The organism is Paenibacillus pabuli (assembly GCF_039831995.1).
In the GTDB taxonomy this organism is placed as follows: Bacteria; Bacillota; Bacilli; order Paenibacillales; family Paenibacillaceae; genus Paenibacillus; species Paenibacillus pabuli_C.
In genome coordinates this window covers 691,536-806,878 of the sequence record NZ_JBDOIO010000004.1, presented here as the reverse complement: position 1 = coordinate 806,878, position 115,343 = coordinate 691,536, and the positions used below count along the sequence as shown (strand labels likewise).

Genomic DNA, 115,343 nt, shown 5'->3' with positions numbered 1-115,343 from the left:
CTCCAAATTACATCTGACCTGGGCTCCTGGGTCATCTCCAGCTACTCGATCGGTTACGCATTGTCGACCGTAATCTTCAGTCGGCTGTCCGACCGGGTCCCGGTGCGCAAACTGCTAACGATTGGACTGCTGATTCTGGGCTTGTCTTCGTTACTCGGATTATTCGCACATAGCTTCGCCATCCTGCTGCTGACGCGCATTCTGCAGTCCGCAGGTGCAGGGGTTATGGCCGGACTGGGTCTTGTTATCGCCAGCCGCTACATCCCGCTGGAACGCCGCGGAGCAGCCATTGCCCTCATCTCTTCAGGCAGTGCCATGGCTTTTGGACTTGGCCCCATTGTCGGCGGACTCATTAGCGAATACTGGGGATGGAATGGTCTTTTTGCAATCACCGTACTGGTCCTGCTTGCACTGCCTGTATTGCTCTATTTCCTGCCGCGTGAAACACCAAGCCGAGACAACCCTTTTGATATAATCGGCGCAGTGTTGACGGTCATTAATGCCATTACGCTTCTGGTCGCGATTACCCAGCAGTCCTGGATCTGGTTCGCCATCGGTGTCCTGTCTCTTGTGGTTCATATTGTGTATATCCGCAAAGCGAACCTTCCTTTTGTCAACCCGGATGTATTCCGAACGCCAGGGTATACCCGTTTGATTCTGATTGGCTTCTGCATTTTGGTGGTGAATTTGGGCAATCTGTTCCTGATGCCACTTGTCCTCGCCGATCTATTCGGACGTTCGTCGCTCGCGATTGGTCTACTCATTGCTCCGGGAGCCATTGTCGCAGCCTTTTGCACCCGTTTCGTAGGGCGCTGGATTGACCGTTATGGCAACATGCGATTTCTGATGATTGGACATGTGCTGCTTGCAGCTGTACTTGCCCTCTTTATGCTCGGACTGAATCAGTCCGCCCTGATCATTACCGGCGGCTATCTCTTTTTCTCGCCTGCACTCTCAGCCTCCATGGCTTCACTGAATAACGAAACGTCTCGCATCCTTCCCAAAGCGCAGATTGGAGCAGGGATGGGCATGCTTCAGTTGATTCAATTCTTCGGCGGTTCGGTGTCCGTCGCGGTCTGCGGGCTGCTGTTACACAGCATTCCGGGCGTTTCGGTAGAGGAAGCTTATCACGTTGTATACGGATGTCTGCTCTTCATCTGTCTTGCTTCACTTGTTATTGTTGTATGGCATCATAGAGCCTCTCATTCCAGGGCTGTACAGGTTAGAGCGGCTGCCAAATAATGTTTGAGATCTAAAATGATGGATATAAAAAACACACAAACAACCTGCACAGCATGCGGGTTATTTGTGTGCTTCAGTGTGCTTCAGTACGCTTTCAGTCCGATTCATTCTCCGTGGATTCAAACTTTGGATTTAGGGTCTCGTGCTAATTTCCATCCAGTGCTGCCTTCCAGGTTTCCTCCACCGAAACAGGTGCTTTGCTGCTGCTCTCCCCTCCCCCCTCTTGCGTCCACAGAGGTGGGTAATAGGCAAATACTTGTCCCCTCTGAAGCTGAGCCAGATCGTTCTGCCATCCTTCCCAGCGGAAGGTCTGGTAGAACTGCTGCAGATCACCATTCGCCAGCCAGTTCATAAACCCCGAATAAGCAAGCTCCGTTGATTCCCATTCCATTGTATCCGGCGCAAAATAATAAATCTCTCCAGTGCGACCGAATTTTCCCGTATCTATTGCAAAAAATCCACCCGCAACATCGTAGGCAACCACCATCATGCCGTCCAGTGCCTGTACGCAGGGCTTGTCACTCACATCGTTCCAGCTGGTTAGACTTCCAAATATGCTCTCACCGCCTGCACCCAGCAGCGTGATCCACCCATAGTCCAGCACAATTCCTTCCGTCTCGTAAGCGACGGCTCCCAGATAGGATTTGGTGCTCACTTGAAGACGATAGAGCGCATCCTCTGCATCCTCTCGCCGTGCAGAAACATACTCATATGTATTTTGCCCGTTATCCAATAGTTCCTTGAGTTCCCCCCACGCGTGATTGTCCCGATCTAACAGTTGATCTACAGATAATGTTTGCATATCTCTACTCCTTCCGGGGGATGATTTCATCATCCACGCCTGCTTTCTTTTTTCCATTTCGGCCACCATCTACCTCTACCTCTAACACTCCACCATAGGCGTATACTGTTCATAAAAAGGGGATAACTTCGGAAACGGATTCTTCTGCCTTGCCCGAATCTCTTGCAGTTCCTGCATAGATAACGCAACATTCCATGTTTGCAGAAATGCATCCATTTCCTCCTGCTTCACTCCAGGCCGCTTCTCCCATTTCCTTTCAAATACATCGTTCCACATGGTTAACCCTCTATTACACACGAGCGTATTGTTCCTTTCTATGAGCATATCATGGCTTATTTCACCATTCAAATCTGCTATAATCTAAACTCCACAGCTATTCATAAGGAGGAAATACTTTGCTTCGTTCAGTCAAAATTTGTTTTCTGGCTCTGACGCTGCTGGCAGCGGGCTGCCAGGAACAGGCTTCGTCCATTCCAAATCCTGTTCCGACTGACAAATCCGAACATCAGAAAGTCTATTACATATCACCTGAAGGTGACGATGGAAATAATGGCACCATTCAGTCCCCTTGGAAAACAATCCAGCATGCTTCCGATCATGCCACGCCGGGAAGTACCGTTTATTTACGAGAGGGTGTGTACCATCAGAAGGCCAAAATCACTCGGAACGGCCAGTCTTCCACTAAGCCTACCGTCTTTTCCAGCTATCCCAAAGAGCAAGCTGTTATTGATGGAAAAGGTCTATCTGTAAATGGGCTAGAAGGTTTGCTTGAGGTGGAGGATGCCAGCTTCATCACCATACAGAATTTAGAGCTCCGGAACTTCACCACAGGACGTGCAGACCAAGTACCCGTCGGAATTTATGTGCACGGATCTGGAGAGCACATCCAGATTCTAGGCAATACCATACACGCTATCGCCAGCAATGTGCAGCCTGAAGGGCCAGACTTGACAGGCAGGGATGCACACGGCATCGCAATCTATGGTACCGAACACCCCGCAGCATTGAAGGATATTCTAATCCAGGATAATGAATTGTATGATCTCGTGCTGGGTTCAAGCGAGTCACTCGCTGTTAACGGAAATGTAGACACTTTTTCCATACTGGACAACACCATCCATGATACGGACAACATCGGCATTGATCTGATTGGGTACGAGGAGATTTCTGCTGACGACAAATATGATCGGGCCCGAAATGGAATTGTAAGAGGAAACGAAGTATATGATATTACGTCCAATTTCAATCCTTCCTACGGCATCCATCTTCCCAATGACAGCCATTCCGCTGGGGGCATCTATGTCGATGGGGGTACAGATCATATCATTGACCAGAACCGGGTGTACCGCAACGATATCGGAATCGAAATCGCATCCGAGCATGCCGGACGTTCGACAAGTCATATTACACTCCAGAATAACCTGGTCTACCACAACAGGCTGACGGGCATTGCCATGGGAGGATATGACGAGGAACGTGGGTCTACTGAAAACAGCACGGTTATGTACAACACCCTGTTTCAGAATGACACCTTGGGCGCAGGCAATGGGCAGCTATTCGTGCAAGCCATGACGAAGAACAACACCTTTAAACACAACATTGTCGTATCCGGCAGCTCTGGTGTGCTCATCTACAATGAATACAGTAGCAATTCAGGGAATCTTCTTGATGAAAATGTATACTACACCCCGGTTGCAGAGGATGATGCCCTGTGGGTTTGGAAGAATAAAGGGTATTCCGGTTTTTCAACCTACATGAAGAACTCCGGCAATGACGCTAACTCACGCTATGTAAACCCGGCTTTCATGGATGAGGCCAGCGAAGATTTCCAACTCCAGCCCGGATCACCAGCAGAAGGGTATGGTTACCTTGCACCTCGATAACAGCGCAGAAACGCTATAATTAATCTGGGTGAATTCCAGCATGAAGCCATTAATAAAAAGCAAATTCGCTACTATACCTGACAACCAATAATTATGACATAAGAGATACATAGCACAATTAAAAACCGGATCGGATAAAGGGGTATCCCCATCCTTTCCGGTTATTTTCTGCTTTTACTGCATCATTGCTGAATACGACGCTAACTCTTGATTAAACCTGCTGCATGCGTCACTCGATTTCACCCCCCGGTTTTGGAGGCATACAGCGCCATATCCGCTTTTTGGAACAAGGACTGATCCGTATCCTCCTCTGCGACCGTTGCTGCACCGATACTTACTGTGATGTTATAGGCTCCCCAATCGGCTGAAGCTACCTGAGAACGGTAACGTTCGGCTGTAACCAATGCTTGCTCGGCATCACAATCCGCCAGGATAATCACGAATTCTTCCCCGCCATAACGTGCCACAACGTCCGAACTTCTGGATACCGACTGCAGCAGACCTGCCAGATTGCCAAGTACGAGATCCCCTACCGGATGTCCGTACGTATCGTTAATGCTTTTGAAATGATCTATATCCACGACCAGAAGCGAGAACTCACGCCGGGTTGCACGGAAGCCTCCCAGACTTTCAAGCATTTTGAGTTGAAAAAATCTGCGATTCTTGAGTCCGGTGAGCAGATCCGTTGAAGCCATCGTCTCCAATTGGTCATTCACTTGGATTAACGCCTGCTGCTTTACTTCATATTCCTCGTGCAGCCGTTCAAGCTCCTTGTTGGCTTCATGTGTGGCTTGGTAAAGCTCCTGCAGCTTCGTCTTTGTGTTCAAAATATCCTTCTCATGCTCGATTCGCTTACGCATGACCACAACAACACAGTCCACTGCGCTTACCCCGTCACGTGTCTGGCGAACCCCGTTAAGCAGAACCGGAACATCCTGCTGGTCACTGGTGCGAAACGTAAAGTACATCTCGTCCACGCGTCCATACAGCTGAATGTATGGATAGAAATACGTGTGAAAAAAAAGCTTGTTGGTGACCGACATGGTGGTTTCAATATGCCGTCCCATCAGCTCGCTGCGTTCATAACCCAGCATTGTCAGCAGCGTTTGATTCACCAATTGGATGATACCCGAGTCAGAGATCGAGAAGTATCCGCAGGGAGCGAGATCTAATTGTGTATCCATCACTAACAGCCTTTCTACTGTGTATTACGCACTCGTCAGATAGTCTTTAATTAAACGGATGGTCTCTTCCGGTTGACTTAAGTGAGGGTAATGCCCTTTGGCAGTCATTTGCTGCAATCTGCTGTTCTTCAGATGAGCATGCAGATAATCCCCCACTTCAACCGGGGCAATGCTGTCATCGGAGCATTGAAGAATCAGCGTAGGTACGGATGCCTGTTCCAGCTCCTGACGGCAGTCGGATAAAAACGTCACTTCGGCAAACTGCCTTGCAATATGCGGATCTCTGGAGCAAAAGCTCTTCTCCAACTCTTCCGTGAGCTCCTTCCGTTCCGCATTCTGCATCACAATCGGTGCCAAATAACTCGCCCAGCCAATGAAATTCAACTGCATCATCTCAAGCAGTTCATCAATATCACGGCGATCGAAGCCTCCATAATAATTCGGCAGGTCGTTCACATATCGTGGAGAAGGCCCCAGCATCACGATGCTTTTGAAATACTGCGGCGCTTGAATCGATGCCAGCATGCCAATCATGCTGCTGACAGAATGCCCAATGAAGATCGCATCTCTCAATTCGAGCGCTTCCATAATCTCCAGGACATCCGTAGCATACCCTCGCAAATCACTGTATTTATGCGCATCGTAATAATTGATCTGAGACTGGCCTGAGCCTACATAATCAAACAAAACAATTTGATAGTTTTCACTAAACCCCGGAACGATGTAGCGCCACATGTCCTGATCACATCCAAACCCATGAGCAAACACGATCGTTTGGCTGCCTGCACCAAGCACCTTTACATTGTTACGTACAAGGACGTCAACCGTCATCACACTCACCTCTCTGAGGTATTTTCCATCCGCTTCATATGTGGCTATTATATCGGAAAATGTTGGAATATGAATTAAAAATATTAATTCACTTGTTGAAATCGTGAATTAGATTCACATTTCTGCAAATTATAAAACTCTTTACAATCTGACTATCGTCAGGTAATATCAGTTCAACATGTCGCGCGACAGAGATAACAAAGTGGAGGAAGATGGATGACTACCCTTGGAAATGGAACTACACCTCTGAAATTGTGGGGAAGATCTTTTATTTTTATCATGCTGGCTAACGCTTTATTGTTCATGGCCTTTGAAATGCTGTTACCAACCTTGCCGCTATTCGTTTCAACGCTTGGCGGCGATGCTTCACAGATTGGCCTGGTGACAGGTATCTTCATGTTTTCAGCCATCCTGGTTCGCCCTTTCACTTCGGTGCTTGCAACGCGGATGGACAAAAAGTTCCTCTTGCTCATCGGCATAATCATATGTGCATTAACCACAGGTTCATACTACCTATCGTCAGGTATTTGGATGATTTTGATATTACGGGTAATCCACGGATTCGGATTTGGTTTGGCTACGACATATTTTGCAACGATTGCTACAGAAAACATACCCCGGGATCGCAGGGGTGAAGGCATGGGGTATTTCGGTGTAGGAGAGACCGTAGCCATATCCATTGGTCCATTGATCGGAACCAGTCTGTTGTATAAGTACAATTATCAAAGTCTGTTCATGGGTGGCATGTGCATCCTGCTTCTCGCTCTGATCATGGCGATATTTGTATCAAGAAAACCACAAACGGAATCAGGTGCGGACCTATCGGGTTCCCATACACCTAAGATCAAGCTAATCGAAAAAAAGGTGCTCTTTCCTTCTCTGCTGATTATGCTAGTCGGCGTGGCTGCCGGTTCGATCATGTCGTTTGTGGCTTTGTTTGCGGCAGAGAGAGGTTTCGATAATGTAGCCTGGTTTTTCTTCATTGTGGCTATTGCGAGTTTCGTGGTCCGATTGTTCTCCGGGAAAATGTTCGATCGATTGGGCCCGGGTTCCGTACTGCTGCCATCTGCCGTATTCGCAATCGTTGGACTTTTCGTTCTGACAATCGCCCAAACTAACATCCATTTCCTCATTGCCGGTGCCTTGTACGGATTCGGATTCGGAGCGATCTTCCCGGCAATTCAGACCTGGTGTGTCAACTTGGTGGACGAGCATGAACATGAGAATGCCATGGCTTCTTTCTTCAATTTCTTCGATCTGGGCATTGGCGGCGGTTCACTGCTTCTTGGTATGATTGCTTCAGCATTTTCCTATACAGTGGTGTATGATATTGCCATAGGCATTTTTGTGGTATATATCCTGTTATATCTGGTATACTCCCGGAAACAACGGAGAGCTGAAGATTATTCATTGGAGGTAGACATTGAGTAAACAACGTATCAAGGACATTGCCATCCAACATTTCAATCGTCTGGGTTACGAGGGAACCAAGATGGCACAGATCGCCGAAGAGGCCGGCATTCGCAAGCAATCCCTTGCTTACCATTATCCGACCAAAAAGGCGCTGCTGCTTGAACTCTATGAGGAAGTGGTTCAGGAGGAACAGCAATTCGTTAAAGACTTCTTCCTGGAAGCGAATGAACTGCCTTTGGAGCAGCAATTGTACAACTTTTTGCTTGACCATAAAAACAGATTCCTGACTCATCCGAATGTGGCTTTTATGTACATTCTGTCCTTTATTACTCCGCTTGAGGTTCATGATTTTGTACTCGCGCAGTATCGTACATATCTTGGCACGCTCAAAGCCGAGCTCGCTGCCGTGTTTGCCAAACATGAGGACATCCGTCTAAACCCCGAGGAAGCTACAGTGGCTTATGTCACACTATTGGATGGACTGGATGTACAGCTCGTATATGAGACCAGACAATCTTATGAACACGCACTCGCCATTGCCTGGAATGTGTTCTGGACAGGCATTCGCCGCTAGCGAATCCGGTTTACCTTGCAAGCTAAGAGGAGCGTATCTCCATGTTTCTGCTGTGGAGACCGCTCCTCTTTTGTAATATGCTTTTAGCTCAGGCTGCCTGTACGTTATTTTACGGTCAAAATGACACGTTGATAATGTTTCAGCTGATGCTCGCCATCATCCTGTACCTCGGCCACGATATGAATCGTGTCCCCGGATTTGGCATCCTCAGGTACGGTGAATGTCACCGTGCTCGTGTCACTGCCTTCCAGTTTGATCGTATCTACCTGTTCATCCTTCGCCAGCTCCCGATGCAATCCAAGCAGCAGGTCTCCTACGACCTCCTTCTCCACTTGGTTCTGCTCTACTATGGCATCCTCATACGTGTCTGCTTCAAAATATCTCCACCATTTATAGGTCAATTGATTGCCATCCGGGTCCTTCGCTTCGGCATTGAGTGTTACTTGCTCACCCGCACTGACGGACAGATCGAGTCCTTCCTTAACGGTCAGCGTCGGGTTATGGTTGGCTCCTTCATAGGTATCTGCAACAGCCCAGTCTGCACGAGCCGCAAAATCGTCCTGAATATCATCAAACCATCTCATCAGGGAATACTCGGCCTCATATCGTTTCGTATACGGATCATAATCGAGCACATTGTTTCTGAACAGCTTGTCATTCACTGCGCCGAATCGTCCGCCCCAACCGCCGTAGGAAGGATCCTCCATACTGCGAAGTCCGTTATCAATCAGATAGAAAAACGAAGGGGAATCCCCCTCGGAGATAAAGTCGTATTTATCATATTGCGGATTGTTTTTAAGATACGCGTCACTTCCGCGCTGTTCTTCGTCCAGCTCGCCTTCAATCATTTTGCCATCACCCATGGAAGCATACATATCCAGCAGCTTGCCATGTCCATCCAGAATGTTTTTGATCATCCAGTCCCCATGCAGCTTGCTGTTTACTTCTTCGGCATGCATCTTCCACGCATACGCAAAATGCCAGAAGTTCGACTGGTCATTCAAAATGCGGATGTCCGGCCAGTTCTTCGCAATATATTCGTTATAACTGTCATCTTGGTCGAGGATGATGTACAGCACCAGTTTATCACTGACCTTTTTGCGGATGGTTTCCCACTCTGCCGTGTCTTTGTACTGCTCTTCAATGGATTTCAGCGCTCTTGCCGTTGTATTGGTGCCACCCCAGGTTTGAACAATCAGATCACGGGGATCATCGTCAAGGAAAAGGGCCTGAAGAAATTCGGAGCCTTCCGTTTCTTTCTCCATCTCGCCTTTATCGGAGATATTCCCGATTTTGGTCATGGCACGAAGCTGCTCGGGTTCCGGATAACCATCCGCGTGTTTGGACAAGTTCGGATAAATCTCACCATAAGCATCGATCATATCGTATACCCACTGTGTACCTGTCCAACGGAATGGTTCAATTCCCGCTTCTTTATCACCTGCGTAATGATAAACCGAACTGGTCAGCACAATGCCGGCCAGATCCATTTCATTGGAATACAGCAAAAAACGGATGACCGAGTTCATATCATCAACTTCACCATCGGTCGTAATAACGGTTCTTCCTTTAGCTGTTTCACTCTTTGCCGTTTTCTGATTATTGCTCTCTTCCTGTTCTGCTGCCTGGTTCGGTGTCTCACTTGCTGCTTGAGGTGTTTTGGATGCGCATCCACTAATCACCAGAATACTACTGATAAAACCTGCAGCGAATACATTCAGCCATTTTCTCTTGTTCATAATGTTCCCCTTTCTTGTTCAGCATGAGGTGTGTGGGAATGACCAGCGCGCGCTTTCCTATTCCTTAATATGGACCGCCTGAATGCCAAAAAACCCAAACATGAATACGCCGTGGACAGAATCCACGCATATTGATGTTCAGGTTTTGCCTGCCGAAACAGTAACAATCCTTATTTGAAAAAAAGTATAGCATGTCTATTTATTGATGTAAACGCCTTCAATTCTCTTTTTCTCGATTTCTTATCAAATTGGGTCTGAAGTAGGCCTCTTGATATTCCTACTGCTCCATTGCACCCAGGCCATCCTCCACAGGTTGTAAGCTTTTGCCATTTTGATATAGTATAATTTCTATGATGACTGGATCCTGGATCCTATACATAACATGACATTCACAACATCAGGAGGAATTAAAGCCATGCAAAAACTGGACGCTGCCTTAAAACAGTTTGTTGAACAGCAGGATTTATACAATGAAGCTTACGGACTTTTCAGACAACATGATCTGCGCCCCCGCGAACAGCCTTACCAGCCCGAAGTGGACAAGCGGATACCGCTCTCACCTGAGCTTATGTATTTGTACACCCATTATGAAATGAGAGATGTAAAAGCTGAAGGGACACTCAAAATGAAAAGTGCGGCCGTGGAAATTGGTGATGCGGCCCTGTTATCCTTTGTTGCCCCCGAACATCTGCACCGCCAGCAGCAGGGTTACCGCTGGATCGGCAGGAATGAGCCATATGTGGAGTCTCCCTCCTGGAAAGCAAATCACGTTGTCATTGCCAATTTCAATGATGATCCATTGATTGTGGATACAAACGAGGTCAACTCACCTGTGTATGCTGCCTTTGAAGGCGGAGAGCCCCGGCGTATTGCCGATTCATTGTCCGACCTGTTCGCTGCGCTCGCCATCCTGATTGAAGCGGCACACTCCTATGGCGGAGAAGTGAAGGATGAAGAGACATATGAAACCAAGCCCGAATATTTGGAGCATGTAGAACCTTTATTGGTTGATCTGCTTGGCGCAGAGTACACCGCACACCTAGTTGAGTATTTATCGCTTCGTTAAAACACGGGAGCGTAGAATAACCCTGATCGGGAGTACGGCTTGGCTAACCGATTAATGATGTGTACTACACTATTCACGACGAATTTATCTCTGGTGAACAAGGGGGAAGACTATGATTTATGTTGCTTTGCTTCGGGGGATTAATGTAGGCGGGAACAATAAGATCAATATGAAGCAGCTGAAAGAAACATTTGAGCAGGCAGGTATGCTGGATGTCGTGACGTACATTAATACGGGCAACATTATCTTTGCCGATCAGCAGGAACGCATTCAGGCTAACGTCGAGATATCCAAGATACTGGAGCAGGCCATTGCTGCTGAGTTCGGCTTAGAAATTCGGGTTGTAGTGCGCAATATGGATGAAATGCAGACCGTGCTTCAGGCTCTGCCCGAGGAATGGACCAATGATGATCAGGCAAAGAGTGACGTGATGTTTCTCTGGGATGAGGTCAATGACGTCTCGGTTTTGGACAAGCTGCCCCTTAAACCGGAAGTCGGTACATTGATATACGTTACCGGAGCCATCTTGTATTCGGTAAGCAGGGAAGATGCCCCGCGCAGCGGGATGAACAAGCTTGTCGGTTCCTCCGTCTACAAATATATGACGGTCAGGAATATCAACACGACCCGCCAAATTTACAAGCTCATGCTGGCCGCGGCAGAGAAATCATAGAACTTCAATGAGATAAAAAAAATCCCCCAAGGGATGGCATGGAGAAAACAATCTGACTACCGTCTTCTCCATTCCATCTCCTTGAGGGATCCTTTTACAAATGCTGGCGTTCTGCATATTCAATCATTAATCTATCTGAATACGTCTGCGGGTATGATCATCCCCTGAACGTTTCGGAATTTCAAGCTTCAGCACGCCATCTTCCAATCTGGCCTTGATATTCTCCTCATCAATGTGTTCCACATAGAAACGCCGGAGGAATTCACCTGATCGACGCTCCTGCCGAATGATCCGGTTGGAATCATCCTTCTGTTCATGAAACTCATTGCGTTTGGCACGGATGATCAGTTCATTGCCCTGAACCTGAATATCAATATCCTGCTTGGCGATACCTGGAAGATCTGCCTCAATTAAATACTTACCCTCTTCTTCACGGATATCCGTCCGGAATGGCTGGCTGCCGGTTCCAAAGGGAGAAACCCATGGGCTGTCAACCATATCATTGAAGGATTTCAGCATGTGTCCGAACAGGTCTTCATTTCGTTTACGAAACGGGATCAGATCAAACATGAACATCATCTCCTTGTATGTGATTGGTTTGTTGTTGCTTACATGGATTATTATAATCCTCTTTGTGGATGATGCTCAAAAGGCGAAAACGGCGAAAAAAAACAAAATTTTCTCATCATGGCTTACTGGTGTGAAATAGGTTCTTCTTTCTTTTATTTTGACCTTTTTTAACCTTTTGACTTTCACTGACTAATTCTACGGAATGACGAACTCATCTATCCTGCTACCTTCTGATAAACTAAAGCTAACGCATCCGATGCCATGGGTGTTCCCCTCGCCAACGTTACCCCTCATACTGAAATCGATCCAGAAACCGCTTGACGATGAGATTGGGCGATTTGCTCTCACGCATAACCCAGCCAATGGAAATCGCACGCTGTACACCTTCAATTTCCAGGATGGAGAAGTCATGATGCAGAACACTTCTGTCATGGGTGAAGGAGTATTCATGACCGATCGTCACCGCATCCAGCTGGGCGAGTGCAGCATTGACCACTTCGGAGTTATTCGTTCGGAACAGTACATTCACCTCTCCCACCGCCTGTGAAAGCTCCCCTACAAACAAATCCACCAATTCGTCATTAAATAACACCAGTGTCTCATCTTTCAGCTCACGCATGGTAATCGATTTTTTGCCTGCCAAGCGATTGGTATGATTCACACAGGCACGCATCACCCCTTCATCAATCGGAACAAAATCCAGCCCTTCCAGATGCTGCTCCATATCATCTGTATACAGAGCGATTAGACCGAGATCGACCTGCTTGTTACGTACATCTCTGATAATATTGCGGGCAGCACTTTCGGACAGCTCAAACTTCAGATCCGGATACCGTTTCTTCATACTCGCAATGGTAGGTATAATGCCGGGAACCCCTCCAGGTATGGCTGACAATCGGAGTTCTCCATGGATCGACTCCCCAATATACTGGGCATCCTCCTTGATGTTCTGGACCGTATCCACAACGGATTTCATTTTGCCTAAAATAGGCTTGGCCTGTTCCAATACATATGCACCGTTACGGGAACGGCTGAACAATTGCATGCCCAGTTCATGCTCCAGGCGTGTTATCGCCTGACTGATGGTAGACTGCGTAACCGACAATGTTGCAGCAGCAATGGTAATTGATTTGGTCTTTTCAACTTCAAGCACATACACCATTTGTTCCAGATTCATCGTTCATTTCCCAACCCTTACATTAATTAATTTTAAGCTAAGTGTATTTTTGTTAAATATACATGAATCATAAAATTAAGTATACTTGGATTGAAGATGAATGTAAGCGAAATCATTTTATTTTAACCAACAAAGGAGTGCTACATATGAATACGTTTGAGAATCGATTTGCAGGTAAAGTGGCGGTTGTTACAGGTGCGGCATCCGGTATCGGTTATGCCATTGCGAGAAGGCTTGTCCAAGAAGGAGCTTCCGTCGTTGCCGCCGATCTGAATACAGAACGTCTGGACGCCATTCAGGGTGAACTCGGGGAACGGTTCTTCGGCGTTAAAGCCAATGTGACCGTTGAAAACGATATTGAAGAAATGGTGAGTGCCGCCGTCAAACAATTTGGCAAACTCGATCTGGCCTTTAATGTGGCAGGCGCATCCCGTGCAGGCGTCATTACGGAACTCTCGGAGAAAGATTGGGACTTCACCGTGGATCTATGCATGAAAGGCGTCTTCCTGAGCATGAAACATGAAGCCCTTGAGATGGCTAAACATGGTGGCGGAGCCATCGTAAACGTGGCCCCCCTCAACTCCCACGTGCCCATGTATGCCGGATCGGCCTATGCCTCTGCCAAAGCCGGTGTCGAAATGCTCACCAAGAACGGAGCACTCGAAATGGCGCGTAACGGAATTCGCGTTAATGCCATTCTACCCGGCCTCATCGATACACCATTAACTGCGGAACTGCTCTCCAATGCAGATATCAAAGAAGCCTATATGGAGCGGATTCCAATGAAACGTGCTGCACAGCCGGAAGAAATGACGGGACCTGCCCTGTTCCTTGCAAGCGATGACGCAGGATATGTGTCCGGTTCCAGCCTCATAGTAGATGGAGCTTGGGCAACTACCGGATATCCAGACCTGAGCCGCTGGTTCTAAGTCAGTACATTTCCACAAGGTTTCCAAACACCACCAAGCAAGTAAGCAAGTAAAGCCTATTGGACAGAGCTCAGCTCTGCCAGTAGGCTTTTTCACTTGGATATAAAGCACGGCATGTTTTACACAAATGCTCTGATTCGCTAACTTTGGCTTAACAATTCGCCCCTATACTAAAGCAATTATACATACTATCAACCATGAAACGATAAAGGGGATCTGGAACTTTGAAAAAGAGAAATCAATGGCTCGCCGTTTTGTCCATGACAGCTATACTCGGCGCAGGAGCAACCAGCTACACATCAATGGTTAATGCAGCCAGCGCATCTGAATCTGCTAATAATCATGTCGTACTACGAACAGCCATCCAAAATATGCAGGGAACGATTACATGGGACAGCAGCAGTCGCAGTGCCGACATCCAGTTGGGAGAAGTCCGAGTGCAACTCCCGGTCGGAACAGCTACAGCTACCATTAACGGTGTGCAAACACAGCTGGACAGCAAAAGTTATGTTACGAAAGGAACGACATACGTTTCTCCACAAACACTGAAATGGATTACGGATCAAGTAATTCTGAGCCAAAATAAAACCGGGTTCGAACAGACAGCTGCTTTCCAGATGCCAGGTGGCAAAGCCGAAATCGCTGCCTCTACTCCGGACGGTCAGCGCCTCCTCGTTACTGAAGCCGACAATGGCAGCATTTCTGTGCTGGATATTGCTGACTTGAACAACGTTAATGTTCTGAAAACCGTCAGCTTCCATAACCTCTCTGCCAAAGCCGAAGTAACCAGCGTAACGGTATCCCAGGACGGCAAATACGGCCTCGCCGTTATTCGTACAGGTGATACAGATACCGAAGCGAACAAGGGACTGCTGGCGATTGTTGATCTTGCAACCTACAAAACCGTGAAGACGTATGAGCTTGGCATCGGGCCAGACTCCATTGCATTGTCCCCTGACGGACTACACGCCGTGATTGCGATTGAAGATGAGGAACTTAACAAAGCTGCAGACGAGATCGATTACCCCAATGCAAAACGCCCAGGCAGCATCATGATTGTATCGTTTACCGGCGGAAACGTCCTTGAAGGAGAGGTAACCAACCTGCCTGTGTCTCTGGAAGATGTGACCGGCGCAAGCTATCCGCACGACCCGCAACCTGAGTATGTTGCCATTAGCCCGGACAGCAAAACCGCAGCTGTTACATTGCAGGAGAACAACGTCATTGCCATCATCGACCTGCAAACGAAACAGATCAGCTCCATCTTCTCCCTCGGTACTACCTCACACCAAGCGGATTTGAACGATGATGGTGTCGTTCAGTTCACCGAAAGCCTGACTGCTCGCTATGAGCCAGACGGTATTGCGTTCTCTGCAGATGGCAAATACCTGCTGACTGCCAATGAAGGCGACTTGGGCAAAGATGAGTTTGATGATGGCGTCAAAGCAGGCGGACGCAATATCGCCGTCTGGGATCTGCAGGGCAAGCGGGTATACGACAGCCAGAACCTGATCGATGAAGCAACCGCGAAGGTTGGTTTATACCCGGATGACCGCAGTCCCAACAAAGGCAGTGAAGTCGAGAACCTGACGGTATCCACCGTAGACGGCACAACCTATGCTGCCGTAGCCTCCGAACGGGCTGATGCCATTTTGTTCTTCGATCTGGCTGACCCGGTAAACCCGGTCTATCTGGGACTGATTCCGACAGCTGGTGAGTCACCGGAAGGAATCCACCGGGTTAACGGCCGCAGCGTATTTGTCAGTGCGGATGAGAGCACGGGTACACTTAGCTTTTTTGAGAAAAAATAGAATAGGTACGCAGTAGGCAGCTGTGCCAGCCGCTGGGGTACCGAGTTCGTGAAATTCAAAAGGACAAGAGAGCTGTGCTCTCCTGTCCCTTTCTTGTAATCTGACGTTCATCACGAATCAAGCCGCCGGGTAGCTTCGAACCGGGTTACTACCAGAAAAAAACGGCCTGTAAGTATTTTTTTCTGATAGCAGCCCGTATGCCTCTTCAGGCAATTCCTCGTTAACCTTCACCATTATGGCATCTTTGCCTTTATGATACTTCTTGGACATGCCAATCTCTGAAACTTTAAACGTTCCGAGCCAATCTCTCCAACCATTCCACTGCCGGAGCGAGGACAGCTTCATCGATATCAAATTCTGGATGGTGATGGGGTGCAGGCAGATCGCTGCCTACAATCATATACGTGGCAAGTCCACCCTGCTCCTGCACGCGTTTTATCATATAACTTGCATCCTCGCTTCCCAAGGCAGCGCCATCCGAGATTGCTTCGGCATGCCTTATTCCGGAGATTCCTTCTGCCTTCTTCACGGCAAGTTCCGCAAGTTCCATATCACACCTTATCGGAATCGCTCCGCCTACAATTTCAACCGTAACACGTAACTCATGCATGGCTGCGCTATGCTCCAGAATCTGACGAACACGCCGCTCCAGTTCATGATTCGTTTCCTCCTTCGTAGAACGCGTCTCAATCACCATACGAGCGTGCTCGGCGATGATGTTCGCGCCAGTTCCCCCTTCCAAAATGCCCACATTGATCCGTGTATCGGCTGTACTGAATCTTGGCAGGGCATGAATGTTAAGCATGGCTGTCGCTGCACCAAGCAGCGCATTCCGTCCTTCTTCAGGTGAAGCTCCCGCATGAGAGGATACCCCGGTAAAGTGCGCTTCCAGCTTCGTCGTTGCCAGGAAACCAGCGGAGGCCCCTTTGACATGACCGGACGGTACATCGGTGCCCAGATGCATGCAGAAGAGGCGGTCGACCTGATCCAGCATGCCTTTTTCTACCATGGCGTACGCACCGCGCACCCCCTCCTCGGCAGGCTGGAACAGCAGCCGGACTTTCCCCGGAAACTGCCGGTCACTTAACCGTTCTGCCAGTGCGAGACCAATGCTGGTATGACCATCGTGTGCACATGCATGCATGATGCCTTCATGAGTTGAGCGGAACTGCCCCGACTGTGGCACATGCTTGTTCTGCATGCTTTCACGAATCGGCAGTGCATCCATGTCAAAGCGAAAGGCAGTTGTCGGCCCTTCCTGAATTCCATCCAGCTCGGCTACAACAGCCGTAAATCCGCCGCGCATCTGTTCCACGATAGCGGGCTCTGCTCCTTCCTGAAGAGCACGCTGATAGGCATCTTCCAGTACTTCCGGTTTGGGCAGCCCCCGCCGGGATGCATCATCAATGGCATCTTTTCCATAGGTAACACGATAACCTAACGTTGTTAACATCTGTACAACTTTGGTCGCGGTTCGAAATTCAGTGAATCCCAATTCGGGATATTGATGCAGCTCTCTGCGAAGCGCGATAATGTCGATCATATTGGTTCCCCTCTCTCTACTCTCTTCATTTCCTGTATTGTCTAGCTTCTACAATCTTGCATGAACTCCCGGCCCAAGTGGAAGGTTGAAGACGTACCAGAGAATAACCATAACAACCCAGACGGAGAAGAAGGCAATGGAATATGGCAATATCAAGGAATAATACGTTCCGAGCTTGGCATCCTTGCGGTATTCCTGCAAAAATCCGACGAACAATGGTACAAAAGGCGATACCGGAGCGAGTGGAATAATAACCGAATCGGATACCCGGAAAATGACTTGAGTAAACGCTGGATGGAACCCAAGCAGCATCATCATCGGGATAAACACAGGAGCCAGTATGGACCAGATCGCAGATCCGCTTGCAATAAACATCGTCAGCAGTGCAGACAGGAAGATCAGTCCAATCACAACCGGAATACCGTTAATCCCTGTTTTTTCAAGCAAATCCGTAATGGTGAGTGCCAGAAATTTACCCATATTGCTCCAGTTGAACATGGCCACGAATTGGGATAGCGGGAAGACCATCACGATAAATCCTGCCATCGTTTTGATCGGTTCAATGAGCAATTTCGGCAAATCATTCTGATTCCGAATCACTTTCAGTTTAATGCCATAAGTCAGTGCCACGGTGAAGAAGAACAGCAAAATGACAGGCACAATCCCTGCAAGGAAAGGCGAACCCATTACACTGCCTGTTTCCGGGTTGCGAAGAATGCCATTTGAAGGCACCACCATAAACGCGATGACAGCGATAAAAAGAAGGGCGGCAATACCGGCTGCGCGCAGTGCCCGGTTTTCTTCAGGTGTTGGGGCTTCCAGCTTGTATACACGTTCTCCTTCATATGTGCCAAGGCGCGGTTCCAGGAATTTGTCTGTCATAAACCCTGCGACCAACGTCAACACAATGACAGAGGCAGACATGAAGTACCAGTTATCCAAGACCGTAACACCCACACTCGGATCTACCGAGGCGGCAATTTCGGTACTAATGCCTGACAACAGTACGTCCGTAGTCACAATCAGCATATTTGCGGTGAAACCAGCGCCAACTCCGGCAATGGCTGCGATCAATCCGGCAATCGGATGTCTGCCTACAGCGAGAAAAATCAATGCTCCGAGCGGAGGCATGATCACAAGCGCTGCATCCGAGGACACATGACTGAAGAATGCAATGAAAATGACAAGATAGCTGGCATAGCGGGCGGGTACCCGAACAGCCATTTTGCGCATAACCGCTTCCAGGAGACCTACTTTCTCAGCCAAACCAATTCCGAGTACCAATGCCAAAATCGAAGCAAGCGGTTTAAAATCTGCAAAGTTCTTTACCACATTCGGCAGCAGCCACTGAATCCCCTCTCGGCTCAGCAGGTTTTTGACCTGTACCTTTTCCCCATCAATCGGGTTATGTGCTGTCGCGTTAAAGAATGACAGTACAAGTGTAGCAATCATCAGGGCGACAATGAGATAGATAAACAATAAAAACGGATTGGGGAGCTTGTTCCCCACTTTCTCTACCCAACCAAAAAGTCCTGTACTCTCCTGCCTTTCCGCTTTCACCATGCAAATACCCCCTGACTGTGATATTAACGTACATTTAACGAAAATGTCGTAATTTTAGGACATTATATAATTAACTCCACCGAAAACTCAATACTTATGTTATGTATTTTGACACTAAAATAAAAAATACCGATCTGCAAACAGGTTCATCATGTCCACTCCTCATGGACATGAGAACTAAGGTTGCATAATCGGTATCCTTATTCTGCCTCAATGTTCGAAAATCTAACGCAGCAGTCGATATCGGTTACTCGGCCGTCCTCTGCGGGTATTCAGCTCATTTCCCGTAATCTCAGCCAAGGAAAATGCCGTAAGACTGCCCAGAATACGTTGTACGTGCCTGATGGTCATTGATAATCCCGATGCCAGTTCACTGGCCGTAAATTCTTCTCTGCCCATCCGGCGTATGTATGCCTTTAATTTCTGAAATGTACGAATGCTTACCCCTGCCTTGTTCAACTGTTCGAGCAATTCGGTGTCACTTGAATACATCTCATAAGATAACTCCTGCTCCTCGCCCGCTGCCTCCACAATGCTACCATCCGTCTCATAGACAATCACACGTCCGACTTCATCGTCCTTGGCATATTGGATCGCCTTGCGGGCATGACGTTCCGCATCAAATGCCGTCTCACCGAACCCGATCCCCGCAAATGAAAGCAGATCCGTATCCAGCTCAAGCTGATGCATCGTCGTGTGCAGCGATTCCATGTTGCGGGCCATTCCGCCCCTGGAACCATACATCAGGTATCGTCCTGTACCATCCTGATGAAGGGAACCATCGATTTGTTCACAATGACGCAGCAGGATGCCTTTGATCTTGAGCTCCATATGCTGCAGCTGATACCGTTCCGTCGATTGTTCACCAGCTTCATGCCACCGGTCAATCTCGACCATTAACACGCCAATCTGGCTGTCCTTGAATGCGGAGCTGCGAATCTGCTCAATCAGCATTCGTACCGCCTGAACCGTCTCCAGCTTGGTGGAATCAATTTTGAAGACAGGGACCCCTCTCTGGAGTAATCCTTCATATACAGCGTACAGACAGGTAATGGCTGCCTTGGTCTGCCCCTCCTCCCAGTGACGAACGTGGAATTGGATCATATCTTCGACATCGTAATCGGTGGAAAAAACGTATTTTCGTAATTGTTCATCTGAGAAGTTCAATTCCTCGAGACTGTCCATCAGCCCCCAGCTTTCATTCCCCGTCATATCAATGGAGATTTCCTTCACCGGATTATCTAGTGTATAAATGGCTTGCAGCATGGCTTTGTACAAGCTGGCCCCGGTAGGCGGGCAGTAGATGGCATGTTCTTTTTCATGCAAGACGTCCTGGGCTGCCAGATAAGGAATGGGACCCGTAAACACCCATCCATGCACATTCTCGCGGTTCCTCGTAATAATCTCGCCCGTCTCGCGTGCGTGTTCATAGGGATACAATTCAAAGTAAGCCTCCAGATTCTGCCCCTCCACAGCACGCATGGTCCGCTCAATGGACGGCTTCGGTCCTACAATTCCGATTCGGTACATGCACTCACATCCCCTTGTCCAACGCAACATCGTTTAATACAAAAATCATACCGAACTGAGGTTCCGCTGTAAACCTCTTCATCTCAGCCATTGCTCACACCCTCTCATTCCTGATTATGCTTCGTAATCGTAAATTTTACATTTAGTTAACCCATTTCTTACGTTCGTTTAGCAATTGTTGTATACACTGGTTTTGGGGTACCAAACTATACATATCTATTTTAGGAGGATGCATTCATGTTAAACCGGTTCAATGCCCGTGCGGCCAAAATGATGCTCGCGGTTACGACAGTTGTTACAGCTACGCTGGGAGGAAGCAGCGCTGCGTGGGCTGTAGAGGACACTGCTACACCTGCATCATCATCACCGATCAAAAATGTCATTATCCTGATTCCGGACGGCATGGCTAACGACGCTACTGCACTGGCCCGCTGGTACAAAGGGTCTTCCCTGACTTTGGATTCGATGGCAAGCGGTATGGTTCGCACACACTCCGCGGATGCTCCGATTGCGGACTCGGCTCCTGCGGGAACGGCTTTTGCTACAGGTTATAAATCACATACAGGGTATGTAGGCGTACTGCCAGACAAGGCAACCATGCCTGGACAGAAGGCTATTGCGCCTGGAGACGCCAAAAAACCGATTGCTTCCGTGCTGGAAGCATCCAAACTGGCAGGTAAGGCAACCGGCATTATCGCCACCTCCGAAATTATGCACGCTACGCCGGCAGACTTCTCTGCCCACTATCCAGATCGCAAAAATTACGATGCGCTCAGCAAACAGCAAGTATATAACGGCCTGGACGTTGTTCTCGGCGGCGGAAGTCGCTACCTCGAGCCAGCGGGCCGCAAAGATGGTGAGAATCTGGTCTCTTCCATCAAGGCACTCGGTTACGATTACGTGACCACACCGGCTGCCATGAAAGCCTCGGACTCCGGCAAGCTGTGGGGAATGTTCGCACCTGCAAGCATGGCTTATGATATGGACCGTGACCCTGCCAAGCAGCCAAGCCTTGCTGAAATGACATCCAAAGCTATTGATGTTCTTTCCAAAGACGAAGACGGCTTCTTCCTGATGGTTGAAGGCAGCAAAGTGGACTGGGCAGCTCATGCCAACGATCCAATTGGAATTATCAGTGACGTGCTGGCATTTGACGATGCCGTAAAAGTAGCCATGGATTTTGCCAAAGCAGATGGTGAGACAGCTGTCGTGGCGGTAACGGACCATGGTAACGGCGGACTTACCATTGGTAACAATGCAACAAGTGGCACGTATGACAAGGAACCATTGTCCACATTTATCGGACCTTTGAAAAAGGCCAAGCTGACAGGTGAAGGTGTGGAAGCAAAGCTGAATGCCAAACGTACCAACATCAAAGCTGTTATGAAACAATACTATGGCATTTCCGACCTGACATCCGAGGAGATTGCCACAATTAAGGCAGCCGAGCCGGGCAGCCTCAACTACGCAATCGGGCCAATGATTAGCAAACGCGCAGGCATCGGCTGGACGACTGGTGGTCACACAGGTGGAGATGTCGTGCTGTATACGTATGCACCGAACAATGACCGTCCATTCGGCGTGATCGACAACACCGATGTGGCTAAATACATGGCACGCGTACTGGATCTGGATCTGGACAGCGTGAGCAAACAACTGTTTGTTCCTGCCAAACAAGCATTCACTGCCAAGGGTGCAACGTACAAGCTGGATCTGACGGATGCCAAAAATCCTAAGATTCTGGTTACTAAAGGCAACACAAAAGTAGAACTGCATATCTACAAAAACATTGCGCTGGTTAACGGCAAAAAGACTGCGCTGGAAGGCGTGATTGTATACAACGGCGTTGACGCATTTGTACCGCAAGGTGCAGTGGATCTGATCCAATAATTCGCAAGATTGCCTGTAACGAAACGAGAATAATATAAAAACCACAGGAGCTTTACAGCGGTTTACCTGGAATTAAACCATTAGGCTGCCGAATATTTCGGCAGCTATTTTGTTGTTTGTTGATAGGAAGTAGGCTCCCCTCCGCGCTTATCGTATAATGGATGTGACATTTATAAATGGGAGACAAAAGGAGAGATTCACCCATGTTAATCAAACTAAACTGGATCACGCTGCGGGTACGCAATTTGGAAGCCTCGCTCGGGTTCTACCACGGCATGCTCGGGCTCCCCATACAGCGCCAATTCGAAAGCCGTGGACGGCAGATTGCCATGCTGGGCACTGAAAATGAAACCATGCTGGAACTGATTGAGGGCAGCGAATCCATCGTAAAAGAAGAATCTGGCGTGTCAATCGGCTATGAGGTGAGCTCGTTGGAAGAAGCTATGGAACGGCTGGCAGCACTGAATATTCCTATTGTTCGTGGCCCCGTCCAGCCCAACCCCCATCTGCGTTTCCTTTACATCGCTGATCCGGACGGCTTCGAGGTACAGCTTGCCGAGCATGGATGATCGATGTGACACGGAGGAACAGCGGTGAATACACTTGGTATCTCAATATCTGCTACCCAAATCAAGTCTGCAACGAGCCGGACGCTAAGCTATTGAATTATCGGATAAGGAGTTGAGCGAGGAATGGAGAAAAACGTGGAACAACGTCCATCCGCCAAGCCCCGTCGCCGCAGAATAGGATGGTTCACTGCAATCGCTGTCGTACCTCTGCTTACATGTGGAATGCATATCGGGTTTAGCACCTGGGGAAACGGCTATGCATCGGCACCTGCTCTAGGAGGGATTCCACAGGATTCAGCACCTGTTCAATCGACGGGGAAAACAATCGTTTTCCCAGGAAATGATGGGAGTAAAATTGCATTGCCTCTGCAGTTGACGGAAGCAGATCTCAGCATGGACAGCGATCGAAGTTATATCCGATCTGCACCTCCCCGAATTCCGGAGATGAGTTACGAACTCTCGCCGGAACTGAAAGAAAAGCTGCAAGCTGTACTCGTGTATCGACCAGACATGCAAGGCGGCTACCTGTTATTAGCGCCAGCAGGCTGGAAAGCTTCGGGAAGCGTAGGTGCGAACGGTTCATATGGACTCACGCTGACGAATCCAGATAATATAGCAGAGAACCTGCATTATTCGGATAATGCCTGGGCCTGCCAAGGCTGTGCCATAAACAACATTGGGACTTATTTCCCCGATCAGGCCGACTGGGCAGATGAACAGGGTTTCACGGTCTATGAACCTATGGCTTTTGACCAATGGAATGATGTCGGATCAGAGGGGGATAACCACCGAACAGCATTATATGTGACGACATCGAAGGACGGATTTTACCAGAAAGGTGTCGGTTATTACGCAGAAGACATCAACGGTTATTTATTCAGGCTGCTGGAATACAACCTAGCTCAAGTTTCGTCTATTGAAGACGAGGTGATTCAGTCCTCTTTGCATTTTTTCCAGTCCCATCATGGACCGATGAATATGGAGACAGACTAGGTGTACGCCTAGGATAACCGTTATTTAACACAATGAAAAAAAGAGCATCTCTAGTTGCTTACAGACCATGCTCTTGTTTTGTATTCTTCACTTCATTCGGGGGATTCTGTTGGACACTTCACTCTTAATAGCTCGGCAAGCCGGCGATAACCGGGTCCATCTTCGCTTTGGTTCACTTCATCTTCGTCCATCTCCAGCCAATAATCGGCATCCAGCAGCTCTACCATGTCCAGCAGCGTGATCTCGGCACAAGCAGGATGTTCACAAGCAGCCAGCATAGGTGCGGGACTGTCATCCCAGTTGTACCCGTCCACCACAGCATGCAGAAGTACAGCTGAATCCAGCTCACGGATCTTCGCGGCTGCCTTCTCTGAAGATTCTTCGTACAAAATCTCATCCACGATTGCTTTCTCCGCCTGGGTCAGCCGAAGTCTTACCGATCCCGTGGTACCGAGCAGCATATCTGCAATGGCCGGATCCCGTCTAGCTGCATTCCAGGCCGTCGCCTGAATTCCATATGTAGAGTCCAGCTTCACCCCATATTCAAGCAAGAGCTGGATGGCTTCGATCTGCTTGAACTTCACAGCTTTTTTTAGAGCGGTATCGCCGAGTTTGTCCTCAGCATCCAAGTCTGCTTGCTGTTCTAACAGACATTTAATGGCCTCAGCTGGCATGCGATACGTCAGAAAAAGCATAAGCGGTGTACGTCTCCGTTCATCCCGCTCATTGATATCCAGGCTATGTACTGCTTCGCAAGCTTGTTTCACATCTTTGGACTTACTGATTTCAAGCCAATTCATTAACCATTCTCCTCCTTGTACTTCACATTCTACATTTACACTGTAAAGGAGATATACACGGGGTTCAAGTCACCACTTGGCAGCAAAAAAGCCCGCCCCACGACGAACGTTCGGGCGGACTCTACATTTTCTACTAAAGGTTAACCTGCCTCTAAGCTGACAGCGTATCCATCGGTGCCACACTCGGTGAAGGACGATCACCAGCCTTCTCTTCAGTGACAGAAGAAGACATCTGATGATCTGAAACCAGCTCATTCAGGTTCAGAATCAGTTGTTCCAGCTCACCGAAGCTGTCCACCATCTTCTGAGTCAGGCTGCGCTGCTCCTCCATACTGGCAAGAATCTCTTCCGTAGCGGCACTGGATTGCTGAGTTACACTAGAAATCTCGGAAACCTCATTCACCACTTTAGTGGAGGATTCCTTCATCGTTGCGGAACTGCTCTCAATATCCATGGCCTGGTTCAGCACTTCCTGGGAATTGCTATTAATGGTACGGAAAACAACTTCTGCAGTTTGCACGCTGTCTCTTCCTTCTTGAAGAGCAAGGCGAATGCGTTCGAAGCGATCCGTCAACGCCTGAGTCTGCCCTTTTAACCGGGTCAAAATGGTGCCAATGTCATTTGCCGACTGACCAGAGTGCTCCGCCAGCTTGCGAACTTCCTCCGAAACCACCGCAAATCCGCGTCCATGTTCACCTGCACGAGCGGCTTCGATCGCAGCATTGAGTGCAAGCAGGTTGGTCTGGTTCGCAATATCCGAGATACTGTTCAACATCAGGGACATCGCTTCACTTTCCTCATTGAACTTTCTCATATCGGAAGCCGTGGTATCAATCGTCTCATAGAGTTCCTGCATCTGCACATTCAGATGGTCCATCTGTGCACTTCCCGTTTCCGTGCTGGATGCCATACTGGCGGACAGTTCTTTCATTTGAGACGAGTAGGAAGCAACATCACGGATATGATGATCCGACAGGGAGAGGGATTCCGAAATTTCCGCTACGCTGGTCGCCTGGAACTCCACGCCTTTGGCCACTTCACTGAATCCAAGCGTCACTTCATTTGTAATGGACCCAGTCGCGTCAACTTTTTGCTTCAGTTGATCCGTATAGAGAGACAGGCCTTCCACCGAAGCTTTGACACGTTCCATCATGGTCTCTACTCTTTGTTTGGATTGCTCTACTTCCTGCCAGCGGACTTCGCTGTCCAGGAAAAGTCTTTGATTTAAATGGGAGACTAACATCAGGATGGCTCCAGTAAGGGCGAACATGCCCACGTTAACAATATTCCCAATCAAGTCTATCGTATTTTCTGTATTTATAACAAATAACTGAAGAACACTATTTGCGAGTGATATGAAAAATCCAATCATAAAAAACTTTTTGTTCGGATACAGCAGAAGTATTGCAGTTAAGACCAGACTTAACGAAAAATTGACAGCTCCCCAACCAATGTAGACCCCACATATTGTAATGATCAGTGTGATCAGCCAAGGAATTAAATGAATGTGTTTTCGTTTCACATTAGCATATGTAACCCAACCCGCAAATAAAATGGCTATGCTACTGGAAACAACCAGCTTAGGAAGCAAAAAGATCAAGCCCAAACCAATCGCAACTATAAGCCACAAAATGATATTGATTAGCTTGTTCCTCTTCCAAATAATTTCATCATACCGATTCATACGTTCCCCGTCCTTTATCTAGGTAAATGTGGTGTTGTAGGGCAACTCTGTACTACATTCCATTGGTCTATGGTCCTGCTTATACGCAATCCGCAACCCCCCCCGCGCTGTAGCATAGTACAAATTAACTTCATAAACATGAAATAAGCGCTACATGATGTATATCGGTATTCTAAATTTGAAATTTTATATGACTTCCAAAATAATATACTTCCATATTATATTGACAAACGAAAATAAGCCTGCTTATACGCTGTGACGCACAAGACAGGCTAATTGGTTCATTCAAGTGGATCACGTTACCTACTACCAATCCTATTTTATTTACAACTCGATCATATCTCGCTCTGCTTCCTGAAGATCATCGTACAGTTTATCTATAAACCCCATTTTATTATGTAAAGTCAAATTAGTACTTTCACCATATGAAATAGTTATCACCTATCTAAAGTGTTGTGCTACAAAGCGGTACATAGACAGTAGGATTCCTCAATAAATATTATTGTGGAATCCTTGTCTCCCCTTGCAATAAATTCACTTGGCGGCCATTAATGACAACGGTGTGGTTATTGCTCCATTCCAAATGGACTTGATCCGTCTTTCGCTCAGAATATACAACCTTCCGAAACCAAAGTGCTCCCTGTAATTCCCCTACAATACCGAATGTCCCCATTGCACCCGCATCCGTTTTATAGAACTTTAGTGTATAGTGCTGATCTGGCGAATGTGTCGTCGTGAGTATTACTTTTGATCCGGAGAACATCGCAGTAAATGATGCAACAACAAGTAGTAGGAAAATGAGGACTGCGGAGAGAATCACCGAGATCCAGCTTCTTAGCTTCGCAAAGTTGTTCGATCGATCTTTATAACCAAGTATAGCCAGAGCAAGAACGAATATCGAAGTAACGAGCAGCACATAGGCAGGCGGAACGATTAACCATTGATTATTCATATTGGAATATAATGAGTAAAACGATAAGAAATATAAGATTAGCACGGAGAACAATGCAAACCAGCTCATTTTTTTCACTATCGAGAATCCTCTATTCTTCATGCAATTCTCGAAGGGAACGATCCAGCCATAACTCATACCAATCCAGAAAATGCAAACGTTCCGTATTACCCCAATAATGATCCGGATAAATACCGTTACGATTCGCCCGATCATCGGTCCAAATCTCCCCGCTGCATGGTCCATTCAAGACCAGATTCATGGAAATGCCGCAGCCAAAATCACTTATGCGCAGCAGGCCCGCCGACCATTTAGGATCCAAATATTCATGGTCCAGCGCATCCCACTCCTCTTCTTCCTTGCTGTCATCATACCAGTCATAATCCCAGTTCCAAGCCTCAATATGGAGAAATGGATCCGAGATAGCATTCAGTACATCATCATATCCAATTACGGCATACACGCCGTTTTCCGGCTTCTCCAGTCCGTAATATGGGCCTGCGCCACCCGATCCAATATGCAGCAAAAAAGCCCGATACTCCTCCGGCAGCTTAATCTTCCAATTCTGTTCAAACACCGCGATCTCTTCCGGTGTCCATACTCGCCCCATCTCATACGCATGGTTCTCTGCACCAAACAGGTCCATATCTGTGTCCAGGCTTCGAAGACTCTTTAACTTCGCGTGTATGCGTTTCAGTTGCTGCTCGTACATGGCTGCTTGTCTCCTTCTACTCCATTATCTACGTTCCACGATATACCCACGTTGTTGCAGCTCATTCAGTGCCGCTTCCACATTACGTTCAGGACATAGCTGCTTGATCAAATTGGCCGTTACTGGTTTTCCTTCATAGACTTCAGCTATTGCAGACAGCGGCAGTTCATGTGATTCATAATAGCCCTCCGCCCAATCAGCGAATGCCTCTGGCGTTTCCTCAATATAGCCCAGCAAAAAATCGGCACCGCCTGTGGCGTCGTCTTCGCTTTCCTCCATTAACGCTTGCTGAATCCAGCTTCCAGTTTTCCACTCCGGGTCGTTTCCTTCCTGCCAGATACAAAAGGTAACATCATCGAGTTCCATTCTTTCCTCGTGACCCTGCAGAACTGCCTTCAACGCCCCCGGCACTTCATCATACATGCCCGGATAGACTTCGCCATCTTCACGAGCGTGGGGGCTTAGTGGAGATTCATGGTCGAATCCCTTGATTAAGGCACCCGACTCGGTAAACAACACATGCAGGTGATCACCTGCCCCGTTATCGATACTCCCCCAAGCCACACCAGGCTGCAGCTCTGCTTCATAGCGGTGTACGCGAAGCCATTCTTCCTCCGACATGATAATGTCCAGTGCAGCGAGTATCCGCATATAATGGTGCAGCGTATCTGAATCTGTGATCGATGTGTAATTCCAATTCACCACTGTGAATCCCTCCCACTCAACTTTCTTCAGTTCTTAGAGACCTGTCTATCCTTATAAAAATATTTAAATCCGGATCAGACTATCCAGCTCGTTGTGCCCTTGAGCACTTGGTAGAATCGTCAGCGAGATGTGATTGCCTTCTCTTGAGACCATGCAAGCCACATTTCCAGGCTGGAGCGGCAAGGTTATCCCTTCGCATGACTCATTCGGCTCCAGTTCGCCTCCACTGACATCTTCAGCTGCACCCAAGAATACGCTGCCGGAGGGAACTTGCAGATGGAACACCTGAACACCTTGCATTTCTTGCATTTCACCATCTGTTTCCGATATATCTACACGCCATGCTACCTCATACATTCCATCCGCGCCCAGATTAAAAAAGAGACAATGACCTGCGTTCACCTCTGCCAGTTCATCTTGGGGAATGGACCACCAGTCCGATGGCTCTTCTACACGGTGCTTTAACGAAGCCAGATCGTACAGGCACATGGTTGCCGTACCCGTAACGAATTGAAATGTCCCTTCCATCCTTCATCTTCCTCTCTGATCGTGAATATTTATTGCATTAGCCACTCCAAGCGATGCAGCAGATCGTTATCCAGTTCCTCCCCGCATAACGACAGCAGCTTGAGAAGGCGTTCCCGTTCTGCCGCGGACACTCTACCGCCATTGCTGCGGTTCGGGTATCTGGCCCAGTTGTACAACTGGCGCTGAATTGCGCGCTTCACCCATTCCTCCCTGGCTGCTGGAAGCTGCTGCAGCAGCAGTCCAAGCTGACTCCATCTGCTCATGGAGGAGATCATGCGCAGCACATTGCGAACGACATGAGGCAGGGCATCAGGGTCCGACAACAGACCAGCCATTTCATCAGGCTGAATAAGATAGGGATGATGCATAAGTGCACGGCAGGCTTCCCGGGAAATGCCAGGTTGCGGGCTTTTTAGCGAATGTACAAAATGCATTCCGTATGAAGAAGCGTCCAGCCGCATTAATCCGCGGATAACTGCTTTTCGTACGGCAATCGATGGATGCTTCGCATATTCATACAGCACCTCTGCGTCTGTCTTGTCCCCCGTCTCTCCCAGACCTGAAATGGCTGCAGCGAGATGGTCTTGATCTTCGCTCCAGATGACATCAAGATACCACTCCGCATAACTCACCTTCATCCACGGTTTGGCGTACCTCCGTGCCGTATCTCGTACAGACAGGTCCGAATCGAGAAGCCGGTCGATTATGATTGCCTTCGCATCATCGGGATACATGGTGGCAAGTACAGCCAGACCTTCCCGGCGGATTGAAGGCACACTGTCCAGCTGCATGTGAAGAAGGGCCTCTCTCAGCTTCTGGCCCGACAACATGCGATCTACTCGCTGAGCTGCCCATCGCCGGATGGAAGGCTCCTCATCCCGTAAAGCCTGCTCCATAATCATACCCGCATCCGTCCCCTCTGCTTCGAGCGAAATCCGAAATGCGAACTGACGAATGCTGGCTACAGGAGATACCCGCGCCGTATGAATGACAAATCGGCATTCCTTCTGACGCAGCAGGTGATGTACGGATTCGATAAAAGACTCGAAATTATCCCGCCCACAGATTCGAAGCCGCTCCACAAGCATGATATTCTCCATCCACAGCTTGGCATGCTCGGGCTTCAATTTAAGTTCCAGTGCCGCTCTCGCCAAAAGGCGAATTTCGGGCACCCAGTCATTCAACCGAAGCAGCAAATAAGCAAAGCTATAGGACTCATCCTCCCGGATCATTCTTCTAACCGCAGCCTCTCTGATGTATCCGCTCCAATGCATCGTCAACATGGATAAACGAATTGTACTGGCCTGTTCTATCCTATGTACCTCACGTTCCACGACCCGCTTCCAAATAACGGGAGAGGGGCGCCATTCCCTAACATGCTCATTCAGCCAAACCAGCTCGGTTACTGGACATGCTTCCAGCAAACGAGCAATCGCCTGCTCCGCTGCCTGACGGATGACAGTACTGTCCTCATCCATCATTCGTAACAGGCTAGGGATCAGGATATACACTCCGGATTGACCAAGCTGACGGAGTTGTTCGGCGGTTTCCTGTTCCGCTCCCGTCCCGAGCTGCTCCAGTTTATACCGAAATTCAGAAGATAATTGCCGCATTTCATCCGCTCCTTCCCATCTGATCCAAGTGAGGAATCAGAACCGTATCCAACCATTATATCAAGCTGGGCATCGGGGTTAAAGGAACCCAGGGGCTAAATCTGTGTATGCTATACTTGTGAAAAAATGCAATGGGTGAGGGATTGTAATATGGATGGATGGGAACGAGGCGTCATTCAGGTTCACGATAGCTTGAAATTGTACTCTGGCCTTACGGAAGAGGAATTGAAGGCAAGCTTGTTTTACAGGGAGAATAGCACCGAGGTTCAAAGACTTACTACGGGGTATACGTGGTACAGATTCAAATCAGATACTGCTGCAGGTGACAACGCATTTTACCTCGCCTTGTGTTTCCATCAGGCCCGGCTGGTTCAGGCCAGTTTGGCACTGGATGGCAGTGAATTTCCCTCTTCATGGGATGACTGGACCGAGGCAGGTGAGATGAAGCGCAAGCTGGCCCATGATGAGTGGCTTCGTGAACAGATTGCCGCTGCACCGCAAATTAACCGCTCCAAACCCTATCCCTACCTGGAATACAGGCTCCCCTGGGGCTCGATATATTCCAGCTATGATCCACGGTCTGCGAGTGCGAGCATTGGGCTCACTTTTACCTGATATGGTGTTGGATCTCCTTCAATGCAAACAGGGCTGTATCTCTTCATTTTCGGGTACAAATTGACGATATAACCATAATATGAATCTTTTGAACTTTGTGGAGGAAACTATGTCAATCAACCTTAGAAGAGAGCCTTTTCGTTATACATTGAAGGAACCCATCACGTTTGAAATTTACATTATCAGCATTAACGGAGTCTCTGCCCCGCATAAACCCATTCAGGCCGAATTGATCGATATCAGCCGATCCGGATGCCAACTTTCGTTTCCGCTAAACCTCCATGTCGAGTCCAATGAAATTCGGATCGGAATGAATCTGCTTCTTTTTGAAGATCCCTTAGATCTGGAAGGAACGCTGCGTTGGGGCAACGAAGAGAACGAAACCTGGCATTACGGCGTTCAGCTAGAAATACCGGATGGAAACCAAGATCGCCTATCCAGAGAACTGCGCATGCTTGCCGGACAGGGAAGAATCATGGTGAAGTAACGGTTTTGCTCGCGGTAGAAGCACTCTCCATTTTGGACCAGTTCACACTTTTCTCCAGAATAAGCGAGACCATAACTCCGATCACGAGACCATTGCTGATAATCGGAATAAGGTAAATCGGTAATGCCTGAAAGGCTTCAGCAGGGATGTTCATCACGGCAACTCCGGTTAGCACAGGCAGAGCCACGCGGTAGATCGTTTTGGAATTAAACGTGGTGCCTTCAATGGTCCTGAGCGCCGTTCCAAACATTTGCAAATAGGCTACAAACAGCACGGCACTGCCTACACTCGGCGGTATTTGCGCAAAAAAAGCAGTTATTGAAGGGGTGAGCCCCAAAATACATAACATGGCTGCCCCGATAATAAAAGCAGCACGCCGCAAAATTCGTGTACTTTCCAGAAAACCGATGGACGAAGCAAATAAACCAAATGGCAGCACACCCACACATGCGGATAGCATGCTGAACAATCCGGTTAGTACATAGGAGCGTTTATATTGTTGGTCTGTCGTCTGTGTTCCATATATTTTCTCGACCGTGCTTAATGTTGTAATTGAATTTGTCATATTGACCAATCCGACGAAGAACGCAGTAACGACAATCCCTGGCTCCCAGGTCGGTGCCCCCCAAGGAAACAGCGTAAACAAACTCCCCCCAGAATTGCCCGACAACCCTGCGTGTTGGCCCGGAAACACAAAACTGTAGGCAATCCAGCCTGTCACAATACCAATGAGGATGGAGTAGTTGCCAAGTTTGCCTCTGCCCTTCAGCTGGATCAGGGCGACCAAAAACGCAATAGCTACAGATAAAGCCGCAACCGGCAGGTTGAATGTACCGAATTCGGTATACCCGATCATGCCTTTGAAGAAATTCATGGTCAGCTGAATCGTCATGAGAAACAACATTGCGCTCTTGACCATGGGTGTAAACAGCTTCTGCAGCACATGGGCAGCACCCAACCGGCCAAGAACCATCATGGTCAGCCCTGCGAGCAGGAAGCCGGCAGCAAGTCCGCCCCCGATTCGCTCCAGACTCATGCCGGCAGAAGATGCCGAGACGGTCAGGCTCAGGGTCAAGCCCCACCACAGACCGGACGGTCCGTCCATGACCGCGTACCGATGCCCGAACACAGCCTGCAGAATGCACACAGCTCCGGTGAGCAGAAAAGCGTGCTGCATGGATGCTGCAATGGCATCCGGTGTCATTTGAAAATTATGACCAATGGATAATGGCACCACGACCGTATTGGTAAACAGGAAGAAGAACCACTGAATTCCCGCCAAGACCAGCGAGGATGTCTGACCCATATATTTTGTAATGAAATGCTCTTGATGTCTGTTCATGATTTTGTTATTGTCCTTTCGCGCCTCAATATAGAATTAGGCACCTTCATTCAGCCCTTCGATAACATCCGTTCCATTTCGGTATAACGATTCCGTCTGGCATGAGCTAGCGGGGTAACGCCATCCCGATCAGCGATCTCTCTATCAGCACCATATTGCAGCAGCAATGCCACGATCTGCTGATGTCTGGAACCACCGTCTCCCAGAATGACGGCCTCCAGCAGAGCTGTCCAGCCGAGATTGTTGACATGGTTCACATCCACATCCGTACAAGTCAGCAGGAATTCCACAATGTTCACATGGCCCCGATCTGCAGCAGGAATCAGTGCTGTCCCGCCAAAACGATTCGTTAATCTGGTATCAGCCCCTGCAGCTACGGCCATCTCAACAATCTCCCTGAGCCCCTCCGCACTGGCGTATAACAATGGATTATCCAATCGATTATCCTGAATGTTAATGTCCGCTCCGGCATCAATCAAACTGCTAACGGTCTGTACCTTGTTGCCATGCACTGCAGCCATTAGCGGGGTCCGCCCAAGCGCATCCCGTTCATTCAATCCGGCACCTTGTGTAATGAACCGGATCACCTCATCTGTATGTCCAGCTTCAGCAGCCGCATGTATTGTCTTAACCAATGCATTTCATCCTCCAATTCATTGTTAACCTTGTGGATCAGCGTTCCAATGGAGATCGAATTTTGCTATTTAGGTGCGTAAATCTAATGTATGGTACCATAGGAGGATAGTATATTAATAATACATGTTTTGTTGGCTTACTATACGATATACATATACTTGCAACGAGGGTGAAAACAAGTGGATATCAAACAGTGTCGCTACTTTATTGCTATTGCCGAAGAAAAACAAATCACTGCAGCTGCCCGAAGGCTGCACATGGCCCAGCCACCACTCAGCCAGCAATTAAAATTGATGGAAGAAGAGCTTGGCGTAGCGTTATTTGAACGCAAAGGACGCATGATGGAATTGACGCAAGCCGGCAGAAGCTTCTATGACTATGCCGTCACTATGACCAAATATATGGAGGAAGCAGTTATGGAGATGCAGAGCTTCCGTTACGGAAGCCGGGGCAAGCTATCCTTGGGCATGAATACCATTTCCGATGCTCTGATCCCGAAGGCGCTCCAGCAGTTTCGTACAAGCCATCCCCAAGTGACCTACAAAATTCAACAGAATGAATCCTCACAGCTATGCCATCTGCTGGATGATGGACTGATTGAACTGGCCTGCGTACGCATGCCGGTGAAAACGAAACACTATGAAGTGCTGCATCTGCCGCAGGAGCCGCTCTACTACATATCTTCGGAACCCCTGGGAACCACGGTCGAAAACGGTACTTACTTTGATCAGTTGGCAGAAGTCCCACTCCTGCTTCCCAGCACGGAAGGACTCGGCATGTTTGAACTGATTCTCGAGAAGTTCCGTGAACATCAGGTGAAGCCTTCGATTATGGGTGAATGCTCGGATGTTGCCATGCTGCTAGAGCTGGTCCGGCTGGGGTTCGCGAACTCCATCGTGCCCGGGACCGTTCTGCAGCTTCATCACGAACAATCATTTCATATATATCGGATCCTGGACCCGAACTCCACCGTAGGTTCGGCACTCGTCTGGCTTCATCATCGTTACCTGTCCAAACCAGCCCAGCAATTCGTTCAATTGGTGCGGGAGATGCTTCCATAGAAATACAGCAGATAGGAACTTTCCACGGAAGTAACGGATACGCTTCAATGAACACATAACAAGTAGCTACAAACAAAAAAAACAGCAGGGTCTCCAGTACGTTGGAAACTCTGCTGTTTCTTATGGATTAGGCTTTGGCTGTATAGAGCAGCTCTTGCTCTTTGATTGCAGTACGACCTGCAGATACAATCGACTCATATTGATGCATGTTTGTGACGATGACTGGTGTAATGGTTGTATAACCCGCTTTTTCGATTTCTTCACGGTCAAATTCCATCAATACATCACCCACAGCAACTTTTGCACCCGCCTGAACCTTAGGCGAGAAGAATTGGCCTTTCAGCTTCACCGTATCAATTCCGATGTGGATCAGCATCTCTGCACCGTTGTCGCTGACCAGACCAATGGCATGTCCACTCTTCGACAAGGAGAACACCGTTCCGTTAATCGGGGAAACCACACGACCTTCAGTCGGCTGAATTGCAAAACCTTTACCCATAATTTCTTCAGAGAATGCAGGGTCTGGTACTTCGCTCAGCGGTTTTACTTCCCCTGTCATCGGGCTGAATACTTCTTGATCCTGGGCTTTTTCTTCTTCAATCGCAGATACTGCGGAAGCGGAACTGTTTACATCAGCTGCAACTGGTGTAACAGGCTCAGCTGAAGCTGTAGTCGTTGCTGCTGGAACCGCTTCTGGAACATCTTCGAATCCGAGGATGTAGGTCAGAATTGCTGAAGCTACAACCGCAATGACAATTCCGATCAGAGCATATACAAATGTCGGACCGATGATCATCGGAATCCCTGAAAGACCTGCTAGACCACCCATAACATAAGCTTTGGTTTGGAAGAAACTGATGAACGCTCCACTAATTGCGGCACCAATCAGTGCTGCCACAAATGGTTTCTTGAATCGCATGTTGACCCCGTACATGGCTGGTTCTGTAATACCCATAAGTGCCGTAACACCAGTCGATGCAGACAAGGACTTGATTTGTTTGTTTTTGGATTTCAGAGAAACACCCAAAGCGCTACCTGCTTGTGCAAAGTTAGCAACCATCATGAGCGGAATCAAGTAATCGTATCCCAATGTTGCAATGGAACCGATCATGATTGGAACGAGCGCATAGTGCATTCCTGTAATAATCAAGAGTGAGAACGCTCCACCAACAAGCAATCCTGCAAACAAACCAGCATTATTAAACAACCAGTTAATACCGTCCGTCAAGCCGTTACCGATAATAACTCCTAATGGCCCTACGGCAATCATCATTACAGGAACAATGATAAGTAGAGTTACTGTAGGTACAACAATCAATTTAAGAGAAGCATGCGTTACCTTGTCGATGGCCTTTTCCACATAAGACGCCAGCCAGACTGCAATCAGAATTGGAATAACCGATGATGCATAGGTTGCAGCTACAACCGGCAAACCGATGAAAGATACATTCTCACCCGGTGCTAACAAAGCCGTAATGGTTGGGTGCATAACCGATGCACCAACGGCCGCACCAATGTACATATTACTACCGAGTTTGCGAGCTGTACTAATCCCGAGAATGATTGGCAGGAAGTAGAATGCTCCATCACCGATGGCTGACAAGATGATGTATGTTGAGCTTGTTGCATCAATCCATCCAAAGGTAAGCAGCAAGGCCACGATCCCTTTGATCATACCCGCGCCAGTGATGGCTGGAAGGATTGGAGTGAATACACCTGAAATAAAGTCAAATACGGCACTCAGCGGATTTTTCTTTTTGCCGCCTTCTGTTGAAGTTGATGGTTTGGCCTCTGGAGATTTGGACATGTTTCCTACAAGCGCGTTATACACCACAGGCACGTCGTTTCCGATAATGACCTGGAATTGACCACCATTTTCCATAACACCCATAACGCCCGGTGTATTTTTAAGAGTCGCTTTGTCTGCTTTTCCATTGTCATTCAGATTAAATCTGAGTCTTGTCATACAGTGCGTGACTTGATCAATGTTTTCTTCTCCACCGACCAATTTCAGAATATCTTTGGACAATTGTTGTTTATCCATTGTGTTTTGCTCCTTTAATGTGTAATGAAGGTTAAAAAAAAACCTAAACACTGAATAATGACAAAGCAGTTTCAGCTTATCATTATTCAACGTTTAGGTTTTGCCTTTTTAGCAGTAACAATCCCAAAATTATTCAATTGGTTGTTCATTTCTGACAACACGCTCAATGTGAATCGTCAGATACAGTATTTCTTCCTTAGACAAGACCCGATTATAGATCTTGCGCGTATAATCATTAATCTTGACTGCACAAGCATATGCTTCAGGGTACTGCTTACTCACCAGATCATGAAGCGGATTATCTTCTTCCTTGTCTTCAATGGCTGTACCTTGCAGCACACGTTGAGCAAAGAACTTCAGATGGGTTAAGAATCGATAATAGCTCAGCGAATCCTCATCCAGTTCAATCACAAAACTGCGCCTTACAATGTTGAGTATGTCCTTGACAATATTGGTAATGCTGATGGTTTCTCGCATCTCACCGTTCATCTGGGCATTGACTAGATGCATGGCAATGAATGCGCATTCGTCTTCGGGAAGCAGTACACCCAGCGTTTCTTCAATAATCTGAAGTGCCTTTAGTCCAATGGCATATTCCTTGCGGTACATGCGCTTGATCTCCCAAAACAGTGCATTACGGATCTGCAATCCTTGACGATGTCGATCAATGGCAAAGTGAATATGATCCGTTAGTGAAATATAGATGCTCTCATGCAATCTCTCACCTAACACCGTCTCCGCATAACGAATAATTTCATCCGAGCATTCAACATATTCAACTGGAATATCGGACAGAAGCGTTTTCAGTTTCTGCGATACTTCCTTGCTTTCCAACGAGAATATTTTTTCGACGAGACTTTCGTCTATCGATTCACCAGCATGTTTTTTGAAGGCAATTCCCCGCCCCATGACGACCAGTTCGTTTCCGCCTGGATCAATCACGGTAACTACGTTGTTGTTGAGCACCTTCTCAATTTTCATTTCTTCACATCACCTTGCACCGTCAAAGTAGTAAAAGGCAAAACCAAAGCAGGTCACGAAACATGCCCTGCTTCTGGTTTTGCCTGATTGAACAGTAACAATCCAGTTATTCATTAGCCTTAGGCCCATCTTACCATATAATTATCTATATGACAATGTTTTTGTGAAAGCGGTTAATGTGACTAATTATGACATAGGAAGATGCTTGTCAACCATGCCTTTAGAACCACTATTATTCGTTAATGCCTTTCAGGCTTGCGCCATTCGTACTAATGACTTCTTTGTACCAATGGAATGATTTTTTCTTATAACGATCCAGGGAACCTGTTCCGTCGTTGTTGCGGTCCACATAGATAAATCCGTAACGTTTCTTCATCTCTGCAGTCGATGCACTGACCAGGTCAATACAGCCCCATGAAGTGTAGCCCATAACTTCGACACCATCTTCGATAGCTTCACCAACCTGCACCAGGTGGTCATTCAGATACTGAATGCGATAATCGTCGTTAACCGTTTTATTACCGTTCTCGTCCGTGATCAGCTCATCCACGGCACCCAGTCCGTTCTCAACGATAAACAATGGTTTTTGATATCGATCCCAATATTTGTTCAGCGTCACACGGAGACCTTGCGGATCGATCTGCCAGCCCCATTCACTTGCTTTGAGGTACGGATTCTGTACACCAGCAAACAGGTTTCCTTTTCCTTCAATGCGTTTCTCCGGATCGCCTGTCTCACAGATACTTACATAGTAGCTGAATGAGATAAAGTCTACCGTATGCTTGAGGATTTCCGCATCGCCTTCTTCAAACTTGATATTGATATTATTCGCCTTGAAATAACGGTTAATGTATTTTGGATAGTATCCACGTGCATGGATATCGGCAAAAATGTCGTTGCGTTGTTCTGCATGCATCGCTGCAACCACATCATCCGGATTAGGAGTCAGCGGATACGTTGGCATACTCAGAACCATACAGCCGATTTTGGCTTCCGGCATAATTTCATGACCCAGTTTAACAGCCAGTGCACTTGCCACCAACTCATGGTGAATCGCCTGATACAGATCCTGCTTGGACAATTGGTCTTTTGGCGTGTAGATTCCGCCGCTCATGAACGGCTCCTCCAAAATGGAGTTGATTTCATTAAATGTCAGCCAGTATTTCACTTTGCCTTTGAACCGGTTGAACAGAACCGTTACATAACGCTCGTAAAACTCAATCATTTTGCGGTTAACCCAGCCGTCATACGTTTTGGACAGATGCAGCGGTGTCTCATAGTGAGAGATCGTTACAAGCGGTTCAATCCCGTATTTGTGGCACTCATCGAACAGGTCATCGTAGAATTGCAGACCTTTCTCGTTCGGCTCAAGTTCGTCGCCCTTAGGGAAGATCCGGGACCAGGCAATGGACGTACGGAACACTTTGAAGCCCATTTCGGCAAACAGTTTTACATCCTCTTTGTAACGGTTGTAGAAATCGATACCGATCAGTTTCAGGTTATCTTCCGTAGGTCCTTCTGTTCTTGGCGTTGTGATCCCGTGAGGCATTACATCCTGAACAGACAAGCCCTTGCCGTCCGTATTATAAGCTCCTTCAAGCTGGTTGGCGGCTACAGCGCCGCCCCATAGAAAGTCCTTCGGAAATGGTGTTGTCATCTCGATCATTCCTCTCTTATCGTGTCTTTTCATTGTTTGTCAAAAGCGTTCACGCTATCCGAACCCGGATTACAGCTGTTCACCATTGCTTGCAATCACGTTTTTGTACCAGTCAAAGGAATCCTTTTTGGAACGTTCAAGTGTTCCGTTACCTTCGTCGTCCAGATCTACGTAGATGAAGCCGTAACGTTTGGACATTTCGGAAGTGGACATGCTCACGAGGTCAATTGGACCCCATGCCGTAAATCCGATCAGATCCACGCCATCCTTGATGGCTTCCTTCATTTGCTCAATGTGTTTCTTCAGATAATCCACACGATAGGAGTCATGAATCGAACCGTCTTCTTCTACCTTGTCATAAGCTCCAAGTCCATTTTCAACGATGAACAACGGTTTTTGGTAACGATCCCAGAAGTTGTTCAGCGTTATACGCAGACCGATTGGATCGATCTCCCAACCCCAGTCGGAAGCTTCCAAATATGGGTTTTTCACGCCACCAGTCAAGTTACCTGCTGTTTCTTCGAGGCCAGCAGAAGCTGATTTGGTTACGGACATGTAGTAGCTGAAGGAGATGAAATCCACGGTGTTGTTCAGCAAAATTTCATCATCGCCAGCTTCTTTTTGAATCACGATGTTGTTCTCTTCAAAATAACGAGCCATGTAGTTCGGGTATTTACCACGAGCGTGCATATCCGTGAAGAAGAGGTTGATCTGATTCTCGTGTTGAGCCAGACGCACATCTACCGGGTTACAAGTCGCAGGATACGTCTCCATGCGAGCGAGCATACAGCCCACTTGGGAACCAGGGATGATCTCATGTGCAAGTTTCGTTACCATGGCACTTGCTACGAATTGGTGATGCAGTGCTTGATAAGTCGTTTGCAGTTTGTTGTCTACTTTATCGATCAGAATGCCGCCGCCAGTGTATGGGCTAAACAGCATGACGTTGATTTCATTGAAAGTCAGCCAGTATTTTACTTTGTTTTTATAACGGTTAAATACGGTTTCTGCATATCTTACGTAGTGCCCAATGACTTCACGGCCAGCCCAACCATTGTACTTCTGTGTCAGACCGAGCGGAGTTTCGTAGTGAGACAGGGTAACCAGCGGCTCAATGCCGTATTTCAAGAGTTCGTCGAAAACTTCGTCATAGAATTTCAGACCTGCTTCGTTCGGCTCCTGATCGTAACCATTCGGGAAAATGCGAGCCCAGTGAATGGACAAACGGAATACTTTGAAGCCCATTTCGGCAAACAAGGCGATATCTTCCTTGAAACGATGATAGAAATCGATACCAAAGCGTTTCGGGAAACGCTCTTCAATTTTGCCTGACAGAATCTCTTCGATTCGGGAAGAGGAGATTTCCATGGCATGTCCGCCAGTACGCTTCTCTTTGGGAACATGGGCAATCATATCTGCTGTGGAAAGTCCTTTGCCGTCCTTATCGAATGCACCCTCCAATTGATTGGCAGCTGTAGCGCCGCCCCACAGGAAGTTTTCGGGAAATCCTTTTTTTGCCGTGGTCATGAATAACAACCTCTTTTCAACAATTTATTTGGTAATGACAAGTCAGAAAAATAGAATGTCCTATTTCGAGCAAAGCAACACGGTAATCAGTCGATCTTATTGAGGTTGTTCCTGATCCATGGACCCAAAACAGGCCAGAAAACAAGAAAAACCTAAACTCAAGGTAAAATAGCGCCCAAAAAAGGAGCCTTCATTTCACCATCAGTTTAGGTTTTGCCTGTCTTCGCAGTAACAATCCATCAAACGATGTATTGATTATTCTGTTGTTTTTCTCTCGTGATGTAAGCGTAACATATCTATATTTTAAAATCAACTTCACTACGTGACAGCCATTTTATATAGAAGAACTTCAACGCGGCATGCGCATAATGGCTGCTCTTAATGCATTTGCGCCGTCTGTATGACCCAGATAGCTTGCAGGACTTTGGTCGCCTAAAGCAGGCACCTGTTTGCTCACCCATTCCAGTGCGTACTCCCCCATTTCGCATAAAAGCACCTGACTTATATCTGCCGGAATTCCCTTTTGTTTCGCGCTTTCCACCAGTTTCGGATCAACCTGCAAAAAGCGATCTGCAAAGCTTACAACAAATGAGTCCCAACTCTCCTGTTTGAATTCGGCAAGAAAGATATCTTTCATACTCATGTAAATTACCTCCCTGAAATGCAGTTTGGTACCCCGAAGTCCTATCTGACATAATTCAGCCTTAAGCCGCTTGAAACGATAGCTGAGCAAGGTAAACTTAATTTTAAATGTTTTTATGGGAAATTGGAACGTGAAGGAGGAACCCATGATGACTGATGAAGCAAGCACAGCCGGCTGGGATGCCATTGATACAGCATTTAATGAACTTTACGGGGAGCAGGAACCCAAACATTATGGCACCGCCATCCCTTATACACTCGGAGGACCTGACCCTCTGGATGGAATCAGTGCCTATAAAGTGGAACATCCAACGCCTCATTGGCATTTTGTTACATATGGATTCTCAGAGTTGTATGACAAAGAAACCGATGATCCGGAGCACAGTGGATATGGATTCGAACTGACATTTCGGCTTACCCGAATGGAGGATGAAGACGAACCACCCGCCTGGGCGCTTAACTTGCTGCAGAATATGGGACGGTATGTCTTCAATAGCGGTAACGTATTCCACGCAGGAGACTACCTGGATGCCAATGGACCGATCTGTCTGGGCTCGGATACCTTGCTGACCGCCCTTTCCTTCATTGAAGACCCGGATCTGAAGCAGCTGTCCACCCCCAACGGCACAGTGGAGTTCATTCAAATGGTTGGTATTACCGGACGAGAAATGGAAACCATGCAGACGTGGAATACACGTGGATTCCTCAAGGCGTGCGAAACATTCATGCCCAAGTATGTTACGGATCTCATGCGTACCTCTTATGTGGATATCCCGTCGGTGGAGCAGGCTGTCCAGCGTGGAATTGAGCTTGAAGGCTCCAGCACGGCATTTTTGTTCATACAACAACTGGCTTGGACGCCCTCCCGCAAAAGATTGCTGCAAAAAAACGTGCCCGCCGAGCTCCAGCTTGGCGCCAAACAGGCTGTACTGATTGGGAAAATACTGCGCAGCCGTATTGCAAAAGGCGCTCCGCTATCACTCATCGGTTCAGGTGTAAACATCACCTTCGAGGCTGGGGCAAACGCTTCTTTTCATGAGGAAGAAACTAAAATCACCGTAACCGTGAATGAACAGGCAGTAAACGAGCTAGCAGCTCAGCTCAAACCTTCGGAAATGACATTCGAGATACCTTCCCTTCCCGGCTTGCTTATCCGAATAGCCCGAACTGAAATTACCGACCAGGAAGGTCACGTCGTAGAAACGATCGGTTAACTGTAAGGAGGTAACACCATGTCTGTCCGTACATCTGCCTTGCTGGAACATTGGTCTGACATCAGTGCGCCAAGATCCGGCACGTCTCATATTAAATATATTTCCAGGACCGGACTGGAAAGGTTGCGCAAAATCAATCATTTTCTAATCGGTGCCTTCCAGCGCAGTCTCTCGGATATCCGGGAGAATCTGTCCAGCACCTATCTGTTTCTGCTCACGGACGCGGATGGTGTTCTGCTTGCCATGGATTACAGTCATGATCTGGAGGATGAAGTGAAGCAGTCACCGATTCGTCCAGGCATGGTTTTCACTGCACAGAGCTGCGGAATCAACGCCATATCGGCCACGATGGAAAAGAACGAACCGGTATTGCTGCCCCCGGAGCAGCATGAGAGCCCGCTGTTTCAGCGATGGCACTGTTACGCCACGCCTCTGTCCGTAGGACTCAACCATTCCGGTTATCTGGATGTGTCCACCATTAACGCAGATATGCAAAGTGAATTAATCGCCATTGCCAAGCTCATTCCTGCCCATATGCAGAACAGTTACCAGAGCCTGCTGTCGGCTGCTCCCCCGGAGAAACCCTCCCTGGAGTTCACCGAGCGTCAGTTAACCATCCTCGAGATGATCTCGAAAGGGTTAACCGTTAAGGCCATTGCTTTGAAACTAAAAATCAAGGAATGCACCGTGAATCACCACAAAAAAGTGATCTTCAACAAATTAGGTGTGCAATCCAGCACGGAAGCTGTTTCAATTGCGAGTCGATTGTCTTATTTATAGAGGGACCCCCTATAGTTTCCTATAGGTGGTAAAGAAGAACGTTTGTGCTACAATTTTGTAGTACGCAACATTACAGAGAGAGAACACACACACACATTTATTTCAGGAGGGTTTTATGTCTATCACAAAAAAAACGTCTTTATTCGCTATGTTAATCATGATGATGCTTGTTGCAGCCGCTTGCGGTGACAAGGCAGATAACAACGCTCAAACGGAAGACACGACTAAAACAGAAACTGCAGCCGCTACAGACACGGATACATCCAAGACTGAGGATACCGAAAGTAAGGAAACAACGACTGATGCCGCAGCGGACGAAGAAGACAATTCCGCAAACGTTGAACTGGGCACAACGGAAAAAGGTTCCTACACCAATGACTACTTCGGCGTATCATTGAAATTCCCTGAGGAATGGGAGTTCCAGGATGCAGCAGGAATGAACGAGCTGACAAGTGCTTCTTCAGATGCCATCGCCGGTGACGATGATACGAAGAAAAAACAGCTTGAACTGTCCCAAGCCAAAACATTGAACTTGTTGATGGCTTCCGAATTACCGCTTGGCGGTCAGGAAGTTGGCCCTTCCGCTATGGCGATTGCCGAGAAAGTCAGTCTCCTGCAAGGTATTCGCACAGGTAAAGACTATCTGGAAGCAACCAAGAAATTCATGGTCGACAGCCAGTTCCCTTATGATTATAAAGAAATCGCAACCGAAACCATCGGCGGTAAAGAGATGGATGTCATGCAAATCACGATGGATGCTGGTGACGGCACAACCATTACACAAGATTACTACAGCACCATTATTGAGGGTTATGCATTCAACTTCATCTTCACTTATTTGGATGATGCAAGCAAAGCCGAAATTGACAACATCAAAAAATCCGTACAATTCAAATAATACAGTCCATCATTCCTAAAACAAACGTATTAAGAACCCCCACACAGTTGGTCTTCCACAGATCACTGACGGGGGTTCTTTTTTTGTGCTGATTGATCGCTCCTGATTCAATTCTAACTAGAAACAGCCACCCAGTGCCCTTCCGTAACCTCGACCCACTTGGACTGCTCCAGATTGTAACGATCCGCAAGCTGCTCCCTGCTGCTTTCTTCTGATACAATCCGTTTTTTCTTCGCTTCCACTGCCGGATCAGGAACGGGAATTGCTGAGAGAAGCGACTTCGTATACGCATGCTGAGGGTTGGAATAGAGCTCTTCACTCTCGGCAAGCTCTACGATTTTGCCGTTATACATCACGGCCACACGGTCACTGATATGTTTGACCATGGACAAGTCGTGTGCAATAAACAGGTAAGTCAAACCAAGTCGCTGCTGCAATTCCTCCAACAGCTGCACGATCTGCGCCTGTATGGACACATCAAGCGCAGATAGCGGCTCATCGCACACAATAAACTCAGGTTCTACAGCGAGTGCCCGCGCAATACCGATCCTCTGTCTCTGACCGCCAGAGAATTCATGAGGATACCGCAGTGCATGGGATGGATCAAGCCCCACCATCTCCAGCAGCTCTTCCACCCGCTTCTCTCTCTCCGCTGTTGTCTTGGTCAGCTGGTGAATATCAAGAGCTTCACCGATAATGTCCATAATTCTTAATTTCGGATTCAATGAGGCATAGGGGTCCTGGAAAATGATCTGCATATGCCGTCTCATCGTTTTCATTTCCGAGGCAGACAACCGGTTCAGTGGAACACCTTTGAACAATACATCTCCACCTGTCGGTTCATGCAGTCTCAAGATGGCACGTCCCGTCGTGGATTTGCCGCTGCCAGACTCTCCTACGACCCCCAGTGTCTCGCCTTGGCGGATATAAAAGCTGATATCATTCACTGCCTTCAGTGTATTGCCTTTGCCAAGATTAAAATGCTGCCGCAGGGATTTCACCTCAAGCAGAGGCTGGTTATCCTTTAGATCCTTAGGGAACAGCGAAACCGGTTTGGGTTTCTTCTTCTCATCCAGCCGCGGCAAGGCATTCAATAATCTGGACGTATATTCGTGTTTCGGACTCGCGAAGATCTCGGCCGTTGTCCCGGACTCTACAATCTGTCCCTCTTTCATGACCACGACGCGGTCACACATTCCGGCCACGACCCCCAGATCATGTGTAATCAGTATAATGGATGTGCCCAGCCGTTCCTGCATATCTTTCATCAGATTGAGGATTTGCGCCTGAATAGTCACATCGAGTGCAGTCGTCGGTTCATCGGCAATAAGCAGCTCAGGCCGGCAAGCAAGTGCAATGGCAATCATGACCCGCTGACGCATGCCTCCCGAGAACTCGTGCGGGTACTGATTGTAGCGCACCTCACTCCGTGATATGCCGACCAGTTCGAGCATGGCGATGGCTTGCTTCTTCGCTTCCCTGCGGGACAACTTCTGATGCTTGATCAGGCTCTCGGAGATTTGTTTTCCAACTTTAATGGTCGGATTAAGCGAACTCATGGGATCCTGAAAAATCATGCCGATGTCACGGCCGCGAATGCTTTCCATCTCCTTTTGCGTTTTGGTCGCCAGGTTGACTCCACGGAACAAGATCTCACCCTGCTTCATCTGTGATGGAGGGGAGGCGAGCAGCCTCATAATGGAACGGGCTGTTACGCTTTTGCCACTTCCCGACTCTCCAACAATCCCAAGCGTCTCCCCTTTCCGAACCTCGAAGCTGATATCCCGTACCGCCTGAAACTCACTCTCACCGGAATGAAATGAAACGGACAAATTACTTACTTTCAGTAAAGGCTGCATATGAACACCTGCTTTCCTTCATATTTACGCGCTTCATAATATGTACACAATTCCATACCTTGACAATTGAATAGACCCTAAATAATATATACTATATCAATCGGAATAATGCAATTTAAACCTGAATGAAAGGAGGTTTGCTCGGTTTGAATCTTGCAGTAGGCAGCAAAATGTCACGGCTTGCACAGAATCTGAGTTTTATTTATGGCAAAATGCTGCTTCATCCCTCCTACCGATATGTGTTGTTTATTCTGGGGCTGCCACTCAATCTGATTGTGCTTCTGATGTGGCAATCAGGACGCCAAAAGGATGGATGGCAAACGGCTCAGCGAGCTGTAGAACAGGAGATGCTCTCTTCTTCTTACCGGGATAAGCTTCGAACAATAGTAGAAGAACAGCTGAGGCGCAAACACCATTTCTTCCAGCAGCAGGTCAGTGAACCTGAATTCAAACGTCAGGCAGAGGAGTGGTTGGAGGAAACGTATCAAAAAGAGTTAAATGAACGAACGTCACGAAGGCTGCAGGAACATGGAGCGCAGCGCCTGACCATGGCTGACACGTTCCGTACATTGCTGGAAAAACCCTGGTTTTTTGCCCTATCTATCATTCCAGGCTGTCTGATGTACGTCATTCTATTGATCTATGGCAATCCTTATCTAAAGTACATATTCGAAAGAATACTGATGACGATGTTCGTCATTTTGGGCGTGGCTACCCTCGTATTTACCATCTTATATCTGTCTCCGTTCAATCCGGCAGCCAACATTCTCGGAGAGACGGCGACACAGGAGCAGATTGCAGCCTTTAATCATGTATACGGTCTGGATCAGCCCTATCTCGTTCAGCTGTGGAACAATATTAAGGGAATTGCGCTGTTTGATCTTGGCAAGTCTTTCTCGGGAAATGAGGATGTGACAGCGACCATTGCCAGAAAGTTTCCGATTACACTGACACTCGCAGTTATTTCTCTACTGCTTGCCCTTGTCATCGCACTTCCAATCGGGATCATCTCGGCGATCAAGCCCAACTCACTGTTTGATTACACATTTATGTTTATTGCTCTAATCGGACTGTCGATCCCGAACTTCTGGCAGGGACTGATCTTCATCCTGAACTTTTCGATTAAAATGCAGTGGCTACCCGCAACATTCAATCCCCAGAACTGGCTGTCCATCATTATGCCAACTATCGTTCTGGGAACCGGATTAACGGCTGCGGTGGCCCGGATGACCCGTTCTTCCACTTTGGAAGTCATTCACGAAGATTACGTGATGACAGCTCGCGCCAAAGGATTAAGCGAACGGAGTGTTCTGCTAAAACATGCGGTACGCAATGCCTTGATTCCAATCGTAACGGTCGTTGGTTTGCAATTCGGAGGTATGCTCGGCGGAGCGGCCGTAACGGAGAAAGTGTTCAATATTAGCGGACTCGGCAGTTACATTGTGGATAAACAATTTATTCCCGATATTCCGAGTATCATGGGCGGAGTAGTATACACTGCGATTACCATTTCCATCATTAACGTGATTGTAGACCTGTTGTACGCATTTATCGATCCAAGAGTACGTTCTAAGATGAAACAATATTAAAGCAGGTGCAATATGACAAAATCGGGTTCCTTAACACAAGAAGCACGTTTCCGGCTGAAGTCATCACCAGAGTACAGCCAGGCCAGTTTCGCGTGGGTCACTTCTCTCTTATTGACGGTATTGCTGCTGTTCAACAGCTATGATCTGGGCCGACAAGAGTTCAGGCCCTTTCTGCTGACTGCACTTTGTATCTATCTTTTCTTCACCATCATTCAGAGTATCCTGATGCTGCTCATCCGAAAAGACTTGATCAGACACGGACATATTTCAGCATTAACCCGCAGGCTAGCCTGGGTTCAGTTGCTTGCCATCTGTTCCGGAAACATATTTATCGTCACAGCGGCATTTCATCTGATCAAAAAAGCAAAGCAGGTGGAGTACACTTTTGCGGTCTATATGCTGCTGACGCAGCTGTTCGTTATTGGCGTATCGGCACTCAATATGTTCAAACCCTATGTGTCCGATACTTTTTTACCAGCCATGGCCGCATTGCTATTCATTCTGGTCATTGACCTGGTCGTCCTGATGATCGTGGCCCAGTATACTGCAGTTTCTATTATTCCGCGCTGGATGATTGCTATCAGCATCCTACTGATCCTGACTTCGGTCACAGGAAACGTATTCGCACTGCTGCTCGGCATTTCCATCATCGGGCGCTACCGGAGACAAGGGAAACAGAAATCAAACTTCTGGAACGACCTGTGGGACCGACTGGCCCCCAACGTAACAGCGATGTCCGGCATGTTTTTTATCATCTTTTTGTTTTCCATCTCAATTTGCAGCTTCTTCACCTTTGATTACAGTATGGCGGTCGAAAACAACTATTCCGCCCTGCTGCAACCACCATCCCTGGCTTATCCACTAGGAACGGATGATTTCGGGCGATGCCTGTTCTCCAGAATCGTATTCGGTGCCCGCATCTCGCTGATTGTAGGCTGCTTGTCGACCATTATTCCCGTGATCATCGGTGGCGTCCTGGGGGCCTTCTCGGGATTCTATGGAAGACACACGGATAATATCATCATGCGGCTGCTTGATGTTCTCTATGCCATTCCGGGCATCCTGCTGGCCATTGCCATCATTGCAGCATTCGGTGCCAATACGGTCAATCTCATCCTGGCACTCAGTCTGGGATCGATCCCGACTTATGCTCGTACCATGAGAGCCAGCGTCCTGTACGTATCCACTTTTGAATTCGTGGAGGCTGCGCGTGCACTCGGCTATAACAATCGTTCCATCATCTTCAAGCACATCATTCCCAACTCGCTTGCGCCAATGATCATCAAATCCACGCTTACCATTGGTGGGGCGGTCATTGCAACCAGCAGCCTGAGCTATCTCGGACTGGGTGTTGAGCCACATATCCCGGAATGGGGCAACATTCTCAAGCTGGGCAGTACATATCTGGAAACGCACTCGTATCTGGCGATTTATCCAGGGTTGGCTATCATTCTGCTCGTTCTTTCATTCAACTTTCTCGGTGACGGTCTGCGCGACGCACTTGATCCGAAACTGATAAAGGCGTAATCAAACCATTCATTCAATTTAAAATTATCAGGAGGTAATCCCATGAAAAAACGTTCGTTGATTTCATTGCTGCTCATTCTCGTCCTCGTGATTTCAGGCTGCAGCGTGAAGACCAAGTCCGAATCCCAATCGGAAACGGCCCCGACTACGCCAGCAGAGAACGCTCAGAATCAGGCTCCAGTCGACATTGAATTGCTTGCCCAGAGCTCTTCCGAAAATGACGTTAACATTATCCGGGACCAGCTGACCAAAAACGGCTTCAATGTGAAGCTGAATCTGCAGCCGGATTACGGCAGCTACAAATCCCAACAGGACGCGGGCAACTACGATATCGCTCTCTCCAGCTGGACAACAGTAACCGGTAACCCAGACTATGCCGTTCGTTCCCTTTTCAAAACCGGTGGTGACTACAGCATACTGGCAGATGAAGAGATCGATAAACTCATTGACCAGGCAGCTACCCAAACACCAGAAGAGTACAAGGAAACGTACAAACAATTGGAAGACCGTCTGGTAACGGATCAAGCCTACATCGCTCCCTTGTACATTTCCCTGAAAAGTCAGGCAGTGAATCAGGATATCCTGAATCCGGATACGGTGCGCCTGTCCAAATCTCGTGCCATGGCCTGGGAACCGATTGAATTCAAGGACAGTTCCAAAAATACAAAAGATCCGCTGATCCTGACGCAAAGTGCCTCCGTGCTGACTTCCCTTGACCCGATCAAAGGTAACGACGGCTCCATCAACCAATTGAACACCAACATGTATGTTCGTCTGGTGAATCTGACGGATGATGATCAATTGACAGCAGAAGGATCACTTTCCCACAATTTCAGCATCGCTGAAGGGAATTCGGAGTATTATTTCATTCTCAGAGACGACATTAACTTTGCAAAGATTGAAAATAAAAAAGCGGTGGATACCGGGGAGCGCGTTGGTGCCGATGACGTCATTTTCTCTCTGGACCGTGCCAAAAATAAAGACTCCGTTCCGGATCACCGGACATACAGCCTGCACGAGCATATCAAAGAGGCAGAGCTGGTAACCGACCTGAGTACCCTGGAATCCATCCAGCAATCCGGCGGTAACGGAACGATCAAAGACGCACTTGAGCAAGGACTCGATTCCAAAATCACCGAACTGGTCTCTGACAAAACAAAAGCGGATAATAATGCAGGAAAATATCAGGTCGTAAAACTGACCACAACGGAGCCTTTCCCTCAAGTGCTGAACTACCTGGCTCACCAATCTGCAGGGATCGTGTCCAAAAAACAGGTGGAGAGCATTAACACTTATGACGTAGCTTCTTTTGACGTAAACAAGGATATTCCTTACGGTGATCAGAACACGGTTACAGAGGGTGCTTCCTACAACAACACGCTGTATGCAAGCGGACCTTACATCCTGGCTTACAAAAATGACTATGAGGGCGTATTCTACCAAAATCCCGGATACCGCAAAGGATCAGAATATGCACCGAAAATTTCGCAGGTAAACGTTCGCTTCATCGCGGATGCTGACAGTGCGCTGTCTGCGCTTCGCAGCAGTGAGATTCATTTGTATTACGGAGTACCTGAAACGAAGTATGACATCATTGAAAGTGACAGCAAGCTGAAGCTGCAGAGCATTCCGAGCAATGCCGTTTCCTATCTGCTGTTTAACACCAAGAATAGGGATGTGGCAAAGAGCAGTGATCTGAGAAAGGCCGTACTGTACTCCATCAATCAGGATGAAATTTTGCAATTCTATAAGAACAACAAACTCAAAGCCTACTCTACGGTAAGTCCGCTCGTTCAGACCGGGAATGAACTGAAGTCTGATCCGGCCAAAGTAAAAGAGTTCTTGAGTAATTACAACGCATCCAAGTAAAATAAAATCCAAAACGGCTGCTGACAGGATCACTCCATGGTCCTGGCGGCAGCCGTTTCTTAATGATGAAGATTGTATATTTGTGTTAAATTGTCTATCTGGAATATCTTCGCTGCAGGCCAGGCAGCAGAGTAACGATCTGAATCGCAAGGCCCCATGCCCAATATCGATCCGGGTAGAGGTTAAGTTTTTCCCCTATTCCCCAATGAGAGTGAGCAATAAGCGAAATAGCAATCACGATCGGCATTATACCTAGAACCAACAATAGTATGATTCCCGGGAACAAAAAATTGCCAAACGGGGAATGTTCCAGCAACGAGTTTGGCATATGGAGGAGACTTCCGGATGGATCGATAATGAGGCCTCCCCCTCCTACGATCGCACCAATGCCCAAAAATCCTTGCAATAGGATAAGTGCCCATGACAATCTGCCGAGACCCTGTTTACGCCTTATTCGTTCTTCGCCTGCTCCCATACCTCACCCTCCAGACAAGTATACAGATGTCACTGCATTAACTGCATTTTCTATTCCATTTTTACATATGGAGCAGATTGATCCTGTGCACTTTTTCACTAAATCTGTCACGGATGAAATGGATAATGGTAAAACTTGATAAAAGAACGTACGTTCGGTATAATGATGTTATCCTGAATGAGCGAGAGGCAGATATGGACGACAAATTTATTAAGGAATTACGCGAGATTAGTCGGGATGATAGACGAAGATCCGAATTCATGATTCAAGGCATGAAAGAAACACTAGAAGAAAGAAAGCAACAGAGCATACTTAAGCGCTGGATTCGGCGCAAGAAAGCAGAGAAGAAAATCTCACAACGATTCAATCCGAATCCCCACTCGGATCAGAAGTAAGACATACAAAAGGAGGCAACTCGTGCCTCCTTTACTACATATGAGAACGGATCATCTAGTTAATAGCCTTTGAATTTTAATAAACTTGGATTCATCTGAAAGCTAATGTATCAAGGCAAAATGGCAAAGGACCTGACCGGAAATCCGGATGCCTTTTCGGCCTTCGGTACAATGTTGAAGATCACTGCACCTTTTGCTGGTACCTGGTCCAGATTGGTTAACAATTCTACCTGATATGTATCCTGAGCAAGTACATAATATTCCGCGAGAAGTGCACCATTCTTCTGATAATCCACAGCTGAATCGGTATCGAAGGTTTCATGGCCAATGGCCTTGATTTTGCGTTCCTCGAACAAAAACATCAGTGCACTAACCGACCAACCGGGCGCATGGCTGTTGCCTTCCGTATCCTTGTTGTCGAACTTTTCATGACTGGGCCAGCGTTTGCTCCAATCTGTACGAAGTGCCACGAAGCTGCCTTCTTCAATCACCCCGTGTTCCTTTTCAAATTCAAGAATATGCTCGACATCCAGCGTAAAGTCCGGATTGCTCGCCACGGCAGCAGACTGGTCAATGACCACAAGCGGCAGCACTAGCTCCTTCAGCCCCAGCTCATCCAGATAACGCGTGTCACGTACAAAATGAATCGGTGCATCCAGATGGGTGCCGTATTGACCGGGGAATTTGAAGCTCTGAGCAAAAAATCCTTGGTCGTGATTGAACAGCGTATCAAACTGGGCTGCATCAAAAGCAGAGAAGTGCGGCGATTCCGGCCCGAAGGTATGGGTCAGATCAACCCACTTTTTCTCTTTTAACAGTTGAATGGCTTGAATGAGTTCATTGGACAATGGGATCACCTCATACGCAGAATGGAATAAATTTCTACTATTATATCTTAAACCTCCATATATGGGAATGCAGTTCTGTTCCTGCCTCCAACCCTGTGCAGCGACTCACTTGACCTTCGATCAACAATTGCTGACCGGCCTCGTTTCATCAGTTCAGGCATCAAGCATGATATAATTGGAGCATTCTCATTTTTCACGAACCAACTGGACAAGCGAGGTAAAACAAAATGGAAATAGAGGTACGTACCTTACATGCATTTTCTGATACGCCTGAGGGAGGCAACCCGGCTGGGGTCGTTCTACAAGCAGAGCATTTGTCTGCTATACAGATGCAGGACATTGCCCGACAAGTCGGCTTTTCCGAAACGGCATTTGTTATGCCCTCGGATTTTGCCGATTACAAAGTACGTTTCTTTACCCCAAACCATGAAGTTGACCTCTGTGGACATGCAACGGTGGCGCTATTTTATCTGATGAAGGCCGAGCAGATTGTCGACGTGGGTGTGTATACGCTTGATACACTTGCAGGAATTCTCAAAGTAACCGTTGAGGAAGATGGTGACGTCTATCTATCCCAGACGCTTCCGCAGTTTGGAGAGCTGGTTAACCGGCAGGACATCGCAGACTCCCTGCAGATTCCGTTGCAGGATCTACATCCTGAACTGCCTGTGCAGATCGTGTCTACCGGGCTGCATGATATATTAATTCCGGTTAGGCATCCTGATGTTTTGGCAACCATTAACCCTGACCTGCGGCATATTGCCGACATCAGCAAAGCTCATCAAGTGGTGGGCTATCATGTGTTTGCACTCGAAACGCAAGGTAATGCAGCTTTGGCAGAATGTCGGAACTTCGCCCCTCTATACGACATCCCGGAAGAGAGCGCCACAGGTACATCCAATGGTGCATTGCTGTGTTACCTGCATAAGTATCAACAGCTTCCAACTCCCCATGATCAGACTTTTATGATCCAACAAGGGTACACGATGAACCGTCCTTCGAAGATCCAGGGCAGAATAACACTCGGCCCTTCCAACGAGATCACTCAGGTTCGGATCGGCGGAGTCGCCGTGCATACCGAGAATATTCAGATTCAACTTCCCTAGAGCAAAACGAATTTTCCCCCTCGCTCGTTTACCTCATTTGGGAGCAAGGAAACCAAAAAAAAAGCGCCACACCCGAGAGATGAAGATCTCTCCGTGGTGTGACGCTCCTACCAGAATTCAATCTAACCTGTCTCTTTCCTTCGTAATCGGTTCCTTAGACGCTCATATTGTCCATATATCCACGGCGCCTCCTTCGTCAGGATTGGACCCAGCACCGCCAGGATCAGCACATACAGCACGGCAAATGACTGGATTGAAACCATCAGTCCCCCGGCCTTGCCAATGTTCGCCATAATGATCGAGAACTCCCCTCGGGAAACCAGGGTAAATCCTACCTTGAGCGAAGCCTTGGGCGTCATTCCGGACATTCTGCCTGCAATCATTCCTGCGCCATAATTGCTCGCGATCGTTAATATGACTGCAATGATCGTCATCCCGACAGCACCCCCAAGGGAAGAGGGTTCAATGGTCAGTCCAAAGCTGAAAAAGAAGATCGCGCCAAAAAAGTCCTTGAACGGCATGACCTGATGCTCAATTCGTTGCGCATGCCTCGATTCACCGAGTACCAATCCCATCATTAACGCACCGATGGCCTCGGCAACATGCAGTGTTTCCGAAAAACCAGCCACCAGGAAGAGCAATGTCATCACGGTAAGCAGAAACAATTCGGATGATTTGATATTCAGCGCCTTGTCAATATACTTGATGCTTTTCCGGCCAATGATCAGAAACAGCACAATGAACAGCATCGCAGACAAGGATACCAACAGTACGCTGAGGAATGAGGTTGCCCCGCTAAGAACGAGGCCTGTCAGGATCGAGATATGGATGGCAATGAACAGATCGTCAAACATGATCATGCCCATAATAATCTCCGTTTCGGGATTCGCCGTGCGCTTCAGATCAACGAGCACTTTGGCCACAATTGCTGTAGAAGAGCTGGTCATGATGCCGCACACCACCAGCGTCTCTTTTAACGGTAACTCCATGAACCAGCCCAGCAGCAGACCGGAAGCAAAATTAAGCCCTACATAGAACATGCCGCCGGTCAATATGGCTTTGCCCGATTTCATCAATCGGGAGACCGAGAATTCAAGTCCAAGATAAAATAAAAGAAACAAAATGCCTAGCCTGCCCATAAATTCAATAAATGCCGAGCTTTCGATGAAACGCAGATCCACAATGCCGATCTGTGGCGCATGCGGTCCAACCGCCATCCCGATCAGAATGTAGAAAGGAATGACCGAAAATCGTAATCGTGCAGATATTAGCCCCGTAAGTGTAATCAGCGCAACAGCAATTCCCACTTCGAATATGAGCATATCCATAGGCTACAACCGTCCATCGGATAATAACCGTTTTAATTGCCTGATCTGATCCCGTTCCCCTGCAACGACAATGGTAGCCCCAGAGGCAAACACATAGTCCGGACCCGGATTAAATTGTTTTTCCCTGTTCTTCTCCACCACGGCCAGAATGACAGCCCCTGTCGCTTGACGGATATTTAACTCCCCAATCGTTCTTCCAATGCTCATGGAATGAGGTTCAATTCGCAACCATTCGATCAGCAAGCCTTCGAGCATGACTTCCCGTTCCTCCTGGAACTTGGGCTTATATGTCATGCCTCCCACGATGGCGGCGACCGCCCGGGCCTCTTCGTCATCTAAGGTAACAAGGGACAGCATGTCACCTACGTCTTCAGGCGTCTCTCCGGCTTCCATGTGAAACAGATCACGCCGCTCATCATTATGAATGACTATGATCAAATGCTCCCCACTGCGAGTATGCAGCCAATACTTCCGTCCAATTCCCGGTAAATCCGTCTCTTTAAAGTGCATGATCCACACCTCCTGAAGATACCGGATTCAAGGATGCACTGTTCCAAGTGATCTCTGTGATACGCACCCTCATGGAACCAGCCGGGATCGAAACAGATCTCGTTTCCCCTTTGCTGCTAAGCAGTAATTGACGTCCCACAGGTGATAGAAAGGAAATACGTCCTGCATCCGGGTCTGCCTCGTCAGGCATGACAATCTTGAATGCATCAGACGTATGAAAATCAATATAGTCAAATCGGATTTCGCTTCCTATGAGCACAACCGAATGAAGAAGTTCATCTGGTCCCAGCAGCAGCTTCTGGACATACCCGGTGTAAGCAGACAATAATTTTTCCATCTGTATTCGTTCAGGTTCACGCACGTCAAAATAGGCGTCGAGAAATGTTCTTTTCTCTTCACCCAATGTAATCAGCTGTTTCACCAGCATTTCTCTGCATTGTTGTAGATTAGACCTATGGTTCATAATAGATCTCACCTCCTATACAAGCTTTGTTCTCCACGTTGATTCGTATGTTGCTGTTCATCATCCTGTTTTCCTCCTTCTGTTAGATAAAAGCCCCGGAAACCGGGGCCTTCTTACCATCTTACCAAAACTAATTTTTTAATCCAGTCTATTCAGCTAACTTCCCGTTTAAAATTGGCATTTGGTTATATTATCCAATTATTATATTCCAACCTTTACACCGTATGATAGATCCATAGAACATTTTAATAACGTCATAAAAAACATTTTATGGGTTTTCATCTCGTATTTTTATTTTCTTTCCTGTATATTTAACTACAAACTTTTATGCAATTTATGCAAATAGCCAACCACAGACTTTAACACAATAAAGGAGTGCATCGAAAAAGTGTCCACTATTACTCAAGAATCAACTCAAGTCACTGCTGCAGAATATGTTCATTCCGTCTATGAATCGGTTATCGCCAGAAATCCGCAAGAACATGAATTCCATCAGGCTGTAAAAGAGATTCTGGACTCACTCATTCCTGTGATTGAAGCACACCCGAAATACATGAACAACAGCTTGCTCGAACAGCTGGTTGAACCCGAACGTGTCATTACGTTCCGCGTACCTTGGGTCGATGACCAGGGCAAGGTCCAAGTGAACCGTGGATTCCGCGTACAGTTCAACAGTGCCATCGGCCCTTACAAAGGCGGACTGCGCTTCCATCCTTCCGTTTATTCAGGAATCGTCAAGTTCTTGGGCTTCGAGCAGATTTTCAAGAACGCATTGACCGGACTGCCCATTGGCGGCGGTAAAGGCGGTTCCGACTTCGATCCCAAAGGAAAATCTGATCTGGAAGTGATGCGTTTCACGCAAAGCTTCATGACAGAGCTGTATAAATATATCGGCTCCGATACAGATGTACCTGCAGGCGATATTGGCGTAGGCGCGAGGGAAATCGGTTACATGTTCGGACAATACAAACGCATTAGCAGCGGGCATGATGCAGCTGTATTAACCGGTAAAGGTCTGCTGTATGGCGGAAGTCTTGCACGCAAGGAAGCCACTGGGTTCGGCTGTGTGTATTTCGTGAACGAGATGCTGAAATCCAAAGGCCTGAGCTTCCAGGACAGCACAGTGGTTGTTTCCGGTTCAGGCAATGTATCCATCTACGCCATCCAAAAGGCTCAGGAGCTCGGTGCCAAGGTTGTGGCTTGCAGTGACTCGGGAGGATACATATATGATGCAGAAGGAATCAACCTGGATACCGTAAAACGATTAAAAGAAGTGGATCGCCTGCGGATCAGCGAATATCTCAAAGAGCATCCTCACGCGGTGTATACCGAGGGCTGTGCTGGCATCTGGTCCATCCCATGCGATATCGCACTGCCTTGCGCAACGCAAAATGAAATTGATGAACAGTCCGCGGCGCTGCTCGTGCAAAACGGAGTTAAAGCCATCGGTGAAGGAGCCAACATGCCTTCCACGCTTGATGCAATCGAGCTTTTCCTGAAAGAGGGCGTTCTGTTCGGCCCGGCAAAAGCAGCCAATGCAGGTGGAGTTGCGGTGTCCGCTCTTGAAATGTCTCAGAACAGCATGCGCCTGTCCTGGTCATTTGAAGAAGTGGACGCGAAGCTGCATGAGATCATGCGGAATATCTACAGCAGCTGTGTAGAAGCAGCGGATCAATATGGCTGTACGGGCAACCTCGTAGCGGGAGCTAACATTGCAGGCTTCCTGAAGGTAGCCGATGCCATGCTCGCTCAAGGTGTAGTCTAAGTTTTAAGTAATTTGGCTGTCTCACTTGAAGCGTGTGTACATCATAATTAATCTTAACTTTATTGATGAAGGACAGTTCTCCTTGAGGAGTGCTGTCCTTTTTCATCCTTTGAAATGAAGGGAGTCACTCCAGGCTTCCACAGGGTGATATGGTCAATGTGCTCGCTGTCCTCCCTCACGCAAAAAAGCCGCCAAAATGGCGGCTATCACATTCCATATGATTATGAACGAACGGTTTTCAGCGCCCCACTCCAGGACAACACTTGGTCCAACATTCCGTTGAGATTGGTCAAATGCAGATCAGCCGGTTTGAAGGTTCCGTTATCAAAATCGGTGAATAAAGAAAGCGCCGGGTGAACACGAACATCCGCAACCGACAGTTCTCCGAGAATACCACGCAGGTGTTCTGCCGCACGTGCACCACCTACAGAGCCATAGCTGACAATTCCTGCAGCTTTATCGTTCCAGGCTTCACGAGCATAATCCAGTGCATTTTTCAGTGATGCGGAGATGCTATGATTATATTCCTGCACGATAAATACGAATCCATCGAGGCTCGCCAGCTTGGTGTTCCAGGCTGTAGCCTGTTCTGTTGCATCAGCTTCGCCCAATAGCGGCAGCTTATAATCGGCAATATCCACGATTTCATAGTTGGCATCCCCGCGTGAATCTGCGATCTGTTTAACCCATTCTCCAACTTGCGGACTCAATCGACCTTCACGCGTACTCCCAAGAATAATCCCAATATTTAATTTCGTCATCTTTGTTTCCTCCTCTTGTGTGTTGTTGTTTGCTTTTCCGAATAACTTATCCATAAATCCCATATCTACACCATCCTGCATCCGTTTAATTGTTTGGCTTTGCATTGATAATAAGTTATATAATTTAATTAGTCAAGTAACTTACATAAAGTTTGCAAATATTTTTTTTATCTCTACTTATCATATCAATGTTGGTCCCTATTTATGCTGTATTTACTGCCCGAGCAATTAATAAAAAAGTCACGCTCCCAAATGAATCTAGGAATGGGCCTATGCTTAATTTTGAGTATAACCTTACTATCCAAACCAATGGCATGATTCGTCTTAAAAATGGTCACAACCACGCCATCGAACTTAGGTGCTAACCAAGCTTAATGCCGCTGCTTCCTGACTCGTGTTACATGTGATAAATGGCAGTGCCTCGCTAGATAAATAACTCCTTTATAAGAATTGATCAAATTCCAGTGTAGTGGTAAAGTGGTACTGACATTCTATATCCAGTTTTTTCATTTATTAAAGGAAGTGTACACAGTGTCTAATTTATCCCACGGCAGCACAATGAGCCCTCATTTATACACGGACTGTGAGCAATGTTTCGGCCTGTGCTGCGTTGCCTTGCCTTATGGCAAATCATCCGACTTTGCTTTTGACAAAGCCAGCGGCACCCCCTGTTCCAATCTGCGCGCAGATAATCGCTGCGGCATTCATACGCAGCTCCGGCAAAAGGGATTTAAGGGCTGCACCGTTTATGACTGCTTTGGTGCAGGCCAGAAGCTGTCCCAAGTGACCTATGCGGGCAGAGATTGGCGGGATCATCCGGAATCCGCTGCCGAAATGTTCGATTGCCTGCCGGTCATGAGACAACTGCATGAACTGCTCAGTTATATGAACGAAATGCTCATGCGCCCGGAAACCTCCTCTCTTCACGACGCCATCCGCAGCGTATACCAGGAGACCGAACGTCTAACCGATCTGGAGCCTTCCGCGATCCTGCGTCTGGATATTCCCTTTCAGCGGGCAATCGTGAACGATCTTCTGCTGCAGGCGAGTGAACTGGTACGTGCACATGCGCCATCCAGCAGCCATGAACAAGGAAAGTCCAAACGCAAGAAATTGAAAGGAAGAGACTTCCTGGGAGCCAATCTAAGAGGAGCGGACCTCCGGGGAGCAAGCTTTCGCGGCGCGTTAATGATTGCTTGTGACCTCCGTAATGCCGACTTAAGATATGCCGATCTGATCGGTGCCGACTTGCGTGATGCGGATCTGAGCGGAGCAGATCTGACCGGGAGCATTTTTCTCACACAATCCCAGTTGAATGCAGCCAGAGGCAATTCGCGTACCAGACTGCCGGCTCATCTCAACTTGCCTGCGCACTGGTCGTAACGATATCCTGCTGCAACAGCAAACAGCCCGTCCCTCATGATGAAGGACGGGCTGTTGCTGTTTATTGCGATAAATGGATCATTATATTTATAACCTTACAGAAGATCGCGGCGAAGTTCCTCAGCGGATTTCGGGGACAGGTGACCAAGTGGAATATCAAATACCGTTTTGGCCCCTTTATGTCCTTCCAGGCTCAGACGCTGTGCAGCCCGTGCATAAGCGACCAGTACACTAGCGGTAAATTCAGGGTTGCTATCGAGCTTCAGACCAAACTCCACAATTTGCTTTTGTCCTGTACCGGTAACACCACTACGAATAACAAATCCACCGTGCGGCATACCTTCATGTTCCGATTTAAGCTGCTCTTCAGAAATGAATGTTACCGTTGTATCGTAATCTGCAAAATAGTTCGGCATGGATACAATGGTTTCACGAATTTCATCCTGGTTGGCACCTTCTTCAGCCACCACATAGCATTGACGCAGATGTTTCTCGCGTGTGGACAATTCCGGTGTCTCTCCTGCACGAATCCGGTTGATGACTTCTTCAACAGGTACAGTGTACTGAACACCCGCCTTCACACCTGGAACTCGGCGGATCGCATCGGAGTGACCTTGACTGACCCCTTTACCCCAGAATGTGTACTCTTTACCTTCTGGCAGAATGGATTGAGCAAGCAGGCGGTTCATGGAGAACAAGCCTGGGTCCCAGCCTGTGGAGATCACGCTTACGTGACCGCCTTGCTCTGCCGCAGCATGAACTTCCGCATAGAATTCAGGAATTTTGGCATGTGTATCGAAGCTGTCCACTGTATTGAACAACTTGGCAATGGCAGGTGTCTGCTCCGGAAGATCCGTTGCCGAACCGCCGCACAGAATCATAACATCGATTTTACCTATGTATTGCTCAGCAGCAGAGATGTGTTCAAAACGTACTTCTGTACCTTCTGCAACCATCTGCTCCGGGTTACGCCGTGTAAATACGGCAACGAGTTCCAAGTCCGGGTTTTGCGCAATGGCTTTCTCCACGCCTTTACCCAGATTTCCGTAACCTACGATACCAACTTTAATCATTTCGATCCTCTCCTGTCCTCTTCTATAGTTGTCTACTACTCTCGTATAAAGATATAACATACCATGTAACTTGTTAGGTTTCCAGTCGAAATAAAAAATACTTTGCATAAATGGCAGCAGCAGGCTGCTTTCATGCAAAGCGAGAGCCATCCTTCCCTTATCGTGGATCTAGAAAAACAAATGAAACATGTGAATGATGTAATCCGACGGTTCGGCAAAATGTGTAACAGATGCTGCATCCACTCTGGCGGTGAAGCACAAGAAAGATAGGGTTAGAATCAAGAGAGAGAGTAAACCGCTTGCCAGGAGCAAGGATGTGAATTTCGTTACGACCCTTAATTTTCTCATCCATTCTGCCTCCTGTTCGCTGTCTGTTTCGGGGATCATATGATTCATTTGCTGCCTGTTGACTTAGCCATTTCCAATATGGCATCCGCTACGTCATCCGGTTGACTGTTATGGATGTAATGCTCCGCGTGAGGAACGATCTGCTGTCTTCCCTGTATGGACCATGAGGCAAACTCGGCTTGATCTGCCTGCCATGCCTGGCTTCCCTCACTTGGTTGGTCTGATCCCGCCGTCAGGATCGTTAGGGGAAAAGAAAATTCCTGTTTGTTCTCCAGCACGCGGGCTGCGTTGATCCTGGAACGATGGATCTCATCCATCACGTTGTCATTGTACGCATGCTTCAGCGTCGAACTGGTAGCGGCCTTTTTCATCGGTTCTGCAACCAGATCCGGGTCAATAACCAGCGTTGCCATCATCCGATCCGAATGCAGCAATGTACGTGCAATGCCTGTTTTCACCAGAAACCTTGCTGAATCGAAATACCAGTCTGGCGCATCCATCTCCACTGTGCTGTAATATTCAGGACTGCCCCCATCGATCATGACGATACCTGCCACCTCATCCGGATACAATTGTGCATATCGAAGCGTCTCCAGAGATCCCAGGGAGTGGCCCACCATGATATACGGTGGTCGCTGACCGGATTTGCGCAGCAATTGATGAACTTCATCTACAATGGTATCGATGTCACGCGGCTGCTCCGTATAGTCGCTGTATCCATACCCGAATCGGTCATATACGGCAATTTTCACGCGGGATTTCAGCTTGTCGTACAGCGGACTGAAATCCACGTAGGGATTCGGTGTTCCCCATCCTGATGCGAGGACAACTGTCGAAGATCCCTTTCCTGCCGAGTAGAGGTGCATATTGCGTCCACTTACTTCATACAGCCTACCAGGCGGCGTGTATGACTTCATATCCTGTGCAGACTGATAAGCCTCGTAAGCCGTACCTGTAAGCAGCAGCAGACCTGCCGCAAGCATCAGTCCACCCAATACTTTCAGTCCTCTTCGTAACCCCTTGTTCATCGCTCCTCTACCCCTTACACGCTAATCTCATTTTCTTCTATGTCTTGAACAACACTCATATATGTATTCTTCAATCCTACCTAAGATCCGTTATAAGCGGAACAATCCGGGGTCCAGTTCTTCCCCCAACCAAAGTCCAGTTCATGACTTACCCTGCGGGCGGAGGAGGGGCTGTCTAGTATCCATAAGAGGAGACAGACAGCCCGGCCACACCAAAAAACCGCAAATCTCCAATGTATTATCGGAAACTCGCGGTTCGCACCTTATTCTAAAGTTTAGCCTATTCAGCGCCTGCTACAGTTGCAGCGTCAGACCGACTGGACAGTGGTCACTGCCCAGCACATGACAGTCAATGTTCGCATCTTCGACCAGCGGTGCCAATTGATTGGACACAAGAAAATAATCAATGCGCCAGCCCACATTCCTCTCCCGTACCTTCGGCATATAAGACCACCAGCTATATACGTCCGTGCGATCTGGATACAAATGCCGGAAGCTGTCCACATATCCCGCCGCCAGCAGTTCGGTCATCTTCCCTCGCTCTTCCAGCGTAAATCCGGAGTTGCCCATATTGGGCTTCGGATTCTTCAGGTCAATCTCCTGATGAGCCACATTCAGGTCACCACAGACGATGACCGGCTTGGTCTGCTCAAGCTGCAGGATATATTTCAGGAAACGATCCTCCCACTCCAGTCGGTACGGAAGACGGGTGAGATCACGCTTCGCATTGGGAGTATAGACATTCACCAGATAAAAACGGTCAAATTCCAGCGTAATCATCCGGCCTTCCGGTTCACTGTCTTCCTCCATCCCGTAACGGACGGATAACGGCTTGATCCGGGTAAATACGGCTGTACCGGAATACCCTTTTTTGATGGCATAGTTCCAGTATTGGTATACCTCTTCCCCAAGGTCCATCTCAATCTGGCCTGCCTGAAGTTTGGTTTCCTGTACACAGAAAATATCTGCCTGGCTTTCTTTATAATAATCCATGAATCCTTTGGTAACGCATGCCCTTAACCCATTCACATTCCAGGACACCAGCTTCATATCCTCATCTCCTCACATCTCCCCAATATAGCATGGGCGAATTCATCAGGACAAGGCTATCCGCCTGGATAATTGGAATGGGAGATGCGCGGCTTTTAGCCTATGTGATTCCTAACCAGCTTATATTGCCTTATACCTCGCTCTTTAACTTGGAGAACACCGCAAGATCGATGTACCGTCCCTTTTCAAACTCATGCTGCCGCAGCAGTCCTTCCTGTTGAAAACCAAGCTTGTGCAGCAGCCTGATCGAGGCCTCATTCTTCGGTTCCACTTTCGCTTCAATCTTGTTCAGCTGCATGTTCATGAAGCCAAAATCCAGCACGGCACGTGCTACCTCGGTCATGACGCCCTTCCCCCAATACTCGGGATGCAAATCGTATCCGATCTCTGCACGGTTATGTAGTTCTTCTCTATTCAGGAATCCGCAGGTACCCACCACTTTACCGGACTCCACATCTTCAATCATCCAGCGCAAACCGGACTGCTCCCTGAAAATCTTCGCATACCAACCCATCTCATCCAGTGCATCTTCCACCCTTTCAAAAGGCGTAAACGGCATAAATTCCACAACGGTCTCATTGGAATACAACGCCAAAATATCTGGAGCATCCTGTTCAGCTGCGGCGCGCAGGTTGAAACGGTCGGTCTTAAGAATAGGAAATTCGTCAAACGCAAACGGGGTATTCATGGATCGTCTCCTTTAAGCAAAGCTGTTATCTAAATCTTCTAATCTATATACAGATGTTTCCTAGCCATTGTACCAAAATCATGAACAAAAGACTCCTTTATTGCATAGCAGATGATCCAAACAATCACCGTACTATTCAAAAAGGAGTCTTGCTGCACACGGCTAACCGTGCCTGTTCACACTTGCTGGCTATTCGATTACAACCCATGGATATCGGGACGGCCCATCATACAGAAGTCGTATTCGATCAGGTGTACAACCTTCCTCATCAAATATGAGCAGTTCATTCTCATCCTGGAGCCAGGAAACAGGAACTTTGTAATCTTCCTGCGGACCAATCTGCCAATAGCGGCCCAGATGATGTCCATTCAAATGTAGCGTTCCCTTGCTCATTCCAGTAAGACGCACCATCAGATTCACTTGGTAATGTTCCGGCACACTAGGCCGGGAGAACTTCCAACGGTACCACATTGGCTGGCCATATGAACGATCAATTAGCGGATTGGCCATACGATTGCCACCATACTGAGCGGCACTTTCAGCTCCCATTTGATTATCTGTTTCATCGGATGTATCTAGTGTTCCCCACTGCTTGGGAAGCAGAGCTTCGTTACCTGCCATCCGCCAGTCTGTCAGCTCATCTTCACTTCGGTACATGATCAGCTCCAGCCGATTCAGCGGAGTTCTGCTGTAAGGCATCTCCAGTGTGTTGAACTCACCCGGTTTCAAATAGAGTGACAGATCCACCGTGTGAAATGAAAACCAGTCCTGATATCCTTCGAGCGGTACATCGATGCCATTAACCCGCAGCCCCCTGCTCACAGCTCCAACCAGAATGGCACGATCCATGCCATCCAGGGTAAAACTCCGGCTGAGAAGCGTATTTTCCTTTTCCTCCAGATGATGTACTTCATCCAGATGAACAATCCCACTTGCTGCTTGCCAGTCCCGCCGGATGTCCTGTACGGAACCGCCAAGATACACAGGCCCTGACAATCCTTTGCTTTCTCCCAGATGTGGCGAGAAATTCAGTCGTCCCATGTGCTGGATCAGGATCTGAAGCCGGTTCTTTCCTTCCACAGTCCTCACCTGGATCGCCGCAGCGCCAACCTGCCTCACCAGAGCCTGTTCCGCGCCACCAAGGTATATTCTGGCCGTATCCTGAAGATCCGGCAGAATGAGATTGCTCGTACCGCCATCCTCACTGTGGAAGTCACATTCATAGAGCAGATATCCGTAATCCTGCCCGTACTTAGCGAAGTGTTCCGGCTGACCGCTTGGTGATTGTCCTATCGCTTCCAACGTTATGCGTGACACGTCCGGGGATTCGGGCAACCTTGGAGGCATCGGCAGCGTGGGCAGCTGCTCATGGTGAGTTCCCTTTGCTGCATGATTATGATGTGTATCCTCCGCACAATTGGACTCCGCTGCGGTAACCCGATGGATAAACTCGCGTCCGGTCAGCATCTGTTCACCACCGGGCCAGCCACCAAGCAGCAGAATGGACCGATCCGGATCGGAGATCATGCCCTCGACCTGCCCGGATGGCAGAAGGTTGACATCATCCAATCCAATGGCATAACGCAGCTGTTCCTGACTCACACCTTCGATTCTCCAGGTACGATCCATGGCTTCACTATCCAGCACAATGATGCGGAGCGGGACGCCGCCAGCCTCCAGACGAACCGTCCCGGGTTCGCGGAAATGATACAAATCCAAACGCCGGACATCGCTTACCGGGTCATGATCAAGCAGAAGCTGCATGCTGCTGCTGATCACTCGCAGTGACGGGGCCTCCAGCTCCACAACCGAACGCTGTCCCGTATCTCCTACAATGAACAATGTTCGTTCTCCACTCACGATTTCGTTGCCTGCAATCCATGCACCACCGGTCAGAAAGACATCATCCGCGATCCGAATCCGGTCAAAAACCGGAACGATCTGTCCAGGACCCAAGGCAACAGGAAGTGTCCATCCTTCTTCCAGCGTAATTGGAACCGTCTGACGTTCATCCAGGTGACTCTCCAGGAACCAGATATTCTGGTCGCCGAAACGCCGGCCCCGCACGGAGATTCCTGAAGGGTGGCGTACGCCAATCTCTGCTTCCGGAATCTCTTCGGATGCCATGAGAAACGCTCCGAAAGCATTCACGAAATAGGACCACTTCTTGGTCACCGCGTACTTCGGCGTCACACGCCCGTATTCATTCAGCGGGGCATCATAGTCATACGAAGTGATCATGAATATATCACTGCTGCCCACGGTTCTTCCGCCATATCCGCCAAAGTTGGTCCCGCCATAGAACATGTAATGGCTGATTCCGGTATATCCGGCACGGAGAATTTCCATCAGTCGCTTTTCCAGTAATGGCGCCGTTTTCTGAATGGCAGATGGGCCGCCCCAGTTTTCGAACCAGCCGGTCCAGAATTCCGTAACCATCTTCGGTGTATCCGGCTGTTTGGCACGCAGCTTCGCATAATGCCCGTCAGCGCCTGACCAGAAATTGGCCCCCTCGATCGTGCCCTCTGCCCCACCCACACAGGTGATAAGCGGAACATCGATTCCGCGACGGAGCAACCCATCCCTAAGATAATACATATGGTCGCTTGCTGCGACGTCATCCATCAGATAACCGTATTCGTTCTCGACCTGTACCAAAATGACGCTGCCCCCTGCGGAAACCTGGCGCTCCCGAATAATCGGTACGATCCGGTCGAAGTACAGGTCCACATAGTGCAGATAGGTTTCGTTGTTTTCACGGAATTTCATGTTCGGTTTCGTTTCCAGCCAATAAGGAAATCCGCCAAAATCCCATTCCGCACAGATGAACGGTCCTGGACGTGCGATGACCCACATGCCCAGTTCGGCACACAGATCCAGGAAAGCCCCGCAGTCGTGATCTCCATCAAACGCCCATTGTCCTTCCTCGGGTTCATGCACGTTCCAGGCAAAGTACGTATCGATACAGTTCATACCGGCCAGTTTCGCTTTAACCAATACCTCCCGCCACTCTTCCCTTGGCATCCGGAAGTAATGTATGGTTGCACTGTTCAGAAATACACGTTGTCCATTCCACATGAAGCTATGCCGGTCATAACTCCATTCCGAAGAAACACGGTTGTCAGCCCCAGGATCTGTAATCTGCTCCTGCTCATGAAGCAAAAGGGATGGTTTCTCTGTCAACGCATTCCCCTCCTTCTTTTGTATGTGAGTTCATATGTCTTTCGTTTATCCCTAATCAAGCGAGCCTGTCTGCGCCTGTTTCATCTATTGGCCCGCTTTCAGCGTTACACCTTCCAGAACGACGGTTGTCACGGAATTGTCCGCCACAGACACTTCCAATCCATTGGCATACACCGGAATATCCTCAAGCTGTTCCATATTCCGGTCCGGTGAGGTCTGGTACACCTGCGCGGTGGACGAATTTGCAACGTCAAAAGAAGACTGCAAATCAAACGCCTTTTTCCCGGCAGACAGTTCATTACGAATGACCAACACCAGTCTCTTGCGATCTGCGTCATAGGCAGCCAGCGTACGTCCATCATCGGTCGGTATAATCTTCGTACCCGGACGAATGAACTTGGTGAACTGGGCCATGCCGTAATACTGCTTCGTCATCTCATACTGCTCTTCCCCGTTAAAATTAGCATGGATGAAGCCCCAGTTATTATTCGCACCTTCATCTTCAACTGCCTGCCAGTAGACCCAGGCGGAAGGCTGCATAATCTTCAGATCAAACATTATCCGCTCCGCCAGTTCCTGTACGGATGTCATATCCTCGTGATGATGTGGTTCACTGCCTCCTGTACCATACTCAGACATCCACAGTTTCTTGCCATGCCGCTCAGCCAGGGTCCGCAGTTCCTCCATTTTGCTTCCATTATAAGAGTGGGTGTTGATCTGGGCGATCACATCCAGCGTATCCTGATCATAGATGCTGAAGTTGTGCACCGTCTCATCAATGCTGTTGTCGTCCGCAGCACTGATCACCGTTCCATCCAACCCCTTGCTTTTCAGGGATGCAGCCACCTTCTTAATAATCTCAGCCTGCTTGTCATTGGTGAAATGGCTGCCCTCCTGCATATTACCTTTCTTCCACCAGTCCGAGGAAGGTTCATTCAGCGGATCAAGCGTCCGGAACGTAATGCCCCACTCATCCCGGTAATGCTTCACCACTTCGGTCAAATAATCGGCAAAGGCATCATACTGATCCTCACGCAGATTATTGCCGCCGTCCACGGCACCCGTGACCGATCCGCTGATCGTCATCCAATACGGTGGTGAGTTGGAGAACGCTTCAGCAATGTTGACTCCGCGTTCCAGGGAGCCTTGTAATACAGACCGCTGCCCTGCATCCGCCTTCCAGTCCCACACGCCCGGTTCAGGCTGGAAGCCGGGAACATCTCCGCCGGGGCGAAGCGCCTTCATCTCCGGGTTTTCCTCTCCGCCGATATTGTAACGGACGATGTTCAGTCCCAGCCCTTTTTCCGCATCAAACACCAGATCCATCACTTCATCGACCTTGGCCTGATCCTTCCATCCCCCCAGATCGTTGGCCCACCACGCGAGTGACGTGCCCCATCCTTCAAAATGGTCATAGGACTTTTCCAGTTGCAAACGTACCGGCTCACTCTCAAATGCAAGCGTCCTGGATCTTTCATTGGCAAAATGATTCACGATGATTCCTCCTCCCACCAGAAGCACAATCAGGGCCATACCGATCAAGGTATAGCTCCTTTTGCGGCTGCTGCGTTGTTTGTTATCGGCCATGGTTCACCCAACCCTTTCTCCATGCACGAACATGACATCCACTGACTTTCACGGCAGGTTCAATCCATGTACACACCTCCCGTTACTTGATTCCGCTGCTGCCCCCGCTAATATTGGCTTCATAGACATAACGCTGTCCAAACAGATAGACCAGCACCATCGGAATGGTTAGGAACAAGGAAGCAATCATGACCAGGTTCCAAGGAGGCATCTGCCCGCCACCTACTGTGGTAAGAAGCTGAACGCCGAGTGCGAGTGGCATCTTCTCCGGATCATTAATGTAAATGAGCGGCCCCATGAAGTTCCCCCAATTATAGGAAAACGAGAAAATGGCAATGGCCGCCAGGATGGGATACGTCAGCGGCATGATGATCCTCCAGTAGATGCCCGGATGTCCCATGCCGTCGATCATCGCCGCTTCATCCAGCGACTTCGGAATGCTCATCACGAACTGGCGAATCAGGAATACGTTGAATGCCCCTGCGAAGAAGCTCGGTACGATGAGCGGATAAAACGTATTGATCCAGTCCAGATGACGGAAGATGATGAACTGCGGCACCATGGTGACCTCACCCGGAATCATCATGGTGCTCAGCAGAACGATGAACAGAAACCGGCTGCCTTTGGCCTTGATGCGGGCGAAGCCATAAGAAACGATGGAAGCTGACAGTACCGAGCCCACGATGGTGAACACGGTAATGATGATTGAATTTTTCAGATAAGTGCCCAGGTTGTTGTTGGTGAAAATCGTGTAGAAGTTCGACCATTGAAACTCCATCGGCACGAATGTAAAGGCTGATTTCACCGTCGTTGCATCACTCGCCAGCGCGATCGAGATCATGTACAGGAAGGGGGAAGCAAGCAGCACCCCGACCAGGACCAGAAAAATGTAGGATATCGTTTTCTCTGCAGCGGATGGATTACTCATTGGCTTTTCCCTCCTCGTAGTGCACCCATAGTGCCGATGAACGGAACACAACCAGGGTGAGTGCCATGATGATAATGAACAGCACCCAGGCTATGGCTGAGGCGTAGCCCATTTTGTAGAACTGGAATGCATTTTGAAACAGGTAAGGAACGACCATCTGGCTCGCATTGTCAGGGCCGCCCGCTGTAACGATGAACACCTGCGCGAACGTCTGCAGCGCTCCGATCATTCCGGTAACCAGGTTGAAGAATATGACGGGCGTGAGCATTGGAAAAGTAATATGGAAGAAAGACTGTGTGCTCTTCGCCCCGTCAATGGCAGCGGCCTCGTACAGCTCCTGGGGAATGCCTTTCATACCCGCCAGCAGCAGTACCACGCCACCCCCAACACCCCAGAGGGACATGAGAATCAATGCAGGTTTGACCCAGTTCGGGTCGAGCAGCCAGGCAGGACCCGGAATGCCGAAGATGGACAGAGCTTTGTTGATCAATCCTTCGGTCGGTGCCAGCAAATGAATGAAGAGCAGCGAGCTTGCTACGACTGGTACGACCGACGGCAGATAGAACAATATGCGAAAGAAGGTAATGCCCTTGATTTTTTTGTTCAGATAATAGGCAATCCAGAGGGAAATCGACATCCCCAGCGGAATGGATATCAATGCATAGAAGAACGTATTGCCCACGGACTTCCAGAACAGCGGATCATCGGTGAGCAGCGTTTTGTAGTTATCGATACCGATAAATTCCGGGGTCTGGAACAGATCCCAGTTGGTGAAGCTCATATAGATGGAAAACAGGATCGGACCCAGGGTAAGCCCCAGGAAACCGATCAGCCAAGGCGAGATGAAGAGATAAAACCATTTCCCGTCTTTTTTTCTCACGTTAAGCCCTCCCCATGACGTAGAGAGCAGATGGAGATTCGCACAAGTTCATGTGCTGCGCTCCATCTGTCCCCCTGTCCATGCTATTTGTAGAGTCGTTCCAGTCCACTCTGAATTTCGGTTACCGTATCATCCAGTGAGGCCTTGTTGTTGAAGTAAACGCCAAGCTTGTCATTGATCAGTTTCATCATTTCGTTCCATTGCGGGTTGAACGGTTCTGCATAAATGGTCGATTCACTGAAAGCAGCCATGTTGATCTTCTTGCCGCCATATTCCGCATTCAGGAATTCATCGCTGGACAGTCCCGCCTTCGTAGCCGGTGCATCCTGTCCCGCCTTGATCATCGGCATCTGTGCCTCAGGCGTCGTAAGTGCTTCAATGATCTTGAACGCTTCCTCCTTGTGTTTGGACGCATTCGTGATGGTGAAGCCGTTGAAGAATGCGTTTGTCTCACCCCATACCGGAGAGATATCCCAGTTAATGCCTTCCACCTTCGCCAGTGAGCCGATGTTCCAGAATCCGGTTGTTTCCATTGCGATTTTGCCCTGAGCGAACAGCGGGTCTGCACCGATATTGCCCATGTCGGCAATCTCTGTCGGCGTCGGTCCTGCACCGTGCGTGAAGATCAGGTCATTCATGAACTGCAGTGCATTGCGCACCGGTTCGGTATTGAAGGTTGGCTTGCCACTTTCGTCAAACAGCGAGCCGCCATTCTGGTAGATCAACTGCATCCATTGCGGCCACCAGCTTCCTGGGTAGTACCCCCATTGAACCGTCTTGCCGTTCTCCTTCACCGTCAGCTTCTTGGCTGCTTCGAGCAGGTCTTCCTGGGTCCAATCCTTGGTTGGGTATTCCACGCCAGCCTTGTCGAACAGATCCTTGTTATAAAAGAGTACCATCGCGCCTGCGCGATCCGGCATGCCGAACTGCTTGCCATCGTATTTCATGAGGTTCGCGATGTCATCGGAATAGCGTTCTGACATGTTGACATTATTTGCTTGGATCATCTCATCCAGCGGGATAATCTGATTTTTGGAGGCGTACGCCTGATAGTTCTCGGCAATCATCATGATGTCGGGTGCAGTTCCCCCCGCGATCATGGTCTGTACCTTTTGGTCATAATCTCCGGCAACCACGTTGAGCTTCACGTTAATATCGGGATAGGTTTGTTTCACAATGTCGAGTCTCTCCTGGTAAATCTTCTTCTCGTCCTCCGAGCCCCAGATCGTCATGCTCAGATCAACCTTGCCTCCAGCCCCGCCGGCTGAATCGCCGCCGTTTCCGCTGCTGCAAGCTGTCAGAACCACGACCATAACCAACATCAATAACGAAATGACCTTTAAACTTCTTCTCATACGGTACGCCCCCTCGAAATAATGAATGGATGACCACGATGAAACCCATTTCATGAAATGGGTTTCATAAAGCTTAAAACTAAAACCCGTTCCACATCATGAAAGGGGTTTCATTTACGGACTCATTATATTTCACCTTCCGAGGGAATGTCAACGCTTTCTTTTCTAGATGTCCGCCCCTTTATCGCTTGGCAGGTCCTGTGCTCTGACGGATGATCAGCTCCGGCTGCAGCACGGTCTGCTTCTTCGCCTGTCCCTGATTAATCAGCTCATGCAGCTTATCCACCGCCAGCTTGCCAAGCTGATACGTATTCTGTGACACGGTCGTCAGTTCCGGAATAACCGCACTGGCCAGCGGCGTATCGTCGAATCCCACGATGGAAATATCCTGCGGAATCGACAGGCCATGTTCAATCGTTGCCTTGATCGCACCAATGGCGGTATAATCATTCACACAGATGACTCCTGTCGGTGGATTGTCCTGCTCCAGCAGCTTGGACATCTCCCGTTTGCCGTCATCGATGGAGAAACTGCCGAGCAGCTGGCGGTCTTTCGGTATTTCGAGTCCATGCTCCCGCAGTTTTTTCTGCACGGCCTTGACCTTGACCATCGTTGTGGACAGTTCTCTCAGTCCGCCTACAAAAGCGATGTCCCGATGTCCATGCTCCACCAAATGTTCCGCAGCGAGTACGGCCCCTGCCGCTTCATCCGTGTAAACCCGGTGGAATCCTCCTTTCGGAATATTGCCATTGACCAATACAATCGGCATGCGTTTGCCCATGTCGATCAATTCCTGTGCCATGTCGTCCGGACAATGCTGCATGTTGATTCTTCCACCGAGGAAAATAATGCCGTCCACCCGTTTTTCCCGCAAAATGGACAGATACTCGGATTCCCGGTTGTAATCGCCCGCCGTATTGCACAGAAAGAACGTGTATCCCAAGCCGCGTGCCTCATTCTCGGCACCCCAGAATACTTCTGGGAAGAACGGATTGGTAATGTCGGGAAGGATGATGGCGATCGTGCCCGTCTCTTTCTTGATCAGGCTGCGTGCCTGCGCATTGGGCTGGAACTGGTGCTTTTCGATAATCGACATGATCTTCTCTCTCGTGCTTGCCCGCACGGGTGCCGTGTCGTTGAGCACCCGGGAGACGGTCGCTACAGATACGTTCGCTTCTTTGGCGATGTCATAAATGGTGATCGGTGTCATAAGTGGAACCTTCCTTTGTCTATAATTTTCCTGCTTATCATACCAGATAAGGATGGGCGATGAAATGGGTTTCACTCTGATGCATCAACCTCGGGTCAAAATAAACAGCTTAGCAGCTGGACATGGGCGGGCAATACTACACCGAGCAATAGATCCATGTCGGATTCAGCTGCTGCATCGGCGGTTATCGTGTGCGTCTCCATCCGGGGGACAGGCACAATGCCCTGCAGATCCGAAGCCACAATCAGTGCATCCACACCCTCAGGCAGCCCGGAAACCGTACCATGATAGATGGGCAGCTGTGCCTCGGCCACCTCTCCCCCGGGGATGGAATTCAGGTAATCATACTGCTCGACCGGCTGGTCGTTTAGCTTCATGATTTTCATGCCAATTTACCTCCTTCGCTGACAAAACACTGTCCTGTTCTCGTTAGATCATACGGTAAGACGGATTAGCGTTTATGTATTGCTCGCAAGCTTATTCATGAAGCCATTTCTCGTTAATTTCCTTTATTTTGGCCTCGATTCCTCTTCTATTTTACACCACTCGCCCATATATTAGATTGTAAGCGAATTCATAAGGTGATTAGAGGAGTGTGAACGACGTTATGATCATTCAGGTCAGCCCGCTGGCAGAATCAAGACTTAACGCGATGCTGGGAGATCGGCCAGGCTATTTAAAGCTGTTTTATGACACCGATGGATGCGGATGCGATGGCACTGCGGTCCTCCTGATCGTTAACGAACCGGATAGTGATGACATTCCGATTGAATCCGGTACGCTTCCTTTTCTCATCAACAAACAACAGCAGATCTACTTCGAGTCCAACCTGCGTCTGCAATCGGAAAACAGCTTCCCTTCCTATCGGCTGAGCAGTGATTCCATGATCTATGGCAGCAATGTCAAGGTCCATGATCTTCGGGATACCGTCAACTCTTCACCCGAGCCGCTCAGTTGGTTCGTCCGCTGATCTATTTTACGACGCTTAATCACATATGCAAAAGCCGGTACTCCAGGGTGGAGTGACCGGCTTTTGTTATGAAAGGTACGGAAAGCCGTGTTTACACTCCGAATTTTCGGTTATCACTATGTCATTCTATATAAGCTGCCTCTTGACCAAACTCGCTTTCAAGTCTACATTATCATGTAAGCTACCCAAGCCTAACAGATCCGCGAGAGGAGGAGCTCTTATTACACATTTCTATGACGTCATTATCGTTGGAGCAGGCTCCATGGGGATGAGTGCAGGTTATTATCTGGCACGAAGCGGGCTAAAAACTCTGATGATTGATGCTTTTGATCCCCCGCATACTGAAGGGAGCCATCATGGGGAGTCCAGATTAATTCGCCATGTGTACAGCGGGGGACCTGATTACATCGCGATGGCGCTTCTGGCCCAGAATTTATGGCAGGAGCTGGAGGATATCACCGGCAACAACCTGCTTGTTCGTTCAGGGGTTATCAACCTGGTTGATCCAGAGTTCCATTCGTTTCGCGACCGGTTGACTCATGCAGATGACGCCGGAGTCCGGTATGAAATGCTGCGTGCAAATGAAGTGATGAAGCGTTGGTCAGGGATTACAATACCTGACCATTATGAAGGCATGTACGAACCGGATGCTGGTTATCTGTTCAGTGAACGCTGCATTCAGGCATATCGGCAAGCCGCAGAACAAGCAGGTGCCACCCTGCTGACGCATACCCCTGTGGAACATGTCGAATGCGGACCTCAATCCGTATCCATAAAAACCGCTGCCGGAGATACATATCACGCGAGTAAGCTCATACTCAGCACGGGTGCTTGGTTTCAGACATTGAAACCGTTTGTGGATCTTCCGATCCGGGCCGTTCGTAAAACCGTAGGATGGTTCGATGCACCGGAAACATTGTTCGGCGAAGAACATTTCCCTGGTTTCACGATATCTGAACGGGAAGGGATCTATTACGGATTCCCCAGCATCGGCGGGGCCGGAGTGAAGATTGGCCGTCATGATACAGGACCAACATGGACGCCTGGAGAACCACAGACACCGTTCGGAACGGAAGAAACAGACGAGGGTGAACTGCGGAGGCTGCTTGAGCTTCGAATGCCGCTGGCGGCAGGCCATTTGAAACGTGGCAGTGTATGCAAATACGAAATGACGCCTGACGAGGACTTTATTATCGACCGTCATCAGCTGCATGAGCATGTTTGGCTGGCAGGCGGATTTTCGGGTCATGGCTTCAAATTTGCTAGCGCGATTGGCCAGATCCTGTCCGATTTGGTCCAGACAGGGCATACGGATCAGGATATTGGACGGTTTGCCCTATCCCGTTTTGCCAAGACCAGTATCTCATCATCGCTATAAATTCAAAAAGACGTGTAGGGTTATCATCGATCATTTGGAGATCGGTGTCCCTTACACGTCTTTGTTCATTAATTCGTTTTAAACTTCGACGCTTCCTCTGCAAGCCGTTTGGTCAACGCATCAATGGTCTGCACCATCTCTGCCAAATGCTCTGTCATCCCCGCTTGCTCCTGCATTGTTGCGGTCACTTCTTCAACCGATGCCGATACTTCCTCACCGGAAGCAGACAAGTTCTGTGCGGCCCCAAGAACATCATCCTTGTCACGCTCAATGGATTCGATCTCGGAAGCAATGGCCTGTACCTGGTCCATGATCTCATGCATATTTTGCGTAACAAAAGTAAAGGTTTCCTTGGTTTGTCCAACACTGCTCTTATGCTGTTCGGCAATAGCCTCAATGGCTTGTACACTGCGGTTATTCTGCTCGACATGTTCAATCGTCTGCATGACAATCCGCTTGATATCCTCTGATTGGGCGGTCGTCTGCTCTGCCAGTTTACGGATCTCCGAGGCAACGACGGCGAAGCCGCGTCCCTGATCGCCTGCTCTGGCCGCCTCAATGGAAGCATTAAGTGCAAGCAGCTTCGTCTGATTCGCAATCTCGGCAATGGTACCTGTGATCTGATGAATACCTGAGGAACTCTCGGCGAGCTGTACAGTAATTTTGGAAATATTACCCACTTCAATCTCGTTCTGATTGTTCACGGCAATGAGCTTATCGACGACCTCATGATTGTTTTCAAATGCGTCGGTAATCTCATCCGCTTTGCGTTTCACCGCCTGCGATTTCTCGCTCACACTGGCAATCTTGCTTCCCACGTTCATGAATTTATCCACGATGGATTCCGTATCGCTTGCCTGTGATTCCATGGCCCGCGAGATTTCCATTGCCGTCGTCGTTGTATCCGCAATGGATGCGGAAGTCTGCTGTGTGGATTGATCCAGCTCGGTTGTACTGGTGTTCAACGTACCAATGGAGCTGTTCATGCTGGAGATCAACTGTCTGTTGGCACCCGCCATCGTGTTGAAGCTGTCTGCCAGGTCTTTGAACTCTCCGCTGTATTTGCCTTCTGCCTGAACGGTCAGATCTCCGCCTGCGAGCCGTCTGAACAATCCGTTCAATCTCGTAATCGGTCTCGTTACCATGAGCGAGATCAGAATTCCAGCTGCGATGGACACCGCAATGGCACTGAACAGCACGATATACATTTTGTTCGCCATGGATACGAGTGGCTTTCGCACGTCCTCGTACGAATCCTCCACGATTACCGTCCAATCGGAGCGCGGAATTTTGGAGTAGAATACCACTTTTTCTTCCGAACTGAGTTCCCCTTGCTGCAGCTGCTCGCTTGGAGGCAGATCAATCAATGTCTGATACTCCCCGGACTCCATCTTCTGGCCAGCAAGTGTCTCATCTGACGAATGAAACATGACCGTACCTACACGGTCCAGAATAATGACACTACCCTTTTCATTGATTTCGATATTCTGCAGCTGGTTGACGAAGAACGAGGTGGTTGCAGTAGACACCAGCACACCTTCCACTTGATTGTCATCATTGTAAATCGGCATGGCAAAGGCATTTCCCAGCGTACCTAACGTTTTGGAGATAATCCCGTCACTGATGACATTCCGCCCTTGAATGGCCTGCCTAAAATAATCACGATCTGCACGTTCACCCTTGAGGGCTGACGGATCATTCGCTGCAACAATAGCGCCTTCCTTGTCCAGCAAAATAATATTGCTGTTGCCTTCCATTCCTGCGAGACTGTCTGCCAATATGCCATTGGCTTTGTCGATCAGTTCACTGTTTTCCGAGAAAAATTCATCATCGCTCTGTTCTCCCGAATTCCGGATTTCGAGCAAATCCTCAAATGTACGATGTGTAGTAATCAAAAATGTAGACTGCTCCTCCAAGGTCAGCGAGGTAAACAGTCCAGCACCGATCCGATCGGAAGTCGCCTTAATTTCGTCTTTGCTTTTGTCCAGGGTGATGCTTTCTGCCACTCTATAACATAGGATTGCCGTCGCCACCAGCACGATACTTACCAACACACTGATCATCAGCGGCAATCTGACCCTAAAGGACATGTTCGCCATGCTTCCCTTCACCTTACCGAATAACTTCAAACCATTTCACCTTCCATTTTCATCATGATGTAGTCCAACCTTTATGTATTTTCTTTATATCGGTATCTAGCTATTAATTCTTCAGTGGTATAAGCATTTGAGGAGGATGTTTTTGAGCGGAGGCACGCGTATACACCCTGGACTAACAGATGTTTTCGCGCTGCTTTTCACATTCATGCAGTACCTATGCCGCCCTTTCCGAAATGTTCTAGGCCAAAGGGGGCGACAAACCATTAATAATTATAGACTTTGGTTTAATACAAAATATGACATCCCTTACGTATAATTAAAGAACTACATACTCATTAGGGAGAGAAACAACATTGAATACAAAAATGCCCACATTATTAAACGTCATACGCGCGCTGCTTGGGGTCCAGACAATCTACATCGGGATTGCCATGGGCTTTTTAATCTACGATATCCTGCTGCATAGTGCAGATTATGCCGCATTTCCGCTATCCGATCAGGTCGCGTACTTCACGAATGCGGGAATTCGTACCCTGCTGATCCTGGGACCTCCGATTCTGACTATGATATTCATTGCAAAAAGAAGATATAAATGGACAATAACCTTCATGATTCTTACCTTTTTGTTCACTGCCGGATTGCTTCAGAATTTTCTAGTGGTTCTGCATTTGTTTATGCTGCTTGTGCTCCTGCTCCATAAACCGAGCAAGTTGTATCTCAAGCAGGAGGCCCATGTGCGGCAGTATTCCAAGCGGGATTTGCAAGTATAGATTTAGTAGCGGAATGGAGTCTGTGAATAGAATGTTAAAACCAAAGTTACCCGCATTGCTGAATGGTGTTCGCATCTTGTTAAGTTTCAAAATAGTGTTCTACATTATCACCTTTATCGTATTTGTTTCTATTTTCAGTCAAAATCCAGAAGCCTATCTTGATCCTCCGATTACAGGAAGCGATCTTGGTGACGTCTCTGCCGAACTAACCGCCAGAATAATGTTTTGGGTCATTCCCAGTTTGCTTGCTGTCGTTTCCATCACCCAACGAAAGTTCAGATCCACTGTTACTTTTCTGAGTATCGCTTTATTTATGGGTGTATTGAATGAGGGGCTAGTCGCCGCACTTATTCAACTTTATGCTTTATTAGTTGTTTTACTGCATCGCCCAAGCAAAAAATTCCTGAAACGACAGGATTCAGATGTTACAACGACAAAGTATGTTGCCAAGAAGAGCCTGACCTAGTCGTCAGGCTCTCTTTTGTGTGTGGCAGTAGGTTGTTTTACTAGAAAGAGCCTCTTATCCGCAAAACTCAATAACCCTTCGTTACGAAATTGCTATTTGTGGTAAAAAAAGCTCCTGCCACACATGTGGCAAGAGCTTCTTCTATGATAGACAATCACGGTCAACGACTACAACGAACACAAACGTGGTATCGAGGGTATTGTATCAGTTTATAAATATATTTATTTCTTGAACCTTTCTCTTTAACCCAGCTGTGCGATTCGCTGCTCAATGCGCGGAAATAAACGGAATGCATTCTCGTAGAATACCTTCTCATGATGCTGTTCGGGCACGAGTCGGCGGACGAATTCGGCATACAGATCAATCGGTGCAAGCGGCCAGTCGGTTCCGAACAGCATTTTCTCGTAGTGATCGGAATACACCAGCGCCCGGCGGAAATGGTCCATGAACAGCGGTTCATTCATGAATCGTTCAAAATGGGGACGATCCCCAACCACGAGTCCCGACAAATCAGCATATACGTTAGGATTCTTCGCCACCACTTCGGCGGCATCCATCACCCAGGGATCACCCAAATGACAGATCATGAAGTTCACCCCGCGCTGTTGATATGCTAGCTCATCCACAGTCAGCGGATGGGCATACTTTAGCAATCCATTCATCGAGTACGTATCTCCCGTATGAATCACGACGGGCATGTTGTACTTGGCTGCCAGCTCATAGATCGGAGTATATATCTTGTCATGGACATAGTAATGATAGTACCCCGCGTACAGCTTGATACCCGCTACCTCGGGAGCTTGCAGCCTTGCTTCAATGCGGTCCAATTCTTCCTGCGCGTGTTCACCGCCAAGCCGGTTCGGATTGACGCCGACACATTCCATCAGAAAGGGCGGAACCGTTTCTTCCAGATCAAGTCCCATCGGGTTCGGTGAACTGGAGTCCGGAAAGGCTCCCTTCGTCTGCTCGGTCACTCCCATGCCAATACCGAGTATGACGTCGTTCTTGTCAAACTCCGTCTTGAGGCCGGCGGCAGAGTAATCGACTTGGGACAGATCGATCGCCGTTCGATGGAAGCTGTCAATGTCAGACAGATGAATGTGAATATCAATGATCGGCATGAGTGTTCTCCTTTTCAACAGTCGTGTTGCCAAAGGATAGCTTCAACAGGCTGCGGACATCTTCCGCATTCAGAGGAATCTGCCCTAAGACCAGATAAGTTGGTTTCATCCAGACAGTCTCCCCATTGGATACCGGCAGATGTTGATGAACATTGTGGCTGAGTACCTGGTTGTTCACATATACCGACGGATTATGATTTGGATAGGCATCTACGGCATGAAGCATGTTTTTACGCGTAACTGCACCTACTCGCAAGAGTCCCTTCAATTGGAGACCCGCATCCACCTTTCCCAAGGAGAACCGTCCTTGCTCGGGATGTTCCAGCCAGCCTTCGGCAAAGACTGGTGACGGCTTGAAGAAATGATCTTCCGTAAGCGAGTAATCCGCCAGCGTCAACCCGGTTTCGTTCGTCACTGAATGCAGCGAACAGAGAACAGGCACGCCAGGCAGCATAAGGTAACGCTGTTGTACCGTGATTCCCCGATTCGCTTCCTGCTTCTCGATTCGGGTTGTCATGCAAATCCCTTTCCAGACGTTTCCGTGATTATCCTTATGCTCCGTCCATTCTGTACTTCTATGCTCTTGCTGACGGCTAAAACCATTCATACCTGGGATTCCCACGCCAAGCCCGCCGTACCATGGATTCCACCAGGAACGCGGAGCAGCTTCCGGATACGAACTGTCCAGCCATTCCTCACCCTGATACTTCAAGGAATGCACGACGCTCCCGATCCCGGGTGCTGCTGCGATCGAGAGAACTCCATTGCTTACCGTGTACACCGGACCTGCCTGCCCTTCTTCAATCACACAGTCAACGGCGGATTGCGTCTTCGGAAACCAGAGAGCGGTCCGTTCCTGAATCCGATCCTCTCCGCGATATACGGCTCGAATCTTCCAGCCATTTCCACCATTTTCCTTTGCCACGATTTCCTCAGGGGAGAACTCCAACTGTACAGAGCGAAGGTCCTGCTCCCGGTTTAATTCCATATCTGCAGCTTTAACCTCCGATGCACCACCGTTCTGCGCATACAGCTCCAGATTTCCGGCTAGTGGTATCATTTTTCGCTCCATCCATTCTGCCTGCAGCTTCCCTCCTTCAAACGGATTGCCACCGCCTAGAACCAGTTCAAGATGGTCATCCAGCACAGGTACAACCAGATCGCGCTCTTTACGGGCAAAAGAACGGAAATCCTGCCACTTCACGAAGGTGTTCAACGCAAATACAGTCTTCTTGGTCTGCACAACGGCCCCTGCCGGCATCTGGCCAAGCTCATGCTCCAGCCCCAATGTGTATTCCGGACGAAGCAGCTTCAGGGAAGGGTCCCAATAGATACCGCATGCACCGTACGCTTCCTTGCAGAAGAGCCAGTTCTCTGTGATTTGGGCGCTGTCCCAATGACCCGGATCGCTGGAATACACATCGCCCATGTCCACATACCGACCTTGGTACGGCAGAATCAGCCGATTGCCGTAGAATCCGAAGTTGGTCATCAGAAACATATTCTCTTCCAGCTCAGTACGGCGTGTATTGCTTATTTCATAGTAAAATTCCGTAATTCCGTTTGCCGACAGCTTGGTCAATGATTTAACCTGCAAACCAGGGAATTCCTCCGATTCATAGAGAGCTTCGAGAACCTGACTGTCCCCTTCGGGATAGATATTCACTTCTTTGGCTTGTTTCTTGGAGAACTCCTCCGCAAACGGCTTACCCAGCTTCGGGTAAGTCCACCAGAACGTGTGGTGAGAGCCCGGATATTCAATCCACATCGTATGATCTTGTCTGCTCATATGAAGGGAGAATGCGCCATTGACAGCCACCCACTGATCCCCGTTCTCCCCGCCATAACGGCCTTGGGTCCCCTTCATCAGGACGGAGAGTTTGCTTGTGAAAACTACTGGCTGGTGACCCGCCGGGACGGCCGTCACCTCCACCTTCCTCGAATAGAGTCCATACGAGCGCAAAGTAAAGGATACAGGTATCGAAGCTTTGCCTTTCGCAGGCACGGTGAAGCGTATCGAAGGTTCTGTCCATTCCAGGAATTCATCCTCTGGTAGGTCAAAAGCAAACTCGGCTTCGGCACCATAATTGTTTTCCACGTTGATAAACAGCTCGGCCGGGACACCTGTGTACAGTTCCTTCATGGGCAGCACCATGTTCAGCTTGGCCGGAAATTTCGGTGCAACGCCTATACGAAACTCCGCTTTTCTGCCGCCAATCAGCCATGTGCTGGCGACAACAGGATGGGTTTTCATCAGGTTCTGTTCCTCTGTGACCGGATCAAGATCGAACTCGCCTTCCACAATGATCACTTCTCCCGGAGCTACTGCTCGTGCAGTGTCCAGAGCAAAACGAATGTTTTTGTTATCCTGTCCCTTGATTTCAAACGTCAGCTCAGATGCTGAGCAGTTCTTGATTCGGTAGCGAACCTTGTATGTGGAGCCAAACACCAGATCATGGTCGTCCATCTCTGTGGCGATTTCGTAATCTGGCGTTTCAAGCGCGGTCAAGCCGCGACCGGACTTCTCGAACTCGGCGCGCAAGGAGATGTCTCCCTTTTTCCAAGTGTAATCGAAGAAATCAAAACCACGCTCACGCCGGCCATCGGGCTCAATGACGAGTTCACGCGTACTGTCTGCGTACCAATCCAACACCTCAAAGTATGGGGCGAGGGCTTCGGTCTGCAAGACGGTCGGGATGAAGTTCATCAGGTGTACATTGTCCTCTTTTTTCTCCCAGAAAAAACCGCATTTCTTGTACATCGGCACGGCCTTGGTGTTACCTGCCCATGTGAACAGATCCAGGCGGGGCCATCCCGCTTCTACGGTTTTGCGAACAGCGTTCAGGATCAGATTGCGGCCGACCTTATGGCCATGATAATCGGGGCGAACGTTCAATAACGGTACATACAGCGCGCCTTCATCGAAACGGTAGTGGGCAAAGCTGCAAAAGCCAACCACTTCATGCTCATGAACCGCAAGAAACACATGCAGATTGGACGAACTCTCCATCTCCCGGCGCACGGTATCCTCCGTTCTCTGGTTCGTCCCTCCTCCCCAGCTTTCATTACTGCGGTTCCACATATCTGCCAATGCGGCAGCGTAGGCGTGATCGTATTCGATAATGCGGATCTGTTCTAGATTCGAGGTTACTGTCATGTCTCTATCCCCTTTGCTTTATGTATAGGGTGGTCTTCGTACTCGTTCGTGATGACCCGACCTTGTCCGATAGCCACAGAGATGATAGAGTACGTGTTTGCAGAAGCTATCGATAGTATGATCATACTATAAATGGGAAACATTTTCAGAGGATTAAAAATCTATCAGAATAAATAAAAGAACCCCCGTTTAACTCCAACGAGGATTCCTATGCCATCTCACAAGATAAAATTAAATTGAATGATAACTAAATCAGTTCCTGCTTCCGTTTCAGATACACAAACAACACTACGCCCGACGCCGCACAGATCACAGCACATAAACCGATAAACCCATAACCCGCCTGCAGACCGCGAAGCAGCCCCAATGGAGTAGCTGCACCATACGCGTTCTTCACGCCTTCAATAACCCAGCCAATCGCATAGTTACCAATGACGCTGCCGACCCCCATCAGCGTAACCGCAAACGTAATGGCGGTGTCGCTTCCGTTAGGATACCTTTTCGCAATAAATGCCATCACAGTTGGATAGATCATCGCAATACCTGCACCAGACACGGCAAACAGGAACGCCAGCCCCTCACCGCCCGCGATGGCCGCGAACGTGCAGATAGCTGAGAAAGCCGAGAAAACAATCAATGAAAGTACAAAACCAATCCGATCCGTAAGCGGACCGAGCAGCAGACGCCCGAGCGAGAAGCTGAGGAAAAATGCAGACAGCATCCCCGAAGCTTTCACGGTGTCCCAGGTATACGCCTTTTCCAGGAAGTTTACAAGCCAGCCGCCTACGGCCAGTTCGGATACCACGCCAAAAGAAAGAATCAGCACCATCATCCAGATGGCTGGATCACGTGTCAGCATTTTCAAGGAAACCCGGTCTTCATGCGGAAGATCATCTCCCGGGAACGTACTAAGCATTGCCGCAATAATAGGCAGTAGGCAGAGGGACAACATGGCCAGATACATACCGCGCCAGTCCAGTTCATGCCCAAACACCGTCAGTGACATGACACCCGTTGCCAGAAGCGGAGCTACGGTTGAACTCAGACCATAGAAGAAATGGGACAGGTTCATCATCATGCCTGTATTTTTCACAAAGATGCGAGCACCCAGAATCGCGAGCGCAATCTCCAGCATGCCGTTACCGATGTACATGAAGAAATACGATGAAGCAAAGAGCGGATATGTATGGGATAAATAAATGAACACACCCGAGAGAATCATGGAGGCAAAGGAGATAATGCTAACCGCCTTGATGCCCCATTTGCGGACAAGGATAGCCGTGAACGAACATGCGATCAGATACCCCAGCGCGTTCAGGGATAACAACGTTCCGAGCTGCTTCTCGTCCAGATTGAAGTCAAATTGAATGCGCGGAATCGCCGGCCCTTTAATATTTTCCGATATGCCAAACACGATAAAACCAATAAAGATCGTCGCCAGCTGCATGGCATACATCTTATTGAACTTCTTCTTACTTGCTTGCTGATCCAAAATGAGTACCTCCAATGATTTCAGAAAGGAATATTACACTACTAACTACGATTGCAGTACGATCTTTCGATTGCTCCTACGTGTAAATTGACTAGCTTTACTTCTGTCGTTATCACTTTTTCTCGATTAACTGGATACGGTAGGTTAAGCTCTCCAACGTGACAGCAACCAAGCCGGTAACATATTCACGCCGTGTATCATTTTGAATCATGACTTGCGGCATGTGCTCCTGTGGTATGGTTTGCAGGCAACCTTGGATCAGATCATTTTGCATGGCAGAGTCCATCGTGTCCCCTGTGATGACGATCGCTGCCGGGTTAATAATGACAATGATGGATACCAGCGTTTTGATCACAAGCTGATGCAGTCCCTCCGGAGTTTGCAGCAGGCGAAGCTGTTCTTCGGATGTCACCCCAAAAGGCAGGTAAGATACCTCGCCGCTAAAATGCGTGTTCCCTTTCAAAGGGTGACCATCAATGATGAAACCTGCCCCGGGATAATGATTTTTCGGAAAAGTGACTACCGCAAAGTTCTTCTCTTCCTCAAAATGCTGCTCGTTGTACAGTCCGTACACCGTCAGATTCATGTCGTTATCAATGATGACTTCGACGTCATCGAATCGCTCCTTGAGCTTCGGTCCCAGTGGCTGACCTGCCAGACCCGGCACATCACAAATGCCAATCATTCCGTTATGCGCCACCCCCGGGATACCGATCCCAATCGCCTGCACATTGTTATACTTTTCAATCAAGGCTGCTATCAGATCCTCGACCGTAGTTACGGTAATCTCATCCAGAACAAGCGTCTGCTCATCCTTTATCTCGCCATTCAGATTTGCCTGAAGATACGTGATCGAGTGAACACCGCCCTCTGTTCGAATAAGCACGCATAGCACGCTGGCATAGTCCGCATTGAATTGATATCTGCTCGCAGGTCTCCCCCCGCTTGATTCATCCGGGCCCAGATCGATAATCTCTCCCGTCTGGAGCAGCTCGTTCAGGATCGTGCCGCAGGTAGCAACACTGAGTTTCGTCAGGTTCGCAATGGAAGACTTTGTTCCAACGCCCGTTGATCTTAGTGTGTTCTTCACCAGTTCCACATTAATTCGCTTCACCTGCTGGGTGTTGTGTGATGTAGGCTGCATTTCGAGGTTTACGCCTCCTTTCGTTGATTCAACACCATTCATTGAATGTTTTTAAAAGTGTTTTAATAATAGAAGTTTAGGGGGACACACAAGGAAAGTCAATGCTTAATTGAAAGCGGGAATAATCTTGTTGATACTTGGGATGTTTCACCATAGTATGTTCTCAAAGGAGATCATGGATTATGAGAAAAAAGCGAGGATTTATAATCTGTATCATTTTGGTGGGCTTATTATTGCTGAGTGAATTATTCATTTGGTCTTCGGGGAGAATCGGATGGTTTAACACGGCAAACAGGATTATTTCGAGTGCACCTGATGTAGAAATTCAGGGCAAGAGATTATCTTACCAAGGAACAGTGAGTTTTGAAGATAGTCATAGTCTTGAGAAATATACATCAAGTGATGATGGTCAAGTCCTGTACAAGGCAAAAGGTACCCCGGTACTACCACCGTGGATTTATGTTAAAAAAGATGAAAAAACTTTCTTTCGATATAAAATTCCAAAGATCCCTTGGCGCATATGACTTTTCAACCCGATCGCCGAAACAAACTTATAGGTCTTCTCGTCCTTGTTGACAAACCCACAAAATAGGAATAACATAATAACGAATCACTCATTCATTATTAAGGAGTCGTTCTCAATGGTGCAAGCCAAGAAAGACGAAGTCAGGAAAGAAATTGAATACGCGGCGCTCAAGGTGTTCTACGAAAAAGGTTTTGTGGATGCCAAAATGAGCGACATTGCGAATGAAATCAATATTTCCGTAGGCAATATCTATACGTATTTCAAAAACAAAAAGGATCTGTTCTACGCAGTCGTGCCGCCCGATCTGGTAGATTATCTAAAAAAAGTGCTGGTCGATACCATTCACTTCGATAACCAGAACTTGTTCGAGGCGGAAACGGATAGCGAAAGGAAATCGGCACTGCTACAGGAACAGGTCGACGTATTACGCAAATACCGGAACCAAATCATCATCATTTTTGAAAAGAACAAAGGAACGATCTACACCAATGCCAAGAACGAGCTCGTCGAGACCATGATCGAAACCAAAAAAGCCTATCTGAAAAAGCAGTACAAACATTATGAAATCGGAATGGAAGAAAACCTAATCTTGCTCGATATCCTTGCACACAATGTGATCGACATGAACCTGGATTTGTTGAAACGGGACATGAGCGAGGACAGCCGCAAGCAGATCTTTGAAGCATTATATGTATACCGGTTATACGGCATGAAGAGTCTGAGCGAATAATGGTTGTATGTCTAGCCGGCACAGCGTGCAGATCAGGTCCAAACAAACTTGGTCCGCACGCCAAAAAAAAGGCCTAATCCAACTCCCCTTTTTTTTGACTCAAAAATGAATTGATAATTCAATTTTAAATTTGATACTCATTCCAAGGAGGAACACTTAATGATAAAAACAGCTTATGCATTACAGAACTGCTATCTGATTCACGGAGATCTTAATCGTAATTTGGAGAAAAACATGATCGTCCTGGTCAATGAGCACGGGCTGATTCAGGCAATTGGAAAATCAAGTGAACTGGTCATCCCGAGCCACTATGAAGTTATCGATCTCTCGGGCAAATACGTGATGCCTGGCTTAATTAACGCTCATGTTCATCTCTTTGCGGACGGTAAGCCATTCAGCCTGTCGGTCAGCGAAGGCATGCTCAAATTCGCATATGATCGAATCCTGAACACCAAATTCGGTAAGAACGTTCTGAAAAAGCGAATGAAACGTAATGCGCTGACCGCACTCCACGCGGGTGTAACCACGATGCGCAGTGTCGGTGAATTCTTCTATACCGATGTAAAATTGCGGGATGAGATTAACAACGGTGAGTTCGTTGGCCCCAATTTGCTTGTCTCTGGATTTTTCCTAAGTGTGACGGGAGGACATGGTGCTCCTTTCCTGGCTCTGGTCGGCGACTCCCCTTGGGAAGCACGCAAAAATGTACGCATCAATGTGAAGAACGGCGTGAATCTCATCAAAATCTGCGTAACTGGCGGCGTTACGGACGCCAAAATGGTCGGCGAAGCAGGCCGTTTGCAGATGACGGTGGAAGAAGTTGCCGCGATCTGCGATGAAGCCCACAAAATCGGATTGCGGGTGGCAGCTCACGTGGAAAGCACGGAGGGTGTGAGAGTCGCATTAAAAGGCGGCGTCGATACCATTGAGCACGGCTCGGAGATGGATGACGAGATTATCAGCTTGTTCAAAAACAATCCAAATGCCCTGAACGGCTATACTGCGCTTATCCCTACCTTTCTAGCTGCTTATCCATCTGCGCTACTTGATACCAGCGTAACGAACGTGAGCGCAACCGTGAAAGAAAACGCCAGACTCGTGTATACATCCATGTTAAAAGGTGCCCAGCAAGCCATCGATAACGGCATTACCATCGGTCTTGGCACCGATGCCGCCATGTCGTACGTGACTCATTATGACATGTGGAGAGAGATGGACTACTACATCAAACAGACTAGCCTTAACAACAAGCAGCTGATCGATATGGTGACCCGAACCAACGCGAAGATCCTGGGCATTGAAGACGTTACAGGTACGGTCGATATCGGAAAACAGGCAGATCTGATCGTGCTGGACCAGAGCCCGCTGGAGAACATTGAAGCACTATCCGACGTACGCATGGTCATGGTCAAAGGAAATCTAATTCAAACACCATCTGTGACGAGAATACAGCAAGTAGACGATGTTCTAAACTCGGTTTGGTGAATTCGGGAGTGAAATCATGTTAGGAATATTAGTCAATTGCTTTTCCATTATATTCGGAAGTACCCTTGGAGCGATGTCCAAAAAGTTTGTAAATGACGGATATAAGGCCATCCTGTATCAAGTCATCGGGATCAGTGCAATCATCATCGGTATTAGCACAACTATCAACAGCATCTCCACGAGCCAGTATCAGGTCATGTTTGTTATCTTTTTTACGGTAGGCGGCATTATCGGTCAACTGATTAATTTCGATCAGATCTTGTCCAGGATCATGACCCAATTCTCATCCAATGGACTGAATGAAGGATTAACGGTTGCGATCTCCTTATTATGCTTGGGGTCGATACCGATTCTCGGACCGCTGCAGAGTGCACTGCAGGGAGATAACACGTTTTTGCAGATCAACACCATTTTCTCGGGCATTACGGCCTTAATTCTGGCTTCCTCCTTCGGCTTTGGCATCATGCTTTCAGCAATTATTTTATTTGTCATCGAAGCTCTGGTCTTCTTCTCGGCTGATTTCATATCCGTATACATGACAGCCAACATCATTAACGAAATCACGCTGATTGGCGGCATTCTGGCGCTCTGCACCGGATTGAACATCCTGAAGATTACGGAGATCAAAGTATTGAATTTGCTTCCGGCCTTATTTATTCCCATATTGGTGCTATAAAAAGATTCAAATAACTAAAAAGAGAGGAGTGCCACCTCGACCTCGTGGCCCCCCTCTTTTTTTTGAGCAATACATTCCTTTATTCTTTACACGTACATCGCAAGCAGCAATTTGTAAATCATGGCTGTCGCTTCCGCACGGGTCGTCATATTCTCCGCGCGAACCGTATTGTCCGTATATCCATTAATAATATTGGCTTGTACAGCTGCATCCATGGCTTCCTGTGCCCAAGCCGGCGTTTGTGCTGCATCGGTGAAGCTTGGTTTGGCAGTCTCGCCATTCGTTCCTGCCTGCACATCACTCAACTTCAGTGCTTTTGTCATCATGACGGCCATCTCGGCACGGGTAATGGTACGATCCGGCTTAAATGTATTATCTCCGTAGCCTGTCACAATTCCGGCCTGCACGGCGGCTGCAATCTCGGACTTCGCCCATGCAGGTACAGCTTCCTCATCCGCAAATGAAGTCGTGGACGCTACCGTTTGGAGAGCCAATGCTTTGCTAAGCAATGTGACAAACTCTGCTCTTGTGATTTCTTTGAATGGTTGGAATGTACCATCGGCATATCCCTGGATCACGTTCATGCCCATCAGACGATCCGCATAATCAGATGCCCAGTGTCCATTTAGATCCGTCAGGTTCACAGGTGTGTAACTGGATACAACGAAGGTACCCAGGTGATTCACATTCGCTGTTATAATTCCAGCAACGTTCGTTTCCCCGCCGACAAATACCCAGCTCTGACGAGCTTCGTTATAATAGTAGATTGCTGGCTTGCTTCCGTCTGTCAGATCTGCCGGATCATAATTCAGGCTCAACTCAGCCTGATGGTTCAATGTCCGTCCGCCTGTGCGGCTAATCTGTACCGCTTGTCCTAGTATTTTCAGCGAAGCTGCATGTTGCAGTTTGTCCTGAGCGACCACAGACAGCTGCAAAGTGTCTTTTTCCCCAATAGCTCCAGCCGGAGCGTTGAATTCTACCACGTTTTTAATCCCCGTTTGAACAGGCTGATTCGCTTCCACCTCCACCTTCACTTCAGTCGAAGAATCCGATCCAGTGTCCGGAGTGGTTGGTGTTGTAGGAACGGTAGGCGTTGTCGGTACACTTGGCGTACTTCCTCCGGAACTGCCTCCATTGCCGCCACCTGATCCACCACCGCCATTACTCGAACTGGCTTGTACTCTAATGGTACGAGTGACTTCCTCTGCTGCATTGCCAGCAATATCTTTTACGTTGTAACGAAGGGTGTAGATACCCGCCGCTTGTGTGTTCACTGTGCCATCGATCTGCACGGAACCGCTAATGCCCACATTGTCAGATGCCTGTGCCCCAGGCTCGTTGTAGGGTTCTCCCACATTCAGTGTCATCTGGCTGCTGCCTTGCAGCGTAATGACCGGAATTTCACGGTCTATTTTGATAACCACTGGTAAAGTATACTCACCGTTCAGATCGTCTGTAGCTCGGAATAACAGACTATGTTCTCCAGGCTCGGCAATCTCCAGAGGCGTATTCTCTGTATAAGGATCATACGTTTGACCTCCATCACGGGACAGCTCAATGGTCGCCGAAGCGGCCGGTGCATATACTGCGCTGGTTACACTTACGTTTACGGACTGATTCGTCCATGTATCCGTATGATACGGCTGGCCGTCCGTGGTGGTCATATTGCTTTTCAACATCAGAACCTGATTATTGGTGCCCTCTACGATGACAGTGAAAACTTTCGTTTGAGTTTCGCTGCCGCGTTGTACCGTTGCCGTCAGTTCCAGGCGCTCATTGTTATCCGGCTGTGTCAGCAGCTTGCCTTGATGATCGATCAGTGCCGGATTGGAACTGGACCAAGTGATCGACGCTCCATGTTTCCCTTCAACAGGAAGCGTAAGGTCGGAAGTGACCGCGTTCAGGTCTCCCAGATCAATCGCCTGGAGTGTGTCGTTTACCGCCTGTACATCACTGTAAGGTGTCGCGTTCACGAAGATCGGATTGGAGTAGAACCACAGATCCCGATAGTTGCTGTCATTGATTTGGTTAAAACGCGTTTCTGCATCAGAAGTTGTGTTCTTCGGATCCAGCTGCGGTTCGCCATTCACGGTCTCCCCTGGAACGTTCATCTCCAGATTTGTGCCGCGCAAGCGGAAATACTGATCTTGATCTGTCACTTTGATCTTATACGTGATGACATTGTAGCCTTCGGCATCTGTCGTCCAGTTGTTCGATGTGAAGGTAGCCAGCACGCGGGTAGAATCGTTGGTATCCTTGTTGTATGCGGCTGTGCCCTTCTCGGCCTTGCCTGTCACATCTCCTGCAATCAGGTCGACGTGATCGACCACAGGCACCTGGCCAGCAGATGTGCCGCTGTTGATTGGTGTTTCATAATTATTACTGGTCGTTGGGCTCTTGAATCGGATCTTCAGCTCCACTTCGTCGCCTTGGGTCACGTTCAGGTCCTCACCCATTTCAGCCTGAGCGCCTGCTCCGGAAGCGGTGAAATCCAGTGTGTTAATCAGATCGCCGAATACGGAAAAGGATTTACCTGAACGAAGGCCATCCAGCACGGCCTGCATTCCACTGCCCTCAACCCATGAGTAGGTCTTGGCATATTCGCCAGGGAAGTAACCACTGGAATTCGTGCCAATCGTTTTGAAATGGTAATCCGAGTTACCATAGTTCCAGAAGTGGCGCCCTTCTCCCAGCAGTGCGTCCCACAGTCCGCCCACTTTGGCAACCATGTAGTCTACACCGCCATATGTACGGTATTTGTATCCATCGTCTGCCGTCGGATTAGACACATTGTAGGTTGTGTTATACCCGCCGCGATCCGGTTCCATCTGGTTACCCAGCATGCCTTCGATACCGAATACCACTTGTGGGGCCAGATCGTTGAAATCGCGGAAGTCCGCAATCGTATATTTATTTTTGCCACGCGAAGGATGGTTGATCATCGCATAGCTCGTTGTTGGATAGTTGGTTTTCAGCCATTCTATTGCGGTTAGCGCATCCTGGTGCGTCGTGTAGGCGCGTCCACCGGCCAGATCCCAAGCCGCTACGTCTGCTGGATCGAACAGTTTTGGATCACGGTTCGTAAACCGATATTCGAATTCTTTTGCAGCTTCCAGAGCTTCGGTCGAATTCGGTTCATCTGTGAGAATACCCACCCCGACATGTTCATGTGTCGGCATGTCCCATTCGAAGCCGGAGAAGATCGTTTTGCCTGCATATTTGCCTTGCTCCTGTAGTGCCTTGATCTGTGGTACTTGATATTCATTCATCCCCAAGGACATTGGAATGGACCCACCCGGAATTTCGTTTCCGTTATGGTCCCGCTTGGATAATCGCAAATGATCCGTTAGCGCGATCCAGTCCAGCCCATATTGTGTCAAACCCGCATCCAGGACGTTCTCCAGCGAATTCTGCGCATCGTCCGATTCGAATGTATGTACGTGCAAATCTCCCGTTTGCCATGAACCTGCTGCCGTATTGTTGATTGGCGTGTTATCTCCCGCAGCTGCATGGGTAACTGCCGCAGGAAAAGCTCCCATGACCATTCCCGCTGCCAGCGGTATCAGCGTAAGCATCGCAAGCATTTTCTTTCCTTTTTTGTTGAACAACCTGATCCCTCCACCCGTTCTGTGTAGTTGTGCCGGGAGTAAATATATGAGACTTTGAGAACAGGGTCAACGCGTTGAAAGCGCCTATTAAAAATTTTACATAGAGCTGCGTTCGTTTACGTATCATTAAAGCTTTCTTTTTACTGTATGCATGTGCTGTATTCTCTACGTATCTCTCATTTCATACATCAGGGTTGATGTAATCCGGGTCACAACATCCCTTTGGAAAATTCGAAATTTGTTCACCATTCAGGAAAGTTTCACCACTGTTGTGGATGACAGGAAGAGATCTGTGAGGATTGAATGATATAGGGGATCAAGCTAAAGAAGTATGTAAAAATCATCATGCTTATAGGAATTGAAATACCGCAAGCTAAACGATGAATTCCGAGGTACTCATGCACTCTAATTGCCGTGGGTACTGGGGTCGGCGCTTCATTTGACTTGAATTTTACATGTCCGATTACGTAAAAAGATTGTTAATGGAATGTGAAACGCACACCCAACCGATCATAGGAATATGAATGTGAGCACATAAACTTATCATTGCCCCAACTATACTTTTAGAGAAGCCGCATTCGAGATTAATTCCTTGGGTTTTGGACGACCAAGCCAACTCTGGCAAAGGATGACCACACCCACGTTGAGATCATTTTATACCTGCGTTACTTTATACCTAAAACGTACTACAAAAGAATTATTTCATGATGGTTTTATAAATATCTCTATACGAAGGACCGATAAAAATCTTGCGCCATGGTTGCTAAGACGTCACCAAACTATTGATTGACCCAAAAAAGGAGAAAAGCATTGTGAGAAAACTTGGAAGTTTATTCATCATTTATTCCATGCTTACAGCCTTGTTTATGACAAGTTCTGTTATGGCAACTGGAGATACACTGGATTCAGGGAAAGACGGAACCATTGCAACAACAAGTGCGACGACGAGTTATTACGTCTCTCCGAACGGCAGTGACACCAATGCGGGAACGATAAATGAACCATTGAAGAGCTTGATGCAAGCTCAGTCCCTCGCTTCGTCCGGCGATACAGTTTATATCCGCGGCGGAGTTTACGATGATTTTGAAATCGCCAAAACGGATAGCAATTATAATTATGTTCATGCCTTCAACAAAAATGGAATTACCTATGAGGCATATCCGGGTGAAAGGCCTGTATTTGACTTCAGTCATGTCCCAACCAATTTACGTGTGGCTGCATTCTTTGTTGAAGATCGTGTAACAGGAGTCACTTTCCGTGGATTTGATGTCACTGGTGTTAAAGTAGGTGAGCAGCCTCAATCGGAGGCTTTCAGAATCAGAGGGCAAGCCGACTTCGTGAATATGGCCGCTTACGGCAATGAAGCCATTGGTTTTTATTATACGGGTAATGGGACGGGAACCGTTCTTAACTCTGATGCCTATGACAATATTGGCCCAACGGATGTCTCTGCCGGGAATACAGATGGATTTGGAGCTCATGGCGGAGCTGTATCGTTCATCAATTCTCGCGCCTGGAATAACAGTGACGATGGATTCGACAGCATCAGTTCTAAGGGACCTGTGGTGTACGATCATTGTTGGTCGTTCAACAACAGGGGCAACCAGAATGGCGTAGGTGACCAAAATGGGTTCAAAGTCGGAGGCTACGCCTACCGGACCACCGGAATTCCAGATCCATTGCCTGTACATACCGTCAAATATTCACTTGCCGTGAATAACGGAGCGAATGGCTTTTATGCGAATCATCAGCCAGGACAATCCGCTAACTGGACCAATAACACCGCATACAATAACCGCCGGGCCAACTATGATATGCTGGAGCGCGTTAGCCCAACGGATATCACCAACATTCCTGGTTACAGAGAAGTGTTACATAATAACATTGCCTATATGGGGACAACCATCAAAAATGATAACAACCCCACTGAAAATGTTACAAATAATTCTTGGACCATCGATGGTGGTCTTCAACTCACCCCAGAAGATTTTGTAAGTCTGGATACGACTCAATTATCGGCAGCGAGGCAATCCGACGGCAGTTTACCCGAGGTTACGTTCATGCTTCCTGTGCCTTCTAGTTCTTTATTCAAATACGGTTTAGGGTACCTTGCCGACAAGTAAGATTCTTTTTTACCCTCAAAAGATCAAAAGGTGGTGTCCAGTACAAATGTGGATATCACCTTTTTTTACCAATGGCTGTGTTTATGTCAACACAACTTGCGCTACATAACCCCATACTACCCCTCCAAGCCGTTAAACTGCCGAAGCCTGGCGGTGAAACGTTCCAGCTCTTCATCATCCCATTTGGATATACGGTCATAAAAGGCTGACTCCTTTTCCTTCAGCGCACTCCCCGTCGACTGTTGACCAAGCTCCGTCAGGGACAATAAAACGCCGCGCCGATCATCGGGGTCCTGCTCCTTCATCACATATCCCGACTTTTCGAGCTGCTTAATCAGACGGCTTACCGAGCTGCGGTCCATGGCAGTCGCTTCTGCCAAAGCTGCGGCACTTGTTGGACCATAAGAGTACAACCACCGTACGAGGTGAAAAGCCGCAGGCTGCAGCGTCGCATCAAAACGCTCGGCAGACCGGACATTGAGCGCATGCGAAGCACTAATCAAGGCATGGATCTGCTCACCAAGCGCCAGTTCCAGGGTTTCTCTATCTTTTGTTTTGGTTACATGTTCACTCATTTTTGTTTTCCCCTCTCCTTGGTGTTTCAAAGCAGACTTCAGAATACATAGTTGACAAATATCAATTAAAATATATAGTTGATTTATGTCAATTATATCTGCCGACTCTGTTCGTGTCAAAAGGAGACTTAACCATGAAAACAACACAGCCTATTATCGTAATCACCGGAGCAACAAGCGGATTGGGGCAGCTTGCTGCCATGGAACTTGCCAAACGTGGAGCGCAGCTTGTACTCACAGCCCGAAGCGAAGAGCGCGCCGAGGCCACCAGAAACAAAATCAGGGCAATCGTGCCCTCTGCCAAGATCCGCTTTTTCTACGGAGACTTGTCCTTGCTGAGTGATGTAAAACGTGTGGGGCTTGAAATTGCAGATGCTTATCCGCGTATCGATGTACTCTTGAATAATGCCGGACTCCATGCGTTTGAACAGCGAGTGACTTCCGAAGGATTTGCCGAGATGATTGCCGTGAACTATTTGGCACCATGGCTGCTAACGCATACGTTGCGTAATTCCCTGATTCAGTCCGGCCATGCTCGCGTCGTAAACGTTGCATCTGAAGCATCGCGAAATCATGGCCAACTGGTGCTGCCGGGTGACTTGATGGATACCTCTCCCTTTACTGCACGTGGTTCCTCTCCGATCTATGGCAAAACCAAACTGCTCAATATTATGTTTACCGGTGAACTAGCCAGACAATGGGATGGAACCGGGGTTTGCGTGAATGCCTTGAATCCGGGTTTCAATGTTACAGGTCTTGGACGGGAGCTGTGGTTCGCAAGTGTGCTGGAACGCATCTTAACGTTTCTGCACATCGGTGATCCACGCCGGGGCGCGGACATTATGACTCGTCTGGCTGTGGAACCCGAGTTTGGAGAGGTTTCGGGAGGTTATTTTAATGTAGGCAGTGGAGCGGCAATAACTCCTGTAGCACCAGGCGGAGATGCCGGAATGCAGAAAAAGCTGTGGAAGGTGACGCATCAATTATTAAAAGAACGTGGCTTGCTGGATTAAAAATGTTTCACTGCTAGAGGAAAGGGGCGAGGCAGTCCCGTCCCTTTTCGCTACCCATCTACTTTCCTATCCATTTTCTTGGAATTCACTATAGATGATTTTGCTGTAACATAATCTCAGGGAAACGTTTAACCATATCGTGGATAAAGCCATCGTTCCCGTAAATAGCAACCACGATGGATTCTTTTCGGGTCGGCATTGGAATAATAAGGGATTGTTTCCCCTTAAAATAGTAGCGATCCTTACGCTCATCCCCATTATCATCAACATAGACAATGTTAACGAAATCCATATCATGACTACGTGCTTTATCGTGGATCACAATACATAAATATCGACCTACCGTTTCTACGGATATGCCCTCTTCGTCTTCTTCCCATACATACTCGTTAGGTTGCATTACAAGCTTATTATCCGCTGATTTGGTGAGTACCGATGCTTTGGCATATTCTCCTTTTACATCAACCAACAGTGCAGAGCGGTCACTCACAATTTTTGCATCAGCATATTGCAAATGGTGAGTTTTGAGATAGCTCTGGACATCCTCTCTGGTAAGAGGTTCGCCACTCGAACCATTGGTAAGCATTAGCATAGATAACATCAATTCAAACAAAAACTTCATTTTATGTACTCCTTTTATTGTGGGTATTCATATTAATTGCTCTAGTTACTAATTTCATCATGGACTGAGTGCTAAAATAAAAATGGACTGGCGAATCCATGGATGCAATACTTGTGAATCCGCCAGTTTCTTGCAATACTTCCTACTCTTCATTATTCAAATCTGTTTATAGCGTTGCAAACACCTGATCAAAGCCTGCCTTTGACTTGGCAAACAGCTCGCTTGAATCAAGGTTTGATGCAGGTGCCAGAACTTCCTGAGCTACAACGCCCGTGTAACCGATAGCCTCCAGATTTTTCAGGAAACCCGTCAGATCAATGACTCCCTCGCCTGGATACAGGCGCTCATTATCAAGTAAATCTTCAATCGGCAGATCAGAGGCATCATTGATATGAACGTGAACAATCTGTTCCTTTTTCAATTGCAGCACCTCTTCCATACGCAAACCAAGAGTATGCCAGTGATAGGAATCCACCAGCAAGCCTACATTGGGAGCGTGGATGGTTTCGATCCAGTCCAGCGTATCCTCCACACTCCAAATAAACGGATTCTTCCACTGGGTCCGCAAATGATGGCAGCCTACAAACTCCAAGCCGAGCCGTATGCCATAAGCGCCCAGGATATCTGCGCAGAGTCTCAATCGTCTGGTAGCCGCCGCCATGAATGAAGCAGCAGGCAGATCAGTCGAGGGAAGAACATAGGTGCAGCAATTGAAACAATTCAGCGAAGCAGAGGCTTCAGCCATTTCAACCAGAGATTTGAGTCCTTCACGAAACTGCTCTTCCGATCCTCTCCAGTCCACCGTAAAGTCCGATGAACCGATGATCATCTGGTTGCTTTCCAATAGGTGGGCAGCTTGTTCCTTCCCGTATTGTTGAACCAATGAGAGCGGATTCAAATCTACGGATTGGAAGCCATATTTGGCTGCATTCGTAATATATTGTTCATCAGACCCGATCTTCCCCAAACCCGCCTTCGTTAATCCTCTAATCATCCCAATCTCCTCCTGTGACTCGTCTAATATGCAACAACTGCTGCTCCCTCTCAAGCTAAATTCAGGGTATAAATTCAGGGTATAAATTCATAATAACAGCCACGCCGAAAAAAGAAACCAGTATGTCCCATTTCTTTTTTTGCAGATAACCACTGCAACTCGTTCCTGGGATTTACGTAATAGACAGCAAAGTGGAAAGAAGGCGTTCATATGATAACTTGGCTTAGAAAAGTCCAGTCTCCCACCCTTATTTTCTTTTCATGCGTTGTGGTTGTGTCTGTGATTGTCGGCTTTCTATCCAAACCTTACTTCACGGAACACATATTCTATGCAGACATTAACAAGTATTCATTCGATCGCAAAGAAGATAACCAGATGATATACCGGAGTAGAACAGCTAATTCCCTGCAGGTGCAAGTGGAGCAGCAGAAGCGCAGTGTATTCATCGATGATCAGAAATATATCATTACAGAAATTAATCCCAAGCCTAATATTACGTATAGCGTGTTATACCCCAACGGACGCACGTGACCCCGAACCTAGCGACTTTTACTACTTGATGACCAGGATTGGCGGCATTGTTGTCATGATTGGATCCGTCTGGATTGCCTTCAAAGCATTCTGAACCATGCAGTTTGTATAAAAAAGCGGTAATAACGTTGAAGATACGTCATTACCGCTCCTTTTCATCCCCTTATTAAGGGAACCTAGATCAAGTTTGCCAAACATGAATATCCATCGTCATATTACACCATTTAGTTCACACGTTCCAGCGTGTACCGATTGCGCGGAATTTCAAGCCCCAGGTTCTCCCGAAGCGTCTCATGTTCATATTCGGTCCGGAACAGCCCTCGTTCTTGCAGAACCGGAACAACCAGCTCCACAAAATCTGCCAGTCCATTCGGCACAACCGTACGGATATTGAATCCGTCTGCGGCTTCGCCTTCAAACCACTCCTGGATCTGATCAGCGATCTGATCCGGTGTCCCAATGAACGACGTTCGCGGCGTGGACGCTCTTAGCGCAACTTGACGGAGGGTCAGTCCCTCTTCCCGTGCCTGCTGCTTGATTTTGTCCGTTGTACTGCGGAAGCTGTTGCTGCCCAGATCACCAATATCAGGGAAAGGTTCGTCAAGTGGAAACTGGGAGAAGTCATAATGATCAAAATAGCGCCCCAAATAATTCAGCGCATGGTCAATGCTGACGAGGCCAGCGATTTCCTGATACTTTTGCTCTGCCTCTTCCGCTGTTCTGCCCACAATAGGACCGATGCCCGGGAAGATCAGAATGTCTTCTGCCTGACGTCCATACGCCACTGCTCTTGCCTTAACATCCCGATAAAACTCCCTTGCTTCCTCGAAGGTCTCATGCCCCGTGTATACAGCATCTGCTGATCTCGCTGCCAAGTCCTTGCCGGATTCCGACGAACCTGCCTGGAAAATGACCGGATATCCCTGCTTCGAACGCGCCACATTGAGTGGTCCCTGTACGGAGAAATGCTTACCTTTGTGATTCAGCGTATGCAGCTTGGAGGGGTCGAAGAAGACACCGTTCTCTTTGTCCCCGACAAAGGCATCATCCTCCCAAGAGTCCCATAATCCTTTGACCACATTCAGATGTTCTTCGGCAATTTCGTAGCGAAGCGCGTGGTTCGGATGCTCTCCTTTGCCGAAGTTAAGCGCCGACCCTTCCAGTGGGGAAGTGACTACGTTCCAGCCTGACCGTCCTCCGCTGATCTGATCCAATGAAGCAAATTGCCTCGCCACCGTAAACGGTTCGCTATAAGAAGTCGATAATGTCGCGACCAGTCCGATATTTGAAGTAGCTCCCGCCAGCGCAGACAACAGGGTCAATGGCTCGAAGCGATTCAGAAAATGAGGATTGGATTTCTCATTGATAAAGAGACCATCAGCAATGAATAGGAGATCGAACTTACCTTCCTCCGCTTTACGCGCCTGTTTTTTGTAAAAATCAAGGCTAACACTGGCATTAATCGGAATGTCAGGATGCCGCCAGAAGGAAATACTATTCCCAACTCCGTTCAGATTGGCCCCCAATTTCAGTCGTTGTTTCGTCATATTCAAGTCCTCCCTATGTTTTCGTGGACAATCCGATCTCTCTTGTTCATTTGCTTCCTATCGCTTGCCTTTACCACCCAGGCAGCCCCGAGAAGTGCGATCCCTGTGAGCAGAAAAATAAAAGGAATGCCGGTCCATCCACCAAGAAAGCCGCCGATGAAAGGGCCAAGCACAATACCGAATTGACTTGCCGTCTGGCTGAGACTAACTGCCCTGCCCCGGAACTCGTGATCCGCATATTTGATAATTAATGCGTTGAGAGCCGGGTATACCGCAGCAAAAAACAACCCATAGATAAATCGCAAACTCCCAAAATACACGAGGTTATACGCGGTTAGCTGAAGAAGACTGCCAACTCCTCCGCCGATCAGTCCGATAAACAAGGTTTTCTCATACCCGATCCGGCCACCAATCTTTCCCCATCTTGGTCCCATAATGACCGTGGCTACACCGATAGCTGAGAATACGATGCCTGCACTGAGTGTCGCATGGCTTACCTCTCCGCCGATCTGAACGACATACAGCGTCAGCACAGGTTCGATAATGAGCACGGACGTGGAAACGAGTAAGATGAGACCATAGATTCGCATTAAACCGGGAGTGGAAGCCGCTCTCTTCAGATCACCCAAGATGCTGGTGGAAGCCACTTTTTGGGATCTGCGCGACTCTTTTACGCCAAGAACCAGCAGAGCTGAGAACAGCGTGATCACCCCAGATGCAATGAAACATCCCCGCAGCCCAATCCATTGACTGAGCACGCCTCCAGCAAGAGGTCCAAGGATTCCGCCTGCAGCAATGGATGTGGAGATGACACCCAGCGCGTAGCCGACATGCTTCTCCGGCGTATTCGTGCCAACCAATGTGATGGAGGCCGGATTGAATCCAGCCATGAGTCCCTGAAAGACCCGAACAGCAATGAAGGTGTAAGGGTCCTGGACAAAATAGTTGGCAGAATGAGCAATCGCCAGCCCAACACCTGACCGGATCAGCATCAGCTTGCTGCCGTATTTGTCAGCCAGTGATCCCCAGAAGGGAGCACATAGTCCGCTGATCAGAAAGCTGATCGAGATGGAGACACCGGACCAGGCCTCCAGCCCGCTCTCGATTCCGAGATCATTTTGCAGAAACAGAGGAAAGAACGGCACGGACAAGGTGTACGCCATATGATTGAAGAAAAGCCCCAACCACAGAATATACAGATTACGCTTCCAATCCGGCATATCGGTATTCTCCATAGTGTATAATTCCTATAAAAAAAGTAGGTTATTATTCATATTAGGATAGGGATGCAGGAAAGTATAATAGAAATGTTCAATAGACCCATTCAAGAATTAAATGAATGGGTCTATCATTTTGCTATTTAACGATCAACCTTCTGTTAGCTGGACGGACATGAACACATCTACCTCATCTTCACGATCTACTACAAACCCAAAACGTTCATATAACCGCTTCGCCCGGCTTCCCTGCAACACATTCAACATGACACGTTTGCCCTTGGCTTCGTCCTTTTCCAGTAGCTTTTGCAATACTTCGGTCCCGAGCTTCCTGCCCTGCGCATCCGGATGAATATAAAAGTGCTCCAACAGAGCACCCTCAGCCGTAGGCTTCAGCGAGACACAACCTACGGATGAACCCTCCAGCTTAATAATCCATGTATAGATCGGATCGAATGAATTCCGGAAACGTTCCCGAACCTTCACCTCATCATACCTTCCTAATCTGGTCAGATCATCATACAGAACCAGGGCACGCAAATCGGCAAGCCGCTCCCGATCTTCCTGCACAGCTTGATGCATCGTTAGTTGGTTCATTATACAACCTCCGTATTAAATACGCTGAATATTAGGAATGATTCCCCATGTCTGTCGTTTCTCAATCTCGGTCATGCCCCAGAGCTCAAGTTGAAACCATTCGGTCCGACCACCTGAAGCTCTCTTATTATAGGTTGCTTCTGCCTGTTTAGGAATATTTATGCTCATGTTTCTGATCAAAAAAAGAGCACTGTCCACCGGATATCATCCGTCATGGACAATGCTTGTTCCATCGTTTCTGTGAAAAAAAGAAGCCGCTCAGTCCATTACAGCTCTTGCAGGATGCCTTTGACCAGCCCGATAAAGGTTGTTTTCACTTGTGCAGCCACTTCGATGACTTCATCATGACTGAGCGGCTGATCCAGAATGCCGCAGGCCATGTTGGTCAGGCAGGAAATGCCCAGCACCTTCATGCCGCCATGGATGGCTACGATCGCTTCAGGAACCGTAGACATACCTACAGCATCCGCGCCCATCGTCCGAATCATGCGAATCTCGGCTGGAGTTTCATACGCAGGGCCACTCCACCACGCATACACCCCTTGCTGCAAGCTGACATTCTGCTCTTCAGCAACCTTAAGGGCAATACTGCGCAACTCGCGGTTGTATACCTGAGACACGTCAGGGAAACGTACCCCCAGTTCAGCATTATTAGGTCCCATCAATGGATTGTTGCCTACCAGGTTAATATGATCCGTAATGAGCATCAGCTGTCCCGGCTGGAAGCTTGTGTTGATCGCTCCGCAGGCATTCGTGATGATCAATTGCTCGACACCCAGCGCCTTCATGATGCGAACCGGAAACGTTACTTCATCCAGCGTGAACCCTTCATAATAATGAAGACGCCCTTTCATGGCTACGACCGTTTTGCCCATTAGTTCGCCAATGACCAGCTCGTTAGCGTGACCAATAGCTTCAGATTGTGCAAAATACGGAATATCCGTATATGGAATAACTGTAGCATTCTCGATCTCGTCCGCGAGTGCTCCCAGCCCGGAACCGAGGATCATGCCCACAGCTGGCTTGGTGTTAATTCGGTTTAATATGTAATCTCTAGCTTCTAGAATATGTTCGGATTGATGCATGAATGGTTTCCTCCTGATAATATGTATTGGGGGTTCAGCGTGACTATACCTCAAGTGTAATGAACAATAGACATGATGTAAATGGAAGTCGGCAAACCACCTCATCTGGCAGCTCACGCTCCATATGATTAAGGTTTAACACCAGTCTGTAACACTTGGAAATATATTTGTAAAAGTTCATCAAAATCAGGATCTTCCTTGTCAACCTGCTCTATATACTTCCACAATATCAATTCTTCCGTTTCAATGTTTACAACCTCATATTCCATTTGTCTGGACTCCCAGACGGTTACTTGGCCCATGGCATACTCTGATTCATGAACAAACCCGGTTGATGGATCGGGAACGGGAATACGATGTTCATCCACATGGCCATGGTTCACCGGTTCGGTGGTAATATGAAGCGTTCGCAGTGGGCCTGCCTTTTGTTCGGCCCATTGATTAAATTGTTTTCGAATCATATGAAAGTACCCCGCCTTCAGGCTTAACCATTCTTGTGTCATTCATGCTTCAACATTACACAAAAAACCGATCCTCTGTCGAGAATCGGTCTCATTTATTGAAAAAGGATAACATATTTTACATCAACAGGTAATGGCAATCACCCTTACTGCTGATCCAGCGAATGGCGCATTTTGCTTTTCATGAAATCCATCCCCATGATCAGTAACAGCATCAGTACAGCAAACATCACGGATTTTCCAATAGTACTTTCAGGAAAGATCATATAGGCAGCTGCAAGATGGCCTGCAAAAAGAAACAAGTAATTCCTTATTCGGTCCATCTTCTCATCTCATTTCGGGATCAAATTCAGACACTTATCCTACAGTTCTACCCTATCACACTTTTCCAGTTTAATCCATAATTCAAGTTATCTCTTTAGCCCAATTCCCTCATAGACAGCCTCGCACAATTCAGTTGTAAACCTGCCTGACATACCCTCCAGAGCTGTGTTCGTGAACGCAACAACGCTCAGCTCTTCTGTCGGATCAACAAACCATGAGTGACCATAGGTTCCTCCCATACGCCACGTTCCAACGGATTCCGGGGTACCCGCCTCTATCGGATCTTTCAGCAACGTAAATCCCAGCCCAAATCCTCTGCCCGGCCAATAAGGCATGTCAAGATCGCCAATCTGATTGGTCGTCATATCGGTGACCAGTGATTTAGGCAGAAGAGAACCTCCACCTTGACGCAGCGTTTCAAGCAAAAGAAGAAAGTCTCTTGCACTTCCAATCATCCCCGCGCCACCTGAGAAATAGGTCGATGGATCAAGGTATCTTTCTGGTGCAAGCTGGAAGCCGGCCGTTCCTTCAATAAAAGGAGCATGGTCCTTATCACGCAATCGACGAGGTTGCCCATTACTGTTAAAACTGTCCGCATAGGCAGCAGTCAACCTCTCCGGATCGACAGCAACAAAATCCGTGTCCTTCATGCCCAGTGGATGAGTGACGAACCGTTGTACCGCCTCGCGCAGTGTCATCCCAGTCACTTTCTCAATGACTGCACCAAGTACATCAGTTGCAATCGAATATCTCCACATCTTCCCGGGCTCATACAATAGTGGTACAGAAGCAATCCTGAGCAAATTTTCTTCCAGTGTAACGCCAGCGATATCCATCCCATCTGATACTTCGGCAAGTTCGTAGGTTCCCCCGTTTTCCTGAAAAAAGCGATACGTTAACCCCGCCGTATGTGTCATTAGATGATGAACCGTCATGGATGCCACTTCCCCGTTTGGCTGTTGAGGAAGAAATTCAGGAAGCCATTTTGCTACCAGATCATCCAGCTTTAATTTTCCTTGGGATATCAATACCATGGCAGCGGTAGATACAATCGGCTTGGTTACAGAAGCATACCTGAACAGTGCGTTTTCTTGCATTGGTATGTTCTGCTCCCGATCTGCAAGGCCAGCAGCGCTGTTATAGACCAACTCCCCTTTCCAGGCAATCTGAACAACGGAACCCACAATTCTTTTTTCTGCCAACGTCCGGTGAATGACTTCATCCACAGATATAGAATTAAACTTCATATCTCTGTCTCCCATTTCCCTCTTCCTCTCCATGTGCTACCGCTTGATTATTTAAAGTAAGTATGCTTATTATATAAATGTTCTCATCCGTATTACATAAGGCAACCAAGTTATCCACAATAATCTGCCATGAATATAAAGGTAATTACAATGTATTTCCTATAATTTAAAGGGGGCCATCTCATGGACCAAATCGATACGAATATTCTCTTTCATTTGCAAAACCAGGCAAGGCTATCCATGACAGAATTGGGCAAGCTGGTAGGTTTATCTCAACCCGCCGTAACAGAACGTGTGAAACGATTGGAAGAAAGCGGTGTAATCGAGGAGTACCGCACCATCATTTCTCCACAGAAAATAGGGAAATCGAGTACTTCCTATCTTCTTTTTCGCACACGGGATTGTCATGCCTTTCTTGATTTCTGCCGTTCATCACCGGAAGTGGTCGAATGTCATCGCGTGAGCGGAGAACATAACTACCTGTTAAAGATCATGACGGATTCCATTGCTGATCTTGAAGCATTTGGAGACCGATGCGATCCATACGGTACCTACACTACCCTCATCGCCATATCTTCACCTATCGCAGCCAAAAATCTCATCGAAGAAACGAATGTGGTGTAAATGGTAGATTTCGTTCTTAGCCCGTTTTGGGAAAACCATGTTTTCTCGCGGACCAGGCGACAACCAAGGCGATAAGAATCAACAGAATCAAGGAAATCGGCAGAAAACGAGCTCCCACCTGGTTCAAAAGGATGGCTCCGATGATCCCTCCTCCCCCAATTCCCAGATTCCATGCTGTTACCAGCATGGATTGGGCGATATCAGCACTCTTGCCCCCGGCTTGCGCAATTGCAGTCTGCAATAACGTAGCGGCCCCTCCAAATGTAAGTCCCCAGGCAACCACCCCCATAATGATCACAGTCGGTTGATGGATAAAGACCCCCATCGCCAGCGAAGCCAGTGCAAATATAACTAGGCTGATCAGAACCAAGAGCCTGATGTAACGATCAATCAGCAGCCCAATAATCCATATACCGATCACTGAAGTCAGTCCAAAGATCAGCAGAACCAGATCCACTCGTTCAGACAGCACGGTCTCGACAAGATAAGGTGATATATACGTGTACAGAATGTTATGGGCGAGGACCCAGGCCAGAACAACTAATAATATGGGACGCACCCCAGGAATAACAAAAATCCGATAAAGCGCAAGCTGATGACGAGCAGACTCCCCCTTATAATCAGGTACTTTCCATAGCACCCAAACTACAAGCGCAGCCGTCAATAACGAAATGGTTCCGAAAATAAGGCGCCACCCTGCGTAATTGCCCAAAAAGGTACCCAAGGGAACGCCCAGTGCAAGCGCCAAAGGTGTGCCCACCATGGCCACTGCCATCGCTTTCCCCCTTAACGAGCTTGAAACCATCCGGCGTGCGTAACCGGCAGTCATTCCCCACAATACGCCAGCAGACACACCCGCCATAAAACGGGCAGCAAGAGTGACTCCGTATACCGAAGATACGGCCGTAATCGTGTTGAAAATCAGAAAACCGAGGATGCATAATAACAGTAGAGGCCTGCGTCTCCATCCACGTGTAGCAGTCGTCAAGGGGATCGCTGCCAGAAGAGATCCCACTGCGTATAATGTGACGAGTTGTCCAGCTAAACCTTCCCTGATCTCCAGATCTTGTGCTATTTGCGGCAGCAGTCCCGCCGGTAGACTTTCTGTAAGGATGCATATAAATCCAGCCATAGCCAAAGCAAGCAGACCTGACCAGGGAAGACGCTCCTTTGCCATTGCGTTCACGTTCACGAAGACTCTCCTTTATCCCTTATTTGTGTAGGTCCAGAAGCCTCTGGCCTACAAGAATAAGCTTATAAAATCGGGTCCACATTTGGCATACTTAATTAACGGCAGATCGATCGTTTTAGGAGGATAATCCGTTTTATTTCGGTGTTTCACTTTGAATTTAAATGTAAGCGATATCAATTGGTAATGGCCAAATGCTCGATGGTTAAATAGGATGGAAGAAAATCGAAGATGATTAATAGCGCTCCTGTTACTCACTAGGACAGGGCGTAAAATCACACGGGATTTGCAGCACAAATAAAGATCAGGCATGTCATTTACACAAGGGGAACGAACGCCTCAAGGTAAATGCATGCCTGTTTTTTGTGTTGAATGATATGCTGTATCGCGACCAAAGAATAACTCTTACAACTAAAAAGGCTAAAGCTAAAGCTTGTCCACCTGCAGCAGCGTAATCTGTTTTACGGTACAGGCAGGGCTGATCTGCTCCTCGGATAGGACATTCAGCTTAATCAGGCTTTTCAGTTTATGACTGTCTACCTTGGACAGCAATCGCCAGATATCCGGATCAGGCAGGGCGGCATACAGCTTCTGATCGTCATATTCCTTGCGTTGCTGAAGCACCGTTTTTACCGTATAACCCCCAACCTTCGTCTCGTACACCCCTTGTTCCGCACAATACGCGACGATCTCATCCCGCAGTACAGACAGTTGCTGCTCAATGTCCTTCTGCTGCTGCTTTAGATGAAAATAGGTTTGCACCTTCTGTTCCATGACCTATCACGCTCCTCTATACCATAGGTATGCAGGAAACGATCGTTTAAGACAGGCTATTCATGATCATACGCAGGAAAATAATGAATCATGATTGAATGGAGATTACCGTTGGTAGTATTCCAGCCAAAAATAGAAGTACGGGTTTCAACTGTTTACTGATGCATTTTTCCAAACACGTGCATACTTTTTCTTAGATATCGGATCTTCGGTAGGCGAATTTAGGTCACCACAATGTTTGTGCATGTCTGTATCCATTCTATCAACTTCCTTTGGCATCTTATCTTCATTGCAATAAATCCTCATTCAAATATGGATTATGGATGGTAATCCTATGAACTCGCTGCATTACCTTCGGTCCCATGGGCACATCGCCGACGCGCCTTAATAGAATCCAACGTAGACAAGCCATTGCCTCAAATACTTCCTCATCCGCCACCGAGTAACTTGCTGTACGCCTGAATTCAGCACAATACGTCTCGCCATAACTCTCGCCACTGTAGATCGCAATGAGAAAAACAGACCATGCCATATCGTATCTCGGATCACCTAGCTGTCCGTTCGTCCAGTCGATAATGATATAGTGGTCCTCCATTTCAAGAATGTTACCCAGATTATAATCCCCATGGATTAAGCAGTCCTGTCTGAGCTGAACGCGTTGAAGAAGGTGCGACAGATGAGTGCTTAGGTCTTCATAGAGCTCTATGGAAGGAAAGAAATAACCAACAAAATCATACCTGGATATGTATGCTCCATCTTCTGCACCCGCTTCATTTAACGGATAACGATGGACCTCCATTAAATTTTGAGCTAAATGTGCCAGCTTGGAAGATGTTAATTGGGTAACAGGTGTACCATCATAGCTCGTTAACAGAACCTGATTCTGCTCCTCATCCATGCCCCAGCCATAAGGTGTGGAGACACGGATTCCATTACGGAGAAGTTTGGACAACAGCCTATATTGGTTGCCGACATTCGGTTTTGAATCCTTGTTCCATATCTTCAGAACATACGGCTGACCATCAAGTACGATTTTCATCACATCTGCTTCCAGTCCAGGTGACAAAGGAATGACCTCATATCCCCCGTTCATCATAAGTCTTAGACGTTCATCCAATTGGAACCAATTCATACGACTAAGTTCGATGGTCATCACTTCCCCTCTTCTGCACATGGCCTTACCCTCGTTGGAATAGGCTGCTCTCGCCTTTTTTTATCCGATCCGGTCAGTCAGGGGTAATCAAGCCTTTACCGATCACATTGGCGGACACCGGTTTCTTGCCCAATTCTCTGGCCCATACCGACAATTGTCCCATATGATGAATTTCATGAGCGATGACATGACGCATGACTTCTCCCCATGAATCGATTACAACGTTGCCGTTCGATTGATGATCGATATGAGCTCTCTTTTCCATGCTTGTGTCCCATGCCAAAACAAATGCCTCGACATCGGGACGCAACTTGCGATCGAATTGTCGCACAGCTTCAAGGCTCTTGTAGTGTTCAAAATCTTCCGCTCCATCCGGCTTATCTTGCAGAATCTGAAGCCAGCTCCACTCCACATCAATGATGTGGAAAAGTGTCTGTAAGATGCTCCCTACTCCGCCTGTACGAGGCCGCAGCAATTCTTCAAGCGGTAGTTCCTCACACCACGCATACCATTGCTCACGGACCATCCAGTTATAACGAAAAAAAGTTTCCATCCCCATTCCCCTTTTCCGGTTGTATTCCTAGAGTATTTTAATACATTCTGTGTTAGCAAACGTGTTATCCGAATGTTCAAGATCCCCATAAATTCCGCTAATCTGATCTCCAACCCTTCACCTTCTATCATAACCCATGATATGGAAAAACGAAAAGAACCGCATCATTGCGGCTCTCTACTCTTGTAAACGGGTTATTCTCTTTTTGATATAAAGGAAGACATGAATTGCGGCATAAATAAACAGGACATTAAATAAATAGGAAAGCACTTGGATATTAACACCCGAAAGAAACCAGATTGAACCGTGCGGACTCTCAACATGATAATCCGTATAAAATCGAATCGGGAAACCGTACTCCGTTCTTGATGGACCTTCCGTGTATGCTGTTCCAGGAATAAGCATAACAGCTAACATGGCAAGCCAAGCGGAGACGTTTAGTATTCTATAATTAATTGTCAATGTATCTCCCCCAACTCATCTAGGACTGGATTTTCTCCGAAGAACGTTCCTTCCAACTTTTCATCAGAAAAGTCTCTCAAATCCTTTTGATCTATTACAAAATTTTTCAATGACTTAAACTTTTTCTAAACGTAACGCGCGAGTATCCGGCTTGAAAATAATCCTTCTCAAATTTCGATACCGAGTAACCCATCGATTTATAAAATACTAATGTGTCTTCATTATCAGGATGGCCGAGAGTGTGTAACACAACTTCTGTTTTTCCTTTTTCTTGAATCGCTCCACATACATGGTCCAAAAGAGTTTTCCCGATTCCTTTCCTCTGATGCTTGGGCGATACAACAACACCTACGATTTCGTAACACTTTTCATCATTGTTATACATAAACCCGGCATGTCCTACAATCTTGTCTATCTCAACTGCAACCCAGTATGCCGAATCACTGGAATTGTTGAAATAACTCGCCCAACGTTCTGGATAAAGGTTAACGATAAAAGCGGGAAACTGCAGCTCATATTGCTCCATTAACTGCTTAACCAATTCCGGATCCTGTGGTGTCAATTGTCGGTAAAATATCAAATGCATCACCCTTTTATAAAATGGAATAATCCCTAAGTATTACGTTAACTTTAGCTACTTTAAATTTCTGCACTTCTAAATCGGTAGTCACTCTCAAAGTATGCATGGATTCTGTGCCCACCGAACAATTCTCCATCATCATATTCGCAGTATATATCCTCATTCCTGATCACGATGTCCAGAAGTTTGATGGAGGCTGCAAATGTCTCTGGCGTTACATCATATTTTCCTGCATCGACTTCATCCCAATTCAAATGTTCATCGTTCTCATCATATTCAGGCCAAAAATCATTTTTATAGCTCGTTAATTCATCTGCGATGGCTACCCTAGCCTGCTTATCGAACTCCTGTATAACTTTATATAGTTTTTCTGCCCGCTGTATCATCTCATAGACATGAGCCTTGTCATCCGATATTTCCAATGTCCAATGTATAGGACCTTCCTCATGCGTATATGCTCTACTCATTTCTTCATAAACAAATGTTCCGATATGCTCACTGTGAATCGATTTATCCAACTTACAGTACCTCCTTACATACACCGTTTACACTAACTCCGCTTTTTGCGAGCCCTGAAGAGAGCCTCCAGCCCCAGATCAATCAGTACAAAGATCATCGCTGCAAATACACCAAATAAGGTTAGAATGATGGTTTCTCTATACTTTAGAATATCTTTCCCAGCGCCCAAGATCAGATAAAATATGTACATACCAGCGAACCCAGCGCACGCGTAACTCAGTAATTTGACGATTAGATAAAGTATACGATTCGCGAATCTTATCTTGGTCAACAAGAAGTCTACTAACACCGATAAGGGTAACCCTATCAAAAAAATCAAGGGAGTTGCATATATAGGGAACACAGCAATATAAAAACCAAAGCCATAGGTGTCACTCATGAATACCAAGCTCGCAGCTACACTAAAAATGATTATGGTTAAAAGTGAGGTTAACAACTTTCTACCCAGGCTCATTTCACCACTCCAATATGATTATCCAACAATAATCCAAGGTGCTTATACGTCCGAATCCGCTGGTTTCCACCCGACTTCCTGTGACCACAGATGGGCCTTTTGTAATATCTCCCACACCACAGGGCCTTTGCCCTCGACATACTTGGAACGTTGTTCCTTGTATAAACTCATTAGTCTTTGCTTTTCATCCGCATACTTCACGCAATCCAGTGGATGTTCTCGCAAATAATCCCTGAATAGTAATGTCATCTGTTCAGAGAAACTCCCTGCTTGTCTAACGTGTACATGCGTTCGTCTATTTCCAGGTACTTCGCGGAAATATCTTTTACTCTGATCCGGATTATCTCCCCTAAACACAAAGCCAACCTTTTCGATCTCAAGCTGGAAGCTTTGCAAATTTTCGAGATTCAACACGGAGATTTGAATGTCAATGATGGGTTTGGCGTCTAACCCAACGATTGAAGTTGATCCGACGTGGTCGATGCGAAGAGCTTTATCTCCTAATGCCTCTCTTAATCTGAGTCCCATCTCGAAAAACATCGTCCTCCATGCCGGGTCATACGTTGCAATTCTCCATTGCTCTTCCATGCAGCTGCTTCGCCTCACTTTCAATGAAATAACCGGTGATGTGATTCTATTAGCTCATCTCTTATTTCTGACTCTGTTTTGGTACCTTTCAATTTAATTAATCTCACTTGTTTTCCTTTCCCTTAAACCACATTCTAAGTTGATTAATATGGGCTTGGTGATAACGGTTATGATCTGCCATGTGCCATATGCCCCAGCGTATGGTTGCTTGCTTTTCATTGTCATGTCCAAAAGTAACAACACGGTCCAAATCAGCATCTGTTAATTGTGTACATGTCTCTTTTAAAGCGGATATTACTCCCTCGTGTTGAGAGATAAGTGTGTCTCTAGACACTCCACTCACCATCGGAAGATTGTTGTTTTCATCAATCATCGGGCCGTATTGTTCTCTCAATGACTGGCGCAGTGGTATTCCCTTTATTCTGTAAACCCAGTTTAGATCGACGTATAGGATATGTTTTATTAACTGGGCAGTACTATTACGGTCATGCTCAGGCCCCCTGTAATCAACTTCCTCTTGAGACATTCCTTCTGTAATGGTTTGAAGTCGCTGGCTATTCTCCCTTACAGCTGAATATAACATTCCCACCACAGGTGACATATCAGATTGGCCTTGCAGGTCATGCAGCATTCTATTCATTCCTCCTTGCCATCGTTCATAGTAACCTTGCAGGTAACTCCTAAAATATATCTACGGATTCGGATAGGTTTCTTGTAAGAACTTAACCGATTGGTTGATTAAAGCTTTTAAAGTATCTACATTAATATCTGCGACCTTATTAATATACACGCATGCTTTTCCCGACGTATGTTTCCCCAGATCCTTTAAAAGTGACTCTCGTTCTGTATCGCCAGTTGCAAAATATAAACTGATTTTGGCCTTTCGGGGCGAGAAACCCACCAGCGGGGCATCGCCTTCGTGTCCGGAATCATACTTATAATGATACGCCCCGAATCCAATAATGCTCGGTCCCCACATTTTGGCTTCATAGCCAGTCGTCTCAGCAAAAATATCCAACAACATATAAGCATCCTCACGTTTCTTTGGATGATCCACGCTCTCAATAAACTCAATAACACTATTGTCTGTTTCTTTTGTTTTTTGCTTATACATCATTGTTCACTCCTTTTCAGCTTGATTGTCAGACTGTCTCTGTCCAACGCTTCGCAAATGATAATTCAGTTCATCCACTGATTTTTGTAATGATTCCATTCTTCTCAACCCTGCGTATTGATTACTGATTATTCCCGCAAAACCAATAACAATGACTATAATAAGATAGAGCAATGGAATCCCTCCAAAATAAATCATCAAGAATAGCACCGTTGTTTATAAATGCAGTTTACATTTGATTCGTTAGGTCTTTTATTTTCATTGAAAAACTCTCCCAGTCACTACTATATCCTAAATTCGTCCCCCATCCCGCTGATCTTAGATCATCTCTTAATTGGATTAGCTCGTTGATCCCGTTATTGTCCAATTTGGAATTTGGAAATCCGGTAAACGTGGGGAAATTAGCAAAATACTTATACAATGTCCACAAGTCATTTTCTTGCGATTTCGTGATCATTCCAGCATTCTTACCTGTAACCATCAGTTGGTGAATGCCTTCTGTAACATCCTCAATCTTCTCCAGAACTGTATTTTCGTCGTTCCACTTATTATTCATTTGATAATCAATTGTACTCTCCAATTGGACTAAGTCGCCCTGAAGTCCAAAGGATAAACCCGAATAGATTTCCCTCAGGTGACTTTCCCTCCAAAAGATATATGTGATTAAGATGATATTGAATACGATTGAAATAACAACAATGATATTTTTGGCCTTCATTGATTCTCCTCTCTATTAAAAAACTTCGCCACCTTAAAAGTCACGAAGTTCTCTTTCTGATCATTCTGATTTGGCCTCTGTGATTGATTTCATCCTCGAAAACATGAAACCACATAAAATAATAATTGGCCGGTTTGTTATACCAAAATTCCTCTTCGATGTTCAACCAGTTGTCATCTACCGTCTGAAATAACTGAAGTGTTCTCATCCTTACTTGGTCCAGTTTCGTTAAATAAAACGCGATATCATTGCCTTTGATCTTTTCCTGTCCGTCCTTGCCCAAGTTAAGTGCCGGGCCCCACTCCAATATTTCTACTTCGTTTAGCTGCCGATCCTCAAACGTCGCCACCTGGTAAGCATATTCGACCCCCGCAAAGTGCAGCAGCAATGCACCAATAGAGTTACTTTCGGAATCCAGCAGAAAATCCAGTTGATCTATGGATAGATCTTTGACTTCTTCAATCGTTGTATATCTGGCATAGTTCATCATTGAAATTAGACGACTAATCTGAGGAGAATAACCCGGTATGTCACTGATCAGATAAATGTTATCCATGTTCATGATCTATTTTCCCTCCACCTCAATATG

108 protein-coding genes (1 of these 108 only partly in view) are annotated in these 115,343 nt (G+C 47.7%); 37 read left to right on the top strand and 71 right to left on the bottom strand.

Annotation, left to right across the window (positions count from 1 at the left end):
- Window positions 1–1,242: the 3' portion of an MFS transporter gene (locus ABGV42_RS23245; RefSeq protein ID WP_347383888.1), read on the top strand. 102 nt of this gene lie to the left of the window's left edge; the window shows 1,242 of its 1,344 coding nt (coding positions 103–1,344); its start codon lies off the left edge, out of view; the stop codon is at window positions 1,240–1,242.
- A gap of 145 nt (window positions 1,243–1,387) precedes the next feature.
- Here the strand turns inward: ABGV42_RS23245 and ABGV42_RS23240 are convergent, their stop codons facing one another.
- Window positions 1,388–2,044 carry a DUF2625 family protein gene (locus tag ABGV42_RS23240; RefSeq protein WP_347383887.1) on the bottom strand — a complete coding sequence of 219 codons (657 nt, stop codon included), beginning with the start codon at window positions 2,042–2,044 and terminating at the stop codon, window positions 1,388–1,390.
- 81 nt (window positions 2,045–2,125) lie between these two features.
- Window positions 2,126–2,320 (bottom strand): hypothetical protein, encoded by a 195-nt coding sequence (locus ABGV42_RS23235; RefSeq protein WP_347383886.1) that lies wholly within the window; start codon window positions 2,318–2,320, stop codon window positions 2,126–2,128.
- A 119-nt stretch (window positions 2,321–2,439) separates the two neighbouring features.
- Between ABGV42_RS23235 and ABGV42_RS23230 the strand changes: the two genes are divergently transcribed.
- Window positions 2,440–3,927, top strand: a complete 1,488-nt coding sequence (locus tag ABGV42_RS23230; RefSeq protein ID WP_347383885.1) for a right-handed parallel beta-helix repeat-containing protein — start codon at window positions 2,440–2,442, stop codon at window positions 3,925–3,927.
- 239 nt (window positions 3,928–4,166) lie between these two features.
- Here ABGV42_RS23230 and ABGV42_RS23225 read toward each other — a convergent pair whose 3' ends face one another.
- The gene (locus tag ABGV42_RS23225) at window positions 4,167–5,111 is read right to left on the bottom strand and encodes a sensor domain-containing diguanylate cyclase (protein ID WP_347383884.1); all 945 of its coding nucleotides are present in this window, start codon (window positions 5,109–5,111) and stop codon (window positions 4,167–4,169) included.
- A gap of 24 nt (window positions 5,112–5,135) precedes the next feature.
- Window positions 5,136–5,942 carry an alpha/beta fold hydrolase gene (locus ABGV42_RS23220; RefSeq protein ID WP_347383883.1) on the bottom strand — a complete coding sequence of 269 codons (807 nt, stop codon included), beginning with the start codon at window positions 5,940–5,942 and terminating at the stop codon, window positions 5,136–5,138.
- 216 nt (window positions 5,943–6,158) lie between these two features.
- On the opposite strand from ABGV42_RS23220, the gene ABGV42_RS23215 reads away from it, so the two are divergent.
- Together ABGV42_RS23215 and ABGV42_RS23210 are read left to right on the top strand one after the other, a co-directional pair.
- Complete coding sequence (locus tag ABGV42_RS23215) at window positions 6,159–7,373, top strand: MFS transporter (protein WP_347383882.1); 1,215 nt, start codon at window positions 6,159–6,161, stop codon at window positions 7,371–7,373.
- Window positions 7,366–7,929: a TetR/AcrR family transcriptional regulator gene (locus tag ABGV42_RS23210; protein ID WP_239299649.1), complete on the top strand. Its 564-nt coding sequence runs from the start codon at window positions 7,366–7,368 to the stop codon at window positions 7,927–7,929. Before ABGV42_RS23215 ends, ABGV42_RS23210 begins: the two co-directional genes overlap by 8 nt.
- Before the next feature lie 104 nt (window positions 7,930–8,033).
- Here the strand turns inward: ABGV42_RS23210 and ABGV42_RS23205 are convergent, their stop codons facing one another.
- Window positions 8,034–9,668, bottom strand: a complete 1,635-nt coding sequence (locus ABGV42_RS23205; RefSeq protein WP_347383881.1) for a DUF1593 domain-containing protein — start codon at window positions 9,666–9,668, stop codon at window positions 8,034–8,036.
- A 415-nt stretch (window positions 9,669–10,083) separates the two neighbouring features.
- Between ABGV42_RS23205 and ABGV42_RS23200 the strand changes: the two genes are divergently transcribed.
- The gene (locus tag ABGV42_RS23200; RefSeq protein WP_347383880.1) at window positions 10,084–10,734 is read left to right on the top strand and encodes a hypothetical protein; all 651 of its coding nucleotides are present in this window, start codon (window positions 10,084–10,086) and stop codon (window positions 10,732–10,734) included.
- A gap of 112 nt (window positions 10,735–10,846) precedes the next feature.
- A complete protein-coding gene (locus tag ABGV42_RS23195; RefSeq protein WP_347383879.1) occupies window positions 10,847–11,407 on the top strand; it encodes a DUF1697 domain-containing protein in 561 nt (186 codons plus the stop codon).
- A gap of 126 nt (window positions 11,408–11,533) precedes the next feature.
- On the opposite strand, the gene ABGV42_RS23190 is transcribed toward ABGV42_RS23195, so the two are convergent.
- Both ABGV42_RS23190 and ABGV42_RS23185 read right to left on the bottom strand, forming a co-directional pair.
- Window positions 11,534–11,977 carry an Hsp20/alpha crystallin family protein gene (locus tag ABGV42_RS23190; protein ID WP_347383878.1) on the bottom strand — a complete coding sequence of 148 codons (444 nt, stop codon included), beginning with the start codon at window positions 11,975–11,977 and terminating at the stop codon, window positions 11,534–11,536.
- A 283-nt stretch (window positions 11,978–12,260) separates the two neighbouring features.
- Window positions 12,261–13,154 carry a LysR family transcriptional regulator gene (locus ABGV42_RS23185; RefSeq protein WP_347383877.1) on the bottom strand — a complete coding sequence of 298 codons (894 nt, stop codon included), beginning with the start codon at window positions 13,152–13,154 and terminating at the stop codon, window positions 12,261–12,263.
- A gap of 146 nt (window positions 13,155–13,300) precedes the next feature.
- Here ABGV42_RS23185 and ABGV42_RS23180 point away from each other — a divergent pair, with 146 nt between their 5' ends.
- Together ABGV42_RS23180 and ABGV42_RS23175 are read left to right on the top strand one after the other, a co-directional pair.
- Window positions 13,301–14,083, top strand: coding sequence for an SDR family NAD(P)-dependent oxidoreductase (locus ABGV42_RS23180; protein ID WP_347383876.1), 783 nt, complete (start codon window positions 13,301–13,303; stop codon window positions 14,081–14,083).
- 224 nt (window positions 14,084–14,307) lie between these two features.
- Window positions 14,308–15,894, top strand: a complete 1,587-nt coding sequence (locus ABGV42_RS23175; protein ID WP_347383875.1) for a choice-of-anchor I domain-containing protein — start codon at window positions 14,308–14,310, stop codon at window positions 15,892–15,894.
- A 286-nt stretch (window positions 15,895–16,180) separates the two neighbouring features.
- Here the strand turns inward: ABGV42_RS23175 and ABGV42_RS23170 are convergent, their stop codons facing one another.
- The 3 genes from ABGV42_RS23170 to ABGV42_RS23160 form a co-directional block, all read right to left on the bottom strand.
- On the bottom strand, window positions 16,181–17,437 hold the full coding sequence (locus tag ABGV42_RS23170; RefSeq protein ID WP_347383874.1) for an amidohydrolase: 1,257 nt from the start codon (window positions 17,435–17,437) through the stop codon (window positions 16,181–16,183).
- A gap of 48 nt (window positions 17,438–17,485) precedes the next feature.
- Entirely contained in the window at window positions 17,486–19,000 is a 1,515-nt protein-coding gene (locus ABGV42_RS23165; protein WP_347383873.1) for an AbgT family transporter, read from the bottom strand.
- Between the two features lie 225 nt (window positions 19,001–19,225).
- Window positions 19,226–20,530: a hypothetical protein gene (locus ABGV42_RS23160; RefSeq protein WP_347383872.1), complete on the bottom strand. Its 1,305-nt coding sequence runs from the start codon at window positions 20,528–20,530 to the stop codon at window positions 19,226–19,228.
- 237 nt (window positions 20,531–20,767) lie between these two features.
- Here ABGV42_RS23160 and ABGV42_RS23155 point away from each other — a divergent pair, with 237 nt between their 5' ends.
- From ABGV42_RS23155 to ABGV42_RS23145, 3 genes are all read left to right on the top strand, one after another.
- On the top strand, window positions 20,768–22,420 hold the full coding sequence (locus ABGV42_RS23155) for an alkaline phosphatase (RefSeq protein ID WP_347383871.1): 1,653 nt from the start codon (window positions 20,768–20,770) through the stop codon (window positions 22,418–22,420).
- Window positions 22,421–22,623: 203 nt separating this feature from the next.
- Entirely contained in the window at window positions 22,624–22,989 is a 366-nt protein-coding gene (locus ABGV42_RS23150; protein WP_347383870.1) for a VOC family protein, read from the top strand.
- A gap of 123 nt (window positions 22,990–23,112) precedes the next feature.
- Entirely contained in the window at window positions 23,113–23,982 is an 870-nt protein-coding gene (locus ABGV42_RS23145; protein ID WP_347383869.1) for a DUF4850 domain-containing protein, read from the top strand.
- Between the two features lie 92 nt (window positions 23,983–24,074).
- On the opposite strand, the gene ABGV42_RS23140 is transcribed toward ABGV42_RS23145, so the two are convergent.
- The 7 genes from ABGV42_RS23140 to ABGV42_RS23110 form a co-directional block, all read right to left on the bottom strand.
- Window positions 24,075–24,782, bottom strand: a complete 708-nt coding sequence (locus tag ABGV42_RS23140; protein WP_347383868.1) for a DUF4274 domain-containing protein — start codon at window positions 24,780–24,782, stop codon at window positions 24,075–24,077.
- Between the two features lie 151 nt (window positions 24,783–24,933).
- Window positions 24,934–26,466, bottom strand: coding sequence for a methyl-accepting chemotaxis protein (locus ABGV42_RS23135; RefSeq protein ID WP_347383867.1), 1,533 nt, complete (start codon window positions 26,464–26,466; stop codon window positions 24,934–24,936).
- A 499-nt stretch (window positions 26,467–26,965) separates the two neighbouring features.
- A complete protein-coding gene (locus ABGV42_RS23130) occupies window positions 26,966–27,487 on the bottom strand; it encodes a DUF5412 family protein (protein WP_347384472.1) in 522 nt (173 codons plus the stop codon).
- Window positions 27,488–27,509: 22 nt separating this feature from the next.
- Window positions 27,510–28,130: an SMI1/KNR4 family protein gene (locus ABGV42_RS23125; protein ID WP_347383866.1), complete on the bottom strand. Its 621-nt coding sequence runs from the start codon at window positions 28,128–28,130 to the stop codon at window positions 27,510–27,512.
- A gap of 24 nt (window positions 28,131–28,154) precedes the next feature.
- A complete protein-coding gene (locus ABGV42_RS23120) occupies window positions 28,155–28,835 on the bottom strand; it encodes a hypothetical protein (protein ID WP_347383865.1) in 681 nt (226 codons plus the stop codon).
- A gap of 63 nt (window positions 28,836–28,898) precedes the next feature.
- The gene (locus ABGV42_RS23115) at window positions 28,899–29,363 is read right to left on the bottom strand and encodes a DUF6386 family protein (protein WP_347383864.1); all 465 of its coding nucleotides are present in this window, start codon (window positions 29,361–29,363) and stop codon (window positions 28,899–28,901) included.
- A 29-nt stretch (window positions 29,364–29,392) separates the two neighbouring features.
- Window positions 29,393–30,976, bottom strand: coding sequence for a HEAT repeat domain-containing protein (locus ABGV42_RS23110; RefSeq protein WP_347383863.1), 1,584 nt, complete (start codon window positions 30,974–30,976; stop codon window positions 29,393–29,395).
- A 150-nt stretch (window positions 30,977–31,126) separates the two neighbouring features.
- Here ABGV42_RS23110 and ABGV42_RS23105 point away from each other — a divergent pair, with 150 nt between their 5' ends.
- Together ABGV42_RS23105 and ABGV42_RS23100 are read left to right on the top strand one after the other, a co-directional pair.
- The gene (locus tag ABGV42_RS23105) at window positions 31,127–31,591 is read left to right on the top strand and encodes a hypothetical protein (RefSeq protein WP_347383862.1); all 465 of its coding nucleotides are present in this window, start codon (window positions 31,127–31,129) and stop codon (window positions 31,589–31,591) included.
- 109 nt (window positions 31,592–31,700) lie between these two features.
- Window positions 31,701–32,078, top strand: a complete 378-nt coding sequence (locus tag ABGV42_RS23100; protein WP_347383861.1) for a PilZ domain-containing protein — start codon at window positions 31,701–31,703, stop codon at window positions 32,076–32,078.
- Here ABGV42_RS23100 and ABGV42_RS23095 read toward each other — a convergent pair.
- Together ABGV42_RS23095 and ABGV42_RS23090 are read right to left on the bottom strand one after the other, a co-directional pair.
- Complete coding sequence (locus ABGV42_RS23095) at window positions 32,065–33,420, bottom strand: uracil/xanthine transporter (RefSeq protein WP_347383860.1); 1,356 nt, start codon at window positions 33,418–33,420, stop codon at window positions 32,065–32,067. The genes ABGV42_RS23100 and ABGV42_RS23095 overlap by 14 nt on opposite strands.
- 50 nt (window positions 33,421–33,470) lie before the next feature.
- Window positions 33,471–34,055: an ankyrin repeat domain-containing protein gene (locus ABGV42_RS23090; RefSeq protein WP_347383859.1), complete on the bottom strand. Its 585-nt coding sequence runs from the start codon at window positions 34,053–34,055 to the stop codon at window positions 33,471–33,473.
- Window positions 34,056–34,235: 180 nt separating this feature from the next.
- Between ABGV42_RS23090 and ABGV42_RS23085 the strand changes: the two genes are divergently transcribed.
- Entirely contained in the window at window positions 34,236–35,117 is an 882-nt protein-coding gene (locus tag ABGV42_RS23085) for a LysR family transcriptional regulator (protein WP_347383858.1), read from the top strand.
- A 127-nt stretch (window positions 35,118–35,244) separates the two neighbouring features.
- On the opposite strand, the gene ABGV42_RS23080 is transcribed toward ABGV42_RS23085, so the two are convergent.
- The 5 genes from ABGV42_RS23080 to ABGV42_RS23060 form a co-directional block, all read right to left on the bottom strand.
- On the bottom strand, window positions 35,245–37,161 hold the full coding sequence (locus ABGV42_RS23080) for a beta-glucoside-specific PTS transporter subunit IIABC (protein ID WP_347383857.1): 1,917 nt from the start codon (window positions 37,159–37,161) through the stop codon (window positions 35,245–35,247).
- Window positions 37,162–37,290: 129 nt separating this feature from the next.
- On the bottom strand, window positions 37,291–38,142 hold the full coding sequence (licT, locus tag ABGV42_RS23075; protein WP_347383856.1) for a BglG family transcription antiterminator LicT: 852 nt from the start codon (window positions 38,140–38,142) through the stop codon (window positions 37,291–37,293).
- Window positions 38,143–38,374: 232 nt separating this feature from the next.
- Complete coding sequence (locus ABGV42_RS23070; RefSeq protein ID WP_431523671.1) at window positions 38,375–39,799, bottom strand: glycoside hydrolase family 1 protein; 1,425 nt, start codon at window positions 39,797–39,799, stop codon at window positions 38,375–38,377.
- 69 nt (window positions 39,800–39,868) lie between these two features.
- Window positions 39,869–41,326 carry a glycoside hydrolase family 1 protein gene (locus ABGV42_RS23065; RefSeq protein ID WP_347383855.1) on the bottom strand — a complete coding sequence of 486 codons (1,458 nt, stop codon included), beginning with the start codon at window positions 41,324–41,326 and terminating at the stop codon, window positions 39,869–39,871.
- Between the two features lie 349 nt (window positions 41,327–41,675).
- Complete coding sequence (locus ABGV42_RS23060; RefSeq protein WP_347383854.1) at window positions 41,676–41,969, bottom strand: hypothetical protein; 294 nt, start codon at window positions 41,967–41,969, stop codon at window positions 41,676–41,678.
- A gap of 148 nt (window positions 41,970–42,117) precedes the next feature.
- Between ABGV42_RS23060 and ABGV42_RS23055 the strand changes: the two genes are divergently transcribed.
- The 3 genes from ABGV42_RS23055 to ABGV42_RS23045 all read left to right on the top strand — a co-directional run bounded on the left by ABGV42_RS23055 (window position 42,118) and on the right by ABGV42_RS23045 (window position 44,860).
- On the top strand, window positions 42,118–43,182 hold the full coding sequence (locus ABGV42_RS23055; RefSeq protein WP_347384470.1) for a suppressor of fused domain protein: 1,065 nt from the start codon (window positions 42,118–42,120) through the stop codon (window positions 43,180–43,182).
- Between the two features lie 18 nt (window positions 43,183–43,200).
- Window positions 43,201–43,962, top strand: coding sequence for a LuxR C-terminal-related transcriptional regulator (locus tag ABGV42_RS23050; protein ID WP_347383853.1), 762 nt, complete (start codon window positions 43,201–43,203; stop codon window positions 43,960–43,962).
- 115 nt (window positions 43,963–44,077) lie between these two features.
- Window positions 44,078–44,860, top strand: a complete 783-nt coding sequence (locus ABGV42_RS23045; RefSeq protein ID WP_347383852.1) for a hypothetical protein — start codon at window positions 44,078–44,080, stop codon at window positions 44,858–44,860.
- Window positions 44,861–44,973: 113 nt separating this feature from the next.
- Here the strand turns inward: ABGV42_RS23045 and ABGV42_RS23040 are convergent, their stop codons facing one another.
- A complete protein-coding gene (locus tag ABGV42_RS23040) occupies window positions 44,974–46,719 on the bottom strand; it encodes an ABC transporter ATP-binding protein (protein ID WP_347383851.1) in 1,746 nt (581 codons plus the stop codon).
- 170 nt (window positions 46,720–46,889) lie between these two features.
- Here ABGV42_RS23040 and ABGV42_RS23035 point away from each other — a divergent pair, with 170 nt between their 5' ends.
- The 3 genes from ABGV42_RS23035 to ABGV42_RS23025 are packed head-to-tail and all read left to right on the top strand — an operon-like array spanning window position 46,890 to window position 51,704.
- Window positions 46,890–48,308 carry an ABC transporter permease gene (locus ABGV42_RS23035; RefSeq protein ID WP_347384469.1) on the top strand — a complete coding sequence of 473 codons (1,419 nt, stop codon included), beginning with the start codon at window positions 46,890–46,892 and terminating at the stop codon, window positions 48,306–48,308.
- Between the two features lie 12 nt (window positions 48,309–48,320).
- The gene (locus ABGV42_RS23030) at window positions 48,321–49,835 is read left to right on the top strand and encodes an ABC transporter permease (protein ID WP_347383850.1); all 1,515 of its coding nucleotides are present in this window, start codon (window positions 48,321–48,323) and stop codon (window positions 49,833–49,835) included.
- A 42-nt stretch (window positions 49,836–49,877) separates the two neighbouring features.
- The gene (locus tag ABGV42_RS23025) at window positions 49,878–51,704 is read left to right on the top strand and encodes an ABC transporter substrate-binding protein (protein ID WP_347383849.1); all 1,827 of its coding nucleotides are present in this window, start codon (window positions 49,878–49,880) and stop codon (window positions 51,702–51,704) included.
- 94 nt (window positions 51,705–51,798) lie between these two features.
- Here ABGV42_RS23025 and ABGV42_RS23020 read toward each other — a convergent pair whose 3' ends face one another.
- A complete protein-coding gene (locus tag ABGV42_RS23020) occupies window positions 51,799–52,179 on the bottom strand; it encodes a hypothetical protein (protein WP_347383848.1) in 381 nt (126 codons plus the stop codon).
- Between the two features lie 125 nt (window positions 52,180–52,304).
- Here ABGV42_RS23020 and ABGV42_RS23015 point away from each other — a divergent pair, with 125 nt between their 5' ends.
- Entirely contained in the window at window positions 52,305–52,574 is a 270-nt protein-coding gene (locus ABGV42_RS23015) for a hypothetical protein (RefSeq protein ID WP_347383847.1), read from the top strand.
- Window positions 52,575–52,684: 110 nt separating this feature from the next.
- Here ABGV42_RS23015 and ABGV42_RS23010 read toward each other — a convergent pair whose 3' ends face one another.
- Window positions 52,685–53,422 carry a cyclase family protein gene (locus ABGV42_RS23010; RefSeq protein WP_347383846.1) on the bottom strand — a complete coding sequence of 246 codons (738 nt, stop codon included), beginning with the start codon at window positions 53,420–53,422 and terminating at the stop codon, window positions 52,685–52,687.
- Between the two features lie 227 nt (window positions 53,423–53,649).
- On the opposite strand from ABGV42_RS23010, the gene ABGV42_RS23005 reads away from it, so the two are divergent.
- Window positions 53,650–54,528, top strand: coding sequence for a PhzF family phenazine biosynthesis protein (locus tag ABGV42_RS23005; RefSeq protein ID WP_347383845.1), 879 nt, complete (start codon window positions 53,650–53,652; stop codon window positions 54,526–54,528).
- 122 nt (window positions 54,529–54,650) lie between these two features.
- Here ABGV42_RS23005 and ABGV42_RS23000 read toward each other — a convergent pair whose 3' ends face one another.
- From ABGV42_RS23000 to ABGV42_RS22990, 3 genes are read right to left on the bottom strand one after another with little or no spacing between them, the layout of a single operon-like run.
- Complete coding sequence (locus ABGV42_RS23000; RefSeq protein WP_347383844.1) at window positions 54,651–55,856, bottom strand: cation:proton antiporter; 1,206 nt, start codon at window positions 55,854–55,856, stop codon at window positions 54,651–54,653.
- Window positions 55,857–55,859: 3 nt separating this feature from the next.
- Window positions 55,860–56,366: a cation:proton antiporter regulatory subunit gene (locus ABGV42_RS22995; protein ID WP_347383843.1), complete on the bottom strand. Its 507-nt coding sequence runs from the start codon at window positions 56,364–56,366 to the stop codon at window positions 55,860–55,862.
- Window positions 56,356–56,829 (bottom strand): GreA/GreB family elongation factor, encoded by a 474-nt coding sequence (locus tag ABGV42_RS22990; RefSeq protein WP_347383842.1) that lies wholly within the window; start codon window positions 56,827–56,829, stop codon window positions 56,356–56,358. The genes ABGV42_RS22995 and ABGV42_RS22990 overlap by 11 nt, the downstream gene beginning before the upstream one ends.
- Window positions 56,830–57,217: 388 nt before the next feature.
- Between ABGV42_RS22990 and gdhA the strand changes: the two genes are divergently transcribed.
- Complete coding sequence (gene gdhA, locus ABGV42_RS22985) at window positions 57,218–58,594, top strand: NADP-specific glutamate dehydrogenase (RefSeq protein ID WP_347383841.1); 1,377 nt, start codon at window positions 57,218–57,220, stop codon at window positions 58,592–58,594.
- Window positions 58,595–58,815: 221 nt separating this feature from the next.
- Here gdhA and ABGV42_RS22980 read toward each other — a convergent pair whose 3' ends face one another.
- The gene (locus ABGV42_RS22980; RefSeq protein WP_347383840.1) at window positions 58,816–59,355 is read right to left on the bottom strand and encodes an NADPH-dependent FMN reductase; all 540 of its coding nucleotides are present in this window, start codon (window positions 59,353–59,355) and stop codon (window positions 58,816–58,818) included.
- Between the two features lie 558 nt (window positions 59,356–59,913).
- Here ABGV42_RS22980 and ABGV42_RS22975 point away from each other — a divergent pair.
- On the top strand, window positions 59,914–60,738 hold the full coding sequence (locus tag ABGV42_RS22975) for a pentapeptide repeat-containing protein (protein WP_347384468.1): 825 nt from the start codon (window positions 59,914–59,916) through the stop codon (window positions 60,736–60,738).
- Between the two features lie 95 nt (window positions 60,739–60,833).
- On the opposite strand, the gene ABGV42_RS22970 is transcribed toward ABGV42_RS22975, so the two are convergent.
- From ABGV42_RS22970 to ABGV42_RS22915, 12 genes are all read right to left on the bottom strand, one after another.
- Complete coding sequence (locus tag ABGV42_RS22970) at window positions 60,834–61,811, bottom strand: diaminopimelate dehydrogenase (protein WP_347383839.1); 978 nt, start codon at window positions 61,809–61,811, stop codon at window positions 60,834–60,836.
- A gap of 168 nt (window positions 61,812–61,979) precedes the next feature.
- Window positions 61,980–62,159, bottom strand: coding sequence for a hypothetical protein (locus ABGV42_RS22965; RefSeq protein ID WP_347383838.1), 180 nt, complete (start codon window positions 62,157–62,159; stop codon window positions 61,980–61,982).
- A 44-nt stretch (window positions 62,160–62,203) separates the two neighbouring features.
- Window positions 62,204–63,187, bottom strand: a complete 984-nt coding sequence (locus tag ABGV42_RS22960; protein ID WP_347383837.1) for an alpha/beta fold hydrolase — start codon at window positions 63,185–63,187, stop codon at window positions 62,204–62,206.
- A gap of 294 nt (window positions 63,188–63,481) precedes the next feature.
- Window positions 63,482–64,237, bottom strand: coding sequence for an exodeoxyribonuclease III (locus ABGV42_RS22955; protein ID WP_347383836.1), 756 nt, complete (start codon window positions 64,235–64,237; stop codon window positions 63,482–63,484).
- A 130-nt stretch (window positions 64,238–64,367) separates the two neighbouring features.
- Complete coding sequence (locus ABGV42_RS22950; RefSeq protein ID WP_347383835.1) at window positions 64,368–64,925, bottom strand: GNAT family N-acetyltransferase; 558 nt, start codon at window positions 64,923–64,925, stop codon at window positions 64,368–64,370.
- Window positions 64,926–65,114: 189 nt separating this feature from the next.
- Entirely contained in the window at window positions 65,115–68,108 is a 2,994-nt protein-coding gene (locus ABGV42_RS22945; protein WP_347383834.1) for a beta-galactosidase, read from the bottom strand.
- Window positions 68,109–68,192: 84 nt separating this feature from the next.
- Window positions 68,193–69,695, bottom strand: a complete 1,503-nt coding sequence (locus ABGV42_RS22940; protein WP_347383833.1) for a glycoside hydrolase family 30 protein — start codon at window positions 69,693–69,695, stop codon at window positions 68,193–68,195.
- An 82-nt stretch (window positions 69,696–69,777) separates the two neighbouring features.
- On the bottom strand, window positions 69,778–70,623 hold the full coding sequence (locus ABGV42_RS22935; protein ID WP_347383832.1) for a carbohydrate ABC transporter permease: 846 nt from the start codon (window positions 70,621–70,623) through the stop codon (window positions 69,778–69,780).
- On the bottom strand, window positions 70,616–71,503 hold the full coding sequence (locus tag ABGV42_RS22930) for a carbohydrate ABC transporter permease (RefSeq protein WP_095289650.1): 888 nt from the start codon (window positions 71,501–71,503) through the stop codon (window positions 70,616–70,618). Before ABGV42_RS22930 ends, ABGV42_RS22935 begins: the two co-directional genes overlap by 8 nt.
- 83 nt (window positions 71,504–71,586) lie before the next feature.
- Window positions 71,587–72,858: an ABC transporter substrate-binding protein gene (locus tag ABGV42_RS22925; RefSeq protein ID WP_347383831.1), complete on the bottom strand. Its 1,272-nt coding sequence runs from the start codon at window positions 72,856–72,858 to the stop codon at window positions 71,587–71,589.
- A 181-nt stretch (window positions 72,859–73,039) separates the two neighbouring features.
- Window positions 73,040–74,068 (bottom strand): LacI family DNA-binding transcriptional regulator, encoded by a 1,029-nt coding sequence (locus ABGV42_RS22920; RefSeq protein WP_347383830.1) that lies wholly within the window; start codon window positions 74,066–74,068, stop codon window positions 73,040–73,042.
- 95 nt (window positions 74,069–74,163) lie between these two features.
- Window positions 74,164–74,454, bottom strand: coding sequence for a hypothetical protein (locus ABGV42_RS22915; RefSeq protein ID WP_347383829.1), 291 nt, complete (start codon window positions 74,452–74,454; stop codon window positions 74,164–74,166).
- 209 nt (window positions 74,455–74,663) lie between these two features.
- Here ABGV42_RS22915 and ABGV42_RS22910 point away from each other — a divergent pair, with 209 nt between their 5' ends.
- Both ABGV42_RS22910 and solA read left to right on the top strand, forming a co-directional pair.
- Window positions 74,664–75,038 carry an iron-sulfur cluster biosynthesis family protein gene (locus tag ABGV42_RS22910; protein ID WP_347383828.1) on the top strand — a complete coding sequence of 125 codons (375 nt, stop codon included), beginning with the start codon at window positions 74,664–74,666 and terminating at the stop codon, window positions 75,036–75,038.
- 220 nt (window positions 75,039–75,258) lie between these two features.
- Window positions 75,259–76,416 (top strand): N-methyl-L-tryptophan oxidase, encoded by a 1,158-nt coding sequence (solA, locus tag ABGV42_RS22905; protein WP_347384467.1) that lies wholly within the window; start codon window positions 75,259–75,261, stop codon window positions 76,414–76,416.
- A gap of 68 nt (window positions 76,417–76,484) precedes the next feature.
- Here solA and ABGV42_RS22900 read toward each other — a convergent pair whose 3' ends face one another.
- Window positions 76,485–78,515, bottom strand: a complete 2,031-nt coding sequence (locus ABGV42_RS22900; protein ID WP_347383827.1) for a methyl-accepting chemotaxis protein — start codon at window positions 78,513–78,515, stop codon at window positions 76,485–76,487.
- Window positions 78,516–78,868: 353 nt separating this feature from the next.
- Here ABGV42_RS22900 and ABGV42_RS22895 point away from each other — a divergent pair, with 353 nt between their 5' ends.
- Window positions 78,869–79,285, top strand: coding sequence for a hypothetical protein (locus ABGV42_RS22895; protein WP_347383826.1), 417 nt, complete (start codon window positions 78,869–78,871; stop codon window positions 79,283–79,285).
- A gap of 31 nt (window positions 79,286–79,316) precedes the next feature.
- The gene (locus ABGV42_RS22890; protein WP_347383825.1) at window positions 79,317–79,751 is read left to right on the top strand and encodes a hypothetical protein; all 435 of its coding nucleotides are present in this window, start codon (window positions 79,317–79,319) and stop codon (window positions 79,749–79,751) included.
- Between the two features lie 242 nt (window positions 79,752–79,993).
- Here the strand turns inward: ABGV42_RS22890 and ABGV42_RS22885 are convergent, their stop codons facing one another.
- The 4 genes from ABGV42_RS22885 to ABGV42_RS22870 all read right to left on the bottom strand — a co-directional run bounded on the left by ABGV42_RS22885 (window position 79,994) and on the right by ABGV42_RS22870 (window position 86,665).
- Window positions 79,994–80,872 (bottom strand): amidohydrolase family protein, encoded by an 879-nt coding sequence (locus tag ABGV42_RS22885; RefSeq protein ID WP_347383824.1) that lies wholly within the window; start codon window positions 80,870–80,872, stop codon window positions 79,994–79,996.
- Window positions 80,859–84,029, bottom strand: a complete 3,171-nt coding sequence (locus ABGV42_RS22880; RefSeq protein WP_347383823.1) for a GNAT family N-acetyltransferase — start codon at window positions 84,027–84,029, stop codon at window positions 80,859–80,861. The genes ABGV42_RS22885 and ABGV42_RS22880 overlap by 14 nt, the downstream gene beginning before the upstream one ends.
- Before the next feature lie 247 nt (window positions 84,030–84,276).
- Window positions 84,277–85,485 (bottom strand): MFS transporter, encoded by a 1,209-nt coding sequence (locus ABGV42_RS22875; RefSeq protein WP_127538864.1) that lies wholly within the window; start codon window positions 85,483–85,485, stop codon window positions 84,277–84,279.
- Between the two features lie 148 nt (window positions 85,486–85,633).
- Window positions 85,634–86,665, bottom strand: coding sequence for an ROK family protein (locus tag ABGV42_RS22870; protein ID WP_347383822.1), 1,032 nt, complete (start codon window positions 86,663–86,665; stop codon window positions 85,634–85,636).
- 182 nt (window positions 86,666–86,847) lie between these two features.
- On the opposite strand from ABGV42_RS22870, the gene ABGV42_RS22865 reads away from it, so the two are divergent.
- The 4 genes from ABGV42_RS22865 to ABGV42_RS22850 all read left to right on the top strand — a co-directional run bounded on the left by ABGV42_RS22865 (window position 86,848) and on the right by ABGV42_RS22850 (window position 90,082).
- Window positions 86,848–87,189, top strand: coding sequence for a hypothetical protein (locus ABGV42_RS22865; protein WP_347383821.1), 342 nt, complete (start codon window positions 86,848–86,850; stop codon window positions 87,187–87,189).
- Window positions 87,190–87,306: 117 nt separating this feature from the next.
- On the top strand, window positions 87,307–87,921 hold the full coding sequence (locus ABGV42_RS22860) for a TetR/AcrR family transcriptional regulator (RefSeq protein WP_347383820.1): 615 nt from the start codon (window positions 87,307–87,309) through the stop codon (window positions 87,919–87,921).
- 159 nt (window positions 87,922–88,080) lie between these two features.
- On the top strand, window positions 88,081–89,406 hold the full coding sequence (locus tag ABGV42_RS22855) for a metal-dependent hydrolase family protein (protein WP_347383819.1): 1,326 nt from the start codon (window positions 88,081–88,083) through the stop codon (window positions 89,404–89,406).
- A 16-nt stretch (window positions 89,407–89,422) separates the two neighbouring features.
- Window positions 89,423–90,082 carry a DUF554 family protein gene (locus tag ABGV42_RS22850; protein ID WP_347383818.1) on the top strand — a complete coding sequence of 220 codons (660 nt, stop codon included), beginning with the start codon at window positions 89,423–89,425 and terminating at the stop codon, window positions 90,080–90,082.
- Between the two features lie 86 nt (window positions 90,083–90,168).
- Here the strand turns inward: ABGV42_RS22850 and ABGV42_RS22845 are convergent, their stop codons facing one another.
- Window positions 90,169–93,690, bottom strand: a complete 3,522-nt coding sequence (locus ABGV42_RS22845; protein WP_347383817.1) for an S-layer homology domain-containing protein — start codon at window positions 93,688–93,690, stop codon at window positions 90,169–90,171.
- Between the two features lie 812 nt (window positions 93,691–94,502).
- On the opposite strand from ABGV42_RS22845, the gene ABGV42_RS22840 reads away from it, so the two are divergent.
- On the top strand, window positions 94,503–95,813 hold the full coding sequence (locus ABGV42_RS22840) for a right-handed parallel beta-helix repeat-containing protein (protein ID WP_347383816.1): 1,311 nt from the start codon (window positions 94,503–94,505) through the stop codon (window positions 95,811–95,813).
- A 116-nt stretch (window positions 95,814–95,929) separates the two neighbouring features.
- Here ABGV42_RS22840 and ABGV42_RS22835 read toward each other — a convergent pair whose 3' ends face one another.
- A complete protein-coding gene (locus ABGV42_RS22835) occupies window positions 95,930–96,388 on the bottom strand; it encodes a MarR family winged helix-turn-helix transcriptional regulator (RefSeq protein ID WP_347383815.1) in 459 nt (152 codons plus the stop codon).
- A 134-nt stretch (window positions 96,389–96,522) separates the two neighbouring features.
- Between ABGV42_RS22835 and ABGV42_RS22830 the strand changes: the two genes are divergently transcribed.
- Entirely contained in the window at window positions 96,523–97,401 is an 879-nt protein-coding gene (locus tag ABGV42_RS22830; protein ID WP_347383814.1) for an SDR family NAD(P)-dependent oxidoreductase, read from the top strand.
- A gap of 88 nt (window positions 97,402–97,489) precedes the next feature.
- Here the strand turns inward: ABGV42_RS22830 and ABGV42_RS22825 are convergent, their stop codons facing one another.
- Both ABGV42_RS22825 and ABGV42_RS22820 read right to left on the bottom strand, forming a co-directional pair.
- Window positions 97,490–98,023 (bottom strand): hypothetical protein, encoded by a 534-nt coding sequence (locus tag ABGV42_RS22825; protein WP_347383813.1) that lies wholly within the window; start codon window positions 98,021–98,023, stop codon window positions 97,490–97,492.
- 166 nt (window positions 98,024–98,189) lie between these two features.
- Window positions 98,190–99,017, bottom strand: coding sequence for a sugar phosphate isomerase/epimerase family protein (locus ABGV42_RS22820; protein ID WP_347383812.1), 828 nt, complete (start codon window positions 99,015–99,017; stop codon window positions 98,190–98,192).
- 210 nt (window positions 99,018–99,227) lie between these two features.
- Between ABGV42_RS22820 and ABGV42_RS22815 the strand changes: the two genes are divergently transcribed.
- Together ABGV42_RS22815 and ABGV42_RS31895 are read left to right on the top strand one after the other, a co-directional pair.
- Window positions 99,228–99,548 (top strand): hypothetical protein, encoded by a 321-nt coding sequence (locus ABGV42_RS22815; protein WP_347383811.1) that lies wholly within the window; start codon window positions 99,228–99,230, stop codon window positions 99,546–99,548.
- The gene (locus ABGV42_RS31895; protein WP_431523670.1) at window positions 99,466–99,642 is read left to right on the top strand and encodes a DUF6199 family natural product biosynthesis protein; all 177 of its coding nucleotides are present in this window, start codon (window positions 99,466–99,468) and stop codon (window positions 99,640–99,642) included. Before ABGV42_RS22815 ends, ABGV42_RS31895 begins: the two co-directional genes overlap by 83 nt.
- 130 nt (window positions 99,643–99,772) lie before the next feature.
- On the opposite strand, the gene ABGV42_RS22810 is transcribed toward ABGV42_RS31895, so the two are convergent.
- The 7 genes from ABGV42_RS22810 to ABGV42_RS22780 all read right to left on the bottom strand — a co-directional run bounded on the left by ABGV42_RS22810 (window position 99,773) and on the right by ABGV42_RS22780 (window position 106,026).
- Window positions 99,773–101,095 carry an LLM class flavin-dependent oxidoreductase gene (locus tag ABGV42_RS22810; RefSeq protein ID WP_347383810.1) on the bottom strand — a complete coding sequence of 441 codons (1,323 nt, stop codon included), beginning with the start codon at window positions 101,093–101,095 and terminating at the stop codon, window positions 99,773–99,775.
- A 2-nt stretch (window positions 101,096–101,097) separates the two neighbouring features.
- Window positions 101,098–102,330, bottom strand: a complete 1,233-nt coding sequence (locus ABGV42_RS22805) for an MFS transporter (RefSeq protein WP_347383809.1) — start codon at window positions 102,328–102,330, stop codon at window positions 101,098–101,100.
- A gap of 132 nt (window positions 102,331–102,462) precedes the next feature.
- On the bottom strand, window positions 102,463–102,909 hold the full coding sequence (locus ABGV42_RS22800) for a GNAT family N-acetyltransferase (protein ID WP_347383808.1): 447 nt from the start codon (window positions 102,907–102,909) through the stop codon (window positions 102,463–102,465).
- Window positions 102,910–103,175: 266 nt separating this feature from the next.
- A complete protein-coding gene (locus ABGV42_RS22795) occupies window positions 103,176–103,994 on the bottom strand; it encodes a purine-nucleoside phosphorylase (protein WP_347383807.1) in 819 nt (272 codons plus the stop codon).
- Window positions 103,995–104,122: 128 nt separating this feature from the next.
- On the bottom strand, window positions 104,123–104,455 hold the full coding sequence (locus ABGV42_RS22790; RefSeq protein ID WP_347383806.1) for an immunity protein TriTu family protein: 333 nt from the start codon (window positions 104,453–104,455) through the stop codon (window positions 104,123–104,125).
- Window positions 104,456–104,601: 146 nt separating this feature from the next.
- Window positions 104,602–104,778 (bottom strand): hypothetical protein, encoded by a 177-nt coding sequence (locus tag ABGV42_RS22785; protein WP_347383805.1) that lies wholly within the window; start codon window positions 104,776–104,778, stop codon window positions 104,602–104,604.
- An 87-nt stretch (window positions 104,779–104,865) separates the two neighbouring features.
- Window positions 104,866–106,026, bottom strand: coding sequence for a serine hydrolase domain-containing protein (locus ABGV42_RS22780; protein ID WP_347383804.1), 1,161 nt, complete (start codon window positions 106,024–106,026; stop codon window positions 104,866–104,868).
- 183 nt (window positions 106,027–106,209) lie between these two features.
- On the opposite strand from ABGV42_RS22780, the gene ABGV42_RS22775 reads away from it, so the two are divergent.
- Complete coding sequence (locus ABGV42_RS22775) at window positions 106,210–106,650, top strand: winged helix-turn-helix transcriptional regulator (protein ID WP_154896147.1); 441 nt, start codon at window positions 106,210–106,212, stop codon at window positions 106,648–106,650.
- Window positions 106,651–106,666: 16 nt separating this feature from the next.
- On the opposite strand, the gene ABGV42_RS22770 is transcribed toward ABGV42_RS22775, so the two are convergent.
- The 12 genes from ABGV42_RS22770 to ABGV42_RS22715 all read right to left on the bottom strand — a co-directional run bounded on the left by ABGV42_RS22770 (window position 106,667) and on the right by ABGV42_RS22715 (window position 115,310).
- Window positions 106,667–107,827, bottom strand: coding sequence for an MFS transporter (locus tag ABGV42_RS22770; protein ID WP_347384466.1), 1,161 nt, complete (start codon window positions 107,825–107,827; stop codon window positions 106,667–106,669).
- Window positions 107,828–108,265: 438 nt separating this feature from the next.
- Window positions 108,266–108,613 carry a hypothetical protein gene (locus ABGV42_RS22765; RefSeq protein ID WP_347383803.1) on the bottom strand — a complete coding sequence of 116 codons (348 nt, stop codon included), beginning with the start codon at window positions 108,611–108,613 and terminating at the stop codon, window positions 108,266–108,268.
- A gap of 286 nt (window positions 108,614–108,899) precedes the next feature.
- Window positions 108,900–109,766 carry an aminoglycoside phosphotransferase family protein gene (locus ABGV42_RS22760; protein WP_347383802.1) on the bottom strand — a complete coding sequence of 289 codons (867 nt, stop codon included), beginning with the start codon at window positions 109,764–109,766 and terminating at the stop codon, window positions 108,900–108,902.
- Between the two features lie 73 nt (window positions 109,767–109,839).
- Window positions 109,840–110,319: a DinB family protein gene (locus ABGV42_RS22755; protein ID WP_347383801.1), complete on the bottom strand. Its 480-nt coding sequence runs from the start codon at window positions 110,317–110,319 to the stop codon at window positions 109,840–109,842.
- Between the two features lie 177 nt (window positions 110,320–110,496).
- Window positions 110,497–110,781, bottom strand: a complete 285-nt coding sequence (locus ABGV42_RS22750; RefSeq protein ID WP_347383800.1) for a hypothetical protein — start codon at window positions 110,779–110,781, stop codon at window positions 110,497–110,499.
- 106 nt (window positions 110,782–110,887) lie between these two features.
- Window positions 110,888–111,361, bottom strand: coding sequence for a GNAT family N-acetyltransferase (locus tag ABGV42_RS22745; protein WP_347383799.1), 474 nt, complete (start codon window positions 111,359–111,361; stop codon window positions 110,888–110,890).
- Between the two features lie 59 nt (window positions 111,362–111,420).
- Window positions 111,421–111,879, bottom strand: a complete 459-nt coding sequence (locus ABGV42_RS22740) for a DUF2262 domain-containing protein (RefSeq protein WP_347383798.1) — start codon at window positions 111,877–111,879, stop codon at window positions 111,421–111,423.
- 497 nt (window positions 111,880–112,376) lie between these two features.
- Complete coding sequence (locus tag ABGV42_RS22735) at window positions 112,377–112,922, bottom strand: GrpB family protein (protein ID WP_347383797.1); 546 nt, start codon at window positions 112,920–112,922, stop codon at window positions 112,377–112,379.
- Window positions 112,923–113,025: 103 nt separating this feature from the next.
- Window positions 113,026–113,553: a DinB family protein gene (locus ABGV42_RS22730; RefSeq protein WP_347383796.1), complete on the bottom strand. Its 528-nt coding sequence runs from the start codon at window positions 113,551–113,553 to the stop codon at window positions 113,026–113,028.
- Between the two features lie 60 nt (window positions 113,554–113,613).
- Window positions 113,614–114,036, bottom strand: a complete 423-nt coding sequence (locus ABGV42_RS22725) for a DUF1801 domain-containing protein (RefSeq protein WP_347384465.1) — start codon at window positions 114,034–114,036, stop codon at window positions 113,614–113,616.
- 229 nt (window positions 114,037–114,265) lie between these two features.
- Entirely contained in the window at window positions 114,266–114,754 is a 489-nt protein-coding gene (locus ABGV42_RS22720; RefSeq protein WP_347383795.1) for a hypothetical protein, read from the bottom strand.
- Between the two features lie 40 nt (window positions 114,755–114,794).
- Window positions 114,795–115,310 carry a DinB family protein gene (locus tag ABGV42_RS22715; protein ID WP_431523686.1) on the bottom strand — a complete coding sequence of 172 codons (516 nt, stop codon included), beginning with the start codon at window positions 115,308–115,310 and terminating at the stop codon, window positions 114,795–114,797.
- Window positions 115,311–115,343 lie beyond the last annotated feature (33 nt).

What these genes read in the sequence shown, in the direction of transcription:
- ABGV42_RS23215 (WP_347383882.1), top strand. Translation starts at nt 6,159, where the DNA reads ATGACTACCCTTGGAAATGGAACTACACCTCTGAAATTGTGGGGAAGA.
- ABGV42_RS23240 (WP_347383887.1), bottom strand. Translation starts at nt 2,044, where the DNA reads ATGCAAACATTATCTGTAGATCAACTGTTAGATCGGGACAATCACGCG.
- ABGV42_RS23000 (WP_347383844.1), bottom strand. Translation starts at nt 55,856, where the DNA reads ATGGATATGCTCATATTCGAAGTGGGAATTGCTGTTGCGCTGATTACA.
- ABGV42_RS22850 (WP_347383818.1), top strand. Translation starts at nt 89,423, where the DNA reads ATGTTAGGAATATTAGTCAATTGCTTTTCCATTATATTCGGAAGTACC.
- ABGV42_RS23105 (WP_347383862.1), top strand. Translation starts at nt 31,127, where the DNA reads ATGGATGGATGGGAACGAGGCGTCATTCAGGTTCACGATAGCTTGAAA.
- ABGV42_RS23035 (WP_347384469.1), top strand. Translation starts at nt 46,890, where the DNA reads ATGTCACGGCTTGCACAGAATCTGAGTTTTATTTATGGCAAAATGCTG.
- ABGV42_RS23135 (WP_347383867.1), bottom strand. Translation starts at nt 26,466, where the DNA reads ATGAATCGGTATGATGAAATTATTTGGAAGAGGAACAAGCTAATCAAT.
- ABGV42_RS23125 (WP_347383866.1), bottom strand. Translation starts at nt 28,130, where the DNA reads ATGTACGAGCAGCAACTGAAACGCATACACGCGAAGTTAAAGAGTCTT.
- ABGV42_RS23160 (WP_347383872.1), bottom strand. Translation starts at nt 20,530, where the DNA reads ATGTACCGAATCGGAATTGTAGGACCGAAGCCGTCCATTGAGCGGACC.
- ABGV42_RS22715 (WP_431523686.1), bottom strand. Translation starts at nt 115,310, where the DNA reads ATGGATAACATTTATCTGATCAGTGACATACCGGGTTATTCTCCTCAG.
- ABGV42_RS22975 (WP_347384468.1), top strand. Translation starts at nt 59,914, where the DNA reads ATGAGCCCTCATTTATACACGGACTGTGAGCAATGTTTCGGCCTGTGC.
- ABGV42_RS23165 (WP_347383873.1), bottom strand. Translation starts at nt 19,000, where the DNA reads ATGGTGAAAGCGGAAAGGCAGGAGAGTACAGGACTTTTTGGTTGGGTA.
- ABGV42_RS23115 (WP_347383864.1), bottom strand. Translation starts at nt 29,363, where the DNA reads ATGGAAGGGACATTTCAATTCGTTACGGGTACGGCAACCATGTGCCTG.
- ABGV42_RS22980 (WP_347383840.1), bottom strand. Translation starts at nt 59,355, where the DNA reads ATGACGAAATTAAATATTGGGATTATTCTTGGGAGTACGCGTGAAGGT.
- ABGV42_RS23145 (WP_347383869.1), top strand. Translation starts at nt 23,113, where the DNA reads ATGGAGAAAAACGTGGAACAACGTCCATCCGCCAAGCCCCGTCGCCGC.
- ABGV42_RS23030 (WP_347383850.1), top strand. Translation starts at nt 48,321, where the DNA reads ATGACAAAATCGGGTTCCTTAACACAAGAAGCACGTTTCCGGCTGAAG.
- ABGV42_RS23070 (WP_431523671.1), bottom strand. Translation starts at nt 39,799, where the DNA reads ATGACAACACCATTTCCGAAGGACTTTCTATGGGGCGGCGCTGTAGCC.
- ABGV42_RS23005 (WP_347383845.1), top strand. Translation starts at nt 53,650, where the DNA reads ATGGAAATAGAGGTACGTACCTTACATGCATTTTCTGATACGCCTGAG.
- ABGV42_RS22900 (WP_347383827.1), bottom strand. Translation starts at nt 78,515, where the DNA reads ATGGCGAACATGTCCTTTAGGGTCAGATTGCCGCTGATGATCAGTGTG.
- ABGV42_RS23080 (WP_347383857.1), bottom strand. Translation starts at nt 37,161, where the DNA reads ATGGATAAACAACAATTGTCCAAAGATATTCTGAAATTGGTCGGTGGA.
- ABGV42_RS23050 (WP_347383853.1), top strand. Translation starts at nt 43,201, where the DNA reads ATGTCTGTCCGTACATCTGCCTTGCTGGAACATTGGTCTGACATCAGT.
- ABGV42_RS22735 (WP_347383797.1), bottom strand. Translation starts at nt 112,922, where the DNA reads ATGGAAGAGCAATGGAGAATTGCAACGTATGACCCGGCATGGAGGACG.
- ABGV42_RS23040 (WP_347383851.1), bottom strand. Translation starts at nt 46,719, where the DNA reads ATGCAGCCTTTACTGAAAGTAAGTAATTTGTCCGTTTCATTTCATTCC.
- ABGV42_RS23180 (WP_347383876.1), top strand. Translation starts at nt 13,301, where the DNA reads ATGAATACGTTTGAGAATCGATTTGCAGGTAAAGTGGCGGTTGTTACA.
- ABGV42_RS22790 (WP_347383806.1), bottom strand. Translation starts at nt 104,455, where the DNA reads ATGATTCGAAAACAATTTAATCAATGGGCCGAACAAAAGGCAGGCCCA.
- ABGV42_RS22950 (WP_347383835.1), bottom strand. Translation starts at nt 64,925, where the DNA reads ATGAATACCCCGTTTGCGTTTGACGAATTTCCTATTCTTAAGACCGAC.
- ABGV42_RS22775 (WP_154896147.1), top strand. Translation starts at nt 106,210, where the DNA reads ATGGACCAAATCGATACGAATATTCTCTTTCATTTGCAAAACCAGGCA.
- ABGV42_RS22990 (WP_347383842.1), bottom strand. Translation starts at nt 56,829, where the DNA reads ATGAACCATAGGTCTAATCTACAACAATGCAGAGAAATGCTGGTGAAA.
- ABGV42_RS22935 (WP_347383832.1), bottom strand. Translation starts at nt 70,623, where the DNA reads ATGAGTAATCCATCCGCTGCAGAGAAAACGATATCCTACATTTTTCTG.
- ABGV42_RS22835 (WP_347383815.1), bottom strand. Translation starts at nt 96,388, where the DNA reads ATGAGTGAACATGTAACCAAAACAAAAGATAGAGAAACCCTGGAACTG.
- ABGV42_RS22795 (WP_347383807.1), bottom strand. Translation starts at nt 103,994, where the DNA reads ATGCATCAATCCGAACATATTCTAGAAGCTAGAGATTACATATTAAAC.
- ABGV42_RS23060 (WP_347383854.1), bottom strand. Translation starts at nt 41,969, where the DNA reads ATGAGTATGAAAGATATCTTTCTTGCCGAATTCAAACAGGAGAGTTGG.
- ABGV42_RS22825 (WP_347383813.1), bottom strand. Translation starts at nt 98,023, where the DNA reads ATGAAGTTTTTGTTTGAATTGATGTTATCTATGCTAATGCTTACCAAT.
- ABGV42_RS23185 (WP_347383877.1), bottom strand. Translation starts at nt 13,154, where the DNA reads ATGAATCTGGAACAAATGGTGTATGTGCTTGAAGTTGAAAAGACCAAA.
- ABGV42_RS23110 (WP_347383863.1), bottom strand. Translation starts at nt 30,976, where the DNA reads ATGCGGCAATTATCTTCTGAATTTCGGTATAAACTGGAGCAGCTCGGG.
- ABGV42_RS23150 (WP_347383870.1), top strand. Translation starts at nt 22,624, where the DNA reads ATGTTAATCAAACTAAACTGGATCACGCTGCGGGTACGCAATTTGGAA.
- ABGV42_RS23025 (WP_347383849.1), top strand. Translation starts at nt 49,878, where the DNA reads ATGAAAAAACGTTCGTTGATTTCATTGCTGCTCATTCTCGTCCTCGTG.
- ABGV42_RS22730 (WP_347383796.1), bottom strand. Translation starts at nt 113,553, where the DNA reads ATGCTGCATGACCTGCAAGGCCAATCTGATATGTCACCTGTGGTGGGA.
- ABGV42_RS22780 (WP_347383804.1), bottom strand. Translation starts at nt 106,026, where the DNA reads ATGAAGTTTAATTCTATATCTGTGGATGAAGTCATTCACCGGACGTTG.
- ABGV42_RS23100 (WP_347383861.1), top strand. Translation starts at nt 31,701, where the DNA reads ATGTCAATCAACCTTAGAAGAGAGCCTTTTCGTTATACATTGAAGGAA.
- ABGV42_RS23220 (WP_347383883.1), bottom strand. Translation starts at nt 5,942, where the DNA reads ATGACGGTTGACGTCCTTGTACGTAACAATGTAAAGGTGCTTGGTGCA.
- ABGV42_RS23045 (WP_347383852.1), top strand. Translation starts at nt 44,078, where the DNA reads ATGTCTATCACAAAAAAAACGTCTTTATTCGCTATGTTAATCATGATG.
- licT (WP_347383856.1), bottom strand. Translation starts at nt 38,142, where the DNA reads ATGAAAATTGAGAAGGTGCTCAACAACAACGTAGTTACCGTGATTGAT.
- ABGV42_RS23020 (WP_347383848.1), bottom strand. Translation starts at nt 52,179, where the DNA reads ATGGGAGCAGGCGAAGAACGAATAAGGCGTAAACAGGGTCTCGGCAGA.
- ABGV42_RS22920 (WP_347383830.1), bottom strand. Translation starts at nt 74,068, where the DNA reads ATGACACCGATCACCATTTATGACATCGCCAAAGAAGCGAACGTATCT.
- ABGV42_RS23190 (WP_347383878.1), bottom strand. Translation starts at nt 11,977, where the DNA reads ATGTTTGATCTGATCCCGTTTCGTAAACGAAATGAAGACCTGTTCGGA.
- ABGV42_RS22785 (WP_347383805.1), bottom strand. Translation starts at nt 104,778, where the DNA reads ATGGACCGAATAAGGAATTACTTGTTTCTTTTTGCAGGCCATCTTGCA.
- ABGV42_RS22815 (WP_347383811.1), top strand. Translation starts at nt 99,228, where the DNA reads ATGATAACTTGGCTTAGAAAAGTCCAGTCTCCCACCCTTATTTTCTTT.
- ABGV42_RS22830 (WP_347383814.1), top strand. Translation starts at nt 96,523, where the DNA reads ATGAAAACAACACAGCCTATTATCGTAATCACCGGAGCAACAAGCGGA.
- ABGV42_RS23170 (WP_347383874.1), bottom strand. Translation starts at nt 17,437, where the DNA reads ATGATCGACATTATCGCGCTTCGCAGAGAGCTGCATCAATATCCCGAA.
- ABGV42_RS22725 (WP_347384465.1), bottom strand. Translation starts at nt 114,036, where the DNA reads ATGTATAAGCAAAAAACAAAAGAAACAGACAATAGTGTTATTGAGTTT.
- ABGV42_RS23195 (WP_347383879.1), top strand. Translation starts at nt 10,847, where the DNA reads ATGATTTATGTTGCTTTGCTTCGGGGGATTAATGTAGGCGGGAACAAT.
- ABGV42_RS23235 (WP_347383886.1), bottom strand. Translation starts at nt 2,320, where the DNA reads ATGTGGAACGATGTATTTGAAAGGAAATGGGAGAAGCGGCCTGGAGTG.
- ABGV42_RS23155 (WP_347383871.1), top strand. Translation starts at nt 20,768, where the DNA reads ATGTTAAACCGGTTCAATGCCCGTGCGGCCAAAATGATGCTCGCGGTT.
- ABGV42_RS22765 (WP_347383803.1), bottom strand. Translation starts at nt 108,613, where the DNA reads ATGGAACAGAAGGTGCAAACCTATTTTCATCTAAAGCAGCAGCAGAAG.
- ABGV42_RS23225 (WP_347383884.1), bottom strand. Translation starts at nt 5,111, where the DNA reads ATGGATACACAATTAGATCTCGCTCCCTGCGGATACTTCTCGATCTCT.
- ABGV42_RS23205 (WP_347383881.1), bottom strand. Translation starts at nt 9,668, where the DNA reads ATGAACAAGAGAAAATGGCTGAATGTATTCGCTGCAGGTTTTATCAGT.
- ABGV42_RS22865 (WP_347383821.1), top strand. Translation starts at nt 86,848, where the DNA reads ATGAGAAAAAAGCGAGGATTTATAATCTGTATCATTTTGGTGGGCTTA.
- ABGV42_RS23130 (WP_347384472.1), bottom strand. Translation starts at nt 27,487, where the DNA reads ATGAGCTGGTTTGCATTGTTCTCCGTGCTAATCTTATATTTCTTATCG.
- ABGV42_RS22885 (WP_347383824.1), bottom strand. Translation starts at nt 80,872, where the DNA reads ATGCCGATCATTGATATTCACATTCATCTGTCTGACATTGACAGCTTC.
- ABGV42_RS23015 (WP_347383847.1), top strand. Translation starts at nt 52,305, where the DNA reads ATGGTAAAACTTGATAAAAGAACGTACGTTCGGTATAATGATGTTATC.
- ABGV42_RS22880 (WP_347383823.1), bottom strand. Translation starts at nt 84,029, where the DNA reads ATGACAGTAACCTCGAATCTAGAACAGATCCGCATTATCGAATACGAT.
- ABGV42_RS23055 (WP_347384470.1), top strand. Translation starts at nt 42,118, where the DNA reads ATGACTGATGAAGCAAGCACAGCCGGCTGGGATGCCATTGATACAGCA.
- ABGV42_RS22970 (WP_347383839.1), bottom strand. Translation starts at nt 61,811, where the DNA reads ATGATTAAAGTTGGTATCGTAGGTTACGGAAATCTGGGTAAAGGCGTG.
- ABGV42_RS22875 (WP_127538864.1), bottom strand. Translation starts at nt 85,485, where the DNA reads ATGTATGCCATGCAGCTGGCGACGATCTTTATTGGTTTTATCGTGTTT.
- ABGV42_RS22855 (WP_347383819.1), top strand. Translation starts at nt 88,081, where the DNA reads ATGATAAAAACAGCTTATGCATTACAGAACTGCTATCTGATTCACGGA.
- ABGV42_RS22770 (WP_347384466.1), bottom strand. Translation starts at nt 107,827, where the DNA reads ATGGCAAAGGAGCGTCTTCCCTGGTCAGGTCTGCTTGCTTTGGCTATG.
- ABGV42_RS22960 (WP_347383837.1), bottom strand. Translation starts at nt 63,187, where the DNA reads ATGAACAAGGGGTTACGAAGAGGACTGAAAGTATTGGGTGGACTGATG.
- ABGV42_RS22810 (WP_347383810.1), bottom strand. Translation starts at nt 101,095, where the DNA reads ATGACGAAACAACGACTGAAATTGGGGGCCAATCTGAACGGAGTTGGG.
- ABGV42_RS22820 (WP_347383812.1), bottom strand. Translation starts at nt 99,017, where the DNA reads ATGATTAGAGGATTAACGAAGGCGGGTTTGGGGAAGATCGGGTCTGAT.
- ABGV42_RS22860 (WP_347383820.1), top strand. Translation starts at nt 87,307, where the DNA reads ATGGTGCAAGCCAAGAAAGACGAAGTCAGGAAAGAAATTGAATACGCG.
- ABGV42_RS22925 (WP_347383831.1), bottom strand. Translation starts at nt 72,858, where the DNA reads ATGAGAAGAAGTTTAAAGGTCATTTCGTTATTGATGTTGGTTATGGTC.
- ABGV42_RS22720 (WP_347383795.1), bottom strand. Translation starts at nt 114,754, where the DNA reads ATGAAGGCCAAAAATATCATTGTTGTTATTTCAATCGTATTCAATATC.
- ABGV42_RS22870 (WP_347383822.1), bottom strand. Translation starts at nt 86,665, where the DNA reads ATGCAGCCTACATCACACAACACCCAGCAGGTGAAGCGAATTAATGTG.
- ABGV42_RS22890 (WP_347383825.1), top strand. Translation starts at nt 79,317, where the DNA reads ATGTTAAAACCAAAGTTACCCGCATTGCTGAATGGTGTTCGCATCTTG.
- ABGV42_RS22760 (WP_347383802.1), bottom strand. Translation starts at nt 109,766, where the DNA reads ATGACCATCGAACTTAGTCGTATGAATTGGTTCCAATTGGATGAACGT.
- ABGV42_RS22800 (WP_347383808.1), bottom strand. Translation starts at nt 102,909, where the DNA reads ATGAACCAACTAACGATGCATCAAGCTGTGCAGGAAGATCGGGAGCGG.
- ABGV42_RS22915 (WP_347383829.1), bottom strand. Translation starts at nt 74,454, where the DNA reads ATGAAAATCATGAAGCTAAACGACCAGCCGGTCGAGCAGTATGATTAC.
- ABGV42_RS22940 (WP_347383833.1), bottom strand. Translation starts at nt 69,695, where the DNA reads ATGGCCGATAACAAACAACGCAGCAGCCGCAAAAGGAGCTATACCTTG.
- ABGV42_RS22955 (WP_347383836.1), bottom strand. Translation starts at nt 64,237, where the DNA reads ATGAAGCTGGTGTCCTGGAATGTGAATGGGTTAAGGGCATGCGTTACC.
- ABGV42_RS31895 (WP_431523670.1), top strand. Translation starts at nt 99,466, where the DNA reads ATGATCAGAAATATATCATTACAGAAATTAATCCCAAGCCTAATATTA.
- ABGV42_RS23065 (WP_347383855.1), bottom strand. Translation starts at nt 41,326, where the DNA reads ATGACCACGGCAAAAAAAGGATTTCCCGAAAACTTCCTGTGGGGCGGC.
- ABGV42_RS23095 (WP_347383860.1), bottom strand. Translation starts at nt 33,420, where the DNA reads ATGAACAGACATCAAGAGCATTTCATTACAAAATATATGGGTCAGACA.
- ABGV42_RS23200 (WP_347383880.1), top strand. Translation starts at nt 10,084, where the DNA reads ATGCAAAAACTGGACGCTGCCTTAAAACAGTTTGTTGAACAGCAGGAT.
- ABGV42_RS23140 (WP_347383868.1), bottom strand. Translation starts at nt 24,782, where the DNA reads ATGAATTGGCTTGAAATCAGTAAGTCCAAAGATGTGAAACAAGCTTGC.
- ABGV42_RS22965 (WP_347383838.1), bottom strand. Translation starts at nt 62,159, where the DNA reads ATGAGAAAATTAAGGGTCGTAACGAAATTCACATCCTTGCTCCTGGCA.
- ABGV42_RS22755 (WP_347383801.1), bottom strand. Translation starts at nt 110,319, where the DNA reads ATGGAAACTTTTTTTCGTTATAACTGGATGGTCCGTGAGCAATGGTAT.
- ABGV42_RS22805 (WP_347383809.1), bottom strand. Translation starts at nt 102,330, where the DNA reads ATGGAGAATACCGATATGCCGGATTGGAAGCGTAATCTGTATATTCTG.
- ABGV42_RS22995 (WP_347383843.1), bottom strand. Translation starts at nt 56,366, where the DNA reads ATGCACTTTAAAGAGACGGATTTACCGGGAATTGGACGGAAGTATTGG.